Source organism: Rhizobium sp. Leaf311, assembly GCF_001423445.1.
Classification (GTDB): Bacteria; Pseudomonadota; Alphaproteobacteria; order Rhizobiales; family Rhizobiaceae; genus Agrobacterium.
Genome location: NZ_LMNZ01000001.1, coordinates 114,865 through 230,207 on the forward strand (window position 1 = coordinate 114,865; position 115,343 = coordinate 230,207).

Below are 115,343 nucleotides of genomic sequence, written 5' to 3' on the forward strand. Positions count from 1 at the left end.
ACAAGGCCGTCATCGACAAGAAGGTCAATGACGCCGCAAGCGTGCTGAACCTCACCGATTATCTCGACCGTCGCCCGTCGCAACTGTCAGGCGGCCAGCGCCAGCGCGTTGCCATCGGTCGTGCCATTGTGCGTGAGCCCTCGGCGTTTCTCTTCGATGAGCCGCTGTCCAACCTAGATGCTTCGCTGCGCGGCACCATGCGGCTCGAAATCTCCGAGCTGCATAATACGCTGAAGACGACGATGATTTACGTGACCCACGATCAGGTGGAAGCCATGACCATGGCCGACAAGATCGTCGTGCTCAATCGCGGCAATATCGAGCAGGTCGGCTCGCCCATGGAGCTTTACAAGTCGCCGCGCAATCTCTTCGTTGCGGGCTTCATCGGCTCGCCGCGCATGAACTTCGTCAAGGGTGCTTATGCTGAGGCCAAGGGTGCCGATACCATCGGCGTTCGCCCGGAACATCTGCTGCTGTCCAAGGAAAGCGGCTTGTGGAAGGGCACGGTAACGGTTGCCGAACATCTGGGTTCAGATACTTTCCTCCACATCAAGGTCGATGGCATCGGCATGATTACCGCGCGTGCGGGCGGCGAGTTTGCCTGCCAGCATGGCGATACGGTTTTCCTCACGCCTGACGAGACCAAAATCCACACATTCGATAGCAAGGGCCTGGCCATATGACATGCAAACTCTCGCTCGCAACGCTTGAACAGGCAAAGGCGACGGCTGCCGTCCCGGCCTATTCCCGCAGCGATCTGTCCGCTGGCATCGTGCATTTCGGCGTCGGCAATTTCCACCGTGCCCATCAGGCCATCTATCTGGATGATCTGTTCAACACCGGTGCCGACCATGACTGGGCGATCATCGGCGCGGGCGTTCTGCCGTCCGATGCCGTCATGCGCGAAAAGCTTGAGGCCCAGGATTTCCTGACGACAGTCGTGGAGCAGGATAACAACCGCACCGGCGCACGTGTGACCGGCCCGATGGTCGATATCCTGCCGATTGGCGACACCAGCGCCATTATCGAGACCCTTGCTGATCCAAAAATCCGCATTGTCTCGATGACGATTACCGAAGGCGGCTATTTCATCGACGCCTCTGGCAAATTCAATCCGCAGCATCCGGCCATTGCCGAAGATGGCAAGAACCCGACTGCGCCAAAGACCGTCTTCGGCCTCATCGTTGCTGGTCTCAAAGCCCGCAAGGACAAGGGCATCCAGCCCTTCACCGTCATGTCCTGCGATAATATTCCGCATAACGGCAAGGTCACCAAGAACGCCGTTGTCGGCGTGGCGGCACTGTCTGATCCTGCCTTTGCTACATGGATCAGTGAAAACGTTGCCTTCCCCAATTCCATGGTGGACCGCATCACGCCAGCCACCGGTCAGCGCGAACGCGATATCGCCCGCGATGATTTCGGCATCGATGACAACTGGCCTGTCTTCTGCGAAGAGTTCAAGCAGTGGGTCATGGAAGACAATTTCCCGGCTGGCCGTCCGGCGCTGGAAAAAGTTGGCGTTCAGTTCGTGCCCGAAGTTGCCCCCTATGAGCATATGAAGATCCGCATCCTGAATGGCGGCCATGCGGCAATTGCCTATCCCGCAGCTCTTCTCGATATCCACTTCGTGCATGAGGCGATGGAGCATCCGCTCATCCGCGCTTTCCTCGCCAAGCTGGAGAAGGAAGAGATCATCCCGATCATTCCGCCGGTGCCCAATACCGACCTCAACGAATATTTCGACCTGATCGAGCGGCGCTTCCTCAATCCGAAGATTGGCGATACGATCCCTCGTCTTGCGCAGGATGGCTCCAACCGCCAGCCGAAATTCATCCTGCCGTCTACGGCGGATCGTCTGGAAAAGGGCGATGATATCGTCGGTCTCTCGCTGGTCTCTGCGCTCTGGTGCCGCTATTTTGCAGGCACATCCGATAGCGGCGCGCAGATCGTCTTCAATGACGCGAGCGCCGAGCGCCTGCAGGCCGCAGCTATCAAGGCCAAGGATGATCCGATGGCGTTTCTGGCGCTCACCGATATCTTCGGAGACGTCGCCAAGTCGGAACTGTTCCAGAAACGCTTCGCCCATGCCTTGAAGACGCTGTGGGAGAAGGGTACCGCTGAGACGCTTGAACTTTACCTGCAAAACAAACTCGTCAGCTGACGAAAAGAGATGGGCCATGCAAACCGGGAACGCGCCTCTGCTGATCTTTGATTGCGACGGCGTTCTCGTGGATAGCGAGCCGGTTTCGATTGCTGTTCTGATCGACATGGTGGCCCATCAGGGCGTCGAGATCACCGAGGAAGAAGCCTATCAGCGCTTCCTCGGTCGCAGCGTCGCCAGCATGACGGCGACGCTGTGGGAAGAATACGGCATCGAAACCGATATCGATTTTCTCGAGCATATGCGCAGCGTCCTTTTCGAACGCTTCCGGCAAGAGCTGAAAGCCATCACCGGCATCGCAGATACGCTCGACCAACTGCCAGCCGCCCGCTGCGTTGCATCCTCCAGCCAGCCGGAGCGTATCCGTTATTCGCTGGGGCTGACGGGACTTCTGGAGAGGTTCGAGCCGCATATCTTCAGCGCCACGATGGTTACGCATGGCAAGCCCGCGCCCGATCTCTTCCTCCATGCCGCACGGCAGATGCAGGCCGACCCTGGCGATTGCATCGTGATCGAAGACAGTCCTGCGGGCATCGCTGCGGCGAAGGCCGCGGGAATGCGGGTCTTTGCCTTTACCGGTGGCTCTCACGCGCGGTTCCCGGCATTTCGTGATCATATCGCCAGCCTTGAGCCGGATCTGGTGTTTGACGCCATGCCGGATTTGGTCCACCTTGTGGCCGATCAAACTGCGCGAAATTAGTGGCTGCGGGGTCTGTGCACCCTTGCTGAGTGGCTGCGACCGAGGGATGGGAATTTAGCTTCATGCGTGAATATCTTGTTGCTGTCGATGTCGGCACGGGCAGCGCGCGGGCTGGCGTTTTCGATGCATCCGGCGGTCTCATTGCGCGTGCAACCCATCCCATTGTCATGCAGCGTCCAAAAGAGAACCACGCAGAGCATGATTCCGCCGATATCTGGAACGCCGTCTGTGTAGTCGTCCGCCGTGCCGTTGCGGATGCCGCTATTGGCGCTGCGTCGGTCGCAGCAATCGGGTTCGATGCGACCTGTTCGCTGGTCGTGCGCGGACCTCAGGGCCAGCAGGTCAGCGTGTCCACCACCGGCCAGGAGCGGTTCGATACGATTGTCTGGCTCGATCATCGCGCCATAGCACAGGCCGATTTTCTCACCGTATCGCGCCATCCGGTGCTGGATTTCGCCGGTGGCTCGATCTCGCCGGAAATGCAGATGCCAAAGTTGATGTGGCTGAAGAAGAACCTGCCTGAAAGCTGGGCGAAGGCAGGCTATTTCTTCGATCTGGCCGATTTCCTGACATGGAAGGCCAGCGGCAGTGCGAAGCGGTCCAACTGCACGCTCACCGCCAAGTGGAATTTTCTGGCGCATGAAACGCCGGGCTGGAGCCAGGATTATCTGGAGCTTGCCGGTGTCGAAGACTTGCTTGCACGTGGCGGCCTGCCCGCATCGACGGTGGCGCCGGGTAAAAGTGTTGGCAAGCTTTCCCCGCAGGCAGCGGAAGAGCTTGGGCTCGATACCGGCTGCGAGGTGGCAGCAGGCATGATCGATGCCTATGCCGGTGCGCTCGGCGCGCTTGGCGGCAGCCTGCAATCGGATGTCGGCAGCAATGTCGCGCTGATTGCCGGAACCTCCAGTTGCCTTGTCACGCTCACGCCCAAGCTGATGCCCGGCCACAGCCTGTGGGGTCCCTATTGGCAGGCCGTTCTTCCAGGCCACTGGCTGGTGGAAGGCGGGCAATCGGCCACCGGCGCGCTTCTGGATCATGTGGTGCGGATGCACGCCGCAGGTGGCGATCCAACCTCCGCCCTGCATCAAAGGATCGTGGAGCGTGTCCAGCATCTTCGCCGTTGCGAAGGGGAGGGCTTTGCCGATCATCTGCATGTCCTGCCCGATTTCCACGGCAACCGTTCCCCGCTTGCAGATCCGCACGCGCGCGGTGTGGTGAGCGGGCTGACGCTCGATACGTCATTCGACAGTCTCTGCCGGCTGTACTGGCGCACTGCCGTGTCCATTGCGCTCGGCGCGCGCCATGTGCTCGATGCCATGCAAGGTTTCGGTTACGGGGTGGACACGCTGCATGTAACCGGCGGCCATGTGCATAATCCATTGCTGATGGAGCTTTATGCCGACGTAACCGGCAAGCGCATCATCGTGCCGGCGACCGCCGATGCGGTGCTTCTCGGCACAGCCATGACTGCTGCAAGCGCTGGCGGTGTTCATGATGGGCTGGCCGCCGCCGGTGCGGCCATGTATCCGGGCGGGGAGGAAAAGCAGTCCAGCGGGGCAGACAGGCAACGTTATGATCGCGACTATCGTCGCTTTCTTGCCATGTACCGGCACAGGGAAGAACTGGAAAAAATCTGATTTGGCGTCTGGAGCGGCAGCAGCCGCTCCATGGAGGTTGTAAACCTGTTATGATCAGGCGTTCAGTGTGCGCTGAATATCGCCGATGCGGCGGTTGCGGTCGCGGCGGTTGCTCTCACCCTTTTGCGAAAGGGAATGCAGCATGAATTCGGTAATTGCCACCAGCTGCAACATGCTGTGCCCGCCATTCTGGCCAAGCGGAATGGTCAGGCAGATATCGGCACTGTCCGGGCCCCATTCGTAAAAGCGGGTGGTGATCAGGACGGTCTTGTAACCCGCCTTCATCGCCATCTTCCCCAGCTTCTGCAGGGCTGCGAGATTGCCGCCGCAATCCATCAGCACCAGCAGCGTGCCTTCGGCAGGCTCGTCCATCAGGGCGATGTAGCTCGAGCCATCGTGATGCAGATAATGCACATGTTCCCGGCTTTCGAGAAGCTTGGTGTAGAAGTAACGGCAGATACCGAACCCTTCCGCGGAGGAGGCGACAAAGACCTCTCTGCTCTCCGTGATGTTGCTCAGTGCTGTTTTCCAAACCGACTGCCCCGCCAGATCGTAGACGGCCTGCACAGCCTGGATCTGCTGAAGCATCAAGGAAGAAAGCGGTGTCTGCGGTGCTTCCTGGGCTGTCGCCGGTGCCGGCTCGGTACGATGAGACTCATCGCGCAGATGTTCGCGAATGTCGCTCAATTGCCGGTATCCGAGAGACCGGAGAAAACGGCCGACTGTCATCGGGCTCAAATTCAGCTTTTCCGCGAGAGTCGCGGCTGTTTCAAATGGCAATTCGGCCAGATGTTCGATCAGATACTTCGCAATCCGTCGTTCCGACGGTGTGCCGGTCTTCAGCGAACGGGTAAGATCAATCAACAACTTTTCCAACGACGCCTCGTTATTTTTCTCTTTAGCGGACGATGGTTGTAAAACGAGATATCTCGCAGCCAATCGTTTCGGCTAGTTTGTCCTTCAGGCGAAGCGTCATCTCGTAAACCCCCGCTTCGAGAACATACGACTTTTTGCCTGTTTGTTTTTATAGTTTAGCGGTCACTTTTCTTCAAGCGCAAAATAACAGGACGCCATTTTTCTTTCGCGGATGGGTCGCGATTATTGTTTAAGGGGGTGCAAGTGCCTATTTTTCGTGCGGCGGAAGTCCTCTCCAGGGATTTTCGAAATCCCTTACAATGGAGGCAATTTGATGATTTTTGACGCCGCTCGACGTGCTTTCGGCAACCTTTTTGCCGCCGAATCACGGTCGGTTCTGTGGAAGTCGTTGGGGCTGACGATTCTGGTGCTGATCGGCCTGTGGTTCTCTATCCGTGCCGTCTTCATATGGCTGGCATTGCCGTGGTTTGATTCGCTGTTTCCTGGGATGCCGGAATGGGCGGGATGGATGAGCTTCGTGTTCGCCATTCTGGCGGGAATAGGCCTTGCGCTGGCGCTTGCCCTTCTCATTTCGCCGGTCACCGCCATCATTGCCAGCCTGTTTCTGGATGATGTGGCGGAGGTCATCGAGAAGAATGACTATCCCAACGACAGGCCCGGCACCGCCATGCCCCTGCGCGAGGCCATTCCGTCATCGCTGAAGTTCTTTGGCGTCGTCATTGTCGGCAACTGCGTGGCCCTGCTGCTGCTCCTCGTTCCCGGCGTCAATCTCATCGCGTTTTTTCTGGTCAACGGCTATCTGCTGGGTCGCGAGTTCTTCGAATTTGCAGCGATGCGGTTTCGCACGCCCGCAGATGCGCGCGCCTTCCGCTCCAAGCACGGCACAACTGTCTTCATGGCCGGTCTTGTGATTGCCGCCTTCCTCGCCGTGCCGTTCCTCAACCTGCTCACACCGCTGTTTGCGGCATCGTTGATGGTGCATCTGCACAAGTCGGTTTCGGCGCGCGACCCGTCATTCTCCAATCAGCTGAGCCGGTAGTTCCATCAGTGGCGCCGGGATGTCGCAGGTCTTTTCCGGCGATTTGCACAGATCGGCAATCACGCAACGCTCGCATTCCGGCTTGCGCGCCTTGCAACAGTACCGGCCATGCAGGATCAGCCAGTGGTGCGCGTGGAAAAGATACTCATCGGGAATGATCTTCACCAGCCGGTCCTCCACCTCATCGGGGGTCTTGCCCGGTGCAAGGCGAAGCCTGTTGGCGATACGAAAGACGTGCGTGTCGACAGCAAGCGTCGGAATGCCGAAGGCCATGGACATCACCACATTGGCGGTCTTGCGGCCAACACCGGGCAGCATTATCAGCTCTTCGCGCGAGCGTGGTACTTCGCCGCCAAAGCTGTCGATCAGCATCTGCGACAGCGCCATCACGTTCTTGGCCTTGTTGCGGTAAAGGCCGATGGTCTTGATGTGTTCGATGAGCTTTTCCTCGCCCAGATCAAGCATTTTCTGCGGCGTATCTGCTACGGCAAACAGGCCGCGTGTTGCCCTGTTGACGCCCACATCCGTTGCCTGCGCCGATAGGGCCACGGCCACGACCAGCGTAAACGGATTGGAGTGCTCCAGTTCGCCCTTGGGTTCCGGCCGCTGAACGGAAAAGCGCCGGAACATTTCCTTAAGCTGGTCCTTCGAATAGATCGTGCGTGTCCGCACAGGCTTGCGGGCAGACATTGAATTTGACTTTTTCAACGTTTGGGCGCTGGATCGTGTCTTGATATTTGTCATAGTCTGATGTCAGCTTTTTGTTTCGCACGGAACGACCGAGCCCAGTCTCACGCCGTTCGCTCCGATGCCCATCGAGGACGGCAAGGTGGACAGCATAAACGAGCAGCCGGTTTTTGCAGCGGAACTTGTTCCTCATCGCTCCCTCGGACGCAAGGGCTTTCGCGTTCTTCTGGCGCTTTCGGGCGCCGTCTGCCTGTTTTACGGAATCTTCTTCACCGTCACCGGTGCCTGGCCCATCGGCCTGTTTCTGGGGGCGGACTTCCTGCTGCTCTATATCGCCTTTCGCGCCAATTACCGGGCGGCAAAGGCGCGGGAAGAGGTGTTTGTGTCACGCACCAGCCTTTCCATTCGCAAGTTTTCTCCGGCAGGCCGCATGGTCGAGCATCGGTTCAATCCGTTCTGGGCCCGCTTTCGCGTCAACCGGCATGAGGAGATCGGCATTTTGTCCATGCATGTCTCGGGCGAGGGGCGCATGACGGATGTCGGCTCCTTTCTCAACCCGGATGACAGGGAAAGCTTTGCAAAAGCCTTTCGCGGTGCGCTCGCCACGGTCCGGCGTTGAATCTGGTCGCCCGGGCAAGAAACGGGTGGCGATGGACAGGCCCGCGTGGTTTTCTCCGCAGCCAAGGAGATACGCCATGAACGCCAATATCATGCTGAAGGAAGACATCACCCCTGTTGGATCGGATTACGAGACGGTGCGCCGGGTGATCGAGATCATGACGACAGACTATCGCGATCAGCCTTCGCTTGACGCAATCGCCGCCCGGCTCTCCCAATCTCCCACACAGTTGCAGAAGACATTCACCCGCTGGGCGGGCCTGTCGCCCAAGGCTTTCCTGCAGGCGGTCACGCTTGATCATGCCAAGCGGTTGCTGCGGGAAGAAAGCCTGCCGCTGCTCGAAACCTCCATCGAGGTCGGCATGTCGGGGCCGGGCCGGTTGCATGATCTTTTCGTCACCCATGAGGCGATGTCGCCGGGCGAGTGGAAGGCCAAGGGCTCGGGTCTGCGCATCCGCTACGCTTTCCACCCATCGCCCTTCGGGCTGGCTCTCATCATGATCACGGATCGGGGGCTCGCGGGTTGCGCCTTTAGCGATGAAGGTGGCGAGACGGCCTGTTTTGAGGATATGGCCCGGCGCTGGCCCAATGCCTGCTATGTGGAGGACAGTGCGGCGACGGCGCCCTATGCCTCGCGCATTTTCGATTCCGGCCAGTGGAAAAGCGAACAGCCGCTGCGCGTCGTCCTGCTCGGCACCGATTTTCAGGTGCGGGTGTGGCAGAGCCTGCTCAAGATACCGCTCGGCAGGGCCGTGACCTATTCCCATGTGGCCAAGGATATCGGCCAGCCAACCGCGTCGCGCGCCGTGGGCGCTGCCATCGGCGCCAACCCCATCTCCTTCGTCGTTCCCTGCCACCGCGCCGTCGGCAAAAGCGGCGCATTGACGGGCTATCACTGGGGCCTGACCCGCAAGCGTGCTATGCTGGGATGGGAGACGGGCAAGATCTGACCATGTCCAAGGGGCGGGTTTTCGGCCCCTTGCGCTGGAGACGCCGCGTCTCGTTATTGTGTTGCGCCTGAGGCAAGGTCCAGCAACGCCCGCGCTGCCGCCTCATCGGTAATCAACGTGTTGCAGCCGATCCGCTTGATGGTGGCACGTATCGCAATCGCACGGTGGGCACCGCCGGAGGCCAGCACGATGTGTTTTGCCTTTTTCAGCGTATCGAGACCGATGGCCATGGCGCGCCCGTTGATGGGATGATCGACGGAGCGGCCTTCGGCATCGATGAAGTTGAACATGGTGTCGCAGACGCAGCCTGCGCTCACCAGTTCCGCATGGGTTTCCCTTGAAATGAAGCCTTCCGAAAGGGACGTGGAGTGGGGGCCGATATCGCCGCAGCTGACGATCGCAAGGTCGAGGTTCTCAGCCAGCTCGAACAGGGTGTTGAGGCCGCATTTTTCAATGAGCGCGCGGCGCGTCTCTTCCGAATCCACCAGAAGCGGTGCCAGAAACATGTAGCATTCTGCCCCAAGCGCGCTTGCCAGCCGCCATGTATAATCCAGCGGGTTGGTCTGGTGGACCGCAACGATCCCGCCCAGCAGCGAGACGACCTTGCAGTTTTCCCGGCGCGGCGGGCGAAAGCTGGAGAGGGAGGCCGTCATGGTGCGGCCCCAGCCGACACCGATTGTGGCATTGTCTGGCACGGCTTCGGACAGGAACTGCCCAAGCGCCAGGCCAACGGCCTTGGCTATGTCTTGTGCATTGGCGGAGGCCGAAGGAATGATGATGGCCTCGTCCAGCCCATAGGCGCCTTCGAGCTTTATCGCCAGCTCGACCAGATCCTCAATGCCTTCGTTGATCCAGATCTGCACCTCGGACCGCTTCATCGCCTCGTCCAGAAGGCGGATGACGGTGGAACGGCTGATCCCGAGTTTCTCCGCAACATCCTTCTGCGTCATGCCCTGGTTATAATAGAGCCAGGCCGCTCTCAGGCGCAGTGATGCAGCCTCGGAATAGGACGTATGGGTGTCTCTTCGCAGTTTTGCCACTGTTTTCGCCATCATCTGTTGTGCTGCGAGTATGGCCGCTGTGAAACTTATGTCAATTGGATTGCGCAAATGTCTTGACTTTACATTTTGCAGCGCGCGATACTCGGCCATCAAAAGCAACCGGTTTCGCCCTGAGCAAGCAAATGGAACGGAAGCCGGCGCAAGCAGTTTTCAAGAGATCACGAGGATCACACGGCATGACGTCCAAACTTGACCAACTTCGCAAAATCACGACTGTTGTTGCCGATACGGGTGACATCGAGGCGGTCGCTCGCCTCAAGCCAGTTGATTGCACCACCAATCCCTCCATCGTTCTAAAAGCGCTCGGCACGCCGATGTTTGCCGATGCCGTCAAGGAAGCGGTGACATGGGGCAAGAAGCAGGGTGGCCAGTCCGATGCCGTCGTCGGCGCTGTAGCAGACCGTCTCGCCATTTCGGTTGGCGCTGCCCTGGTCGATCTCGTGCCCGGCCGCGTGTCGACGGAAGTCGATGCCGACCTTTCCTTCGATACCAAGGCATCGATTGAAAAGGCACATCAGATCATTGCCGGTTACAAGGAGCGCGGCATCGAGCGCGATCGCATCCTCATCAAGCTTGCGTCGACATGGGAAGGCATAAAGGCCGCCGAAGCGTTGCAGGCAGAAGGCATCGATTGCAATCTGACACTGCTCTTCTCGCAGGCGCAGGCGATCGCATGTGCCGAAGCCAAGGCCTTCCTCATCTCGCCCTTCGTTGGCCGTATTCTTGACTGGTACAAGAAGTCGACCGGTGAAAACTACACCGCAGAGACCGATCCGGGCGTCGTTTCCGTGCGCAAGATCTACAACTACTACAAGGCCAATGGCATCCAGACTGTGGTGATGGGCGCATCCTTCCGCAATGCTGGCGAGATCGAGGCGCTGGCCGGTTGCGACCGCCTGACCATCAGCCCGGCTCTTTTGGAAGAACTGGACAAGGACACCGGCACGCTGGAGCGCAAGCTGTCTGCTGACGATGCCAAGGCCGAGCCTTTGCAGTCGCTGGATGAAAAGGCGTTCCGCTGGCACCTGAACGAAGACGCGATGGCCACGGAAAAGCTTTCCGAAGGCATCCGCCAGTTCGCCAAGGATCTCGAATCCCTGCGCGGCATTGTCCGCAAGGAACTCAGCGCCGCAGCGGCCTGAAATAATTCTGGAACCTTTGCGGGATTTGCCCGTTATTGAAGTATAATATCTCCAGTCTTGAAAAGCGCGATCGGTCCCCTGCCGGTCGCGTTTTTCATTGTCCGGCTGCAATTTCCGAAATCTTGGCTGCGGCTTTGCGGATCAGAATGACGCAGTCCTCAGCACTTGGAGCCTTGCTGTTCATCGGCGTGATGTAAGGGCATGTGATGGCGGCAAGCGCCGTTCCGTCTACTGTCAGAACAGGTGCAGAGATGTTGCGCACACCAGCGGTCTGAAGGCTGTTCATGCTCTCATAGCCATTGTCCCGCACCTCATCCAGCCGCTCGATCAGCCCTTCAGGCACGCCGTCCTCGTTGCCACCGCGCAGCTGCTCTGCAATCATTCTGTCGCGCTGGGCGTCGTTTTGAAATGCCAGAAGAACGTGTCCGGAACCGGTGTTGAACAGGCTCATCTGCGCGCCAACGCGAATGGAAAGCGCCCAGTAGGTGGATGAGTCCTGCTGGGCGATCACCACAACCGAACCGCGGTCATAGACCGCCAGATGGCAGGCCTGCCCGGCTTTGTTGGCGAAATCCCGCATGACGGGGGCTGCAAAGGAAACCAGCCGGCGCAGCGGCGCGTGGAAATGGGCAAGACCGAAGAGTTTGAGCGTCAGGAAGAAGCGGTCTCCGTCCTGCCGCTGGACATAGCCGCGACGCACCAGCCGGTCCAGCATTCGGTAAAACTCGTTCGGGCTTTTGCCGATGGCCTTGGCAATCTCCACCTGCGTCAACCCGCCATCGGTGCTGGCCAGAAGCTCAAGAATGTCGAGGCCCTTGTCGAGCGCCGGTGCTCGGTACTTCTCGCTGTCTTCTTCACTCATTGCGTCTCTTTACCGCTGGCTGTCAGCCGCGCCCCGATGGGGCTGGCCAAGTTGACTTGACGTTATATAAATACACTGTTTACATATGAATTGTCGATCTACATTCGATTTATATGCGCGCCAGCGCGGGAGGAGCATAGCATGAGCCAGGATTTCAGCGGCCAGACGGTCGTCATTACGGCGGCAGGGCAGGGGATTGGCCGCGCGACGGCGGAACGCTTCATCGGGCTTGGCGCAAGGGTTATCGCCACGGACATCAATGAAGCGGCACTGGCGACGCTGAGCGGTGCTGAAACGCGCGTTCTCAATGTTCTCGATGGTGCGGCTGTTTCAGCGCTCGCCGCCGAAATCGGGCGGGCGGATGTTCTTTTCAATTGCGCGGGCTTCGTCCATGCGGGCACCATTCTGGACTGCGAGGAAAAGGACTGGGATTTCTCTTTCGACCTGAATGCGAAGGCCATGTACCGCACTTGCCGCGCGTTTTTGCCTGCCATGCTGGAAAAGGGCAAAGGCGCCATCGTCAACATGTCCTCGGTCGCATCCAGCGTCAAAGGCGTGCCAAACCGCTTTGCCTACACCGCGTCAAAGGCAGCCGTCATTGGCCTGACGAAGTCTATCGCGGCGGATTTCGTGACCAAGGGCATTCGCTGCAATGCCATCTGCCCCGGCACGGTCGATAGTCCGTCCCTGCATGAACGTCTGCGGGCAAAGGGAAATTATGAGCAGGCGCTGGCGGATTTCATCGCCCGTCAGCCCATGGGCCGCATCGCCAAGCCGGAGGAAGTCGCGGCCCTCGTCACCTATCTCGCGTCAGACGAAGCGGGCTTTACCACCGGCCAGATTCACGTCATCGACGGTGGCTGGACGGCATAGCGCCGCCTTTCGAGCATCCAGACAAGACAACGAAAAACGGCGGGCCTTGCGGACCGCCGTCTTTGTTACGTCTGTTGATTAGAGGATCGCCTGGCCTGCCATCAGTGCAAGCACGAGGAAGATCAGGAACACGACCACGGCGATGAAGAACAGAATCCGTGCGATGCCGGCAGTCGCTGCCGAAATGCCCGTAAAGCCGAATACACCGGCAATCAGTGAGATAACGAAGAATATAAGAGCCCACTTCAACATGGCCGGTCCTCTTTCTGATCAATTGGTGCGGTCGAGCGCCCACGCAATCGACCTGCACCTATTGACGCGAAACGGTGCCAGCTAGTTCCGAACTTTGTGAAATAATCTTTTCAATCGCGCGCAATTGGCTTTCAAGCCGTGCCTTGGGCCTTGTCGGTGGCTTTGGCTTGCAGCGTGGTGCGGATGAAGGCGAGGATGAAGAACAGGGTCATGATCAGAACGATGGTCGGCGCAGGCGCGCTGTCGATCAGGAAACTTGCCCATATGCCGGTGATGGATGCGATGACGGCAACGCCAATGGCGACCAGCATCATGCTGGAAAAACGACGGGTCAGCAGAAAGGCAATGGCACCGGGTGCCACCAGCATCGCTACTGATAAAATGATGCCGATGGCCTGCAGCGCGCCCACCACCGTCAGGGACAGCACGGCCAGGAGGCCGTAATGCAGAAGGCGCACCGGCAGGCCGATGGCTTTTGCGTGCTGCGCATCGAAGGCATGGACCAGCAGATCCTTGCGCAGCACCACCAGAAAAGCCGTGGCGGCGAGCGCAATCAGGCCGGTTTCCACGATGTCGCCCAGGGCCACGCCAAGCATGTCGCCAAACAGGATGTGGTCCAGATGCACATCGCTCTGCACCTTGACGTAAAGCACCAGCCCCAACCCGAACATGCCGGAAAAGACAATGCCGAGAACCGTGTCTTCCTTGATGCGGCTATTTTCTTTCAGGAACCCTGTTGCCAGCGCACAGATCATTCCCGCCACAAATGCGCCGATGGAGAAGGGAATGCCGATGATATAGGCGATGACAACGCCCGGCAGCACGGCATGGGAAACCGCGTCTCCCATCAGCGACCAGCCCTTCAGCACCAGCAGACAGGACAGCATGGCCATGGGAACGGCAATCATCAGCGTGATGATGAAAGCATATTGCATGAAGGGAAGCTGGAACGGCAGAATTGCCAGTTGCATGTTTTCGCTCATGGCGCGGTCTCCAGCGCCGCCTTCGCCTTGGCGCGTGAAGCGAGGTAGCCGTGCTTGGGCGCAAAGATGAAGGCGGTGAGGAAGATCAGGGTCTGCAGCACGACAATGATGCCGCCGGTTGCGCCATCGAGGAAATAGCTGAGATAAGCGCCGGTGAAACTGGTCGCCGCGCCGATGCCGAAACTCATGCCGATCAGCCGCTCGAAACGGTCCGTCAGGAGATAGGCGGTCGCGCCGGGGGTAACGACCATCGCAACCACCAGAAACGCGCCAACCGTCTGCAACGCAGCGACGGTGGACGCCGCCAGAAGCGTGAAGAAGATGATTTTCAGCAGCTCCGGGTTCAGCCCCACCGTGCGGGCGTGGTTTTCATCGAAGAACACCACCATGAAGTCCCGCCATTTCAGCGAGAGGACAGCCAGGCTGATGCCGCCGATCAGCGCCAGTTGCAGCGTGTCCTCAGGCGTAATCGCCAGAATGTTTCCAAGGACGATGGTCTGGATGTTGATGGAGGTGGGCGACAGCGACACCATGAACAGGCCAAGGCCGAAGAAGGAAGTGAAGATCAGGCCGATGATCGCATCTTCCTTCAGCCGTGTCTTCTGGTTGAGGAACAGCATGGATCCCGCCGCCAGTCCGCCGGAAATGAAGGCTCCCAGTGAGAAGGGCAGGCCCAGCATATAGGCACCGGCAACGCCGGGCACGATGGCATGGGACAGGGCATCGCCGATCAGAGACCAGCCTTTCAGCATGAGATAGGCAGACAGAAAGCCGCAGACGCCGCCCACAAGCGCGCTCACCCATATGGCGTTCAGCATGTAGGAATAGGTGAAGGGCTCAAGCAGGGTATCAATCATGGCCCTTGTCTTTCAGCGTCTTTTTGGCCTTCGCGCTCTTGTCGTAAATCACGAAGGGCCGCTCGTCATCGGTAATGACCTTTACCCGCCGCGGGTCGGCATCGTCGTGCAGATCGGCCCCGCCAAGAATGAAGTGGCGCAGGCTTCCACCGAATGCCTTTTGCAGATTGTCTTCGGTAAAGGTCTTTTCGGTCTTGCCGGCAGCAATCACGGTTCCCTTTACGAAAACGGTGCGGTCGCAGAAATCCGGCACGCTGCCGAGATTATGGGTGGAAACCAGCATCACGCGCCCTTCGTCACGCAATGCCTTCAACAGCGCCACGATCTGCTCTTCGGTGTTGACATCAACGCCGGTGAACGGCTCATCGAGAAGAATGACCTGGCCTTCCTGCGCCAGTGCCCGCGCCAGAAACACCCGCTTTTTCTGCCCACCGGAGAGTTCGCCGATCTGGCGCTTGCGGTACTCCACCATGTTGACGCGTGCCAGCGCCTCATCCACCATCTGGTGGTCGCGTCTGGAGGGAATGCGCAGAAAATTCATGTGGCCGTAGCGGCCCATCATGACCACGTCTTCCACCAGCACGGGGAAGCTCCAGTCCACTTCCTCCGCCTGCGGAACATAGGCAACGAGGTTCTTGCGCAAGGCTTCGCGGGCTGGCATGTCAAAGATGGAAACGGTGCCGGCGGCAAGCGGTACGAAGCCCATGATCGCCTTGAAGATCGTGGATTTTCCCGCGCCATTGACGCCCACAAGTGCTGTGATGGTGCCGCGAGGGATGGAGAAGCTGGCGTTGCGGAGCGCCGTGTGGCCATTGCGATAGGTAACTGTCACATCCGCAACCGTCAGTCCCGTTTCGCTTCCCTTGCGTTTTCCCATCATCATTTGGAAAGGCCTTTCACAACGGTCTGCGTGGTTACGCGCAAAAGGTCGAGATAGGTCGGGACAGGCCCATCCGCCTCGCTCAGCGAATCCACGTAGAGGATGCCGCCATAGGCCGCACCCGTTTCCTTCGCCACCTGCTTTGCCGGGTCCGGGGAAACCGTGCTCTCACTGAAAATCACATGAATGTTGTTTGCGCGCATGGCGTCGATGACACCGCGCACCTGCTGCGGCGTGCCCTGGCTGTCGGCATTGACCGGCCAGAGAAACAGTTCCTTCAGCCCGAAATCGCGGGCGAGGTAGGAAAAGGCGCCTTCGCTCGTCACCAGCCACCGCTTTGCCTCGGGCAGCGCCGCAATGGCATCGCGCATGGGCTGGATTTCGCTTCTGATCTTGTCGGAATAGGCCTTGGCATTGGCAGCGTAGAGCGCCGCATGGTCAGGATCGATCTGGGTCAGGCCCTTTCTGATGTTCTCGACGTAGATCAAGGCATTGTCGGGCGACATCCAGGCATGGGGGTTGGGTTTCCCCTGATAGGCCCCGCCGCTGATCGATATTGGCTGAACGCCATCGCTGACGGTCACGTTCGGAACGTCCGCAAGGTTTGCCAGAAACTTCTGGAACCACAATTCAAGGTTGAGTCCGTTCCACAGAACGAGATTGGCATTGCGGGCCTTGAGGATGTCGCGCGGCGTTGGCTGGTAATTGTGAATTTCCGCACCGGGCTTGGTGATGCTTTCCACATCTGCGGCATCACCTGCAACGTTGCGGGCCATATCGGCGATGATGGTAAAGGTGGTGACGACCTTTGGCTTGTAGCTTGCCGCAGCCGCAAATGGCAGAAAAACCGTTGCAATACAGAGGAAAAGCCGAAGCGCCATTGATGTCATAGGCCTATAAAACTCCTAATGCGATTAATTCGCAATATCAATTTGGGAATTTTGTCGGGCATTGTCAATGATATTGCAAATCATTCGCAATAATCGCGTCGATCGCTTGTCCAAGTCTTTTTTTCTCGGAATCCAAAAATGGTCCAACCGAAGGGCCAGATTTGTATGTGAGTTAAATCTTCTTCAATGAGAACACGTCAGAATTGATGACTGCACGGAAGCAGCATTGCTGCCCCGCGCTATATCGTTTCGCAGTTCGCTGCTTTGGCGATCCGCAGATGATGGGCATTGAACGGGGTAGTGAATGTCGGGACGTTCGACGTGAAAGCAGTGTTCAAGAGAATACGGTTTTCTCGAAAGTTCGTATTGATAAGTGGCGGGATCCTCCTTCTTGGCGGAGCGTCCGGCGTTGCCGCCGTTTTTGTGGGCAAGGAACGTCTGTTTGGCCCTGCCGAAGCGTCGATCAATGGCCTCGAATGTCAGATGGTGCAGACCGTCAATATCCGGAAAAACGGCGCAGTCTGGGTGCGCAAGTTCATTCGCACCGAAGGCGGAGATGGCACGGAGCGTGTCAGGACCGCGCTGCGCGTTGCCAAGGCCGTTTACGACAAGCAGAAGCCGGATCTCGTTCAGGTCTCTGTGCTCGACAAAAACGGACCGACCATGCGCGCAGACATGCGCGGACGCGCAATCGCAGCACAGGTCGTCTATATCGCTGACGTGAAGAAGCTGCCGGAAGACGCCGATGCCAAGTCCTATTCCGCCTATTATTACGATGGCGATCCGAATGGCGAAGGGCTTTTCTACGGTTTGAGGATCGATCTTCCGCTGGAAGATACCGAACATCTTTCCGCCAGCCTCAATGATTTCTCAGACTGTGTCGAACCGGTGGTCGAAACGCCATCCGATGGTCATGGCACTGCGGCGGACGGACACGGAAAGGCGGGCGACGGCCATGGTGAAACCAAGAGCGATGGCCATGGAGACGGCGGCGGTCACGGCGAAAAGGCGCCTGCGGGTGACCATGGAGAGGCCGCGCCTGAATCCGCCCATGGCGAAACCCCTGCCGCCCATGGCGATCATCCAGCGCCTGACGATCCCGGCCTCGTAACCTCTACCCCGGAGCAGGACAATGTCAGCATTTTCAGCTTCGCTTACATCAAGTCGTTGATCTTCGGGAAAGGCTCGACCACGGCGGTCGCCGCGGAGCAACATCAACCGCCTGCCGAAGAGCCAGCGGCTGCTCATGGAGAGGCTGCGGCAGAAGGCGATGCAGCGGCGCAACACGCGCCAGCCGCGCCTGCGCCAGAACATTGATCGCCGTCCGTCGGCGTTAAACGCTATCCCTCACACCCGTCCTCGCCGCAGCCACCCACCCGTTTGCCGGAGACAAAAAAGCCGAAGGCTTTGCGGCCTCCGGCTTTGAAATCAAGATGATCGTGGTCTGATCAGTCCGCCTTCTGACGACGGGCCGGGAAGAGGATGACGTCGCGGATGGACGGCGCGTTGGTCAGCAGCATCACCAGACGGTCGACGCCGATGCCGAGGCCACCGGCTGGCGGCATTCCCTGGTCGATGGCGTCGAGGAACTCGTCGTCCAGTTGCTTGTCCTTTTCGCCACGGGCGTGGGCCTGTTCCAGCTGCTCCACCATGCGGCGGCGCTGTTCTTCCGGATCGTTCAACTCGGAAAACGCATTGCCGACTTCCCAGGCGTTGCAATAGCTTTCGAAACGCTCGACCAGACGTGGTTCGCCCGGAACTTCCTTGGCAAAGGGCGAAATGTCCTTCGGGAAATGCGTGACGTGGCTCGGCTGGATCAGCGTGCCCTCGACCTTTTCTTCAAAGATGAAAGCGAGGCATTCGCCCCATGTCCAGTCCTTCTCGACTTCGAAACCGGCAGCCTTTGCAGCAGCGCGAGCCTCTTCGTCGGTCTTGATGGACAGGAAGTCGATGCCCGTCGCTTCCTTCACGGCGTCAGGCATCGGCACGCGCTTGAACGGACCCTTGAAGGAAATCGTCTTGCCCTGGAATTCCAGTTCCGTCGTACCATGGATGGCAATGGCCAGCGTCTCGAACATGCGCTCGACCAGACCCATGATGTCTTCGTAGTCGGCATAGGCCCAGTAGCATTCCAGCATGGTGAATTCCGGATTGTGCCGGGTGGAAACACCTTCATTGCGGAAATTGCGGTTGATTTCGAAGACCTTGTCGGACAGACCGGATACCAGCGTGCGCTTCAAGAACAGTTCCGGCGCGATACGCAGATACATTTCCTGCTTCAGCGTGTTGTGGAAGGTCTTGAACGGATCAGCCGTCGCGCCGCCATAGACGGTCTGCAGCATCGGCGTTTCCACTTCAAGGAAAGCCTCGTTTTCCATGAAACGGCGAATGCCGGAAATGATCTTCGAACGCTGCTGGAAGCGCAGCTTGGATTCCTCGTTGGAGAGAATATCCAGATGGCGCTTGCGATAACGGATTTCGATGTCGGAAATACCGCTCCACTTTTCCGGCATTGGCAGCAGAGACTTGGTCAGCATGGTGATTTCTTCGGCATTGATCGTCAACTCGCCGCGCTTGGTGCGACGCACCTTGCCGGTCACGCCGATGATATCGCCGATATCGATCATCGGCAGCAGGTCACGCGCCGCTTCCGGCGTCGTATCCTTGTGGGAGAAGATCTGCACCTTGCCCGAGGCGTCATGGATATCCATGAACATGCCGGAGTTGCGCGAGGAGTAAACGCGACCCGCAACCGTCACCGTATCGCCGGTTTCCACGTCAGGCTCGATATCCGCATATTTTTCGGCCAGCTCGGCATTGGTCAGCGTGCGGTGAAAATGGGCAGGGTAAACATCGCCGATCTTCTCACGCAGCATCGCCAGCTTCTGGCGGCGCACTTCGGTCACATCGGAGGAGAGGGCTGTCGTTTCGGTTGTCTTGTCGGTCATCTCTATCGCCTTTTGGCAAGTTGTTCTGTGTGCTGGTGTGGCACTATCATTTTTCGTCGCAACACCCGCCTCCGTCATCCTCAGACCTCTCCGTCGTCATCCTCGGGCTTGTCCCGAGGATCTACCAACGGAGCAGCACGTTCGACGTCCAATACCTGGCACCCAAGGCCGATCCTCGGGACAAGCCCGAGGATGACGGGGTGCGGCGGATGACGAGCGTGGGGACGGGTGGCAGGACCAAGCCGCGTCGCCCGCTTTACGTTCCAGCGCCAACCATGGACGCCGCGACCGCAATCGCCACCTTCAACCGCTGACGCACAACCGAGCGGCCCAGAAGCGCCATAGTGTCGAACAGCGGCAACGAACGGGACGAGCCGGACATGGCAACGAAGAGCGGTGGCGTTACCACGCGCAGCTTCTTGCCGGTGCGTTCGGCCACATCGCGCAGTTCCTGTTCGATGGACTCAAGCGTCCAGTCCGGCATCTTTTCCAGGTCAGCGGCAACCGTGGTCAGGATTTCGTGGATCTCTTCCGGCTTGCTCTTCAGGCCAGCGAAGGATGCGGGCGTGAGGCCGACATCGCTCGACAGCAGGAAGCCTGCAAGGTTTGGCAGATCGCCGAGCTTGGAAATGCGGCTCTGGGAAAGCTTCAAGCCCTCGGTCAGACGCGCATTTTCCATCGCCCATTCCAGCGTGCGGGCAATGAACTCGTCCTGGGTCAGCTTTTCACGCAGCCAGCGGCCATTCAGCCAGTCCAGCTTCTGAATGTCGAAAATAGCGCCGGCCTTGGAAAGCGCTTCCGGATCGAACTTGCCCGCCAGTTCTTCCATGGTCAACAGCTCTTCGCCTTCACCGATCTGGATGAAGAACAGGCCGAGGAAGTTCATCAGCGCTTCCGGCAAATAGCCGAGTGCGGAGTAGTACGAAATGGATGTCGGGTTCTTGCGTTTCGACAGCTTGGATTTGTCGGCATTGCGCATCAGGGACAGATGCATGAATACCGGTTCCTGCCAGCCGAAATAGCGATAGAGCAGAATGTGCTTGGGCACGGAGGCCAGCCATTCTTCGCCACGCGCCACATGGGTGATCTTCATCAGATGGTCATCGATGACATTGGCCATGTGATAGGTCGGCATGCCGTCGGCCTTCATCAGAACCTGCATGTCGACGCTGTCCCAAGGGATCGAAACATCGCCGTAGACACCATCGTTGAAATCGCAGGAGCCTTCTGCGGGGATCTTCATGCGCACGACAGAAGCTTCACCGGCGGCAACGCGGGCGGTCACTTCCTCGGCCTTCAGATGCAGGCAAAGCCCATCATATTTCGGTGGCTTGCCAGCGGCGCGCTGCGCCTCGCGCATCTCGGCCAGCCGCTCTGCCGAACAGAAGCAACGGAAGGCATGGCCCTTTTCCAGCAGTTCCTCGGCGTAAGGCTGGTACATGTCCTTGCGCTCGGACTGGCGGTAAGGACCATAGGGGCCGCCGACATCAGGGCCTTCGGACCATTTCAGGCCGGTCCATTTCAGCGCCTCCAGCACTTTTTCCTCATATTCGCGCGTGGAGCGCGTCGCATCGGTGTCTTCGATACGAAGAATGAATTCACCACCGTGCTTCTGGGCGAAGAGGTAGTTGAAAAGCGCGATATAGGCTGTGCCGACATGCGGCTCGCCGGTGGGGGAAGGTGCAATGCGGACGCGGACGCCGGAAGTGGTCATAAGGGCCTGCTCAATGAAAATACGCGCCAAAAGGGGCGATTGCTTCAATCTCGGAATGAATTGGCCTTAGCACATATTCTTGGGCGAGCGTCAAGGTTTTTAGGGTTTTTGTGGCGGCGGCGCGGGTTCCCATTCCAGCAAAGCGAGTTTGGCCTCCGCCCTGCGCGCTGCATTGGTAACGACGTCCTGATACGTCTTCGTACCTGTTTCCAAAAAGACGGAAAGCATCCTGTCGGCGAGCTCCTTGCCTTTTGTGAGCATCTCGATGCGCTGTTGCCTGGTCAGTTGCGTCGCCTCTGCCTCGCCATAGCGGATGAAGCTCACCGCAAGTTTCATGTTCACATAATTCTTGCCAGCTTGTGAATCGTCCGATGTGGCCTTCGCCAAGGCCTGCTGCTGAATGTCTAGGCCTTCGCGAAGATCGTCTTCCGTGCCGAACACCTCCCCACGCAACATGTGGGAATCGCCAAGATTGGAAAGCGTTTCCCAACTGACCTCTCCATCGAGCTGCTTCTGTTCGTCTGCCGACATCTGGTCGAAGCGAAGCGCTTTTTCCACATCCGCCCTGTCGCGGGAAATAAAGGCAACGCGGCCATAGATGGTCCCAAGGCTTCCCGTCAGCGATTGCTGCACCTGTGCGTCCACCTTGTTCTTGTAGCGTTTTTCGGCCTCTTCCAGCGCGGCAACGCCACGACGCAGATAGGTCAGCTTTTCATCGCCTTCGATAATTTCAGACGCATAGCCGTAGCTTCCGGCCAGATCCTGCGCGTAGTAGATTTCAGAATAAGGTTCCCCGGTCGTATCCCTGTCATGCGCTATCTGCGCCAGTTCTATGCTCAGCAGCAGCTTGCCGATATCCGATGACCAGCGCCCGATTGTTTCCACCGCCCCGCCGGCATTTCGAGCGGCATTTATCATGCAGTTGGTATCGTTGACCAACCGGCACAAGGCCATTCGCGCCTCCACGATCTCGGTCGTGAAGGCATCCTTGAAGAGGAAGGCCGGATTATAATAGCGCTCCGGCTGCTTGATGAGGCTTGCAATCCAGTACTGGTCGAGAACGGAAAGGGCTGCCTGCGGCGCGTTGCGTGGTGCGGTTTCGATGGCTTCACGCAGGGCAGCAACCCCCATTGCCACGGCGTTCTCCTGCCCGGACTGCTTTTCTGCGTCATCATCCGTCATCAACAGCAGCGGCAGCTGCGATGCAGCCTCTGCCAGTTTCGCCGTCCTTTCAAGGGGTGAAAGCGTCTGCGGCTTTTCACAAAATCCTAACGTAACGCCATTCTCTACGCTGTCCTTCAACAGCTCGCCGGCCCTCGCGCAAAAAGCGACATCGCCGGGATAGTGAAACCGCTGCAGAATAGGCATCGAAATATCGGCTTCTCTGCCCTTCTCGCCAATGAAGGTCCATTTGTCCGGCATGGCCGCTTCGGTGCGCGTGTCGGCCACCGGCTGGGGCACGTGAAGTTTTCCCCAGAAGGCCGCGCCGAGAAACAGGACCAGCAGGCTAGCGAAGACCACATGCGGCACAGATTTCATCGTTTCCCGCCATCTTTGAAAAAGGCCCGCCGTGAAGCGAGCCTTTGCCTATTGTGAAAGGTGGTGTCGCAGTTAGTGCAGGGTGCCCTGCTTTTTCTTGCGACGTGCATTGCGCGATACCATGTTGAGCACTTCCACAAGTGCTGAGAAGGCCATGGCGGCGTAGACGTAGCCCTTGGGAACATGGAAGCCCATGCCTTCGGCAATCAGCGTCGTACCGATCATCAGCAGGAAGGCCAGCGCCAGCATGACGACGGTCGGGTTCTTTTCGATGAAGTTGGCAAGCGGGTTGGCCGCCAGAAGCATCACGGTGACGGCGAAGACGACAGCGACGACCATGATCGGCACATGCGGTGTCATGCCCACTGCGGTGATGATGCTGTCGAGCGAGAAGACCAGGTCGAGCAGAAGGATCTGCGCAATGGCCGACGAGAAGCTGGCAACGGCCGTGCCGACCATGTCTTCCTTGTGGTCTTCCGGGTCCACATTGTGGTGAATTTCCTTGGTCGCTTTCCAGACCAGGAACAGGCCACCGCCGATGAGGATCATGTCCTTCCAGGAGAAGCCGTGACCGAAGAGTTCGAAAACAGGCTCGGTCAGCTGTACGATCCATGCCACCGTGCCCAGAAGGCCAAGGCGCATGATCAGCGCAAGACCGATACCGATGCGCCGTGCCTTTTCACGCTGATGCTCGGGCAATTTATTGGTGAGAATGGAAATGAAAATCAGGTTGTCGATGCCAAGCACAACCTCCATGACGATAAGGGTGACGAGGGCCACCCACGCAGCGGGGTCGGATAAGAGAGGGATTATGGAATCCACGAGCCAGTGTTCCTTTTCAGCTTTTGTGCTTCGACAATTCGAAATGCCGCAGTTTATATTCGATTACGCGAGAAACAAGCGTGTGACATTACCCTAATGCCACATTTTCAAGCTATTTCGCGCAATGCGAGAAACCCGGTTGCTGAATGGTGTCAGGCCTTCTTGGTTCCGTAAGCCGCCATAAAAACCTCGATTGCGCTGGAGAGTACCCTTCCGGCCTCTTCCGGTGGCGTGTCGCCGGTCAATTCGCCAAACAGGCGCATCTTGAAAAACGTGCCCGTGGCGAGTTCTATGAACTGGCGGGCGGCAAGGTCCACATCATCGGTCTGCAACGTTCCCTGGTCGATGTGATGCTGGAGAAAGTCCCGCAGGACAACCCGCACATTGTTCGGTGCGGCCACGAAAAAACGCTGCGAGAGTTTGGGCATGCGGTCGATGACGCCAAGCGCTGAGCGCATGGCAGGTATCATGTCCGTGCACGTCACCTTGTGAATGAATGCCTCACCGAACTGCCGCAGGCCGTCTCGAACCTCCTCGGTTCCAGCCAGAATGTCACGCATGGAATGGGCAAACTGCGCGCGGTGACGGTCGATCAGGGCGGCAAAAAGCTCGTCCTTGTTCTCAAAGTAAACGTAGATCGTTCCCTTGGAAACGCCGGCTTCGCGGGTAATGTCGTTCATGCTGGCGGCATCGAAGCCCTTTCGCTTGAACACCCGCCAGGCACCGTCGATGATCTGTTCCCGCTTTGCCGGATCTTCGCCCGCAGCAAATCGGCCCGCAGGATTTGCGGCGCAGATGTCGTCCGTTGGCTTGTCGTCGGTCACTTTCAGATCCGTCCGCTGTTTTAGATTCTGTTCAATATATCGAACCAAACGGTTCGATGCGACTTGATATGTGTCACAAAACAGATTAAGTCAATCGAACCGAACGGTTCAGTTCGAAGTTGTTTCTTTTTCACATTGAATGGTGTTCCCATGTCCGCTCAGAAAAGTGGTGCAGTCCGCGCAGTCGATGCGTCCGATGAGGCCGAGGCCCGCACGCTGGATGCAAAGCCCGCTTCGGGGCAGGAGGCACCTCAGGCTGCCAAGGCCGCAGAGCCGGAGAAGAAAAAGCGCAAGTCTTTCGTCCTGCCCATTGTTGCCCTGGCGCTTCTGAGTGCTGCGGGCTGGTATGGATATAACTGGTGGACAGACGGGCGCTTTCTGGTTTCCACCGATGATGCCTATGTCGAAGGCGATATCGCCGTCATCGCGCCGAAGGTCTCGGGCTATGTCGCCAAGGTCGATGTTGTCGCCAACCAGGAAGTCAAGGCAGGCGATGTCCTGCTGACGCTCGACGATGGCGATTATCGCAATGCGCTTGAGCAGGCGCAGGCCCAGCTTCAGACGCAGCAGCTCTCGCTTGCGCGCATCGATGCCCAGATTGCCGGTGCGCAGGCCTCGCTTCAGCAGGCCGTGGCACAAAAGGGCTCGCTGGATGCGGCCTTGCGCGGAGCAGACATCAATCTCAAGCGCGCCAGCGAACTCCAGTCCAAGGATGTCGGCACCGTCGCCTCCACCGACAATGCGCAGATCGCCATGGAACAGGCCAAGGCAAACCTTGTTGCCGGTGAAGCCAGCGTCGTTTCGGCCCAGGCCAATATCGATCTGTTGAAGGCGCAGCGCAAGGAAGCCGAAGGTTCGGTCAAGACGCTGGAGCTTGCCCGTGACAAGGCCGCCCGCGACCTGTCCTTTACCGTTCTGCGCGCACCCTATGATGGCGTCATCGGCAATCTGTCGGTCCAGACCGGAGATCTCGTCTCCGTCGGCAAGCGCCTCGCTTCGCTGGTGCCGATGGATGATCTCTATATCGATGCCAATTTCAAGGAAACGCAGTTGGCGCAGATCGAGCCGGGCTCCAAGGTGCGCGTGCATGTGGATGCCTTTGGCGATCACGACATAGAAGGCACCGTGCAGTCCATTTCGCCAGCGTCCGGCTCGGTCTTTTCGATGCTGCCGCCTGAAAATGCCACGGGCAACTTCACCAAGGTCATCCAGCGCGTTCCCGTGCGGATTGTCTTTTCGAAGGAAGATCTGGCCAAGCACCGGCTGCGCGCGGGTCTGAGCGTCGTCGTCGATGTCGATACGCGCACTGCGCCGGATGCGACACGCACGGCGCAGGCGCAGAATTCGTCGAAGTAGTTTGATTTCATGCCGTTTCCCGCGCAGGGCCGTTTGATGCCCGCGCTGGAATTGCCCTAAGGACCAGGAACATGGCGGTAACAGCCAATATGGCGGGCGGAAACGCTGCTGCGATCGATCCTCCGATGGATCGCCGCCGCCTCATCGCGTTCTTCGCGATGGTCTTCGGCATGTTCATGTCGATCCTCGACATTCAGATCGTCTCGGCGTCGCTGGCGGAAATTCAGGCCGGGCTTGGCGCCGGGTCCGATGAAATCGCCTGGGTGCAGACATCCTACCTGATTGCGGAAGTCATCATGATCCCGCTGTCGGGAACACTGGCGCGCATATTGTCGACACGGGTGCTGTTTGCCACCTGTGCTGCCGGTTTTACCCTTTCCAGTGCCCTGTGTGCAACGGCAACGAACATCGACCAGATGATCGTCTACCGCGCCATACAGGGCTTCATAGGCGGCGGCATGATCCCATCCGTCTTTGCCGCCGCCTTCACCATCTTTCCGCCGTCCAAGCGGGCTGTGGTGTCGCCCATCATCGGCCTTGTGGCCACGCTTGCCCCCACCATCGGCCCGACTGTCGGTGGCTATCTGTCGAATGCGTTTTCGTGGCACTGGCTGTTTCTCGTCAACATCATTCCCGGCATCATCGTCACCATCGTGACCTGGAATTTCATCGATTTCGACAAGCCGGAACGGTCGCTTCTCAAGAGGTTCGACTGGTGGGGCCTGTTGTCCATGGGCGTGTTCCTGGGCTCGATGGAATATGTGCTGGAAGAGGGCAACAACAACGACTGGTTCAATGACAGTCACATCGTCATCGGAACGCTTGCCATGGTCATGGGCGGTTTCGTGTTCTTCTGGCGCGCCTTCAAGGTGGACTTTCCGGTGGTGGATCTCAAAGCCTTCGCCGACCGGAATTTCTCCATCGGATCGCTGTTTTCCTTCGTCATGGGCATCGGGCTTTACGGCCTGACCTATATGTACCCGCTCTATCTGGGTCGCGTGCGTGGCTATGATGCCCTGATGATCGGGGAGACCATGTTCGTGTCCGGTCTGGCCATGTTCGTCACCGCCCCGATTGCTGGCAAGGTCTCCACCAAGATCGACCTGCGCGCCATGATGGTCATCGGCTTCGTCAGCTTTGCGGCGGGTACATGGATCATGACCTATGTCACGGCGGACTGGGATTTCTACGAATTGCTGATCCCGCAGATCCTGCGCGGCTTTGGCCTGATGATGTGCATGGTGCCGATCAACAACATTGCGCTCGGCACATTGCCGCCAGCCCGTATGAAGAATGCGTCCGGCCTGTTCAATCTTACCCGCAACCTTGGCGGCGCGGTCGGCCTTGCGCTCATCAACACCATGCTCAGCCAGCGCACGGATGAGCATTATTTCAAGATTGCCGAACACGTGAACTACGGCAACCCGGCAGCCATGGAATGGCTGAACAGTGTCGGTGCGAATTATGATTCCTACGGGCTGGATGGCGCGTCAGTGGCGGTCAAGAAACTGGTTGGCGTCGTGTCGCAGCAGGCGTGGCTACAGGCCTTTGCGGATGTGTTCCTTGCCCTGACCATCCTTTTCAGCGGCCTGATCATCCTGACACTTCTGATCAACAAGCCGAAGGCGGCACCGCCGCCGGATGCCGGACACTGATTTTTTCAGATCCACCGCAGCGCTGAGGGTCGCCGAAAATGGCGGCCCTCTGTCGTTTGAGAGGGAAGGGTCAGACCTTCGCGGCAGAAACCGTGGCTTCGATATGCTCTACCAACTGGTCCGGCAGTCCGAGGCGACCTGCTAGCAGGTCGAGATAACCGCGCTCCGCCCGGCTGTCGGGCTCGATGGTCAGGCGGGAAGCCGTGTAGAGCTCCACCTTCTGTTCCTCGGTCTTGGCTGCAGCCACCAGCGCATCGATGTCGAGTGGATCGGCCAGTTCCTTTTCGATGAAGGCTTCCGCCTCGCGGTCGAGTTCGGAGACCTGCAGCTTTTCCATGATGCGGGCGCGTTCCGTTGCATCGATGTGGCCGTCTGCCTTGGCGGCGGCAATCATCGCCTGCACCAGCGTCATCGCGAAATTGTTCGAAAGCGCGGGGGATTCAGGGTGGAATGGAGAGTCCTTGGGCGGCGGCAGCAGTTCCTGCGTCGGCTGGGGTTGCTGCACGGCCTGCGGCGTCTTGCCGGATTGGTAATTCTTGTAGGCGAGGTAGCCCAGACCGGCGATGGCGGCAATGCCGCCGACAGCTGCGGCGTTGCCCGCCAGCTTGCGCCCGGTCTTGGTACCGAAAATGGCCGCAGCTATCGCGCCCGCCTTCATCGGATTGTTCTTCGCAATCTCGGTGGCCTGTCCGGCCCGGTCCCGCACGCTTCCGGACAGGTCCGGCACCTGCGAACCCAAAAACTGGTCAAGAAGCTTCTTTGCGTCGAACATTCAGATCTCCTGTGTCAATCAATCGTGAAACAGGAGATAGGAAGTCGGAATGCGAATACAAATGGCCGTGCCGTTCACGCAGTCGTGAAGGCAGGGCTTATCCGCGCAGCGCGGCGGCTTCGGCGGCCAGTTTGGTAATGCCAGCCCAGTCACCGGCTGCAATCAGTTCCTTTGGCGCAACCCAGGAACCGCCGACGCAAACAACGTTTGGCAGGGACAGGTAATCCTTGGCGTTTTTCAGCGAAACACTGCCGGTCGGGCAGAACATGACATCGGCAATCGGAGAGGACAGCGCCTTGAGGTAAGGCGCGCCGCCTGCCTGTTCGGCGGGGAAGAATTTCAGCACCTTGTAGCCCTTGTCGCGCAAATGCATGACTTCGCTGGCGGTCGCCGCACCGGGAAGAAGCGGAACCTTGGAACCCTTTGCGGCTTCCAGAACGCTCTTGTTGACGCCGGGGCTGACGATGAAGGTGGAGCCCGCTTTCACGGCGGCTTCGAAATCCTTGGCATTGAGAATGGTGCCTGCACCCACATGGGCGCCTTCCACTTCATCGGCCACGGCGCGGATGGCATCCAGTGCGGCCGGCGTGCGCATGGTGATTTCGATGGCCTTCAATCCACCTTCGACCAGTGCGCGCGCCAGCGGCACGGCAGAGGCTGCGTCTTCAACGATGAGGACAGGCACCACCGGCTGCAGTTTCAGGATGGAAAGCAGCTTTTCGGAATCCTGGGCCATGATGATGTCTCCTCTTTTGAAACGATTGAATTGCGTCTCAATTACCGCGCAAAGCCGCAGGTGTCGAGGCAAAATGAAATATTTCAGTTTGATTACTTTTTCATGACAACAGCTTGCGCTAGGCTCACCCCAAAACGGGCAGGTTATTGAATGGCAAAAGAAATCGAACGCAAGTTTCTGGTCGCGGATGACAGCTGGCGCGAGGCCATCGCGTCACGGACGCGCTTTCGCCAAGGCTATATCGTATCGCTGGATGACCGGTCGGTGCGGGTCCGCATCAAGGGCGAGGATGCGGCAACGCTGACCATCAAGGTCGGGGTCGGCGTTCTTGTGCGGGACGAATATGAATATGATATCCCCGTTGCCGATGCCGAGGAACTGATCGCCACCGCGCCCGGCATCATCATTGAAAAGATCCGTTATACCGTCGAACATGAGGGGTTTCTGTGGGAAATCGATGTGTTCGATGGCATTTACCGGGGGCTGACGGTGGCCGAGGTGGAGCTGAAGTCGGAGAGTGACCAGCCCGCCTTGCCAGGCTGGCTCGGCGCGGAGGTGACGGGCGACCGGCGATATTCCAATCAGCATCTTGCGACAGACGATCTCAGTTCAGAGCTTTGCCATGCCATTCAGATTTGATCCCCGAAAGCCCTTTCCCGAAGAATTGCAGCGCATTGGGATCGAATTGATCGACGACGCCATGGCGGCGCTGTCGCAACAGCCCGATGGCCCCCATGCGGCGGTGCATGGCGCGCGCAAGAAATTCAAGCGCCTTCGTGCCCTCTATCGTTTTGTCAAAAGCGACGATCCGGCGTTTCGCAGCACCGAAAATCTGCGGTTTCGAGATGTTGCGCGGTCGCTCTCGCAGGCGCGTGAGGCCGCAGCCCTGGTCGAGACGATCCAGTATCTTCAGGGGTTCAGCCGTTCGGAGGCGGAAAGCAAGGCCCTGTCCTCAGCCCTCGGCACGCTTGAAAGGCGGCGCGACGAGGTGACGGGTGATGATGGCGGGCTTTCTGACAATATCGCTCTGGCGCTTGTCGAATGCGATAAGGCCAGGCAAGCCCTCATGCAGCTATCCTTGCCGGATGGCAGGAAGGCTGCCACAAGGCGCGTGAAGAAAACGTGGCGCAAGCAGCGGCAGACGGCGCTCAATGCCTTGAGCCGCTGTCACGGCGAGGCCCATGACGAGGATTTTCACGATCTTCGCAAGAGCGGGCAGGTCTACTGGATGCATCTTGCCCTGCTGCGGCGCATCTGGCCTTCCGCCATGCGCGCCAAGAAGGCGGATGCCAAGCGCCTCGTCGATCTTCTCGGACATGAGCACGACCTGTCCGTCCTGACCGCCCTTGTCGATCAGGAGCCGGAGCGCTTTGACGATGCAGATACGCTGGCGCTGGTTCTGGAAGCCATCATCCACCGGCAGCAAGCCCTGCGGCAGGAGTGCCTTGATCTGGCGGATCGCGTGTTTTCCGACGCGGCCAAGACCGAGAGCCGGATTGTCGCACATCTGTGGGACGACGCTGCGCGATAGGGCGTCGGGCATATTTTGACGAAATTCAAAACTTTGCTTCGGCGGGTTTCGGGCACGAAATAAGATTGCGCAAAAGCGCATCTGGCTGTATTTCAGCCGCCATGACCGACACCTTGACCCTGTCCACCCCGGATGCCGCACCGGGGGCCGCTGGCGATTTTCTCGTGGCAGCGCTTTACCACTTCGCTCGCTTTGCGCGATACGAGAGTGTGCGTGAACCCTTGTTTACCCTGTGTCAGCAAAACGGCGTCAAGGGCACGCTGCTTCTGGCCGCCGAAGGCATCAATGGCACCATCGCGGGAACGGATGCGGGCATTGCCAATGTGCTGGCCTATCTGCGCGCCCAGCCCGAATTTGCGGCCCTTGAGCACAAGGAAAGCCGTGCTTCCAAGATGCCCTTCGTGCGCATGAAGGTGAAGCTGAAGCAGGAAATCGTCACGATGGGCGTGCCGGATATCGATCCGAACCAGATCGTCGGCACCTATGTCGATCCCAAAGACTGGAACGATCTGATTTCCGACCCGGATACGATCCTGATCGATACCCGCAATGACTATGAAACCGCCATTGGTGTGTTCAAGGGCGCGGTCGATCCTCAGACCAAGACGTTTCGCGAATTTCCGGACTGGGTAAAGAACAATCCGGGCCTGCACAACAAGCCGAAGATCGCCATGTATTGCACCGGCGGCATTCGCTGCGAAAAGGCCACGGCCTTCATGAAGGAACAGGGCTTCGATGAGGTTTACCACCTCAAGGGCGGTATTCTGAAGTATCTGGAAGAGGTTCCTGAGGAAGAAAGCCTGTGGGAAGGTGCCTGCTTCGTGTTCGATGAGCGCGTTTCCGTCGTCCATGGCCTTGCCGAAGGCGACCACAAGCTGTGCCACGCCTGCCGCAACCCGATCACGGCAGAAGTGCGCCAGTCACCGCAGTTCGAGGAAGGCGTGTCGTGCCCCAGCTGCTATGACAGCCGCACCGAAGAAGACCGCCAGCGTTTCCGCAATCGGCAGAAGCAGATCGACCTCGCAAAAAAGCGTGGCGAGAAGCACATCGGCCGTTAAGGCGGGGTGGGGCTGCAAGCCCGCTCCACGATTATCCTCGGGCGCGTCCGGGGGGGCGTCACGTGGAAAGCTGCAAGACGTAGCAGGCGCTCGAGCCCGACGCTGACGGAGCGAAGGTCTCGCTTGCACCAGCCTGTTGGCTCAAGAAACCTTCAATTGCCGGACTGGCGTTTCCTGCTGCGCAAGCATTGTGGTGACCTGATCGGCTGGCATCGGCTTGGCGAAAAGATAGCCCTGAAGTTCGTCGCAGCCGCAGAGCTGGAGAATGGCGGCCTGGTCTTCGGTTTCAATACCTTCTGCGGTCACGGGAATGCCGAGTGAGCGTGCAAGCGCGACTGTGGCTGTCAGCATTTCCAGCGAGCGGCCGCCTTCATCCAGCGCCACCACCAGTGACTTGTCGATCTTCATGCGGTTGAAGCCGAAACGACGCAGATAGCCGATGCTGGCAAAGCCGGAACCGAAGTCATCCAGCGCAATGCTGACGCCGATCTGCTTGAGTTTCTCAATGGCCGTGCCCGCCCGCTCGGGATGGTGGATGAAGTAGCCTTCGGTCATCTCCAGCATCACTCTTGCCGGCGGAATGTCGTGTTCTTCGAGGATGGAGAGGACCTGCGCCGCGAAAAACGGGTTTCTGAACTGCACCGGCGATACGTTGACGGCAAGCTTGACATGCGGCCATTCGGTTGCGGCGTGGCAGGCCTTTTGCAGGACGGCCAGACCAAGCTGATCGATCAGGCCACTGCTTTCCGCGGCTGCAATGAAGACATCAGGCGAAACCGGTCCGTAGCCCGCGCGGTTCCAGCGGGCAAGCGCCTCGACACCGGAAATCCGTCTGGTCAGCGTGTTGACGACAGGCTGGAAAACGACGCTGATCTCGTCATGCTCGATGGCATATTTGAGATCGGCTTCGAGCTGGTTCTTCTCTTCGCGGCGCGTGTCCATATAGGGCTCATAGGCCATGAAGCGGCCACGGCCATTCTCCTTGGCCTCGTACATGGCCATGTCGGCCCGCCGCAACAGCTCCTCGCCGTCGATATCTCCAGCTTTCGAGACAGCGGTGCCGATGCTGCATCCGATGGCGGCAACACGCTCGCCGATCATGAAGGGTTCGGAAAACAGTGCCAGAAGGTCCTCGCAGAGCTTTCGACCGGCGATGCGGGCATCGTTGCCTTTGAGAGCAATAGCGAATTCGTCGCCGCCCAGCCGCGCCAGCAGCGCATTTTTGGGCACCATAACCTTCAGCGCCGCTGCAACGCCCTTGATCAGCAGGTCGCCTGCGCCGTGGCCGAAGGAATCGTTGACCTCCTTGAAGCCATCCAGATCGAGATAGATCAGGTTGACGTAGGAATCATCGCCCTGCGACTGCTCCAGTCTTTCATTCAATCCCAAAAACAGGCCTGGCCGGTTGTGAAGACCGGTCAGCCGGTCCTGCAACAGCTCGTGGCGTGCCAGTGCCTCGTCCGCCTTGAGTTTGCGAAGGGCGGCCGTGCCGATGATGAGCAGGGCCAGAAGAAACAGCCCGATCAGCCCAACGGCGGTAAGGATGCGCGGCTTGACGTCGCGAAGGCTGACATCGCCCGGCATCTGGGAGTGCCATGTCAGCATTCCCAGCACCGTGCCGCGCGGGTTGACGATGTTGACGAAGAATGCCGCAGGGCTATCGGCGGGCAACAGCGAAAGACCGTTGAGCACATAGGTTTGAGCAAGGCCGTCCACCTTTTCAGGGGTCAGGTGCCTTGCAAAGATGAGATAGCGGCGTTCGCCAGCAGCAGACGAAAGAAGGCCGTTCTTGTTGCGCACCAGCGCAACTCCGGTCGCGGCAATGCCATCCCTGGTCTTGACGAAACCGCTGGCTTCCGGCACCGCGCCCACAGACATGCCCTCGACCCTGGCAATCATGTCTGCAAGTCCGTCGCCGAAATAATCCGCCAAGGTCCAGTTGACCGGCGAGCCGTTGTGGTAGGCGAGCAGAATGTGCCGCTCGCTATCGATCAGGACTGCGGTGTCGAAGAGTTCGCTGTTGACGGTCATGTCGCCGTAGTTGTTGATCAGCCACTCCGACCCGTCCGGTGAATAGGCATGATCGGCTGCATCGTCCCAGGCTGCGTAGTCGTTGAGCGTGGCGGCAAGCTGGTTCTGGAATGTCTTCAGCGCGCCTGTGGTCGTTTCGAGCGACCGCTGGTCATCCAGCGCGTTGACGTTGTGACTGACCTCGCCAAGAGCCGAGAGCACAAGGGCAGTAACGATGACAACAACAATTGCGAAAGCAAAGAGAACTCCGGCAACAGCCACTCTTCGACCGATCGACGGCTTTCTGATATTCCTGTGCGGCATCAATCGGCATCTTTTCCCACGAAATATCTCATCTTCCGCGGGAATTCTTCACAAGCCCTTAATATAAGCGTTGGCTTTGAACCTATCTTGTGCCGCTTCGGGATTGCCGTAACGCTTTGTGTTTCAAGACTAACAGAAAGTAAAAAACCTCCCCCATTTACATGGGAGAGGTTGTAAAAAATACTCGCGGGACAACTTACCAGGAAGGGATGACGGTGCCGTTGTACTTTTCGAGAATGAAGGTCTTCACTTCCGGGCTGTGATAGGATTCGACCAGGGTCTTCACCCATGGCGCATCCTTGTCCTTCGCGTTGATGGCGATGACGTTGGCATAGGGGGACTTCTCGCTTTCAATGGCGATGGAATCCTTCTTCGGGTTCAGACCGGCAGCCGTTGCGTAGTTGGTGTTGATGACGGAAATGTCGGTGTCATCGAGCGAACGGGGAAGCTGGGCGGCATCGAGTTCGACGAACTGGATGTTCTTCGGGTTCTCGGTGACGTCGGCTGGCGTGACCTTCAGGCCAGCATCGGGATTGACCTTGACGAGACCCTTGGATGCCAGAACCAGAATGGCACGGCCACCATTGGTGGGGTCGTTCGGAATGCCGACGGTCGCGCCGTCCTTCAACTCGTCAAGGCTCTTCACCTTCTTGGAATAGACGCCCATGGGCGTGGTGATGGTGGTGCCGACGCTGACAAGATCGAACTTGCGGTCAGCGATCTGGTTGTCGAGGTAAGGCTGGTGCTGGAAGGAGTTGGCCTGCAACTCGCCATCCGCCAGCGCCTGGTTGGGCACAACATAGTCGGAGAATTCGAGGATTTCGAGGTCAAGACCCTTGGTGGCTGCAACCTTCTTCACCTGCTCCATGATCTGCGCATGTTCAGCCGGTGTCACACCGATCTTGATGGTTTCAGCCAGTGCGCTGCCTGCGAAAAGGGCGGCAAGGGATGCGGCGATGATGAGTTTCTTCATGAGTGTCTCCTGCGTTTGTTATTTTAAGAAAAGAAATCAGTTTTTGCGGTTGCGCTTGTCGAAGCTGCGCGCCAGCGCGTCACCGGCGCTTTGGACGATCTGGACAAGCACAATGAGAACAACGACGACGACCAGCATGACGTCAGGCATGAAGCGCTGGTAGCCGTAACGAATGCCGAGATCCCCCAGCCCGCCGCCGCCGACGGCACCGACCATGGCCGAGTAGCCGATGAGGCTTACCAGCGTCAGCGTCAGCGCAAGGGTGATGCCGGGCTTGGCTTCGGCCAGAAGCACCTTGGTCACGATCTGCAACGGTGTCGCACCCATGGCGCGGGCCGCCTCTATCAGCCCCTTGTCCACCTCACGAATGGCCGCTTCCACCAGACGCGCCACGAAGGGCACGGTGGCGACTGTGAGTGGCACGATGGCGGCGGAGGTGCCGATCGAGGTTCCCGCAATCAGCCGGGTAAAGGGAATGATGGCAACGACGAGAATAATGAAAGGCGTGGAGCGGGCGGCATTGACGATCAGTCCGATGATCCGGTTGACCATAGGCGCTTCAAACAGTTCGCCCTTGCCGCTGGTGGCAAGGAAAATGCCGATGGGAAGACCCAGCAGCGAACCGACGAGACCGGAGACGGCAACCATGTGCAGCGTCTGCACCAGACCCTTCCAGAGAACAGCAAACAGCATATCAGGCGACATAACCGAGGACCTCCGTTGTCAGGCCGGTTTCGGCATAGAACCTGTTAGCGCGGGCCGTAATTTCTGGTGTGGCCGGATAGGATACGACCAGCGAACCAAAGGGCTGGCCGGAAATTTCTTCGATGGTCCCCGCCAGAATATTCACATCCGGGCCGATTTCCGCAACCAGCCGGGCGGTGAGCGGCTGAAACGCCGTGTCTCCGAAGAAGACGAGGCGCACAAGCACGCGGTCACCGTCTGTCGCTTCCGCTTTCAGGCCTGAGGTCACCCAATGTGGCAGCTTCACGCCAACGGCAGAGGACAGAAGGCTGCGGGTCGTTTCGTGGCGCGGGTTGGTGAAGATATCGAAAGTCGTTCCCTGCTCGACGATCAGGCCCTTGTCGATGACGGCAACCTGTGAGGCAATTGTCTTTACGACTTCCATCTCGTGGGTGATGAGGAGGACAGTCAGGCCAAGCTCGGCATTGATCGTCTTCAACAGTTCCAGAATGGACTGCGTCGTTTCCGGGTCCAGCGCCGAGGTCGCTTCGTCTGAAAGCAAAAGCTTCGGTTCCGTGGCCAGTGCACGGGCGATGCCGACGCGCTGTTTCTGCCCACCGGAGAGTTCGGCAGGGTAGCGGCTGGCCTTGTCACCCAGGCCGACCAGATCGAGCAACGGCGCGACCTTCTGTCTGATCTCGGCTTTCGACAGACCGGCGATTTCCAGCGGCAGGGCCACATTGTCAAAGGCGGTGCGGGAGGACAGAAGGTTGAAGTGCTGGAAGATCATGCCGACGGAACGCCGCAGATCACGAAGCCCGGACTGTTCCAGCGCGCCTACATCCACGCCATCGACAATGACCTTGCCGGTGCTGGGGAGTTCAAGCCCGTTGACGAGGCGGATGAGGGTGGACTTGCCTGCACCGGAACGACCGATGATGCCGGAGATCGAACCGCGCGGCACGATGTAATCGACACCACCGAGTGCGGTAAAGGAGGTCTGGCTCTTGGGATCGCCAAAGGTCTTGGTCACCGCCTGAAACGCGACCATGGGATCGTTGGCCGGTTGACCTGCGGGCAGGGGGCTCGCCGCTGAATTTTGAGGTATCATCTATTGCTCTTCGGACTGTGTCTGTTCGGTCGAAAACCCGGCGGCAAGTCGAGCCGCGTTTGCTCATGCAGCCATCTGGCACATTCGACAACGGAAGACGTTCCGGAGCATTACGTTGAACTTTCCTTGAGAAAGCCGGGGATCGGCCATCTGTGTATCGCAAACATGCCTGTCTGCGATACCGTTTGACAGGTAATATATTTCAATTATCGAAAAGAGCCGGAAAAATCGACCTCTTTCGAGTGAAATCCTTACGAAACCGTTGTGACGAATTCGTCGAGTGGACGGCGGACCTTCTTGAGGTTGGCCAGCCAGTCGCCGTCTGCCTGACGATAGCCGAGCGGCAGGATGGTAACGGACCGCAGGCCCTTTTCGCGAAGGCCGAGGATTTCATCGAGCTTGGCCGGGTCGAAGCCTTCCATCGGCGTGGAATCGACACCTTCAAAGGCAGCCTGAGCAACGGCCATGCCAAAGGCGATATAGGCCTGACGGGCGGCGTGTTCGAAATTGACCTCCGGATCACGCTGCGGATAGGAGCCGAGCAGCTTCTGGCGATAGGCTTCGAAACCTTCGTTCTTGAACCCGCGTTCGTCATTGGTCAGGTCGAACATGTGGTTGATGCGGTCTGCGGTGTAGTTGTCCCACGCGGCAAACACCAGAAGGTGCGAGCCTTCGGTGACCTGTGCCTGGTTCCAGGCGATTTCCTGAATCTTGGCGCGGGTTTCCGGGTTGGTAACGACAATGATTTCAAAAGGCTGCAGGCCGCTCGATGTAGGGGCAAGGCGTGCTGCCTCGATGATGCGGTCGATCTTGTCCTGCGAAACGGATTTGGAAGGGTCCATCTTCTTTGTGGCATAACGCCAGTTCAATTTTTCAATCAGCATAGAAATCTCCTTGGGGGCGCTGGACTCCGGCTCTTTGATGGCGTGCCCAGTCGCCATAAAACCCCACACAGATAGGATATGTTGCAGCGCACACAAGGCGGCACAGAAAACTAACCGCGCAAAATCCTCTCCGGCCCACTTTGCAAAAGCGGACCGGAGGGGAAAGATGGAATGCCCGGCAAATGCATGTTGCATTGGCAGGTATGGTCAAGGTCTTGCATTTGCCGGACCCGGTACAACAGCACTCTCACGATACCTATCGGAACGCCCGGTCCCTTGCCTGGCCAGCGGCAAGAGGTGGGTTCACGGAAACGGCTCTCTTGTTGAGCAACCGCTTGTCGATACCGGCTTTGAAAACACCGGGACGCCGCGCGTTGCATCCCGTTGCTCTCAAAGCAGCCGCATTATGCGGTGGGCGGGAAGCGTGTGAATGAAATGCAGAAATTTTTTTTTGTTTTTTTGGGGTGGGGCTGGAATTGGGGGCCTTTTTTGTCTGGGACCTCCAGATTTTTCCGTCATGACGGGGTCGACCTGGCACCCAGCAGCACTGCTTCTGCGGTGCGAAAGATCTTTTTGCGATCAAGGACTTGATCGCGCTGGACCCCGGCTTAAGGCCGGGGTGACAGCATTTCAGGGCCGTCAAGGCAGGCTACACCCTTAGACGTAGCGGTTGACGACGTTTTCGAGATATTCCTGACGACCGGACTTCGGCTCAGGGTTAATGTTGTCGCGCTCGACCATGGCGGCGATCTCGTCAAGCTTCAACTCGCCGCGCAGCAGCTTCTGGGCTTCCGGCGCATCCCACTTGGCGTAGCGGTCTGCGAGCGGCTGCGACAGCGCCTTGTCCTCGATCATCTTGGCGGCAGCTTTGAGGCCACGGGCGCAGCAATCCATGCCGCCGATATGGCCGATCAACAGATCTGCAGGGTCGAGCGACTGACGACGCAGCTTGCTGTCGAAATTGGTGCCGCCATTCTTGAAGCCGCCGCCTGCCAGTACGTGGTAATAGGCGAGCGCCATTTCCGGCACGTTGTTGGGGAACTGGTCGGTATCCCAGCCAGACTGGTAGTCGTTGCGGTTCATATCGATGGAGCCGAAAATGCCGAAGGCATTGGCCATGGCCAGCTCATGCTCGAAGGAGTGACCGGCGAGGATGGCGTGGCCCTGTTCGATATTGACCTTCACTTCCTTGTCCAGCCCATGCTTCTGCAGGAAGGCATAGACGGTGGCGACGTCGTAATCATACTGGTGCTTGGTGGGTTCCTGCGGCTTTGGCTCGATCAGGATCGTGCCTTCAAAACCGATCTTGTACTTGTATTCCACCACCAGATTGAGGAAGCGGCCAAGCTGGTCCAGCTCGCGCTTCACATCGGTGTTGAGCAGGGTTTCATAGCCTTCACGACCGCCCCACAAAACATAGTTCGCGCCGCCGAGTTTCTTGGTGGCATCCATGCAGGTCTTCACCGTCGCAGCCGAATAGGCAAAGACGTCAGGATCGGGATTAGTAGCGGCACCCGACATGAAGCGGCGGTTGGAGAAAAGGTTGGCCGTGCCCCACAGAAGCTTGACGCCGGTATCGGCCTGCTTCTGGCCGAAATAATCGACGATCTCGTTGAGGTTCTTCGTGTTCTCCGCAAAAGTCTTGCCTTCAGGACGCACGTCGGCATCGTGGAAGCAATAGAAGGGCGAACCGAGCAGCGAGAAGAATTCAAAGGCAACATCGGCCTTCAGCTTGGCGGCCTGCATCGACTCGTCAAACCATGGACGCTCGAATGTCTGGCCACCGAAGGGATCGCCGCCCGGCCATGTGAAGGTGTGCCAATAGGCAACCGCAAAGCGCAGGTGATCTTCCATGCGCTTGCCGCCGACGATTTCATCGGGGTTGTAATGACGGAAGGCCAGCGGATTGGTGCTGTCTGGGCCTTCATATTTGATTTTCTGGATGTCGCCGAAAAAGCCGGTGGTCATGGTTGGTTTCTCCCTTGGATTGGTCGTGTGTTTGGTGCCGGTGGGTGTTACTCACCCCCCGGAAAGCTCAATGCGAAAGCGGCCTGATGGCCGGATAAAGCGCCCGGTAACGCCCGTAGGCATCCTCATAGGCCTCAGCCAGCGCCGCGACCGGCTCTATGGTTTCTTCCGTTTCCGGCTGGGTGCAGACGGCAACCGGGTCCGCGCCCGTCGCTGCGATCAGGCCAAGACGGGCCGCACCGAAGGCTGCGCCGAAATCGCCTTCCGCCGGAATATCCACGGAGACGCCGAGCGAGGTTGCGATGGAGGCCAGCCAGTAGCGGGAGCGTGAACCCCCGCCGATGGCGGTGACGCGGGAAATGGAGGTGCCTGCGGATTTGAGCGCTTCCAGATTGTCCCTGATGGCGAAGGTCACGCCTTCCATGACAGCTTGAGTGAGCGCCTTGCGGTCGCTTTCATGGGAAAGGCCGATGAAGGAGCCGCGAATGGCGGCGTCATTGTGCGGCGTGCGTTCACCGGAGAGATAGGGTGCGAAGGTAACGCCTGTCGGAGCCTTCAATTCATCGCCGAGCTCGATGGAAAGATCGGCTGCGGATTTGCCCGTGATGCCGGAATACCAGTTCAGCGCATCTGTCGCAGACAGGATGACGCCCATCTGGTGCCATGTATCGGGCAAGGCGTGGCAGAAGGCGTGGACGGCGCTTTCCGGCTTTGGCAGATAGGAGGCATTGGCGGCAAACAGAACGCCCGATGTGCCGAGCGAAACGAAGGCGTGGCCTTCCGAGACCGTGCCCATGCCGCAGGCGGACGCGGCATTATCACCCGCACCACCGGCGACAACGACCTTGCCCGACATGCCCCAGGCAGAGGCAAGTTCGGAGCGCAGCGTTCCGGCCTCATCCGTGCCTTCGACCAGCGATGGCATATGGTCTTCCGTCAGGCCGGTGGCGTCCAGCAGTTCGGATGACCATTTGCGCGCGCCGGTATCGAGCCATGAGGTGCCAGCCGAGTCAGACATTTCGGAGATATATTCACCCGTCAGCCACAGGCGCAGATAATCTTTCGGCAGCAATACCTTGGCAACCTTGGCGAAGATCTCAGGCTCGTTATTGGCGACCCAGACGAGTTTCGGTGCGGTAAAGCCGGGGAACACGATATTGCCGGTGATCTGGCGAAAACGCGGGTCGGCATCCAGCTTTGCCGCTTCGGCATAAGAGCGGGTGTCGTTCCACAGGATGCAGGGGCGAAGCACATCGCCTGCCGCATCCACCAGTGTTGCGCCATGCATGTGGCCGGAGAGGCCGATGCCCTTCACCGCCGAAAGCTCCTTCGGAAACTTGGCTTTCAAGCCGGAAATGGCGGTTTCCGTGGCCTTGATCCAATGGGCCGGGTCCTGTTCCGACCAGCCATGGTGCAGGCGGGACACGTCGAGCGCGCCATTGGCCGAACCGATGACGTTTTGATCGCCATCGATCAACAGCGCCTTGACGCCTGATGTTCCCAAATCGAGACCGAGATACATGTTTCCTCCAGTGCTTAAGTCAGTGTCAGGGGAGATTATCCCGCAAGAATATGTCGATACGAATGCGTTCCTGCGCGTCGATGACCGCAAGCCCATCGGCCCGCGCTTTGAGCACCCTGATAGCGCTGCGCACCTCATGGCCCGCATCCTGATTCAGCACCGCATCCAGCACGCCCTCTGCCAGCGCGTTGGAGGTGTTTTCGGTCAGCTCGTGGGCGATGACGCAGGGACGGGTTTGCTGGCGTGACGATTTCAGCGCCTTGATGAGCCCGCGATTGCCAGCGCCCAGACTGTAAAGGCCTAGAAGATCAGGATTGGCGTTCAGGCATTCCGAAACCAGTTTTTGCACCGTTTCCGGATCGTCGCGGCCTTCGAGAACCGGAAGCAGGTTGAGATCGGGGAACTCGTCTTCGATGACGGAGCGAAAACCGGCGAGGCGCTCGCGGTGGTCCTTGACCAGCATGGAGCCTGCGAGAACCGCGACATCGCCGCCCTTTTCCGGCAGGAAGCGTCCCATCAGGCTTGCGGCGGTGCGCCCGGCGGCGACATTGTCGATACCGGCGAAATGATCGCGGCGGGAGCCGGTGAGGTCGGAAACAAGGGTAACGGCGGCAATGCCGCTATCGGCCAGCCGGTCTGCTGCCTCCACCACATCCTCGGCATCGATGGCGACGAAGGCGACGCCTGACGGCTTTTCCAGCCGGGCCACATCCAGCGCCTGGCTCAATGCCGCCGCATCGAAAGGCGGCACCTCGATGATGCGAATGGAGGTTCTGTCGATGTAGGATCGCGAAGCCGCGGCCCTGACTTCAGCCCGCAGGCCCGCCATGAAGGAATTGTCATTGTTGGGAAGGATGAAGACCAGCGCGTAACTGCGGCCCTTGGCCAGATTGGCGGCGGCCATATCCCGCACATAGCCAAGCTCCACGATGGCCGCCTCGACCTTGGCGCGCGTTACGGCGTGCACGCCCGGACGCAGGTTGATGACCCGGTCAACGGTGGCAAGGCTGACGCCCGCTTTCGACGCAATATCGTGAACTGTCGGCTTCATGTTTTCTCCCGCTAGCGTGCATAGAGCAAATATTGAGGTACGTAAATCAGAAAATGATGTACGTACCTCAATATGATGCGGCACCGGGAGGTAGTCGGGGACGCGGGGAGGTTACATGCCGGTTTTGCCTCACGTTTCTGCCCTGCGGCAGCCATTGCCTCCTGCGCTGTTGTTTTTGGAAAGGGGGTCGGTTAAATCTGAACGTTCATGTCATGGGGAAGAGAATGCGCGATCTGTCTACATTCACGGGATGTCCCGCACCGCAGCCGGTGACGCTGGAGGGGCGCTTCGTCAAGGCGGTGCCGTTCGACCGCGCGACGCATCTGGAAAGGCTCTGGGATGCGCTCGGTGGGCTTGGCATCAACGATCTCCTGAAATACTTCCCGCAGGACGGCTTTCTCAATTCGCAGGCATTCGGAGACTGGGTCGAGGGTGCGCAGACCGCATTCGGCTGGGTCACGCTCGTCTTCATCGAGAAGGCCACAGATGAGGTTGTCGGAATGGCGAGCTATATGCGTCCGGACCCGAAGAACGGCGTTGTGGAAGTCGGTTCTGTCGCCCATGGCGTGAAGATGAAGCGCTCGCCGCTTTCGACAGAGGCTCATTATCTGATGGCGCGCCATGTGTTCGACGATCTCGAATATCGCCGCTACGAATGGAAATGCCACAATGAGAACGAGGCATCCAAGGCAACAGCGAAACGCTACGGCTTCATGTTCGAAGGCCTGTTTCGTCAGCACATGGTCTCCAAGGGTGCAAACCGCGACACCGCCTGGTTCTCGATGATCGACCGCGAATGGCCGCCGATCAGGCAATCCTTCGAGACATGGCTGTCGCCCGACAATTTCGACGCCGATGGTGTGCAGAAGGAAAAGCTGGAAGATATCCGCGCAAGGATCATGGCATGAGCGGCTCCGGCACCACCCGATCAACGGCCCTTGCGGCGCTCGCCATCGTCTTCGGCTTTGGCCTGCTGTTCTTCATCCTTCCAACCGTGACGCTGTGGCTGGCCAACCACTATTCCGTATGGGTGGCCGCAATCTTCGACGCCATCGCCGTGCTTGGCTTCTTCCTGATTTTCTGGCTGAGGGCGCGGTATCAGCGGCGTAGGCGCTGAGGCAAGCCAACACCCGGAGCGCCTACACCTGCAGCGATGCGCCGAGCAGTGCAAGGCCCATCAGAAGCACGAACAGCGCGCCGGCGATTTCTATGCCGTGGGTGATGCGGGATGCTCTTTGGCTGCCGGAACCGGCAATGCGGATGGCGATATCCTTTGCCTTGACTGCGATGATGGCAAGCAGCGACACGGTGATGGCGGTGCCAATAGACATGGCCAGCACCGATAGGACGCCGCCCATCAGCAGGCCGTTCAACATCGAAAAGCTCATGACGATGATGGCGCCGGAGCAGGGGCGAAGGCCGACTGCGACGATGGCCGACCATGCTTCCGGCAAGCTGAAATCACGCGACTGTAACAGCGATGGGTCCGGCGCATGGGCCTTGCCGCAGGCGTCGCAGATATCGCCGGTTCCGCTTAGGGCATGATCGGCAAAGACGGGCTGGCCCTGAAAGCGCAGACCGCTTCCCATTCCGGTTTTAAGCGGGCCGGTTTTGAGCGGACCCGTTTTAAGCGGGCCTGTCTTGAGCGTTTCTGATGTGAACTGGTCTTTCGCTGGCGTTGCGGGACCGGAGGGAACGGCTGCTTCGAAGGCCAGTGCGGGGGAGGGACGGGCGGTAGCCATCAGGCTGCGGATCTTGCGAAACAGCAGCCATGCGCCAAACAGCGCCACCATGGCGAAACTTGCGATTTCCATGGCCTGCGTAGCCCTGGTCATGGTGATGGAGGTGCCGCGCAGCACGAGATAGGCCGCACCGACAAGGGCGATGGCAACCGCGCCCTGCAGCAGGGCGGAAACGAAGGAGATGACGATGCCGCGTCTCAGCTGGGTTTCATTGGCAATCATATAGGAAGAGATGACGGCCTTGCCGTGGCCTGGGCCTGCGGCATGAAAGACGCCATAGGCAAAGGACAGCGCGATCAGTGACGTCAGCGCCCAGGGGTCCTGACGCATCGCCCGCAAGGCGCCGGTCAGCGCGCGGTAGAATGTCTGCTGGTGGACGTTGATCCACTGGAACAGCGGCGCAAGGGGGCCGCCGACGGAAATGGAAGGTTCCGCCGATCCTATTCCCAGCGGCGACTGGGCATGGGCAAATGTGGCGGCGGTGAGGACTATTCCCAGCGTGATGAAAGCGCGGCCAGGCGTTTTCAGCATGTCAGCTCCATGCGGGTGGCAAACAGTTTGGTCATGTCGGTGCCGGTCGGATCGTTGAAGAAGGCGTCGGTGAGGTTGCTCTGGTTCTGGGCGATGATCTCATCCGGATCGGGGCGCACAACCTTGTGCTTGCAGGCGGCAAGATGCGTGCCCTTGATGACGATGTCACTGTCCTTGGCGAAATCAATCGCCGTATAGAGCGTCGGGTCCCATGCGCCGAAGGTCAGCGTACCCTTTGCCAAAAGCGGGGCTTTCGGCTTGACGGAGAAGAACATCAGAACCTGATTGTCCTTGTAGTCCACGTGGATGGCATCCGGCTTGCCGAAATCCACCTGTTTTCCGTTCTGCGTGATGAATGTGTAATAGGAAAATTCGGCCAGCGACTCGTGCACGGTCGCGCCGATCTCCGCGAGTTCCTCTTTGTCGAGCTTGGCATCGCTGTTCTTGTCATAGTCAAGCACCACGCTTGCGGAAAACATCTCGTCGAAGCGCCAGATGTTGCGCACTTCCTGCACATTGCCATCGGCACCTTCGATGATTTCCATGCGGGCTTCGGCAAAAATATGCGGATGCGCCATGGCGGCGATGGGCGCAAGGCAGGCGGACAGGCATACAGCCAAAGGTAAAATCGCGGTTTTCATGGATGCTGACTGTCTCGATTATCGAATCTGTTGGCGGATAGTAGCGTCAAATGGGACCGAATTTCGGCCCCTCTATTCTGGCTGCGGATCAACCCTGCTTTTTGAACCAGTTGGAAAGATAGTCCACGAAGCTGCGGACCTTGGCGGGAAGATAGCGTCGATGCGGATAGACGGCATAGATGCCACGATCTCGCGAGATGTAGTCATCGAACAGCGTTACGAGTTCGCCGGAGTGAATATGCGGTTTTGCAATGAAGTCCGGGACGATGGCGACGCCGAGGCCGGAGCGGGCGGCGCGCAGCGTTGCCTGCGGGCTGTTGACTTCGATCGGCCCGGTAATGGCCACCGAGTTGGTGCCGCCGCCGGGTTCGAAATAACGGATGTGATTGTGGAAGCGGGAATTGGTATCGACAATGCAGGGCACTTTCGCCAGATCCTGCGGCGAGTTGAGCGGCCCATATTGTTCGACAAAAGCGGGCGTGGCGACGGCATGGACGCGGAAATCGGCAAGCTTCCTTGCAATCATGCCGGAATCCTCGAGCTTGGTGATGCGGATTGCCATATCAAAGTTTTCCTCGATCAGGTCCACGAACCTGTCTTCGGCAACGATTTCCAGCGAAAGCTCGGGGTTCTCCTTGGCAAAATCGATCAGGCTCTGGCCAACATCCGCATCGATGAAAGTGCGCGGTACGGACAGCCGCAGCTTGCCTTTTAAATCGGCATTGTTCTCGCGCACCAGGTCCGCAAGATTGTCGATTTCCTTGAGGATGTCGGACGCGGTGCGGTAATAGGTATGGCCCGCTTCCGTCATGGAAAATTGCCGTGTCGTGCGGTTGAGGAGAAGCGCACCGAGATCGTCTTCCAGCTCGCGCACATATTTGGACAGAAGCGCCTTGGAACGACCTGTCTTGCGGGCGGCGGCGGAAAATCCCTCCGCTTCGACAACATCGATAAAGGCTCTGATGCGGGTGAGAGTGTCCATCGAAGTCTCCAGTTTGTTCCGCATAATTGAACGCTCACGCCCCAGCGTTCAAGAATAAAATGGTGTGCCGAAAAAATCCGCAAAATGGTGAAAAATTCCCTTGATTATGACTGCGAATATTCTTATCTCCCGGTTGCCCAAAGTCGCACGTGCCCATGTGTGTCCGCCGACCCTCGATGTGGTGAGGAAATCGGTAAGGTACCTGGAATTAACCCCTCCAGTCGCTATTCCGGCCAACCGGAAAATGCGAGGACATACGAAGCAACGACGGTGCGGGCCTTTCTGGTTCTCTGCCGGCTTTCCATCAGCCGGGGTACTGAAGAGGCACACCATCATTGCCGTAAGTGCGGTTGGGAACTTTCCCTCCAATCCCATGGCAGACAAAGCCGAATAATGCTCTGGCAGGGCGTTGTTCATATTTGCGCCTTGAGCGTATGCGAATGATTCTGCGCCTCCACCGGCTGAATCGTGCCGCATATCTTGAGCGCCCTTTGTCCTCCGGAATTTTTCCGGGGTCGGAACATTCGAGGGAATATAACGATGACGACTGCACGCATCCTCGACTTCATCAAGACCCGCCGTCCAGAAGGTCCCTGCCTTGTGGTTGACCTCGACGTCGTGCGCGATAACTTCGACGCGTTCCGGCACGCTTTGCCAAACAGTGCGATCTATTATGCCGTCAAGGCAAACCCCGCGCCTGAAATCCTCAAGCTTCTGGCTTCGATGGGTTCCAACTTCGACTGCGCCTCCGTGGCCGAAATCCAGATGGCGCTTGATGCAGGCGCAACCTCTGACCGTATTTCCTACGGCAACACGATCAAGAAGGAACGCGATGTTGCGCGCGCCCATGCGCTCGGCATCGATCTCTTCGCCGTCGACAGCCATGAGGAAGTGGAAAAGGTTGCCCGTGCAGCCCCTGGCGCTCGTGTATTCTGCCGCGTTCTGACCGATGGCGAAGGCGCCGAATGGCCGCTGTCGCGCAAGTTCGGCTGCGTACCGCAGATGGCTGTCGATGTTCTCGTCTATGCCCATCAGCTGGGTCTGGAATCCTATGGCGTTTCCTTCCATGTCGGTTCGCAGATGATGAATCTCGATGCATGGGACGCCGCACTTGGCGATGCAAAGCGGGTCTTCGCTTCGCTTGCCAAGCAGGGCATCCACCTGCAGATGGTCAATATGGGCGGTGGTTTCCCGACGAAGTACCTGCGCGACGTGCCTGCTGCCGAAGAATATGGCCATGCGATCGACACAGCGCTTCGCAAGCACTTCGGCAACCAGATTCCGAAGACGATCATCGAGCCGGGTCGCGGCATGGTCGGCAATGCCGGCGTCATCAAGGCGGAAGTCGTTCTTGTCTCGCGCAAGTCCGACAACGACAATCACCGCTGGGTGTTCCTCGACATCGGCAAGTTCGGCGGTCTGGCCGAAACCATGGACGAAGCCATTCGTTACCCGATCCGCACCGAGCGTGACGGCGACGAGATGGAAGCCTGCGTTCTGGCCGGTCCGACCTGCGACAGCGCCGATGTGCTCTATGAGAAGAACATGTATCCGCTTCCGGTCTCGCTGACCATTGGCGACGAAGTTCTGATCGAAGGCACGGGCGCCTATACGACGACCTATTCGGCGGTCGCTTTCAACGGTTTCGAGCCGCTGAAGTCCTATGTGATCTGAAAAAATCGCCGCTTGTCTGGGGGCAGGCGGCGTTGTGACGGATCCTCCCGTTCCGGCTTTTGCAGAAGCGCCAAGGCGCAACCCTGCTTGCCACAGCCTCTGCCCAGCCGAGGAAAAGGCGTTGCAGCAGGCCGGAACGGTTCACATTATCATTCAGGTGCCGCTATCCGTGGGCGGCTTGGTGACGGGAGGCCGTGATGGCCGCTGTTCTCAACTCTGTACGTGCATTCTTTACGCCGCAGACATTTCATATCGACGTGGAAACACCGGCCGACGTTGTTGCCCGCGAGACCTTGCTCGACCGTGTCATGGGTCCGGGCCGTCGCCGCAAATCCTCTGAAAAGCTGCGTGCCGGACGGGTGCCAGCCGAAGGCTTGGCGCTGGTTGCGCGCGACGAGGACGGCCATGTCATCGGCACGGTACGCCTGTGGAATGTTCAGGCCGGTGTCACGCGCGAAGGGCGCGGCGTCGAGGCGCTGCTGCTTGGACCACTGGCGGTTGATTGCACCCATGAAGGCAAGGGCATTGGCTCGGCGCTGATGCGCGCGGCGATCACTGAGGCAGCGCAGCGCGGTCACGGTGCGGTTCTTCTGGTGGGCGATGCGCCCTATTATGAGCGTTTCGGCTTTCAGGCAGACCTTACGCAGCATCTGGTCATGCCAGGACCGTTCGAGCGCGGCCGCTTTCTGGCGCTAGAGCTGAAAAAGGGCTGGCTGGAAGGTGCGGCGGGAATGCTGGTCGCCACCGGACGCAAGTTTTCCTGAGTGCATCGTGCGGTGGTGAGCAACCGCCAAAAAATCCGACGCTCTTGTGGGTATCGAGGCGGGCCCATCGGCCCGCCTTTTTGCGTCTGGCCAGGTCGAAATCGCCGCTCAGGCGGCGCGGCGAGACGCGCTTTGCGATGGTTCTACCCTGAAACGCCCGATCATGTTGGAAAGGCTCGCGGTGGCATTGGCTATCGATTGGCTGACGGCGTTGGTTTCCTCAACCATGGCCGCGTTCTGCTGGGTCATCTGGTCGAGCGAATTGACGCTGGCGCTGATTTCCTGAAGCCCGACCGACTGTTCGCGCGCCGCGGTGGTGATGCTGTCTATGTTGACATCGATTCGCGAAACGAAATCGCCGATCTTGTTGAGCACGGTGCCAGCCGACTGGACGAGCTGCACGCCGCTTTCCACCTCTTCATTCGACTTGCCGATCAGATCCCGGATTTCACGCGATGCCTTTGCAGAGCGCTGGGCAAGTTCGCGGACCTCCTGGGCAACCACGGCAAATCCCTTGCCCGCTTCCCCCGCACGGGCCGCTTCCACACCGGCATTCAGCGCCAGCAGGTTCGTCTGGAAGGCAATTTCATCGATGACACCGATGATCGACCTGATTTCTCCAGCGGCAGTCTCAATGCGGTGCATTGCAGAAACCGCTTCGTCAACCACGCCTGAGGACTGGGCTGCCGAACGGCTGGCTTCCTTGATGAGATCGCGGGTCTCGTTTACCCGTGCCTCGGATGTCTTGACGGTGGATGAGACCTGTTCCAGAGCGGCGGCCGTCTCCTCAAGCGCCGCGGCCTGCCTTTCGGTGCGACGCGACAGATCATCGGCGGAACTGTGCATTTCGTGGCCCTGATCGCGCAGGCTGTCGGCTTCCTTGAGGATTTGCCCCATTGTTCCCTGAAGGGAGCGGACGGAAGCATTGAAATTTAGCCGCAGGGTTTCGAATTTCTGGTCGAAGGCGCGCTCAAGCGTGGTGCTCAGATCGCCCTTGGAGAGATTCTCCAGGCCATATCCCAGCTCCTCAATGGCGAAGCGCAGCGCCTCCGCTTCGGCAAGACGCTCCCTCTCACGTCTCTCGCGATCTGCATTGGCGGAATGTCGGGATTGCTCCGCTTCGCTCTCCAGCTGAAGTTTCGCCAGTCCGGCATCTCTGAAAATCGCCAGCGCACGCGCCATTGCGCCGATTTCGTCGTGGCGGCCTAGATGCGGCGGTGCGTCCTGGAGGTTGCCCCCGGCCATGCTGGTCATGCTGCCGGTTATGTGCCGTATTGGCGCAATGGCGCGGCGGCGCAGAAAGACGGTCGAGCAGATGCTGAGCGCGACAAGCAGGCCACCAAGCATATAGGTGGTATGTTCGAGAAGACGTGTCTGTTCGGCAGCGTAAAGTTCCTTTTCCTTGCCGTACAGTGTCGCCATTTCTACAAGCTGGTTGACGGCAGTCTCGTGGTCGTGGAACGTCAGGCTCAGCTTGTCGAGTTCGCCGGTTATCTTCGCCCTGTCCAGCGACGCGAGGGCAGGCAGCGTGGCGGAGTCAAGTATCGCCCAGAACGCATCTCCCTTGGCAAGTACATCGTTCTCGATCTTCTTTTTCAAGCTGTCGGGAAGCGTGCTCGTCTTCCAGTACTGGCGTCTGTCGTCATACTGGGTTTTCAGAAGGCGAACACGCTCGATATTCCTGGAAAGAACGTCAGGGTGAAGCGCACCTTCGTTAATCAGCGCGTAGGCCTCGATCAGATAGAGCGGCGGCGGCAGAATATCTGCGACGAGATCCTTTCCGTCGACGATTTCTTTGTAGATTGCTCCATTGACCTTCAGCCTGTCGAGTGCGTAGGCGCTGGTCAGAAGCGTAAGAATGATGCCACCCGCGAGTGCGACGCCAATTGCCGTAAATATTGCTGAAATCGAAAGTTTCATGAACAGAAGTCCGAAGGTCGTAGCGGAGAGCGATGATCGGGACTGCCTGGGTCGATGGGCGCGATCAATCACGTATTTGTTGCAGCTACGTAACCTGAAAGGCAGTACGTCGTTCTTGCATCAGCGTGTCAAAACTGCGGCCATGATCTGAGGGCAGGTATAATTCTGCACTATTACTTCAATATATTGATTTTCCATTAATGTTAATTTTATGCTAAAATCATTCATATCCTCTAATATGCTAATATATTAGATTCCAATAATTCTGGATATTGTTTTTATTTGTTCAGGAGTTGATCTAAGGCAAATACCTGCTCTCCAGCTTGTGATTACTGACGAAACAGATGTGCTCCGTGTCTGCCATGGAAGTCCGCGAGGCTGAAGAATGCCAGCCGGATCTGGGTGGAGCACATCTTTCGACAGATCAAGGAGAGAGACATGCCTGCCACATTCCTGAAAGCCGTCCTGTTAGCATCGACAGTCTGCCTGTCGCTTCCAGTGCTTTCCCACGCCGCCGACATGGCGCCTGCTGCGCCTGAGCCAACCGCCGAAGAAGCGATTGCCGCGTCAAGCCCATGGATGCTGCGCGTGCGCGGCCTTGGCGTCATCACCCATGACAGCGGAACAATCAACGGCGTTCCAGGCGCAGGTCTCGACTATTCGGACACCGTCATTCCGGAACTCGACGTCAGCTATTTCTTCACCGACAACATTGCCGCAGAACTCATTCTCGGCACCACCTTCGCGAAGATCAACACCAACGGATCGCTGGGCGAGATCGATGTCGGCAAGGCATGGCTGCTGCCGCCAACGCTGACGCTGCAGTACCACTTCACCAATTTCGGCGCGTTCAAGCCCTATGTCGGTGCCGGCGTCAACTACTCGATGTTCTACAATCAGTCTGAAAAGGCCGGTTTCCATAACCTCGACGTGAAGAATGATTTCGGCGCAGCGGTTCAGGTCGGCTTCGACTACATGCTGACCAAGAATTGGGGCGTGAACTTCGACGTGAAGAAGATCTTCCTCGAAACCAAGTGGAGCGCCACGCACGACGCTCTGGGTGATATCAGCGGCAAGGCCAAGATCGATCCATGGCTGGTCGGCGCCGGTGTGACCTACCGCTTCTAAGCCGTCACGGCATCTGGGCTATCGCGCTGGGAGACCCGACAAGCTGTTGCCACGCGGGGGGGGCAGCAGCTTCGGACTTTTACAAGGCTCAGAAATCATTGCCCGGGCGGCGGCGCGCTCGGGCAATGTGTTTAGAAACAGGCCAATTGGTAGCTGGTCAAGCTGGCGCGCCGACGGTGCCGGACCGCTATGGCGTTCCGCCTTTCGACATTCTCAGGACGAGATATCCACAATACCGCAATCGCCCGCTTCGGATGCGAAGGCCAGCAGATTGCCGCTTGCGCTCCACGACATGGAGGTGATGGCACCCTTGCCCGGACGGCGCAGCAATGCCTCCTTCTGGTCTGCCACGCGCACGCCAAGGATCATTCCATCGATGAAGCCTATGGCAAGAACATCCTCTATGGGATGAAAAGCGACGTTGGTGACCATGATGTTGGCGCGGGTGCCAAGTTCCAGCGGTGCCTTGCCCATGGGGCCGTCCTTGCCGACGAAGGGCCAGACGATGGCGGCAGGCGCGCCTGAAGATGCCAGCCATTTGCCCTTGTTGGACCAGGAAATGGATTTCACCTTGGCGGGATAGCCGGTCATGCGCATATGGCGCGTGTCCATGCCACCCTTGGTGGCCTCCATCTTCCAGCCGTGCAGCGCGTTTTCCTGCATGGTGGTAACCAGGAATTTTCCGTCCGCAGAGAAGGTCACGCCGGTATGGGCACCTTTCCAGTCCAGATCGATCGGATCGCCCGCACTTGCCACCCAATGCAGCGTCACGCCATTGTAGCGGGCGGCGGCAATGCGCAGACCCTTTGGCGCAAAGGCGATGGCCTCGACGGTGCGTTCTTCCTTGAATTCCTTTACCGTGCCATCGGCAAGGCGCACGAAGCTGGATTTGCCAACGCCATAGGCAACGGCGTTCTGCGGACCGCCCGCGACAACGCTGATCCATTTACGGGGAACATGGGCGAGCTCCTGCGCCGTGCCGTCATGGCTTACACGCAGGACCTTGCCATCCTCGCCGCCGGTGATGAGCGTGGTGCTGTGGGGATCGCGAATACAGGTCAGCAAGCCCTCGTGGATTTCCGTGACCTTCTCGCCGCCGTCCAGCCGGTGAATGGTTCCGGCAGCGGTGGCAAACATGGGAATATCGCCCAGAAAATGCGTCGCAACGACGTGGCCTTCGAGGTCAAGAGGGGCAACGGTGGGCATCGGTAAAAGGTCTTTCTGTCGTAAGGCAGGCGCGTTCGCCTTTGGTTGTTGTAAGCGTCAGGGCAAGACACTCGGTCTTCCGTGACCCCGGCCTGAAGCCGGGGGGCCATCCGCCGCGCACCTGTGCGGCTTCAACTGCTTTTGCGATCAAGGACCTGATCGCAAAAGATGCCGGATCACGTCCGGTATGGCGGAAAGAAACGTATCAAGCCGCTGCAAGGCAGGCGTTGAAACTGTTTTCCAGCTTCTCACGGTCGAGGTTGCGACCGATGAAGACGAGGCGGGATTCGTGCTTTTCGCCTTCCTTCCACGGACGCTGGTGATCGCCCTCGATGATCATGTGAACGCCCTGCACGACGTAGCGTTCCGCATCGCCCTTGAATGCGATGATGCCTTTCAGGCGCAGGATGTTCGGGCCATCGGTCTGCGTGACCTTCTGGATCCATGGGAAGAACCGCTCGGGGTTCATCTCGCCACCGCGCAGCGACACCGACTGAACCGTGATGTCATGGATGGCGGAGACTTCGCCGTGGTGATGGTGATGCCCATGGTCATGGCTGTGATCATGATCGTGGTGATGATGGTCATGGTCGTGGTCGTGATGGTGGTGCCCGTGATCATGCCCATGATCGTGATCGCAATCGGGGCCGCAGACATGGTCGTCATGGCCGTGTTCAAGAAAATGCGGATCGTTTTCCAAGGCACGTTCGAGGTTGAACGCACCCTGATCCAGAACGCGGGCAAGATCGACGCCGGAGCGGGTTGCCTTATAGACGCGGGCGGATGGGTTGATGGCGCGCACGATGTCTTCGATGACAGCCAGTTCCTGCTCTGTCACAAGGTCGGTCTTGTTGATGATGACGACATCGGCAAAGGCGATCTGGTCTTCGGCCTCGCGGCTGTCTTTCAGGCGCAGCGGCAGATGCTTGGCATCGACAAGCGCAACGACCGCATCAAGCTCGGTCTTGGCGCGGACATCGTCATCCATGAAGAAGGTCTGGGCAACGGGAACCGGATCTGCAAGGCCGGTGGTTTCCACGATGATGCCGTCGAAACGGCCCGGGCGGCGCATCAGGCCTTCCACGACGCGGATCAGGTCTCCGCGCACGGTACAGCAGACGCAGCCGTTGTTCATTTCGTAGATTTCCTCGTCGGATTCGACGATGAGATCGTTGTCGATGCCGATTTCGCCGAATTCATTGACGATGACGGCGTATTTCTTGCCGTGGTTTTCAGACAGGATGCGGTTGAGGAGCGTGGTCTTTCCCGCGCCCAGATAGCCGGTCAACACGGTGACGGGAATTGGCTTGATGGTGGCTGCTGCTGCTTCGGTCATGAGAACCTCTGGGAAATGATGGGCCGCAATACGGCTTTGAAAGCGTTGTCGTTCATATAGGCGTGTGGCGGAACGAGTTCAAAGAGAATCTGCCGAAGTTTTCTGAACGCTGCTTTCAAGCAAATTCATGTCGAAGGCATCGACATCTGCTAGAAGCTCCACGAGCCCCGCAATGGCGTGGGCGATGATTTTCTCACCCTTTTGCGCGCTCGCCGCGGCTGCGTTGCCTGCCACGCCCTGTTTGTTGAGGTCGGACATGCGCCATCCGAAGGCGTGCGGGCCATAGGCGCGCAGGTGCCTGTATTGCCGGATGAAATCCGACTGCCTTGAGGGGAAATTCCCCGCTTTTTCCATATCGACGTGCTGCGGGCAGAGAGCGAGCATGACCGAGGTTTCGATATCGCCGCCATGAATGTCGATGGCCTTGTCTTCCGGGGCAACCACCTCCTGCGGTATGCCAAAGCGTGTCCAGCTGGTGGCAACCGCCAGCATGTCGAAGCGAATGCGGGCCTCGGTTGCGACAATGGTCATGAGCGGTGAATTGCCGCCATGGGCGTTCAGCATTACGAATTTGCGGATGCCGCTTCGGTGTTGCTGCTCGGCAATGCCAAGCCAGCGATGGACCGCTTCATCGAAAGAAAGCGTTCTGGTGCCCGCCACATCCATATGCTCCACGGAATAGCCGACCGGCTCTACCGGAAGGAACGTGACCGGCAATGTCGCCGGCAGGGCCGGCTTCAAACGGGCAACGATGCCTTGCGCAATCAGCGTGTCCGTCTCAAACGGCAGATGCGGCCCGTGCTGTTCATGCGCGCCGAGCGGCAGCACCGCAATCGCGCCATTTGGCTGCGCCGACGGCGATGTTACGTTGTTGTCGTGAAAATGCGTATATGTGTCTGGCATCTGGCGATCCGCGCCTGCATTCGTTAAGTAATACCAAGACCATATCGTTGTCCGGGATTTCAGAAAAGGCATTTGCTGATGAGCAAGGATAAGCTGGCCAAAAAGACCAAATCCGCGAAAAAAGCGAAATCCGGTAAGAAAAAGGATCTGACCTTCAGCCCCGACGAGTTGGCGCAGTCCATTACCCAGGCGGCACGGTCCATGCGCACGGCACTCAGCCACAACCTTGCGGCAACCGGTCTCTATGCCGGTCAGGACGGGGTTATCCTGGCGCTGGCGCAGGAAGGCAGCATGACGCCCGGCCAGATCGCGCAGAAGCTTGGCGTCAAGGCACCCACCATGACGCGCACCATTGGCCGCATGGAGGCGCAGGGCTTCGTGGAGCGGGGTGCGGGTGACGGTGACGGGCGTCTGACCATGGTCAAGCTGACAGAAGCCGGGCTGAAAAGTGTGGAGCAGATCACGACGTCGCTCGCCGATTGCAACGCTCGCGCCGTCGATGGCCTGTCGGCGAAAGAGATCAAGACGGTGGTCAAAGTGCTGCGCGCAATCGATGCCAACTTGCAGGCACTTGAGTTAATCGATTAAAATTTCGCATCGGTAATCTTGAAAGCGGTTGAAATCCTTAAAATGGTTGCGTCTTTTGTTTAAATTGTTTAGTCACAATTTAAACGCCGCTGAGGCGGCTTGCGTGACCGTAGGAGGGGACCGTGGCGCAAAAGATCAAACTTTCAACCATCGCAGAAAGCCTTGGCTTGTCCACCGCGACCATATCGCTGGCGCTGCGTGACAGCCCGCTGGTAGCTGCGGATACGCGCGAGAAGATCAAGGAGCAGGCGAGGGCGCTGGGCTATATCTACAATCGCCGCGCTGCCAGCCTTCGCACCTCCCGCTCGGGCATTATCGGCGTGGTGTTTCATGATGTCATGAACCCCTTCTATGGTGAAATTCTGAAAGCCATCGAAAGCGAGCTGGACCGCAGCCGCCAGACCTTCATTCTGTCCAACCATTACGATTCCGTCGAAAAGCAGCGCACCTTCATCGAAACGCTGCTGCAGCTTGGCAGCGATGGCATCATCATGTCTCCCGCCATCGGCACGCCGCTGGAGGATATGACGCTTGCCGAGGAAAACGGTATGCCCGCCATCCTCGTTGCCCGTTCCATGGATGGGGTCGATATGCCGACCTTTCGCGGCGACGACAGCTACGGCATTTCGCTTGCCACCAATCACCTCATCAGCCTTGGTCATCGCACCATTGCCATGGTGGGGGGAACGGACCAGACATCGACCGGGCGCGACCGCTATCAGGGCTATGTCAACGCGCTGCGCAAGGCAGGCATCGAGGTGGATCCGAACCTGCGTATTCCCGGCGCGCGCTCCAAGCAGGGTGGTTTCGAGGCTGCGGTGAACTTCCTGTCGCTGCCGCAGAAGCCGACGGCTGCCGTTTGCTGGAACGATCTTGTCGCTATTGGCCTGATGAACGGCATTTCGCGGGCGGGCTTCGTGCCGGGCAAGGATATTTCCGTGACGGGCTATGACGATCTGGAAGAGGCAGCCATTGCCACACCAGCCCTGACGACGGTGTCGAACGGGCAGGCGGAAGTGGGACGACTTGCTGCGCGGGCCCTGCTGGACAGGCTGGCCGGAAGCCATGAGCCCGACGGTATCCACCTTATCAAGCCGGAAATGCGCATTCGGCAATCCACCAGCCCCTGCATTCCGCGAAGCTAGGCAAAAGCGCTGAGCCCATCATGCAAAGATGGGTTCCGCTTTTGGAATCGATCGGCTAGCTTGGCCTCATGCATAGCAGGAGGATACCCAAGCATGTCAGATAGCAAAGCCGCCGTTCTCGTCCCGGGAAAAATTCACCCTCGCGTTCTCGAACGTTTCGAGGGCAAGGTAGACGTCATAACCGCTCCTGCCGGGCCAGAGCCGTCGCTTTCCGAGGAAGACGCGCAGCGCATCACCGCCGTTGCCGTTTCCGGCAGCTTCAACGCAAGCTGGATCGATGCCCTGCCCAAGCTGGAAGTTATCGCCAATTTCGGTGTCGGCTATGATGGCGTCGATGCCAAACATGCGGCGTCGCGCGGCATTGTCGTAACCAATACGCCCGATGTTCTCAACGACGAGGTTGCCGACACGACGATTGCATTGCTGATCAGCACGGTGCGGCGTCTCTATCAGGCCGAATCGCATCTTCGTGCGGGCAAGTGGGAAGCCGAAGGTCCCTTCATGCTGTCGCCGTTTTCGTTGCGCAACCGCAAGGTCGGACTGTTCGGCATGGGGCGCATTGGTCAGGAAATTGCCAAGCGGCTGGAGCCGTTCAAGGTTGAAATTGGCTATCATACCCGCAGCAAGCGCCCCGAACTGTCCTACACCTATTACGGTTCCTTGAAGGAAATGGCGCAGGCAGTCGATATCCTGATCTGCATCGTGCCCGGTACGCCGGAAACCCACAAGGCGATCAATGCCGATATTCTCTCCGCACTGGGCCCGAACGGCGTGTTCATCAATGTCGGACGCGGATCGAGCGTGGATGAGGACGCGCTTCTGAAGGCCTTGCAGGACGGCACGATCGGTGCAGCGGGTCTGGACGTGTTTTACGCCGAGCCCAAGGTGCCGGCAGGCTTCCTGTCCTTGCCGAACGTCACCCTGTTGCCGCATGTCGCCTCTGCCTCGGTCCCGACGCGCAATGCCATGGCCGATCTGGTGGCCGACAACGTGCTGGGCTGGCTGAACGAGCGCAAGGTGGTGACACCTGTGCCGGAAACGCCCGTCAAGGGCTGATGTCCGGGTTGCCCGGTTCGTTGGCCCCGCAGAGGATGCGGGGCTGACAGGCTTTGGCCTTGGTAGCTCGGCAGAAGAATAGCGGCGGAGAACCGGTGGGAGGATGGCAGCGCAGCTGGCGCTGCCATGAGTGCATCAAGCCTTGCTGGCCTTATAGTCCCGAACAGCCGTTCCGAATGCCTTAAACAGCGCGCGCGATGGTGCGTCCGTTTCCGCCCAATATTCCGGGTGCCACTGCACGCCCACGGCAAAGCCCTTCGCATCGATGACGGAAACGGCTTCGATGGTGCCGTCCTCTGCCGTCGCCTCGACCTGAAGCCGGGGCGCTGTCTTTGCGATGGCCTGGCGATGCAGGGAATTGATCTGCACTTCTCCCGTCATGCCCAGATGCTGCGCAATACATGAGCCTTCGCGGATATAGACCGGCTGACGGATGGCAAATGCCTTGTCGCGGTCGATATCGTCAGGCTTGCGGTGGTCCCAGATGCCGGGCTGCTCCTGGATTTCGCTGGCGAGCGTGCCGCCGAGCGCAACGTTCAACTCCTGAATGCCACGGCATATGGCCAGCATCGGAACGCCCCTGTCGATGGCACGGCGGATGAGCGGCAGGCTGGTGGCGTCGCGCGCGGGATCGAACGGACCGTCGCTTTCCTTTGCTTCGACACCATAGAGCGAGGGGTGAACATTGGTGGCGGAACCGGAGACCAGCAGCCCGTCGACCCGGTCGAGAATGGCATCGATATCGTTGCCCTCCTCAAAGGCTGGCACGATGAAACTCATGACATCCGCCACCTTGAGGGCTGCGGCAAGATATTGTGTCTGGGCTGCGTGCCATTCTGCGCCATCAAGGCTTCTGATGTCGGCGGGAATGGCGATGATGGGTTTGGACATGGCGGCTCCGGCTTGCTGTACAGCCTCTTGTGCGACCGGAAAGGGCCGCTCGTCAAGCGTCTGGAACGGGCATCTCCTTGGGTTTCTTCGCCTAAAGTATAAGTCTGCCTACCAATATTCCGGTTGACTATAATGTCCGAGATGGAAGCAGCCGCCACTGTGCTTTGACAACCAATTTATTCTTCCGATGACGCTTGTCAGTCTGGTAGCCCCGTGCTTTCTTCTTGCCATGCCTGATAGCGGAGGGGAATTCGGCTACCGGCAAGATTCGTATCTGGGAGGATATTCATGGATCGTCGTTCGTTCATCAAAAAAGGCGCTGTTTCAGGTGCGGGCGCGGCTGCTGCAACAGTCCTGGCTGCTCCGGCCATCGCGCAACAGAATACCAAGATCACCTGGCGGCTGACCTCGTCGTTTCCGAAATCTCTGGATACGATCTTCGGTGGCGCGCAGGATGTCGCCAACCACGTCAATGCTGCCACGGACGGAAACTTCAACATTCAGGTCTTTGCGGCAGGTGAAATCGTACCGGGGCTTCAGGCCGCGGACGCGGTGTCTTCAGGCACGGTGGAAATGTGCCACACCTGCTCCTACTATTATGTCGGCAAGGACCCGACCTTTGCCATCGGCACGGCCATTCCCTTCGGCCTCAACGCCCGCCTGACCAATGCGTGGTTTTATGAGGGCAATGGCAACAAGCTGCTCAACGAATTCTATGCCAAGCATAATCTCTACGGCATGATTTCGGGCAATACCGGCGTGCAGATGGGTGGCTGGTTCCGCAAGGAAATCAACACCGTCGAAGACTTCAAGGGCGTGAAGATGCGCATTGCCGGTCTGGCCGGCAAGGTCGTGGAAAAGCTGGGCGTCGTTCCGCAGCAGATCGCCGGTGGCGATATCTATCCCGCGCTCGAAAAAGGCACCATCGATGCGGCGGAATGGGTCGGCCCCTATGACGACCACAAGCTCGGCTTCCAGAAGGTGGCGAAATTCTACTATTACCCGGCCTTCTGGGAAGGTGGCCCGGTCATCCACTCCTTCGTCAATCTGGACAAGTGGAACAACCTGCCGAAGCACTATCAGGCCGTTCTGCAGGATGCCTGCGCCTTCGCCAATACCAACATGATGGCGAAATACGACACCAAGAACCCGACGGCGATCAAGCAGATTGTTTCGGAAGGCGCGACGCTGCGGCCCTTCAGCCAGGATATTCTGGACGCCTGCTACAAGGCAGCACTGGAAGTCTATGCCGAGATTTCAGCCGTCAACCCTGATTTCAAGAAGGTCTATGACGATCAGGTGGCCTTCAAACGCGAGGGTTATCTTTGGATGCAGCTCGCCGAATATACCTTCGACACGTTCATGATGATCCAGCAGCGTAACGGCAAGCTGTAAGCAGTCTGAGCAGTAAGTGGAATGCAAACCCGGATCGAAAGGTCCGGGTTTTATTTTGCGCTGTATCGGCGGAGACGGGCCCCGCCGACCTCAAGCGCTTTCTTGTTACATGGAAGCGTTCTGCCGGTTCCATGTAACAAGGAAATGCTGAAGGCAGCGGCCTTGCTATTGAACTGTGGAGGTGATGCGATGCAAAAGCCGCTGAGCATTACGCTCATGTTTAGAAAAAGCCGGACAGGCTGGTCGATAGCTGTCCGACTGACATTTCTGAGCACGTCGTAAACGGACGGCAGAGTTACAGCTCTGCCTTCCACTTCACCAATATGATCCGTTTTACCAAGTATCGCGCCTTACTGACCGATCTTCGGCGGCTCGTTGAGGTTTGGCATTCCGGGCAGCCCGTTTCCGCCCGGCTGTGCGGGTGCGCCATCCATGGGGGGCAAGCCGAAATTGGGCATGGTGTTGCCACCCGGATTGCCGAAGGCGGGGACCTCGATCTTGATGGTGTTGAGATCGACCTCCGGGGCCTTGTCGAGCCAGTAGGTGACCGATTCAGGCCAGAAGATCACGACAGCGACGAGAATGAGCTGCATTCCCAGCCATGGTATGGCGCCCATGTAGATGTCCGAGGTCTTCACGCTGCGAGGCGCAATGGAGCGCAGGTAGAACAGGGCGAAGCCGAAGGGCGGGTGCATGAAGCTCGTCTGCATGTTGATGCAGATCAGCACGCCGAACCAGATGAGATCGATTCCCAGCGAATGGGCAATCGGTGCCAGCATGGGCACGACGATGAAGGCGATTTCGAAGAAATCGAGGAAGAACGCCAGGAAGAAGATGAAGATGTTGACGAAGATCAGAAAGCCGATCGGACCGCCTGGAATTCCCGACAGCATATGCTCGATCCAGAGCGACCCGTCCATGCCCTGAAAGACGAGGCTGAAGCAGGTAGCGCCCACCAGAATGAACACGACCATGGAGGTTATGTGCATGGTGGAATGCATGCCCTGCTTGACCAGATCCCATGTCAGGCGACGATGTGCGGCGGCCAGCGCCATCGCACCGACCACGCCCAGTGCGCCCGCTTCCGTGGGTGTGGCGAGGCCCATGAAGATGGTGCCGAGCACAAGGAAGATGAGCACGATGGATGGCACCATGCCCGCCAGAACGCGAAAGACCAGCGCCCGGTTCAGCTCGCCGCGCGCTTCCGGCGGCAGTGCGGGCAGGTCTTTCGGGCGCACAAGCGACATGACGAAGATGAAGATCATGAAAATGAGGATCTGCAGGATCGACGGGCCGATGGCGCCGAGATACATGTCGCCCACCGACCGGCCGAGCTGGTCTGCGAGAACGATCAGCACCAGCGATGGCGGAATGACCTGCGTGATGGTGCCGGATGCGGCGATGACGCCGGTGGCAAGACGCGGATTATATCCGTATTTCAGCATGATGGGCAGAGAGATGACGCCCATGGTAATGACGGATGCGGCAACCGTGCCGGTGATGGCACCCAGAATGGCGCCGACGAGGATGACGGCGTAAGCCAGACCACCGGGAATGGCGCCGAACAGCTTGCCCGTACCCTCCAGCAGATCCTCGGCAAGGCCGCACCGTTCCAGTATGGCGCCCATGAAGGTGAAGAAGGGGATGGCCAGCAGCAGATCGTTGGAAACGATGCCGAAAATGCGCAGGGGCAGCGCCTGCAGGAAGGCGGGCGAGAAATGCTCCGTAAAGATGCCGATGACACCGAACAGCAGGCCGACAGAGGCGAGAGAGAAGGCCACCGGGAAACCGTAGAGCATGAAGATGATCATGCCCAGGAACATCAGCGGCGGCAGAATACCGTATTCAAACATGGGAATATCCTTAGCGATCAGCGCCTGATTTACTGGAGCGGTTTTTCGTATTTGGTGTCGAGCTGATAGAGCCCGCCCAAAGCGCCTATGCGCTTCACCAGTTCGGATATTCCCTGCAGGACGAGCAGTGCGAAACCGGCGAAAATGATGAATTTCACCGGCCAGCGAATGAGGCCGCCCGCATTGGAAGAGGTTTCGTTCTGCGCAAAGGACAGCGCAAATTCCGGCCAGCTCAGCCATGCCAGGTAGGCGCAGGCCGGAAGCAGGAAGAAGACGAGGCCGATAATATCGACCCACAGCCGTGCACGGGGCGAGATCGCGCCGTAGATGATGTCGACGCGCACATGTTCGTTCATCCGCAACGTATAGGATGCGCCGATCAGAACGATGAACGCGAACATGTACCACTGGATTTCAAGCCAGCCGTTTGAACTGTAGTTGAAGACGTAACGCACGATGGCGTTGCCGGCGCTGACAAGGCAGCATATCAGCACGAGATAGCCTGCGAATTTGCCAAGGACTTCGCTGATCCCGTCGATAAGAGCGCTCAGATGTAGCAGAGCTTTCATTGTTTTCCCCTCCTCGATCCCTTTGCGGGTTTGGTGGGAGGAATAGCCCGGCCTGCCCGCATTTACCCATGCTGACACTCGTCGATTGAAACCGGAAATTCCCTCCACACTGATTCGTGTATGGGGAGAACCTGCCAAATGCAACTGTCCCGGCGCTTGCGGCTCGTTAATCACAAGGTTTGCAAAGCATTGTCAGGCCCAATGTTGCGCCGCTGCATGATTTTGGGCTTTCCGGGGTCTCTTTTGGCGCTTCAAACCATTTTTGACGACAGCGGAGAAGCCAGCTGTTCTCTGCGTTGCGTTTTTAAATGATTCCATGTTAGGTCTTTTGCCGGAGCGTTCCGCAGAGGAATTTGTTCGCAAGGGAGCCGTGATCAGCGAGCGGAGTTGCGGACAGCCAGCGGATCTATGAAGGGGAATTTGCATGAGCGAACATCACACAGGTCCGATCGAAGTCGGTGCGCCGATGAATTATTCAGAGCACGAGAAGACCTATAGCGGTTTTCTGAACGCTGCCAAATTCGGCACCATGCTCGTTTGTGTGCTTCTGCTTGCCATGCTGGTCGGTTTCTTCACGACAGGCGGCTTTTTCGGTGGCCTGCTGGTCTTCGTCATCCTGTCGGTCGCTGGCTTCGTGCTTCTGCGCTAACTGATTTATCGAATAGGTCAGCATGTCCGATGGGAGCGCACGCTTCCGTCGGCTTTCGCGCGTGGGTACAATGAGCTCTCCGGCTGCTATGACCGGTGACACAGCTTCCATCGTCGCACTGTTTTTCTGCAATCAGCGATAATTTTTTGAACCATGGAGCAATCCATGGTTAAATCCTGGCGATTCTCCTCGTTCATCCAGTCATTTGGATCGGTGTGTGAATGCCATGGCTTTTGCAGATTTTATGTATGGTCGGTTCGAGCGCCTGATCCGTCCGCTTGATATTCCCTACAAGCCGCTGCCATCGAAGGGCCCTTTTCAGCTCCTGATGCATTTCGTTCGGCTGTTCCGGTCCGTGCTGATCGCGATTTCGGTTTTTGCCATCCTGATCGAGATGACCAATCTGTTTCTGGTCTGGAGCTTCTCCACCATTGTCGATGGCGTGACGGCACGGGGTGCTAAAGCCTTTCTGGAACAGGAGTGGCCCTTGCTGGCCACCATGGCCATCCTGCTCTTTCCGCTGCAGCCGTTTTTCTCCTTCATGGCAAACACGCTTTCATCGCAGGTGGTGACGGTTTGTATGCCGGCCTCCATTCAATGGCAGGGGCACAAGGCTGTCGAGCGCCAGCACCTGCGCTTCTTTCATGAATTGTTTGCGGGCCAGGTCGCATCCCGGCTCGGTCAGGTGGCGACGGCTGTCCAGCAGCAGGTCTCCGTCGCATTTTTCTCGGTACCCTATTTCGCGGTCCAGTTCGTCGGCTCGCTCGTGCTGTTGACCAGCGTGGCATGGCCGCTGGCACTGCCGGTGCTTGTCTGGATTATTCTCAGCGTCTGGATTGCCATAAAGGCCGTGCCGAATTTTTCGGAATATGCCCGTCGTTCTGCCAAGAAGCGCAGTTTTCTGGTGGGCTCCATGACCGATCTTTATTCCAACATGCAGATGGTCAAGCAGTTTGCCGCCGAAGACAGCGAGGCAGGCTCCCTGCGCAGGGTTTTTGCCGATGCCATTCAGGCGCAGCACCGCGAGCGGCGGGTTTATCTGACAACCAGCATGGAAATACTGCTTCTCAATGTTGCGCTGTGGATTGCCATGCTGTCGATCGGCTTCTGGGGCATGATCGACGGTTTCGTGAGCACCGGCCAGTTTGCAGGCGCGCTTTATCTGACGCAGCGTCTATCCACCAATGCCCGCGCATTTCTGGATATGGGGCAGCAACTGTTTCAGGCTGCCGGCACCATCAGGGATGCCATGCCGGTCATGACGACGCCACCCGAAATTGTCGATGTGGACCGCGCCATTCCGCTTGTGGTGCGTGCAGGCGAGATAGAGTTCGACCAGATCCACTTCGAATATCAGCGGGAGAAAGCTGTGATCGCGGATCTGAACCTGCGGGTCAAAGCCGGAGAAAAGGTCGGGCTGGTGGGCCTTTCCGGTGCGGGAAAGACGACGCTGGTCAACCTGTTGCTGCGATTTTACGACTTGAAGCAGGGCGCAGTCCGGATCGACGGGCAGGATATTCGCATGGTCACACAAGCCAGTCTGCGGGAAAATATCGGCGTGATTTCACAGGATGTTTCGCTTCTGCACCGCTCGGTGGGCGACAACATCCGCTACGGCAAGCCAGATGCCGACATGGACGAGATACGCGGTGCGGCACAGGCAGCGCAGGCCGACGGCTTCATTGCCGACCTGACCGATAGTGAGGGCCGCAGCGGCTATGAGGCCTTTGTTGGCGACAGGGGCGTCAAGCTTTCCGGTGGCCAGCGTCAGCGGGTGGCAATTGCCCGGGTTCTTCTCAAGGACGCGCCCATTCTGGTTCTTGACGAGGCGACGTCGGCGCTCGATAGCGAATCCGAAGCCGCCATCCAGGAGAAGCTGGATGTGTTGATGGCGGGCAAGACGGTTATCGCCATTGCGCACCGGCTGTCGACCATTGCCCGAATGGACCGGATCATCGTTCTCGACAGGGGGCAGATTGTAGAGGAGGGCACGCCCTCTGCACTTCTGGAGCAGAATGGTCTTTATGCGCAACTGTGGAACAGGCAAACGGGCGGCTACATCGCTGATACGAGCGCGTGATGGTCGCCAAATGGAGCGGCATGGGCCAAGGGGAGCAGGCGGGGTCAGCCTGCCGGGCTTGGCGCTGCCGGTGCTTGCGCAGGGCGCTGTGCGGGTAGCGGCACGACCGGCGCTATCTCGGTCTGCCATGTGGCGATGGTGTGAATCTGGCCCGGTATCTGGTCTTTCAGGAAGGATTCGTGGCCGGGCAGGCCCATGGGATAAAGTGCTTCCCGCTCGGCCTCGTAGGCAACGCTCTTGTCGGTGCAGAGACGGACGCGCATGTCCTGTGGGGCGAGATCGGTGCGGTTGGCGATTGTTTCCACCGGCGCAGACGGTGAGAGGCGACCTTCGAAGGCCTCTTGCAGATACTGGGCTGCACGCTCGTCGCGCTCGCGCTCTGTCGTTGCACCCATGATCACCACCATCAACCGCTTGCCGTTGCGCGTGGCAAGCCCGACATAATTGCGGCCTGACGCGCACAGAAAGCCGGTCTTCATGCCCACCGTGCCGGTGAAGCGGGTCAGCAGCGTATTGTTGGATTTGATCTCCTTGCCGTCGATGGTGACGGCGGAGCCCTGGAAAAAACGGGCATATTCCGGAAAGGCCCGATCAATCGCCATTCCGAGGACTGCCATGTCGCGGGCCGTGGTATAATTGGTCTTGTTGAAAAGTCCGTTCGGGCTGGAAAAATGCGTTCCCGTCATTCCCAGACGCGCGGCTGTCGCATTCATGCGCTGGACGAAGGTGGCTTCATTGCGGGCAATCGTTTCCGCCAGGGCGACGGCAACATCATTTGCGGACGCCGTCAGCGTGGCAAAGAGGGCGTCCTCAAGCGTCATGGTCCGCCCCAGCGTGAGGCCGGATTCCAGAAAGGCCTGTTTTGTGGCATTGGGCGTCATGACCACGGGGGTTGAGAGCGTAACCTCGCCTGAACGCAGCGCTTCAAACACCACCAGCGCTGTCATCAGCTTGGTTGTGGAGGCAGGATACCACGGCGCGCCCGCGTCTTCCTGATGCAGGACCTGATGGGTTGCGGTATCGATGACCAGCACAGGCGTCGCGGTGGCGGTGCCGCTGACGAAAAGCGATGCCGCGCAAGCAAAATGGGCCAATAGCCGCCGGGCCGATACTGTCTTGGTCATGTGCCACTCTCCACGAAGGCCCTCCTCATGACATGGGAGCGTGTGGGAGTACAAGCGTCTACTGATTCATAGGTGGGTTGAGGCAGACGCGTTTCTCGTCGGCAGGCGCCTTTGCCTCCGCTGCAGCCATGCGTGACAGGGTGAATTGCGGGGTGGGAGGCGGGCGGCATCAGGCAGCGACTTGTTCAAAACAGCGTGATGCCGCCCGAAGGCTTATTTGGTTACCGTCAGTTGGGCGTGCATACCGGCCTGATAATGGCCCTTGATATTGCACAGCAGGACGTATGAGCCCGGTGTCAGCTTGGCCTTAAGCTCACCCTCTGCGCCGGGTTTCAGATCTGAGACTTCACCCATACTTTTGAGCTTCTTCTCATCGATCCGGTCCTTGCCCGCGACGACCTCGATTTTCTGATCCGGCGATTTCAGCTTCACCAGCACCATTTCATGCTCTTCAGACATGGCGTCATTGTGCACCATGAATGTCGTTTCGCCGGCCTTGATGGTGGACTTGTCCAGCGTCAACGTCATTGGTCCACCGGCCTCGCCGCCTTCGACGACCTTGACGACGGTGGCGGCAAAGCTCGGCGTTGCCATCTGCAGAACGACGGCGGCGGCAAACATGTATCGCATATACTTCATGTCGGTTCTCTCCCTGTGGATGCAGGCAGGGTTATGGCTCTATTCTGACACGAAGCTGAACGGGAGAGGCCGGTGAAGGACCAATGTCAGGCTGCGGTTTCCATCGACAGCGGACATGAAAAAAGCCGGGACATGCCCGGCTTCGATGTGGTGAGGGAAACGTGCCTCAGGATGCGCTGGCGCCGCGGGTGCGGGCAACGCCATCAACGGCAGGCTTGTATTTCGGGTCGAGCCGGGCGGCGTGGCCGTAGGATTTCGCGGCCTTGTCCCTTTCGCCACGGCGCTCATAGACCAGCGCCTGGTTCGCCCAGGATTCTGCCAGATCGCCGTTCAGCGCAATCGCATGGTTGAAGTCTGCAAAGGCGTTTTCATCGTCGTTCAGCGCGACATAGGAGATGCCGCGACCATTATAGGGCTCTGGCGAGTTGGGCGACAGCGAGATGGCCTTGGAGAAGTCCTCGATGGCCTGTGCGTGCTGGTTGCGAAGCTGATAGATCAGGCCGCGATTGTGCCATGCGCGTCCATCGGTGGTGTCGAGATTGATGGCGGCGGAGAAGTCGTTGAAGGCTTCGTTGACGCGGCCGGTCTGGCGATAAAGATTGCCTCGGCCGATCAAAGCCACGTCGTAGCTGGGGTTGATCTGCAGCGCGCTGTTGTAATCCTGAAGCGCCTGCTGCTGCTGGCCCATGTTGCGGTAGACGAGCGCGCGGTTGGCGTAGGCCTGATAAAAGCGCGGATTGAGCTGCAGGGCCCGCTCGAAATCCGCGATGGCGCGCTTGCTGTCACCGGCGCGTCCATAGGCGGAGCCGCGAACGTTATAGCCTTCGGGATCCTGTGGATTGGCGTTGATGACCGATGTCAGAGAGGTGATGTTTTCCGCCGAGCCCTGGGCACGATCCAGCTGGAAGACGTCATTGGTCTGGGAGCTTGTAGCGCAACCGGACAGCGCAGCAATGACGCCGCACAGGATCAAGGGGGAACGAAACCGCATTTTATCTCTCTGGGATACACCGCTTGAAAACGGATTTCTGGAATCACGGGTATCAACAGCGTTCATGCGATATGGGTTCCCTTTAACAAGCCGGTTCCACGGTCATAAACTCAAAGAGCGGCGGCGAAAAATTCGCCCCCGCCCCAAAAGCATTCAAAAACGTCGAAAAGACGGCCTATCAGCGTGCCGGAGCGCGCGGGCCAGCAATCAGACCTTCGCGCTGCATGCGCTTGCGTGCCAGCTTGCGAACGCGGCGAACGGCTTCAGCCTTTTCGCGTGCGCGCTTCTGAGATGGCTTTTCGTAGTAATCACGCATCTTCATTTCGCGGAAAATGCCTTCGCGCTGCATCTTCTTCTTGAGAGCGCGAAGCGCCTGATCAACGTTGTTGTCGCGGACTAGTACCTGCACGTGAATCCCGTTCCTTTGGTTGGTTATTTTGCCGTGTGAATAATGGCATTCGCAAGCAAACAAAAAATCGTTCGGTTGGCCGTGTGGCCGCGCGATTGGTGACGTGCAATATCAGATCATTTTTGCGAAGTCCAGACGTTAACTGTGCAAGACCCCCTAAAAAGCGAGCTTTGAAGCATTCCGAGCGCCCATGTCGATACTTTATGTCGGCACGTCGCAAAATGAACATTCCCGCTCTATTTCATTTGCCATGTGTAAGGTTCTGCCGGAAGACTATGGAGCCGGGTTTCCCGACCGGTATTTAAGGAGTGGATTGCCAATGCGCAAATATTCGGTCTTCGCCGTCGCTCGTGAGGCTTTGCGCGGGCACAAGGGCTGGGATGCGCAATGGGCCTCTCCCGAACCACGGGCAGCCTATGATGTCATTATCATTGGCGGTGGCGGGCATGGGCTGGGTGCGGCCTATTATCTGGCCAAAGAGCACGGCATTACCAATATTGCGGTGCTGGAAAAGGGGTGGATTGGCGGCGGCAACAGCGGGCGCAACACCACCATCATCCGCTCCAATTATCTCTATGAAGAGAGCATGGATATTTACGAGCATTCCCTGAAGCTGTGGGAAGGCTTGAGCCAGGATCTCAATTATAATGTGATGTATTCGGCGCGTGGCGTGATGATGCTGTCGCACAATGTGCATGACCAGCAGAGCTTCAAGCGCCATATCAATGCCAACAGGCTCTATGGCATCGACAATGAATGGCTGACGCCGGAACAGGCGACGGCCTACTGTCCGCCGCTCGATATTTCCGCCAATGCCCGTTATGCCATCAATGGCGCGGCCCTCCAGCGCCGTGGCGGCACGGCGCGGCATGATGCGGTCAACTGGGGTTATGCGCGTGCGGCATCCGACCGTGGCGTGCATGTGATCCAGAACTGTGAAGTGACCGCCATCCGGCGCGGGCCTGACGGTGCGGTGACGGGTGTTGAGACGAACAGGGGCTTTATCGGTGCCAAGAAGATCGGCGTTTCGGCGGCGGGCCATTCTTCCGTCGTCATGAAGATGGCCGATGTGCGGGTGCCGCTTGCCTCCAACCCGTTGCAGGCGCTGGTTTCGGAGCCGCTCAAGCCGATTTTCCCCTGCGTGGTCATGTCCAACACGGTGCATGCCTATATTTCGCAATCCGATAAGGGCGAGCTAGTGATCGGCGCGGGCACGGACCAGTATAATTCCTATTCCCAGACCGGCGGTTTGCAGATCATCACCCACACGCTCGATGCGATCTGCGAACTGTTCCCGATTTTCCGCCGGGTGAAGATGATGCGGCAATGGGGCGGTATTACCGACAACACGCCCGACCGCTCCGCCATTCAGAGCCTGACGCCGGTGCCGAACCTCTTCCTCAATTGCGGTTGGGGCACGGGCGGCTTCAAGGCGACGCCGGGGTCTGCACATCTGTTTGCGCATCTGATCGCACGTGGCGAGCCGCACCCGTTGGCAGCGGGGCTGACGCTGGATCGCTTCCGCACGGGACGGCTGATCGATGAGGCGGCTGCTGCGGCGGTGGCGCATTGATGATGCCGGGTGCACTTCTTGCGGCTGTTGTGGCAACTGCGCCTCTGCAGGTCAGCAAGCTTGTGCCCGAGGTGGGAGATTTCCGTATGCAGACGATCCGCAAGGCGCAGGGTGAAACCGGCTGGCCCTTTGCGGCGAATGAGGGAATTTTGCTCTGCGCGCCCGTGATTGGCGACAAGGCTGTCTATTTTGTGGCGGAAAAGGAGGATGGCGGGCAGGAGGAGCCTGTTGTTCTCAACATCAACCCCATGATGATGGCCGTTGTCAATCTCGGCAAGACCAAGGTTTTCCGCGACTTCACGACCGTCGATGAACTGATGAACAGGCTTTATCCCTATATCACCATGGGAAAGCGCCTGTGTGACCAACCCGCCGGAACCATCGTTCCGGAAAGCTCTCTTTGAGGCAATACCATGCTGTTGATCCGTTGTCCCTATTGTGAAGATGAGCGTTCCGAGCTGGAGTTCCGCTGGGCGGGTGAGGCGCATATTGCGCGGCCCGAAAATATTGCTGGAATTTCCGATGAGGAATTTTCCGAGTATTTCTTCATGCGCGACAATGACAAGGGCATGGTGTTCGAACGCTGGCGGCATATTCACGGCTGCGGGCGCTTCTTCAATGCGGCGCGCCATTCCGTGACTGACAAGATCCATCTGACCTACAAGGCCGGTGAGCCGAAGCCGGATGAGGCGACGATCATGGCGGCAAGTGAAGGAGCGGCACGATGAGCGGCGCTTACCGTATCAAAGGCGCTGGCCGCCTGACGCCTGCGCGCACCGCGCGCTTTACCTTCGATGGCAAGATCCACACGGCATTGCAGGGCGACACCGTTGCCTCCGCACTTCTGGCCGATGGCGTGCATCTGATTGGCCGCTCGTTCAAATATCACCGTCCTCGCGGGTTCTTGTCCGCCGGGCCGGAAGAGCCGAATGCGCTGATCGATGTTTCCCGAGACAGCAGCCGCAAGCAACCGAATGTGCGCGCCACGGTGCAGGAAGTGTTCGATGGCGCGATTGTCTCGTCGCAGAACCGCTTTCCATCGCTCTCCTTCGACGTGGGAGCGATCAATGATGTCTTCTCGCCCATGTTTGTGGCGGGCTTCTACTACAAGACCTTCATGTGGCCGAAGGCTGCCTGGGACAAGCTCTATGAGCCGATCATCCGCCGTGCAGCGGGCCTGGGCAGCGCGCCGAAGGAAGGTGACAATGACCATTATGCCAGCCGTTTCGCCCATTGCGACGTGCTGGTGGCAGGCGGTGGCGTGGCCGGTTTGACGGCAGCGCTTTCCGCCGCAAAGACCGGCGCGAAGGTCATGCTGGTTGATGAGAATGCCGATATTGGCGGTGCGCTGCGGTTCGATACCGGCGCGACCATAGATGACCTCAACGGCTATGACTGGGCGCAGAAGGTCTTGGCCGAGTTGAAAGCCATGCCGAATGTGCAGGTTTTGCAGCGCACGACCGTGTTCGGCTATTACAACCACAATTTCATCGGCCTGGCCGAGCGCGTGACCGACCATCTGGCCACACCGGGCCACGAGCCACGCGAACGCCTGTGGCAGGTGCGGGCCAAAAAGGTTGTGCTGGCGACGGGCGCGATCGAGCGGCACATGGTGTTTGCCAATAATGACCGCCCCGGCATTATGCTGGCATCGGCTGCGCGCACCTATCTCAACCATTACGGCGTGGCCGTTGGCCACAATGTCGGTGTCTATACGGCGCATGACTCGGCCTATGAGACGGCGTTTGACCTCAAGCGGGCTGGCGTCGCCATTGCCGCCATCGTGGATTGCCGCGCCAACCCGGATACGAAGCTTCTGGATGAGGCGCGCGCGCTGGGCATCGAGGTGCTGGCGGGTCATAGCGTTTATGATACGGCGGGGCGTCTGCGGGTTTCCTCCATGACGGTTGGTCGCAATGGCGGGCCATCCAAGCGCAAGATCAAGGTGGATGCGCTCATCGTTTCCGCAGGCTGGACGCCATCGGTGCATCTCTTCTCGCAATCTCGCGGCAAGCTCAAATATGACGCGGAAAACCAGCGTTTTCTACCCGATGTGCATGTGCAGGACTGCGTTTCGATCGGTGCCTGCAACGGCACGGATGACCTCGGCGCTCTGATTGCCGAGGCGGCGAGTGCTGGCGGTGGAGGGGTGGAGTTTTCCGCCAGCAACGCGCATGCGTGGACCGGCGGCATGATTGGTGCTGCCGAAGGCGCGGGCGAACGCGACAATGTCAAGGCCTTCATCGATTTCCAGCACGATGTCTGCGCCAAGGATATCCGCCTTGCGGTGCGCGAAGGCATGCATTCCATTGAGCATATCAAGCGCTTCACCACCAATGGCATGGCGTCCGATCAGGGCAAGATGTCCAACATGCATGGTCTGGCAATCGCGTCCGAAGCCTTGGGCCGCCCGCTGCCGACGGTGGGTCTGACGACCTTCCGCGCGCCCTATACGCCTGTGACGTTCGGTACGCTGGTTGGTCATTCCAGAGGCAAGCTGTTCGACCCCGCCCGCAAGACGCCGATGCATGCGCTGGAAGAGGCAGCCGGGGCCGCTTTTGAGGATGTGGGCAACTGGAAGCGTGCGTGGTTCTACCCGCGTGCTGGCGAGGACATGCACCAGGCCGTGAACCGCGAATGCAGGACGGTGCGCGAAACGGTGGGCGTGTTCGATGCGTCAACACTGGGCAAGATCGAGGTTGTCGGGCCGGATGCAGCCAAGTTCCTCAACCTGCTCTACACCAATGCCTGGGACACGCTGAAACCCGGCCGCTGCCGCTATGGCATCATGACCCGTGAAGACGGCTTCGTCTACGATGACGGCGTTGTCGGGCGTCTGGCCGAAGACCGTTTCCATGTGACGACGACGACCGGCGGTGCGCCGCGCGTGCTGCACCATATGGAAGACTATCTCCAGACGGAGTTCCCGGAGCTGAATGTGTGGCTGACATCGGCCACCGAACAATGGGCCGTGATTGCCGTGCAGGGACCGAAGGCACGTGAGGTGATTGCGCCGCTGGTCGAGGGCATCGATCTTTCGCCCGAAGCCTTCCCGCATATGGCCATTGCCGAGGGGACGATATGCGGCGTGCCGACGCGACTGTTCCGCGTTTCGTTCACCGGCGAGCTCGGTTTTGAAATCAACGTTCCCGCCGATTTCGGCTCAGCGGTCTGGAAGGAAATTGCGCAGCGGGCTGAAGCCGTGGGCGGTTGCCTTTATGGCACGGAAACCATGCATATTCTGCGTGCCGAGAAGGGCTATATCATCGTCGGTCAGGATACGGATGGGACCGTGACGCCTGACGATGCGGGGCTTGGCTGGGCGGTTTCCAAGAAGAAGACGGATTTCGTCGGTATTCGCGGTTTGCAGCGCCCTGATCTGACGCGGGAAGGACGCAAGCAGCTTGTGGGCCTTCTGCCGAAAAATCCGCATGACGTGCCGGAAGAGGGTGGGCAGATCGTGGCCGATCCCAACCAGCCAAAGCCGATGACGATGCTGGGCCACGTCACATCATCCTACTGGTCTGAAAATCTCGGACGCTCCATCGCCTTCGGGCTGGTGGCCGGTGGCCGGGCGCGGATGGGTGAAACGCTTTACATTCCGCTCGCGGACAAGACGATTGCTGTTGAGGTGACGGATATGGTGTTCTTCGACAAGGAAGGGGGCCGTATCAATGGCTGATCTCATAGTGGCAAACCGCACACTGGTTCTGGAAGGCGCTCGCGCCGGTTCCGCCAATGTTTCGATCAAGGTTGCGGCGCCCGCCTACAGGCTTTCGCTGCGCGCCAAGGCCGATGCGGTGACAGAGCTCTCGCAGGCGCTGGACATCAGCCTGCCGCAGACGCCCAAGACCTCCACCACATCAGGCCTTCGCGCCGCACTCTGGCTCGGGCCGGACGAATGGCTTGTGATCGATCAGGGCGAAAGCAACCTGATGGAAGCCTGCGCAAGCGTTACCGCCGCCCACTCCGCCACCGACGTTTCTCACCGCAACGTGGCCATGACAGTCTCTGGAGACGGTGCGGAAGCCACACTGAACGCGGGCTGCCCGCAGGATCTCTCGCTCGAAGCCTTCCCTGTTGGAGCTTGCTCGCGCACGCTGTTCGGTAAGGCTGAAGTGGTGCTTTTGCGGGTTACGGAAGATACGTTCCGGGTGGAGTGCTGGCGGTCTTTTGCGGACTATGTGTTCGGCTTGCTGGAAGAGGGCGCGCGGGACGCCTGAGGCGTTTTGTTGCCGACAAGCGTCAGGCAGAGGTTACGCTCGGCCTGACATATTTTCTCAAGGTCTGCTTCCCAATGCCAGACGGCATGCCAAGCCGGTAAATACGCTCGCCAGCAAATATTGCGGCAGCTTCGGAAAACGGCTGACTGCGGAGAGCCGGTGACGGATGCTGGTGCCCAGCAGAATGACCGCACCATTCACCAGAAACCCTATGCCATTCAGGATGCTGGCGAGGGCCACGGTCTGGATCAGCATGGAGCCATTCGGATCGATGAATTGCGGGAAGAGAGCCAGCACGAACAGTGCCATTTTCGGGTTGAGGATGTTGGTCGCCAGACCCTCGCTGAAGATGCGTTTTCCCGACAGTCTTTTAAGACCCGCCGATGGGGCAAAGGCTGAACTTTTCGAACGAATTGTCTTATACGCGAGATAGAGCAGGTAGGCGCATCCCGCCCAGCGTACGATCTCATAGGCAAGGGGCACAGTCACAAACAGCTGGGACAGACCAAGGGCTGCAGCGATTGCGTGGCAATATGTGCCCGCTGCTATTCCCGCATAGGTGAGAAAACCGGCTGAGCGGCCTTGGCTGACACTGCGTGATGCAATCAGCAGCATATCAGGACCAGGCGTTGCCGTCAGCACGACTGCGGCGGCAGAGAACAGCATGAGGGTGGAGAAGTCCGGCATGGAATTTCCTTTGAAATGGGAGCCGGAATTCCGATTTATCACCGTGGGTATGGAATGCAACCATGCCCACGGCGTATTTGCGTTCTTTAAACTGCTTTACGCTGCATCTTCATGAAGCTGATGGTTGCGAGCCATAGCAGCACGCCGATGAAGAGCAGCACGCCTGCGATGGAATACTGCACCGGGTCGCGGCCTGTCCATGGTCCCACGAGGAAGAAGCAGCTGGCCGCGCCAATGATGGGGACGATTGTCGGGGTGCGGAAATGCTTGTGCGCCACCTTGTCCTTGCGCAGTACCAGCACCGCGATGTTGACGATGGTGAAGACGCCCAGCAGCAGCAGCGCCGTGGTGCCACCCAGTGCTGGCACGCCGCCCGCAAAGGCGATGAGGCCAATGGCGATGATGGATGTGAAGACGATGGCGATGTATGGCGTCTGGCGCGCCTTGTGCACCTTGCCGAGTGCTGGCGGCAGCACGTTCTCGCGGCTCATGCCATAGATCAGGCGGCTGGCCATCATCATGTTGATGAGTGCGGAATTGGCGACAGCAAACATGGTGATGATGCCGAAAATACCGATGGGGAAGTTGGGCGCACCGGCGGCTACCACCTTCAGCAGGGGCGTTTCGCCTTCGCCAAGCTCGGCTGCGGGAACCAGAGTGATGGCCGAGATGGCGACCAGAATGTAGATGACGCCTGTGATCGCAAGGCCGCCCAGCAGCACCTTCGGGAAGATGCGGGCCGGTTGCTTGCACTCCTCGGCCATATTGACCGAATCCTCGAAACCGACCATGGCGAAGAAGGCAAGCGTGGTGGCGGCAACGACCGACCACATGACGCCGGTATCGCCAGCAGGCTCGAACGTCCAGACGCGTGAGACATCGCCCTGACCGTTGCCGATGGCCCAGAAACCGATGCCGATGATGATGAGCAGGCCTGTCAGTTCAACGACTGTCAGCACCACATTCATCTTCACGCTTTCGCCCACCCCGCGAAAATTGATGAGCCCGATGGCGGCGATGAAGGCGATGGCGACCCCGGTGACGCCGAAGGCACCGAAATCAAAGCCGGTGACTGTCGTGAAATTGGCGGCAAAGGCGCGTGATGCCGTGGCGGCAGAGGTGACGCCTGACGACATGACGGTGAAAGCCACAAGGAAGGTGATGAAGTGCACGCCGAACGCCTTATGGGTGTAAAGTGCAGCACCTGCGGCCTTCGGGTATTTGGTGACGAGCTCCAGATAGGAGCAGGCGGTGAGCAGCGCCACGCCGAAAGCAATGAGGAAGGGAAGCCAGACAACGCCGCCGACTTTTGCGGCCACCTGACCCGTTAGCGCGTAGATGCCGGTCCCGAGAATATCACCGACGATGAACAGGAGCAGAAGCCCCGGGCCGATTACGCGTTTAAGTTCAGTTTTCGGCTCTGCTGAATCAATCGGCTGCGTTACCGGTGTTGCCATGGACGTTCCCCCTCAAGCGTGTGGTATTGAACGCAGAGCAAAAGCAGAGGTTCCCGCGACAGTGGCATGCGGCGGTACTCGCAAGTTTGCTGTATTAACAATCATTTAAATGTGGACTGGTTTTCCTGGCCCAACCTGCTTATTGCTGGCGCGGGCCAAGCGCCTGTTGTGACGCATGCAGTGATAGATCATGCACCGCAAGCGCCACAGCATCAGGAGCAAGGGCAAAGTGAAGCCCTCTCGCTCGATGAAAGAATGATGTCTGCAATTTGCAGACGCAGAATAAGCAGGAGTATCACCATGTCGAACACGAAAAACATCCTGGCTGCAGCCGTCGTCGCTGTTGTCGTCGGTGGCGGGTTCATGGCCTATGACAAGACGAGAGGCGCAGAATGGGTCGTCTCGCCCCAGGAGATTGCCGAGGCGAAGGCGCAGGGCAAGCCTGGCGTCGAGTCGCGCCCTGGCACCGTCACCGTCCTGCCCATTCGCAGCGAAACGGCAGATGTTCTTCCGATGAAATGGGCGCTCTATGGCTTGATTGCTGGCCTGTTGGTGTTCGTTTCCCTGCGAAAGAAGCAGAAATCTGCCTGATAGAAACGGCTCCGTTCGTTTCATGAGACAGCGGAGCCACATCACCTTACGCGTCTGCCTGATATCAGGCTTACGGTTCAATCATCCTCCGGTCGGTCGTCCGGGTTGAACTGGCTGATGGTGGTCCAGCGGGCTGTCAGCGCTGGTTTTTTCTCGTTTTCGATTTCCACCGTCACGTCATAGGTGTTCATCAGCATGGCTGCACCGCGAAAGCGGGCCTCGGCCAGCGTGAAATGACCGCGAATGCGGGCACCGCTTTTGACCGGCGTGACGAAGTGGAGCTTTTCGAAGCCGTAATTGATGCCCATGGTCTGTTCGCGGATCTTGGGCAGGGCACTGTAATTCATCGCAGACAGCAGCGACACCGTGAGGAAGCCGTGGGCGATGGTGCCGCCAAAGGGGCTTTCGGCTTTCGCCCGCTCAGGATCTGTGTGGATGAACTGGTCATCCAGGGTTGCATTGGCAAAGGCATCGATCATGGCCTGGTCGACCGTAATCCAGTCCGATGTTCCGACTTCGGTACCGACAAGACCTTTGACCTCGGCCAGAGAGATTTCCTTGGACATGGTTCCTCGCGACGTGGTTGAAGGCTGGTATCAGCGGGTGAAGCTTACATCCCTCTGATGAAAGAACAATTGCCTTTTTGCAGTGCAATATTCATGTCTGAAGGTAAAAAACCACTGACCGTGCGGGCAGGAAGGCGGGGTTGCCAAAATCCGTACCCAGCGGCTGCCACGCGCCCGGAAGCTGGAAGGGCACGACCTCGCGCGTGCGGTTGAAGAGAATGGCAAGACGCACGTCCTCACCGGTTTCCCGGTCATTGGTTTTCAGCACCATGGCAAGCGGCGTTCCCTCTGGTCTTTGCCAGTCCTCCAACGTCATGGGCAGACCCGTTGGCGACAGCCACTCGACATCCTTCGTGTGGGGAGAGAAGAACGCGGTTTCCTGAAAGACGTCGAAACGCCTTCGCAGGGCAGACAGAAATGCGGTGTGGTCGATCAGGTCAGGCGAAAGGCCCGCCCAATCCACAAACGTGATGTCATTGTCCTGGCAATAGGCATTGTTGTTGCCCCGCTGGCTGCGGCCACCCTCATCTCCCGCCGTCAGCATGATGGTGCCACGCGTCACGAACAGGGTGGAAAGGAGCGCCTTTACGTCATCGATGCGCGCAGCAAGGATAGCGGCATCATCGGTTTCGCCCTCCTGGCCGTTGTTCCAGGAATAGTTCTCATTGTGCCCGTCGCGATTGTCTTCGCCGTTTGCTTCATTGTGCTTGGTCTCGTGGGAGACGAGATCATGCAGCGTAAAGCCATCATGCGCGGCAAGGAAGTTGACGCTGCGGGTGGCGGTTCGGTTGTGGCGCGAAAAGATGGCGGAGGAACCGGCCAGCGCATCGGCCAGTGTGCCGGTCGTGCAGGCATCGCCGCGCCAGTAGCGACGCAGATCATCCCGTGCGCGGTCGTTCCATTCGAAAAAGTTTTCAGGAAAATTGCCGAGTTGGTAGCCGCCGGGGCCGATATCCCAGGGTTCGGCGATCATGATGCGGTCATGCAGCAATGGGTCGGCATGGATCGCGGCAAGGGTTTCGCTGGCGGCGTCAAAGCCCGCTGCCGTGCGGGCGAGAATGGGGGCGAGATCGAAGCGGAAACCATCTACGCCCGCATGGGCCACGAAGTGTCGCAACGTATCGATAACCAGTTGGCGAACCTGCGGATGGTCGCAGGCCACGGTATTACCGGTGCCGGTATCATTGACCAGCGTTCCGGGGTCATCCGGCAGGTGGCGGTAATAGCTGAGATTGTCCAGGCCGCGCAGGGAGAGCGTCGTGCCGAAGCGGTCGCTTTCGCCTGTGTGGTTGAACACGAGATCGAGAATGACGCCGATGCCTGCTTCGCGCAGTGTGGCAACCGTATCGCGCAATTCTTCCACGCCGCCGGGGCACAGGCGCGGATCAAGCGCCATGAAGCCAACGGGGTTATAACCCCAGCCATTGGTAAGGCCGAGCGGGGGCAGATGGCGCTCATCGATCCAGGCGGTGATGGGCATCAGCTCGATCGCATCGACACCAATGGTTTTGAGATGCGCAATGATGGCGGGGTGAGCGAGGGCCGCGACCGTTCCCTTGATGCTGTCTGGAACATCCGGGTGCAGGATGGTGAAAGGCCTTACGGCGACTTCATAGATCAGGCCGGTTGGCGAAAAAAGCGGAGGAAGGCGTTTGACCGGCTGGTACTGCGAGACGATGGCTTTCGGCACGATATGCGCCGTTTCCGCTCCGAAGGCAAAAAGGGCAGGTTCCTGCGTGAAAGGCCGGTCGATCTGCGTGGCATAGGGGTCGAGCAGGAGTTTCGACGGATCGAACCACAGGCCGTGATCAGGTGCGTAGACGCCATGAGCGCGAAAGCCGTAGCGGGTGCCGATGGGGGCATCGGTTGTGACGACGTGGATGTCTTTTTCAGTGCGCTGCATGGGCAGGCGCGCAGTCTCAATGTTGCCGGTGGCGTCGAAAAGGCAGAGGTCGATCTGCGAGGCGTGGCGGGAATAGACAGAAAATGCCGTGCCGTTTGCCGTGGGAACGGCGCCTGATGGGGAAACGGTGGGGGGCATGATGTGTCCGTTCGTCTTTATGGTTTTTGGGTGGGGCTTGTGCCTGTGCCCTGCCGGGCATCTACCCCCGCGAGCAAGGGAGATTCAAATCGTGGATAGCTTTCGCCCCGCTCCACCCTTCAATATGAACTCAGTCGCGGCGTCTTGCCGATGTTCTTGCTGTGGGAGAGGTACAGCATAGGGCAGGGCAGAGGCGGACGGAGGCCCACCCACTGCGCTGACCGTAACTCAATGCATCACGTAATCACGGTTGGCGCATCGCGCCCCGTGTGCTTCTTGATGCCAGCAATCGCGTCGGCTGCCGAAATCAGATCGGCCAGTGCCTCCTGTGTTTCGATGTTGTGTCGCGAAGGGTCCTTCTCGTAGCGTTCCACGTAAAGGCGCAGGGTCGCGCCCGCCGTGCCGGTGCCGGACAGGCGCAGGACGATGCGAGAGCCGCCTTCGAAGAGGATGCGGATGCCCTGGTTCTTGCTGACGGACTGGTCGACCGGGTCGTTATAGGCGAAGTCGTCTGCCGCCTTCACTTTCAGCGCGCCATAGGTGGTGCCGGGCAGGGTTGCCAGCTTTTCGCGCAGGATGGACACCAGCGTGTTGGCTGCATCGCTATCAACTTCTTCATAGTCGTGGCGCGAATAGTAATTGCGGCCATATTCGGCCCAGTGCCTGGTGACGATGTCCTTCACGCTTTCCTTGCGGCTTGCCACAATGTTCAGCCAGAACAGCACGGCCCAGAGGCCATCCTTTTCGCGCACGTGGTTGGAGCCGGTGCCGAAGCTTTCTTCACCGCAGATGGTTACCTTGCCGGCATCCAGCAGGTTGCCAAAGAATTTCCAGCCGGTCGGCGTCTCAAACATGCCGATGCCGAGCTTTTCGGCCACGCGGTCTGCGGCGGCACTGGTCGGCATGGAGCGGGCAATGCCCGCAATGCCGGATGCGTAGCCCGGCGCCAGAGTGGCATTGGCGGCAATGATGGCCAGGCTGTCGGATGGCGTGACGAACATGCCCTTTCCAACGACCATGTTGCGGTCGCCGTCACCATCTGAAGCCGCGCCGAAATCAGGGCCATCGGCGCTCATCACATCGTCATACATTTCCTTGGCATGGACAAGGTTCGGGTCCGGGTGGTGGCCGCCAAAATCAGGCAGGGGAACCGGGTTGCGCACAGAGCCCGCAGGCGCGCCCAGGCGCTTTTCGATGATCTCGACCGCATAAGGGCCGGTGACCGCGCTCATCGAGTCGACCACGACCTTGAAGCCGCCCGCGATCAGCGCGCGAATGGCGGGGAAATCGAACAGTTCTTCCATCAAGGTCGCATAATCGGCGACGGGATCAACGATCTCGACCACCATATCATCGACCTTTGCAGTGCCGATGGCATCCAGATCGACATCGGCAGCATCCGAGATGCGGTAGCTGTCGATTGTCTTGGTGCGGGCAAAGATCGCATCGGTGATCTTTTCCGGTGCAGGACCGCCATTGCCGATATTGTACTTGATGCCGAAATCTTCGTTCGGCCCGCCCGGATTGTGGCTTGCAGACAGGACAATACCGCCGAATGCCTTGTATTTCCGGATGATGTTGGAAGCAGCAGGCGTCGACAGAATGCCGCCCTGACCGACCATGACCTTGCCGAAGCCAGCGGCAGCGGCCATCTTGATGGCCTTCTGAATGACTTCACGGTTGTAGTAGCGACCGTCGCCGCCGATCACCAGCGTCTGACCCTCAAAGCCTTCCAGGCTGTCGAAGATCGACTGGATGAAGTTTTCGGCGTAATTTTCCTGAGCGAAAACCGGCACCTTCTTGCGAAGACCCGAGGTGCCCGGCTTCTGATCCTGGAAGGGTGTGGTCTGGACGGTGTTGATCGTCATTTATTGGCCTTTCGAAATAAGTTGGGCGTAAAGCTCGGCGTAAAGGCCGGCACTCTTTTCCCAGGAAACATCAGATTTCATGCCCTGCTTTTGCATCTGCGTCCACAGTTTCGGCTCGGCGTAAAAGCGAACCGTGCGGCGAATGGCGTGTCGCAGACCTTCGGCGGTGATGGATGAGAACTGCACACCGGTCGCCACCTTTGCCGCCATTGCGGCATGGTTGGCGTCGATGACGGTATCGTTGAGGCCGCCATTGCGGGCAACGACGGGAATGCAGCCATAGCGAAGCGCATAGAGCTGCGTCAGTCCGCAGGGCTCGAAGCGCGAGGGGATGATGATGGCATCGCAGCCCGCCTGCATGAGATGCGATAGCGGCTCGTTGTAGCCGATTGCTACACCGACACGGCCCGGATGGCGCGAGGCAGCGGCAAGCAAGGCGCCTTCGAGCGAGATTTCGCCCGCGCCGAGCACCACGAGACGCCCACCCATGGCCACGATGTCGTCCACGACTTCGCTGACGAGGTCGATGCCTTTCTGCCAGGTGAGGCGGGATATGACACAGAAAAGCGGACCGTTGTCCTGATCAATGCGGAAATGGCTGGCGACAGCCGCCTTGTTCAGCGTACGCAGCTTGAGGTTGGCCTGCGAATAATTGTGATTGACCAGATGATCGGTCGCCGGGTTCCAGACATCGGCATCGATGCCGTTGACGATGCCATGCATGACATGGGCACGGCTGCGAATGACACCATCCAGCCCCATGCCAAATTCCGGGGTCAGGATTTCCTCGGCGTAGGAGGGGCTGACGGTGGTAATCGCCGTTGACGTCTGGATGCCGCCCTTGAGGAAGCTGACATCATTATAATATTCGATGCTTTCCGTGCTGAAGGCATGGGCGGGAAGGCCGAGCTGGCTGAAGATATTGGCGCCAAACTGCCCCTGGAAAGCAATGTTGTGGATGGTCAGGATGCTTGGAATCTCGGGTGTTTCGGCATAGCGCATGTAGACCGGCGCCATGGCCGCCTGCCAGTCATGGGCGTGCAGCAGGTCCGGTTTCCACCCCGGCAACTTGCCGATGGCGATTTCCGCCGCCGCCAGCGAAAGCGCGGCAAAGCGCTTCCAGTTGTCGTCGAAATCCTTGCCGGTCGAATCGAGGTAAGGTCCGGCCGGGCGATCATAGTAATTCGGCGCATCCAGGATCAGGAGATCCAGACCCTCGTGGTGAGCCTCGAGAATATCGGCGTGCTCACCCAGAAGGTTCATTTCCGCGATCTTGACCGCATCCGTGACGACGGATTTGACAGCCGGATAACCGGGTATGAGCGTACGGGTGGTAACGCCGAATGTCTTGAGCGTAATGGGCAGCGCGCCGGCAACATCGGCGAGCCCCCCGGTCTTGATGAGTGGATAGATTTCGGACGCAACCGAAAGAACATTCATGAGGTCTACAGATCCAGCTTGTCGATCATCGATTGGGTTATCAGGCAAATGCCCTTGTCCGTGCGACGGAAACGTTTTGCATCGAGTTCCGGGTCCTCTCCGACGACAAGTCCCTCAGGGATCACGACACCATGGTCGATCACCACATTGCTGAGCTGGGCGTGACGCCCGATCTTTACACTCGGCAGCACTACGGCATTCTCAAGGCGCGAGTATGAATTTGCCCGGACCCCTGTGAACAGCAGGCTTCGGTTGAGCGACGAGCCCGAGATGATGCAGTCACCGGCGACGACCGAGGAGGTGGCGGAGCCACGACGCTTGTCATCGTCATGGACGAACTTCGCAGGCGGCAGGATTTCCGCATAGGTCCAGATGGGCCACGACTTGTCGTAGATATCGAGATCCGGGACGATATCGGTGAGGTCGATATTGGCCTGCCAGTAGGCATCGATGGTTCCGACATCGCGCCAATAGGGCTCGTGCTCGAAGTCCGAACGCACGCAGGACGCTGCAAAACGGTGGGCAACGGCTTTGCCGTGCTGGACGATATGCGGAATGATGTCCTTGCCGAAGTCACGGCTGGAATTGGGATCGCTGGCATCGCGGCGCAGGCAGTCCATCAGGAACTTCGTGTGGAAGACGTAGATGCCCATCGAGGCCAGCGCGTAATTCTCGTTTCCGGGAATGCCCGGCGGGTCAGCGGGCTTCTCGATGAAGTTGATGATCTCGTCCTTCTCGTTCACATGCATGACGCCGAAGCCGGTGGCTTCCATGCGCGGAACTTCGAGGCAGCCGATGGTCACATCCGCACCGCTGTCCACATGCTGCTGGAGCATGTATTCATAGTCCATCTTGTAGATGTGATCGCCCGCCAGAATGACCATGTATTCCGGGCCGTGCGACTCGATAATATCGATATTCTGATAAACGGCGTCAGCCGTGCCTTCGTACCACTGCGTTTCCGACACGCGCTGGGAGGCGGGCAGAATGTCGAAGCTCTCGTTACGTTCCGGGCGGAAGAAGTCCCAGCCGCGCTGAAGGTGGCGAATGAGCGAATGGGCCTTGTATTGCGTGGCGACACCAATGCGGCGAATACCGGAATTCAGGGCGTTCGACAGCGCAAAGTCGATGATGCGTGCCTTGCCGCCGAAATAGACCGCTGGCTTTGCACGACGATCCGTCAGTTCCTTGAGGCGGCTGCCGCGGCCGCCGGCAAGCACGTAGGCCATCGCATCGCGCGCCAGTGGCTGAATTCTTTTCTCACTCATTGCAGTCCTCCCATAAAAAGTCTTAGGTCCCTTAATTCGAAGCTTAGTCCGGCGGACATTGCTTAATTCTCCGGCTCCAGCATGATCACGGCCAAAGGCGGCAGTGTCAGCGTGGCTCCAATCGTGCCGCCTGCATCCACCGCCTGCACGCGGCCGCCATTGCCCTTGCCGCTGCCGCCGTAGATCTCGGCATCCGTGTTCAACACTTCGCGCCAGCGACCGGCTGTCGGCAGTGGCACGTAGAAATTCTCCCGATAGACCGGCGTCAGATTACAGATGACGGCAACCGGCTTTTCGCCCGGTGCGAGACGAAGCCATGCAAAGACGGAGTTTTCGTGATCATCCGCCGAGAGCCACTGGAAGCCTTCCGGCTCACAATCGCGGGCATGGAGCGCTCCCTTGGAGCGATACATGAAGTTGAGATCGCGCACGAGGCGGCGCATTCCCTCATGCATATGATATTGCAGCAGGTTCCAGTCCAGCGATGTCTTTTCGTTCCACTCGCTCCACTGGGCAAATTCCTGGCCCATGAACAGCAGTTTCTTGCCGGGATAACCCCACATCAGCGCATAATAGGCGCGCAGATTGGCAAATTTCTGCCAATCGTCGCCCGGCATCTTGGCAATCATCGAGCCTTTGCCGTGCACCACCTCGTCATGGGAAATGGGCAGAACGAAGTTTTCGCTGAAGGCGTAGAGCAGGCCGAAGCTGAGTTCCTGATGGTGGTATTTGCGGTGCACCGGTTCGCGCTGGAAATAGCTCAGCGTATCGTGCATGAATCCCATGTTCCACTTGAAGCCGAAGCCAAGCCCGCCCTCATGCACCGGCTGCGACACCTTTGGCCAGGAGGTCGATTCCTCGGCAATGGTCATGACGCCGGGATGGGCACCGTAGATCAGCGTGTTCATCTGCTGCAGGAAGCGCACGGATTCGAGGTTTTCCCGACCGCCATATTCATTGGGGACCCATTCGCCTTCCTTGCGCGAATAATCCAGATAGAGCATCGAGGCGACGGCATCGACACGCAGGCCATCGAGATGGAATTTCTCGGCCCAGTAGAGCGCGTTGTTGACGAGATAGGACATGACCTCGACGCGACCGAAATTATAGATCGCGGTGTTCCAGTCCGGATGGAAGCCCTGACGCGGGTCGGCATGTTCGTAGAGCGCAGTGCCATCGAACCATTTCAGGCCGTGCTCATCGACGGGAAAATGCGCCGGTACCCAGTCAAGGATGACGCCGATGCCCACCTTGTGCGCGCCATTGACGAAGCGCGCAAAACCTTCCGGCTCGCCAAAGCGGGCGGTCGGTGCGTAGAGACCGGTTGTCTGGTAGCCCCAGGAGGGATCGTAGGGATGCTCCGATATCGGCATGAACTCGATATGCGTAAAGCCCATATCCGTGCAGTAGGGGATGAGCCGTGCGGCCAGTTCGTCCCATGTCAGAAACGAGCCATCTTCGCCATACTGCCAGGAGGATGCATGGACTTCGTAGATCGTGATCGGCTGGCGGCGCTGATCGATGCTGGCCCAATGCTTGCGGTGCGCTTCGTCGCTCCATTCCTGGACCAGTTCCGGCGTCGTGACCGATGCATTCTTCGGGCGAAGCTCTGCCCGACGGGCATAGGGGTCGGCCTTCAGCGGCAACAATTCGCCATGCGGGCCGATGATCTCGAATTTGTAGCTGCAGCCGGAATAGACATCCGGCGCGAAGATTTCCCAGATGCCAGTGTCCTTGCGGAACCGCATGACATGGCGGCGGCCATCCCAGTTGTTGAAATCGCCAACCACCGAAACGCGCCGGGCATTGGGTGCCCAGACAGCGAAATGAAAACCCTCGGCACCTTCGTGCTTCAGCGGATGGGCGCCCATCTTGTCGAAAAGGCGCAGATGCGATCCTTCCCGGACATAATAGTCATCCATTGGCCCAAGCACGGGGCCAAAGCTATAGGGATCGGTCACGGCCCATTCCGCATCCTCGCGCAGGGCGCGATAACGGATCGGCTGGCGCTTTGACAGCTCCACGGGGCCTTCGAAGAAGCCTGCCTCGTCGGTGCGCACCAGTTCGCCGGCAACAGTGCCGTCCAGCGTCATGGCGGTCACCTCTTCGGCACTAGGAATGAAGCACCGCGCGACAAAGCCGCCCGGCGTCTGGTGGACGCCGAGCACAGCAAAGGGGTTGGAATGCAAACCGCTCTTGATTGCCTCGATTTCAGCCTTGCTTATGGCAACAGTCTTTTTCTCTTCGGCAGAATTGAGCGGTTTCTTCATCAAGCTCTCCAGATGTCGGTGGCATATTGCCGGATCGTCCGGTCGGACGAGAACCAGCCCATGCGTGCCGTATTGTGTACTGTTTTTTGGTACCAGCTCTTCGGGTCGCTCCACATGGCGTCGACGTCACGCTGGGCTTGCGCGTAGGCGTCGAAATCTGCTGCGACCATGAACCAGTCATTGCTGTAGATACCGTCCATCAGTGCCGAAAAACGGGATCGGTCATCTGGCGAAAAGACGCCGGATGCGATGGAGGATACTGCCTGTGACAGTTCGGCAGAGTTTTCGATAATGGCACGGGGATTGTGGCCTTCGCTGCGGGCCTGGGCGACCTCATCTGCGGTCTTGCCGAAAATCACGATGTTTTCCTTGCCGACATGCTCGAGCATCTCGACATTGGCACCATCGAGCGTGCCGATGGTTAGCGCGCCATTCAGACCAAACTTCATGTTGCCTGTCCCGGATGCTTCCATGCCAGCCGTCGAGATCTGCTCCGACAGGTCAGCCGCCGGAACCATGATCTCGGCAAGGGACACGTTATAATTCGGAATGAATACCACTTTCAGAAGCCCGCGCACCGCCGGATCGTTATTGATGACACGCGCGATATCGTTTGCGAGCTTTATGATGAGCTTTGCGTTGTGATAACTCGGTGCTGCCTTGCCAGCGAAGAACTTAACGCGCGGCACCCAATCCAGTTCCGGGCGGGAACGAATTTGATCATAAAGCGCGACGGCCTCGATCAGGTTCAGCAGTTGACGCTTGTATTCGTGTATCCGCTTGATCTGTATGTCGAACATGGCCGAGGGATCGACACGGATGCCCATGCGCTGGGCCACCGTATTGGCCAGGCGAACCTTGTTCTGGCGCTTGATTTCCGCGAATTTGTCCCGGAAGCTCTGGTCGTCGGCAAAACGGTCGAGAGCGATCAGCTTTTCCGCATCGTCAAGAAATTCGTCGCCGATGGACTGGCGGATGAGGTCGGTAAGGCCGGGATTGCACTGCATCAGCCAGCGGCGCGGCGTAATGCCGTTGGTCTTGTTGTTGATGCGGTCTGGAAAGAGCGTGTGGAGATCGGAAAACACCGTCTCCTTCATCAGTTCGGTGTGCAGCGCCGACACGCCGTTGATGGAGTGGGAGCCGATAAAGGCGAGGTTGCCCATGCGGACACGACGCTCCCCGGCTTCCTCGATGAGCGAGATCGAGCGGATCTGCTGATCGACCATCTTCTTTTCCTTGCGGGCGAAAAGAAGCGTGTTGGCGTTGATCGCGTAAATGATCTGCATGTGGCGCGGCAAAAGCCTTTCCAGCAACGGCACTGGCCAGCTTTCCAGCGCTTCCGGCAAAAGCGTGTGGTTTGTGTAGGAGAAGGTTCCGCGGGTGATGGCCCAGGCCTCCTCGAAATCCAGCCCATGCATGTCGCACAGAAGGCGCATCATTTCCGCAATCGAAATTGCCGGATGGGTATCGTTGAGCTGGATGGAGACTTTCTCCGCCAGATTGGTGAAGTCAGGATATTGCTGCAGGTGACGGCGCAGAATGTCCTGAAGCGAGGCAGACGAGAAGAAATATTCCTGCCGCAGCCGAAGCTCCTGACCGGCTGGGTTCGCGTCGGCGGGATAGAGGACGCGTGTCAGCGCCTCGGCCTTGTTGCTTTCCCGCAGCGCGCCGATGTGGTCACCGGCATTGAAGGCGTCGAGAAGGATGGGGTCGATGGGCTGGGCCGACCAGAGACGCAGCGTGTTGACGCGGGTTCCGCGCCAGCCGACAACCGGCGTATCATAGGCGGTGGCAATCATGCGTTCTGCCGGTTTCCAGACGAAGCGCTGTGGCTCCTCATATCCGCCGACGATCTCGACGCTGCCGCCGAAGCCGATTTCATAGGAGCTCTCGCGACGCTCAAACTCCCACGGATTGCCGTGCGCAAGCCATGTTTCCGGCAGTTCCACCTGCCAGCCATCGGCCATCTGCTGGCGGAAGAGGCCATGCACATAGCGGATGCCGTAGCCATAGGCGGGAATATCGACTGTTGCCATGGATTCCATGAAGCAGGCAGCCAGACGGCCAAGGCCGCCATTGCCCAGTGCTGCATCCGGCTCCAGTCCGGCGATCACGTCGAATTCCACACCGAGCGAGGTCAGCGCATCCTTGATCTCTGCCATGAGGCCGAGATTGGAAATGGCGTCGCGCATCAGGCGGCCGATCAGGAATTCCAGCGACAGGTAGTAAACGCGCTTGGAATCATTCTGATAGGCCTTGCGGGTGGATTCCATCCACTTGTCGATGACACGGTCACGGATGACCAGAATGGTGGCCGTCAGCCAGTCATGCGGCTTGGCGACCTTGACGTCCTTGCCGATGCGGTAGGTCAGTCGTTCTATGATTTCGCTGGCAAGAACGTCCGGTTCCGAACTGCGGGGCGCGGGGCGGGGAAGGTCGTTGGTAACAAGTTTGTTGATCATTGGTCGGTCAGTACCTTGATGGGAGGAGTGGGCCTGATTCTGTCGATCCGTCATAGAGCATCAGTTGCGATTTATGCATCGTTCACAGCCTCTGGCAACAACCGATTTAGGGAGGTCTGGTATGATTATACCGTTTGAATCGCGTCAAACATGAGGTTCAGACGAAGAAAAGCCGCAAGAGCGGCAGAGCTCTTGCGGCGTCCGGTGCGCAATATTGCAGATATCAATTCGTCAGGCGGCTGACGTTTCCGGAAGCTTTGCGCGCAATATCCCCGAAAGCCTCGACAATCTCTTCCATGTTCTCAGGCGCGTAGTAGTTTTCGGCGCTGGTGGCGCAGGCCTGCAGAAGCGATTTGCCACGGTCCGGTGCCATGAACGCAACCGAGAAGATCTTGATGTCGTCCGCCTTGGCCTGGGCGCAGGTGGTGCGCACGGCGTTGTCGACGGGATAGGACCAGCTTGCGCTGTTGCCGGTCATTTCGCCATCCGTCATCAATACGATGATCCGCTGGAACGACTTGTTTCCGGCCTGCTTGTGGGCGTCAATCTCGCTTGCGTTGGTGGATTTCAAGGCATTGAAGGCGGCATTCAACGCACCGGTGGCGTCCGTTCCACCCGTTGCCGAAAGCGCATTCACATAGCCGCTGGCCCGCTTCGTGCCCCAGTCCAGGCCCTGCGTCGGCGAAGCCTTGTCATTATATGCGACAGCACTCGTTCTCACCAGTTGCGAAGCCGGATTGCCATTCGACTTGGCGGTGGGGTCCGACTTGTTGAGCGTATCGAGCAGGAAGCTGACAGCCGTCTTCAGCGAGGTCATCTTGTCGATGTAGCATGGACGGTTGCTCCTCATCGGCTTTGGCCAACTTGCCTCGTCATAGTTGGAGCAAGTGCTTTTGCGGCTGTCGATGCTGTCTGTCTTGAACGCCATCGAGCCTGAATGATCCAGCACAAGATAAAGCGATAGCGGCGCGCCGTTGTTGAAGCTGCTTTCCGCTGTGCTGGTGGCGCTGAGCGTCAGCGAGGTGGCCCCGACAAGCCCAAGAAGCGGATTGAGCGGCAGCCGATAGTTGACGGTCGTCGAAATCTTGAAATTTGTTCCTTTGGTTGTCTCGTTTCGGTTTGTGACACTGTTGATGCTGTTTTCGAGGATCTTTGCTTCCGCCTCAGACAATTCCTTGGTGACGCTTTGCCCCATCATGATTTGCGCCACCTGCGCCTTCAGCTCTTCGTCGCTCTTCTTGCCTTCGGACTCACGAAACTGGGTCGCCGCGCTCAAGGTAGCCGCGTCGGCTGCGTTTTGCAGGTCGGATTTCACCTGCATGGCGCGGGTAAATTCAAGGCCGACTCCCGCCGCTCCCATCAACATGGGAAGAGCCAGAGCGGTAATCATAGCGAAATTGCCTTGCCTGTCGGAAAGCAGCCTGCGCAGGCATCTCATGGTGTCAAACCGTTCGAACATCATGTCCACACTCTTTGGAGTTCATAGCTGGCCAAGGGTGTAGCGCCGGGCGGATGTAGGATTCGCTAACTCGGAAGGCAAATATTTAGTGAATTCTAAAATTGAAACAAATGGTTGCGACTTTTATGAAAGGTTGCATCGTCCTGGCACGTGCCTGTCTGGTTTTGGGGCATCACGCCTTGACCGGGATAACATCAACCGCCTGGGTCGTCTGCTGGTTTCCGTAACTTTTAAGGACACCGATGACGGGCGCGACATCGGAGTAATCGCGCCCGTAACCGACGACGATGTGGTCGCAGCCCGCGACAATGTCATTGGTCGGATCAAGTTCGATATAGCCTTCCGCCTCGCCACACCACACCCGCACCCAGGCGTGCATGGCATCTGCACCTTCAAGGCGCTCTTTTCCGGCGGGGGGAATGGTACGCAGGAAGCCGCTGACATATCCGGCTGGAATGCCCAGGCTGCGCAGGGCGCAAATCATGATATGCGAGAAATCCTGGCATACGCCGCGTTTCAGCTTGAAGGCTTCCGCAGGCGTGGTGTCAACAGTGGTTGCCTCGCTGTCATAGGTGAAGTCGGTATGGATGCGTCGGCACATGGCCATCGCGATTTCACGGATGGTCATTCCAGCCTTGACGGTTTCCCGCGCATATGCGGCAATCGCAGCGTTATCGCCGATACGGGGGCTTGCGCCCGCAAGATGATGCGGAGATTGCGGGTCAAGGGACCAGACGCTGGCCAGTTCCGCGGCCAGTCGGCCAAGCTCAGGGGAAAAGTCGGCGGTCAGCGATGGTGTTTCGACCGAAACACGCGCCTGCATGCGAATGTCCAGCTTGTCGTGGGGTGCGCGCAGCAGCACGGACGTGGCGCTTTGACGAAAGAAATCATCGAAGGCCACCCGCTCATCCGGTGAGGGCGTGACGGTCAGGCTGCCCGCAATCAGCCGCTGTCTGCCGGGAACGGACAATGGCATGACGCGGATGACGTGGCGGGCACCGGATGCCAGCGTATCGTAAAGATAACCCATGTGCAGCGATAGGTCGTAGAGCATGGTCTATCCGAGATATGTCTGGGCAAGAAGGTCCGAGAGATGCTCCAGATCCTGCTCCAGCTGCCGGAAGACGGCAGGCGACAGGTTTTCCGGCGTCATCACGGCGAGGCCGGAATGGACACGCATGACCTCGCGATAGAAGCTCGACATCTGGCCATTGACGAAGGCATTGGGCAACTGCTCCACCTCCGTGCGGATTTCATTGAGCTGGAACAGGATGGAGCGTGGGTTGAGCGGATCAAGGCCCAGCAGGTCCATCACCGTCAGTGCTGCCGTGTTGACGTTGTAGCGGCGGCGATGGGTCATGACGCTGTCGCCGATTTCCAGCAGCATGTCATAGGACCCATCCGGCGCGTCAGGTCCGCTCATATGGCCTAAAAGCCGTGTAAGATGCAGGCCACGTTCCAGGTAGCGACCAATGGACAGGAAGCGCCAGCCGGTAAAGCGATACATGTTTTCATGCACCAGACCGGCAAAGCCTGCCAGCTTGCGCAACAGCACCGTCATGGCATGGGTCGCGTCGTCACCGGCTGCGACCTTGCTCTGGAAGCGGCGGGCGGTCTTTGCCAGATCGTTCAGCGCCAGCCAGCCATCCGGCGAGAACCGGTCTCTGATATTGCTGGCGGAATAGATCGCGCTGTTGAGATTGGCAATCAGGCTTGAGGGTACGGCTTCCTTGACGTCGACATCGAGTGTTTCGAGATATTCGGTGACGTGGGCCAGAAGCGGCTGTTTCGGGTCGGCCGATTCGGCATAGCGGGAATGCCATGCGCGCAGGATGCGGAGCGCCCCTTCGGCACGCTCGATATAGCGACCGAGCCAGAACAGATTGTCGGCTGCGCGGCTGGGCAGGCTGCCCGGCATATTACGGGTAAAGTTCTCCTCCGCAGGCAGAAGGCTCGTCCGCTCCACGGGCTTGTCCGATACGATCCAGACATCGGCGGCGCTGCCGCCCGTCTGCATGGCAATGGCGGCCGTATCGTTGCTGCGACCGATACGGGCAAAGCCGCCGGGCATGACCTGCCAGCCATCCTGCGTGCGGGCCGCAAAGACGCGAAGGCTCATGGGGCGCGGTACCAGCTTGCCATCGACATAGGCGGGGGTGGTGGACAGCGTGACAACTTCCTGCCCGACCAGCTTGTGGCCGTCGCTTGCCAGCCAGTCGCCAATCGAATCCTTTGCGGTTTCAAGCAGCGTCGAGCCAAGGACAGACTGACCATTGTCATCGAAGAAGGGCAGGCGGGAATAGGCTGGGCCGATGACCATGCGCTCGATGTTGCGCGCCACGTGCTCGCGCTCCGTCGGCTGTCCGCACCACCAGGTCGCGATGGAGGGCATGGCCAGATCCTCGCCCAGAAGCTGGCGGCAGATGGCAGGCAGGAATGCCAGAAGTGCGCGGGTTTCCAGAATGCCGGAACCAAGCGCATTGACGATGCTGAGCGAGCCGGAGCGCAGGGCCTGCACCATGCCGGGCGTGCCGATATGGGAGTTCTGGTCCAGTTCCAGCGGATCGGTATAGGAAGCATCCAGCCGCCGCCACAGGACGCCGATGGGTTTCAGCCCCGCCACGGTGCGCACCATGACGCGGTTGTTGACGACGGTCAGGTCTTCGCCTTCCAGCAGCATGAAGCCGAGATAGCGGGCAATATAGGCGTGCTCGAAATAGGTTTCGCTGGCAGGTCCGGGCGTCAGCACGGCAATCCGGTCATCCGGGTTCTGCCTGCGCGCCTGCAACGTATCGCGGAAGCTTCCGAAGAAGGAAGCCAGCCGATGCACATGCGCCTCGGCATAAATATCGGAAAAGGCGCGGGTGGTGGCCACCCGGTTTTCCAGCGCAAAGCCCGCGCCTGACGGTGCCTGGGTGCGATCCGCCAGCACCCACCAGTTGCCGTCGGGACCGCGACCGATCTCGAAGGAGCAGAAATGCAGGTAGTGGCCGTCTGCGGGCTTTACGCCCACCAGAGGGCGCAGATATTCCGGGTTGGATGCCAGAAGCGACGGGGGCACGAAGCCCTGCTGGACGAGCCGGTTTTCACCGTAGAAATCCGCGACGATGCGTTCCAGCAGATTGGCGCGCTGGACGAGGCCTTTCGAGACCGCCTCCCATTCCTTCTCGTCGATCAGGACGGGAATATGGGAGATCGGCCAGTTTCTCTCGGTATTTCCCTGCGCGCTGTAATCGCGGTAGAAAACGCCGGCATCGCGCAGGTAACGGTCGGTGCGCGAAAAACGCTCGTGCAGCTCCCGGTCTTCCATGCGGCCAAGCGCATTGACGAAAGGCTGCCAGACGGGCCGGATGCGGCCATGGATATCCAGCATTTCATCGGCAATACCGGGCATGGCACGATAGCCCAGCATGGAAGCCATGCCGGTTTCTTCGCCTGTCCGTTCCATTGCCGGTGCTTTTGCCAAGTCACACTCCCTGCGGGCGTCTCAAATCTAGCGTCAGCGGGAATTCCGGGGACGCAGCCTCCGGCCACAAAGAATAGTGACCGGCCGTATGCCCCCAGGGTTCGAAACGCGCAAGTCGCCTTGCTTCCGCTTCGTTGCCATTGACGGGGAAAGTCTCATAGGTGCGACCGCCGGGATGAGCAACATGATAGATGCATCCGCCGATCGATCGGCTCGACCATGTATCATAAATGTCGAAGGTCAACGGAGTGTTGACCGGCAATGCCGGATGTAGCCCCTGCGCGGGCTGCCATGCCTTGAAGCGGACACCAGCCACCGAGACGCCTGAATCATCCGTCTGCTTCATCGGCACCGCGCGCCCGTTGCAGGCCACCGTGTAGCGGGACGGATTGGATGTTTCCAGGCGTACCTGCAAACGCTCAACCGAGGAATCCACATAACGCACGGTGCCGCCGATGGCACCCTGTTCGCCCATGACATGCCACGGCTCCAGCGCCTGGCGAAGCTCCAGCTTGGAGCCTTCATATTCGACCTCTCCGAAGAAGGGGAAGCGGAACTCCAGCTGTGCGGCAAACCATTCCGGCTTCACATCAAAGCCGTTGTCCTTGAGGTCCGCGAGAACATCGAGGAAGTCTGCCCAGATGTAATGCGGCAGCATGAACCGGTCGGCCAGCGCCGTGCCCCAGCGCACGAACTTGCCGCCAACGGGGTTCTTCCAGAAGCGGGCGATGATAGCGCGGACCAGCAATTGCTGGGCGAGCGACATGCGCGCATTCGGCGGCATTTCAAAGCCACGGAACTCGACAAGGCCAAGGCGGCCCGTCGGGCCATCGGGCGAAAACAGCTTGTCGATGCAGATTTCGGAGCGGTGCGTGTTGCCGGTCACGTCCGTCAGCAGGTTGCGGAACAGGCGGTCCACCAGCCACGGCAAAGGCGGTGTGCCCTGTCCGGGCATCGGCACCTGAGCCATGGCGATTTCCAGCTCGTACATGCTGTCATGACGGGCTTCATCGATGCGCGGGGCCTGGCTTGTCGGACCGATGAAGAGGCCCGAGAAGAGGTAGGACAGTGACGGATGGCGCTGCCAGTGTAGAACCAGGCTCTTGAGCAGGTCCGGCCTGCGCAGGAAAGGGCTGTCCGCGGGGTTGGCGCCGCCGACGACCACGTGATTGCCACCGCCGGTGCCGGTGTGGCGACCGTCGATCATGAACTTGTCCGCACCCAGCCGGGTCTGACGGGCATCCTCATAGACGGCGGTGGTGATATCGACGCAATCCTTCCAGCTGGCAGCCGGATGAATGTTGACCTCGATAACGCCGGGATCGGGCGCGACGCGGATGACATTCATCCGCTCGTCATGTGGGGGCGTATAGCCCTCGATATGGACGGGAAGGTTAAGATCGGTGGCGGCAGCTTCTGCGGCGGCCACAAGATCGAGGTAATCTTCGATACGCTCCACCGGCGGCATGAAGACGCAAAGGCGCCCATCACGCGCTTCCACCGACATGGCGGTACGCACTTCGCCGTGGATATCGCTGATCGACTGTTCGATGCGCTCCTGTGTTGCGCTGTCGGACGCCTGAAACGAGGCTTCCGGCAGAGCGCGCGCGGAAGGTGGCGTGGCATCGGGCAATGGTCCACGCGGCACCGAGGGATCGGCGGGGTGGATATAGGGAAATTTCGATGGTGGAACATAGGGCAGGGTGCCGAGCGGAATGCGATAGCCAACCGGGCTGTCGCCGGGGACGAGGAAGATGCGGCCACGCCGGGTCTTCCACTTCTCGCTCATCCAGCGTCTGGACGAGGTCGCCTTGGCATTCCATGCCTGTACCGGCAGAATATAGCCCGTGGGCGTGGTCAGGCCACGCTCGAACACGCGGGCGATGCGGTTGCGCTCTTCCGGGTCTTTCAGCTTGGAGTTCGAAGGATCGACATTCTCGGGCAGATTGCCTTCCTTGATCAGCCACTCAGCCGGATCTTCATAAGCCGGCAGCACCAGTTCCGGCGCAATGCCGATATTGGATGCGATGTTGGTCAGAAGCTTTTCGGCATCTTCTGAGGTTACGCCAGTATCGACGCCCTCGCGGGCCACCAGATCGGGATTGTGCCAGACGGACTGGCCGTCCTTGCGCCAATAGAGCGAAAACGTCCAGCGCGGCAGGCTTTCGCCGGGATACCACTTGCCCTGACCGTAATGCAGGAAGCCGTTGGGCGCGAAACGCTCGCGCAGCTTGCGGATCAGCACATCGGCCTTTTCGCGCTTGGTGGGGCCGACGGCATCGGTATTCCATTCGCCGGATTCGAAATCATCGATGGAAACGAATGTCGGCTCGCCGCCCATCGTCAGGCGCACATCCTGCTGCGCCAGAACCTTGTCCACCTGTTCGCCCAGCGCATTCAGGCGATCCCAGCTTTCGTCCGAAAACGGCTTGGTGATGCGCGGATGCTCGGCCACGCGGGAAACCTTCATGTCGAAGGCAAATTCCGTGTTGGCCTCGCCATAGTAACCGCCGGAAATGGGCGCGGCATTGCTGTAATGCGGCGTTGCGGCCAGCGGCACGTGGCTTTCGCCCGTTAGAAGCCCGGAGGTTGGATCAAGCCCGACCCAGCCGGCGCCGGGCAGATAGACTTCTGCCCAGGCGTGAAGATCGGTGAAATCCACTTCCGTTCCCGAAGGACCGTCCAGCGCCTTGAGATCAGGCGTCAGCTGAATGAGATAGCCTGAGACGAAACGCGCCGCAAAGCCGAGATGGCGCAGGATCTGCACCAGCAACCAGCTTGTGTCGCGGCAGGAGCCCTTGGCGGTGCCAAGCGTTTCCTCGGGTGTCTGGACACCGGTTTCCATGCGGATGACATAGCCGATATCGCGCTGCAGGCGGGCGTTGAGGCCAACGACCATGTCGACCGTTGGCTGGCCTGATGTCCAGTCGATGGTTTTCAGATAGTCCGTCAGCAGCGGGCCGGATGGCTCCGGCGTCTGGTAAATCGAAAGATCGGCCTTCAATGTTTCGGGATATTCGAAAGGCCAGTAGGTGGCGCTTTCCTCCACGAAGAAGTCGAAGGGATTGTAGACCGTCATGTCGGCGACGAGATCGACCTCTATCCTCAACTCGGTGACGGGGTCGGGAAAGACGTAGCGCGCCAGGAAATTGCCGTAGGGATCCTGCTGAAGGTTCACGAAATGATTTGCAGGCGTCACCTTCAGCGAATGGCTGATGACATGGGTGCGGGAATGCGGCGCAGGCTTCAGGCGTATGATTTGCGGTCCGAGCCGGATTGGCCTGTCATACTTGTAATGGGTCAGGTGGTAGATGCTTGCTTTGATCGACATGCGTTCCCTTGCCCGGTATTCCGGTTTGCGCGGATCGTTTCGCTCCGCTTTGATTGCTGGGACTTTGTGCAATGCACGCAAAGAAAGCAAGGAACATTTCAATGCTCCTTATCATTCGAGCGGCTGCTAATTTGCGGGTTTCGTGTCGCCGGTAGACAAGCTTCAATGGAATGCTATTGCTGTCTTGGCGGGTGCAAATCAACATCGTCTGCTCAACGGTCCGGACTAGGCAATAGCAGGAAATGGCAAGGTACTGATGGCGCAAGGTAATCTGTCGACAGAGGCGAGCAATTACCCGTCTTTCGATCTGACGTTCAGATCGCAACTGGGAATGATGGGCAGCGCCTTCTGGACCTCTCCCGTCCGCAACAGGCTCATCCTGCTCATGATTGCCCTGCTGACCATCATTCTGGTAACGGCCTATGGGCAGGTCAAGCTGAACCAGTGGAATGCACCCTTCTATAATGCGCTGGAACGGCGCGATCTGGATGCGTTCCTGCACCAGCTCGAAGTTTTCGCGATCATTGCCGGTTCGCTCCTGCTGCTCAACGTCTTCCAGACGTGGCTGAACCAGATGACGGCGCTGAACATGCGCGAAGGTCTGGCGAAGGACATGGTAGACGAATGGTTCAAGCCGGGAAGGGCCGCAAGGCTTTCGGGCTTTGGAGCCATTGCCGTCAATCCAGACCAGCGCCTGCATGACGATGTGCGCAATCTTGCCGAAAGCAGCACGGCCCTTGCCATCGGTCTTGTCAATGCGACGATCCTGCTTGTCAGCTTCATCGGCGTGCTGTGGGGCCTGTCAGCGGGCTTTGCCATCGAGATCAATGGCAGCATGGTCGCCATACCCGGCTACATGGTCTGGGCCGCGCTGATCTATGCGGGTTCCGCGTCCTTCCTCAGCAACATCGTTGGCTACCGGCTGGTGCCGCTGAATGCGGAGCGCTATTCCAAGGAAGCGGAACTGCGTTTCTCGCTGATGCGGGCTAGCGAGAACCTGACGGCCATCACGCTTGCGCGGGGTGAAAAGAACGAGCGTCACCGCATCGGTGAAGACATCAACGCGGTGCTGCGCGTTATTCGCGGCCTTGCCATGGCGTTGACCCATCTGACGTGGGTCTCGTCCGGCTATGGCTGGCTTGCCATCGTTGCACCAATCCTCATCGCCGCACCGGTCTATTTCTCCGGAAGCCTCAGTTTCGGCGGCCTGATGATGGCTGTCGGCGCCTTCAACCAGGTCAATGTTGCGCTGCGCTGGTATATCGACAATTTCGGACCCATTGCCAGCTGGAAGGCAACATTGCAGCGCGTCTCGACCTTCCGCAACGCGCTGATCCAGATGGACAGCATCGAGCGTCATGGCAATGTCATCGATGTCGAGAAGTCGCCATCCGGACCGGTCAGGCTGACGTCGGTGGAAATCTGCCCCGATGCCGGCGGCCAGGACCTTTCACGTGTCTTCCAGCTGCGCGAGGCACCGGTCGAGATCAATATCGGCGACCGGGTCATCGTCAATGGCGACCAGGGCGTGAACCGCAGGCTGTTCTTTGCCGCGATTGCAGGTCTGTGGCCGTGGGGAAGGGGTACCATCACCGTGCCGCCACGCGAGGAAACTTTGTTCGTCGCCCAGCATGGCTATCTTCCCGCGGCGCCCTTGCGTGAAATCCTCTGCTATCCGCGCAGCCCGCAGAAATTCAAGGAAGAGGATTTTCTGGCCGCGATGGAGCAATGCGGCCTGGGACACATCATTCCGCGCATGGATGACAATATCCGCTGGGACAAGAAATTCGATTCCGAAGAGCAGGCCTGTGTCCGTGTCGCAAACGCAATCCTGCTCAAGCCGCGCTGGCTTTTCATCGACGATCTTCTCGAAGGCCTGGAGACCGAGACCGCCGAGAGGCTGGCCGCCGTTCTGGCGGGCATGACCGATACCGCAATCGTCTATATCGGCCGTTCAGACATCATTCTCCAGACGCTGTCGCCGCGCGTCCTGCATCTGGATCTGGTCAAGGTGTAAACGTCACATCTTGACCGCTGCAGGTGCGGCAATCGATGTCGTTTCAATCAGCTTGGTCGAAGGTGCGGTCTTTACAAGCACAAGCGGCATTGTGGCGGCAAACAAGGCCATCGCCGCAATCGCGATGATGACGACCCAGTCATCACGCTTCTGTTTGACGGTATTCCCACTCCAGTCATATGCCATGGCGGTCCTCGCTCATTTCAGGATATGAAGATGAAAGAATTCAACGCCAGAGTGCCGCAATATGGTTAACCAAAGCTTACCTCTTGGTGCAATTCGTTAACGCCACCAAAGCACTGGCGGAAACGAGGTGCAGATTTCGGCAGCAATGTCTTCCTGACAATGAGAACGAGGCCGGAGGAGCGTGTCTCCCCCGGTGTACTTTCAGTGTTCTTGATACAACTATGGCGATTGCACGCTGCGAGTTTCAAGGGCAGTCGCGCTGTACCTAGAGTCCGGACAGGGTGGCCAGTGCCTGTTCATGAATGGACCTGTTTCCGGCGGCAATGATGCGGCCCGCCGCCTCCGGTCTTCCGCCGTCCCAATTGGTGATGATGCCACCGGCCTGTTCGATGATGGGAATGAGCGCTCCCACATCATAGGGCTTCAGGCCGGACTCGATGACCAGATCCGCGTGGCCCGCTGCCAGAAGGGCGTAGGCATAGCAATCGACACCATAACGAAACAGGCGCACTTTCTGCTCAACTGCGCCGTAACGTTCCGCTTCCTCGGTGGTGAAGATATGCGGCGAGGTGGTGAACAGGACGGCATCAGACAGGCTCTCGCACTGGCGTGTCCTGATCTGCCTGTCGCCGCCGGGGCCGAAATACCAGGCGTTTTCGCTATCCGCAAAATAGCGCTCGCCGGTAAAGGGCTGGTCCATCACACCCATGACAGAGCGGCCCGAAGACTGGAAGCCGATCAATGTGCCCCAGACCGGCACACCGGAGATGAATGCGCGGGTGCCATCGATGGGGTCGATGACCCATACATGCTCACGATCCGTGCCCACGCTACCATGTTCTTCACCGAGAATGCCGTGGTGGGGAAAGTGCTCGGTAATCAATGAACGGATGGCTGTTTCAGCCGCCTGGTCTCCCTCCGTCACGGGATCGTAGCCGCCTTCCTCCTTGTTGGCGACGGCAAGGCCGCTGCGGAATCGGGGAAGGGTTTCCGCCTTGGCGGCGTCAGCAAGACGAAAGAAGAAATCGCGATCAGGCAGCATGGAAACCTCGGCAATCAAAAAATCCAGCAACGACATAGCGCGGTTCAGCCGGTCTCGTCCACACGCTATCTGCGACGCTGGAAACACAAGAGTTGGGCATTCGCCGCCGATTGCGCACACGAGAAAGGCAAACGAGCAAATTATCGGTTAAATTATAGGCAATAATAAATATGATTGACAATTGGGCATAATCGCCGTAGGTTTTGATCACAGTCTTCGACTGTAAATACCCTCCTTGGGTGTTTCCTCCCTAGACTTGACCGCGCCAAGGCGCGGTTTTTTTTGTCCGCAAATGCTGCGGACCATACTTCAGAGATTGGGGGGGAGGTCACTCGGCGGCAAAGGCCATGTCGAGGGCGTATTCGGAAACGAACATCGAGAACTGGCGCATGAAGGTGTCCAGTGCGGACTGCACCGCGTAGAATTCCGGTGTCTTCAGCAGCGTCTTTTCGTCCACATAGAGCGCCCTGCTGATCTCGATCTGCACCGCATGAAGCGAGCGGATGGGCCTGCCGTAATGCTCGGTGATGAAGCCTCCGGCGTAAGGCTTGTTGCAGACCGCGGTAAAGCCCAGTTCTTCCAGGAGATGCAGGGCCGCGCGGGAAATTTCTGCCGATGCGCTGGTGCCGTATCTGTCGCCAATGATGATGTCGGGACGGACATTGGATCCGGCAAGGCGGATATTGCCCGGCATGGAGTGGCAATCGACCAGAACCGCCATGCCAAAATTGGCGTGGGTTCGTGAAATGAGCTTTCGCAGGCAGGCATGGTAGGGTTTGTAGATCCGCTCGATGCGGTTCAAACCCTCGTCCACCGGAAGACGGTGGGCGTAGATATCCATATTCTCTGCCACGATGCGCGGCACGGTGCCGAGACCGCCCGCAACGCGCATGGAGCCGATATTGGCGTAAGAGGGCAGGGCGCCATCGAACATGCGCGGATCGAGCTCATAGGGCTCGCGGTTCACATCCAGATAGGCGCGCGGAAAGTTGGCTTTCAGCATTGGCGCGCCGATATCGGTTGCGCCGGAAAACAGTTCATCGACATAATGATCTTCGGAGCGGCGGATTTCGTAAGCGTTCAATCTCGATGATTCGAGGAACGATACGGGGTAGCATCGACCGCTGTGCGGTGAATTATATACGAACGGAATGCTGTGAACGGCTGGTTCGTGCACTTCGAAGAGTTCGTACTCGCCCGTGACCCAGTCCATCCCGCCCCGTTTACCATGTCATAATTCTGCCAGAAGCATCATGTTGCCAGTTAAGGCAGAGCAAGTCCATACTGCATCCCAGTCGCCGGAGTCATGATTCTACCGTTCACATGATATTTACTGAAAATGCGGTATGATCGAGATAAGGTATTCCAATAAAACAGAAGTTACGGTCACTTAAATGGTACAGAAAATTCTTCTCGCTGAAGATGACAATGACATGCGGCGCTTCCTTGTGAAGGCGCTTGAGAAAGCCGGATACAAGGTTTCCTCCTTCGATAATGGCGCAAGCGCCTATGACCGGCTTCGCGAAGAGCCTTTCTCGCTGCTGCTGACCGATATTGTCATGCCTGAAATGGACGGCATCGAACTCGCGCGTCGGGCAACCGAGCTCGACCCTGACCTCAAGGTCATGTTCATCACCGGTTTTGCCGCCGTTGCACTCAACGCTGATTCGAAGGCACCCAAGGACGCAAAGGTCCTTTCCAAGCCTTTCCACCTTCGCGATCTCGTCGACGAAGTGAACAAACTCCTTGTGGCATAAGGCTTGTAAAAAAGCTTTCACAAAACCGCAAAAAAGCAGTTGACGCTTCATCCGGTTTCGTGATTTATGCGCCGCAACGGAGGGCGTGTAGCTCAGCGGGAGAGCACTACGTTGACATCGTAGGGGTCACAGGTTCAATCCCTGTCACGCCCACCATCCAGTTTCAAAAAGGCTTTCGGGAAACCGGAAGCCTTTTGTGGTTTCAGGCAGTTAGGCGCAGAAGATCGAGCCTTCCATCGCGGTTCCGGCCGCCCTCTCCGATACAATCGCCATTCCCAATTTTACCTGTGCTATAGGTGGCTGCTATCCGCACAAGGAACAGAGCCATGGCCAAAGTCAAACTGATCGTTCTCGCCGCCTACAAGGCCGATGACGAGGGAAATATGGTCGAGGCATTCGAGCCAAGGCAGATGCCGACGGAAGAGCGCGCCGTGCGGGAGGGGAAATCACTGGCAAGCCAGTATGATGGTGTCCTGGCCTGGGCGCGAGATGCCGACCCGGATCTCGGCGAATACGGCCCTCCGGTGATTATCTACCAGCACGGCGAAATTCCCGATATCGGGTGAGATGTGGTTCGATAGCGGTCCGGATCTGCGTAGCAGATGGTACGGAAACGCAGCCGTACAGGCGGTTTAGATGCGCCTGTCTTTCTCGAACCGTCTACGCGATGTCCCGCTGCACCGCTCTCGGGTTCCCCTCATCATCGACCGCGACCATGATGAACACCGCTTCGGTGACCTTTTCGCGGGATTGCTGCGAGTGGCGGCGGGTCCAGGCTTCGATTTTGAGGGTGATGGAGGTGCGCCCGACTTTTTCGATGCGGGTGTAGACGCAGAGTGTGTCACCGATCTTGACCGGTTTCTTGAAGACGATTTCGTGGACGGCAACCGTGACGGTGCGCCCGCCTGCAACGTCATTGGCGCGGACAAAGGCTGCAAGGTCCATCTGTGACATGACCCATCCGCCGAAAATGTCGCCTGCCGGATTGGCGTCGGCGGGCATTGCGAGCGTGCGCAGGGTCATTTCCATATCTGCGGGCGGCTGTAGTTCCAATTCCATTGTTGAAAACCCTTGGCTGTGGTCTGGCAATAAACAATGCCTACAGCATGGGCAGCCCGGGAAGCATTGATTTTCCGGAAGACAAGAGATGCACCTGCCGCATGTTGCTGCAGCAAGACGGCTGGGCAGGCTCACCCGCCAGAGGATGAACGCCAGATCAGTTCAGGATGGCCTCGACGGTCAGCGTCCGTCCATGGGCGGAGGCGATGCGCACGCGGGTGCCTGCGGGGGCGTCTTCGCCCTGCACGGGCCACCAGGTATCGTCCAGCTTGATGCGGCCTCGCCCTTCGCTGATGGGCTCGTGGAGGGTGGCGGTGCGGCCTATGAGGCTTGCTTCACGCTGGTTGAGGAAGGGCTCATCGGTCTTGGCGTGGTTGCGGCCATAATAACGGCGGCCAAGCAGTGCGAAGGCGACGGAGAGGACGGCGAACAACAGCAGTTGCACATGCCAGCTCCACAGAGCCGTATCCCAGAGCGCAAGCGACACTGCTCCGATGACGAGGGCTGCCGCACCAATCCAGATGAGGAAGACGCCGGGGGCGACGAGTTCGGCGGCCAAGAGGAGGGCAGCCAGTATCCACCAGCTCCACGGGCCAAGATCGGTCACGAGGCTGGCAATCATGTCAGCGCTCCGTGGATGGGCCGAACGGGTTGTTGGGGATGGTCACGTTGATGGTCTGGGCCGATGGGCGGCTGGACGTGGGCGGGACGGAGCTGCGCTGTTTTGCCGAGGCCGCTGTATCGGACGTGGACTGTGCATCGCTGTCGCGACCGAATACTTCCTTGGCGATGGCGCCAATGCCGCCGAGAGAGCCGATCAGCGACGAGGCTTCCATCGGCATCAGCACGATCTTGGAGTTTTTCGCGGTGCCAATGGCGGTCATCGCTTCGGTGTATTTCTGGGCGATGAAGTAGTTGATGGCGTGGATATCGCCAGCTGCGATGGCTTCGGAGACCATGCGGGTGGCATTGGCTTCGGCTTCGGCCAGACGCTCACGCGCTTCGGCATCGCGGAAGGCTGCTTCGCGCTGACCCTCGGCCTCCAGAATGGCGGATTGCTTGGCGCCTTCGGCCCGCAAAATCTGAGCGGCGCGCGAGCCCTCGGCTTCCAGAACCTGCGCGCGCTTCTCACGCTCGGCCTTCATCTGCCGGGCCATGGAGTCCACGAGGTCTTTTGGCGGTGCGATATCCTTGATTTCGATGCGGGTGACCTTGATGCCCCAGGGGCCAACGGCTTCATCCACCACGCGCAACAGCCGGTCATTGATGGCATCGCGGTTGGACAGAAGCTCATCGAGATCCATCGAGCCCATGACAGAGCGGATATTTGTCATGGTGAGGTTCTGGATCGCAGATTGCAGATCGGTGATCTGGTATGCCGCCTGCGCAGCGTTCAGTACCTGATAGAAGGCAACCGCATCTGCGGAGACGCTGGCATTGTCCTTGGTGATGACTTCCTGGGTCGGAATATCCAGCACCTGCTCCATCACGTTCAGCTTGGCACCGACGCGCTCGATATAGGGCGTGAGGATGTTGAGGCCGGGTTCCATGGTGCGGGTGTAGCGCCCGAAGCGCTCCACCGTGTAGCGATAACCCTGCGGCACCGTCTTGATGCCTGCAAATAGCGTGAGAATGACGAGCCCCACGACGACGATCACGACAATATCGAAACCACCCAGATCAAACATCGCCATCTCCCTCTATGCTGTCATGCCTTGGGTTGGCTTTGGTTACACCCAGCCCTGCAGCTCCCTGCGTACAACTTTCTCGAGAACCCGCATACCCTCAGAACTGTCATTCAGGCAGGGAATGTGGGAAAACTTCTCGCCGCCATTATGGTGGAAGATCTCGCCAGCCTCGCCCGCGATTTCTTCCAGCGTTTCCAGACAGTCGGAGACGAAGCCCGGATTCATCACGGCAATGCGCTTGACGCCTTCCTTGGCCAGCCGCTCCACCGTCTTGTCGGTATAGGGCTGCAACCACTCTTCCGGCCCGAAGCGGGACTGGAAGGTAATCATGAAGCGGTCCTTGTCCAGACCCAGCTTTTCGCGCAGCAGGCGACCCGTCTTCATGCACTGGCAATGGTAGGGATCGCCCTTCTTGAAGTAGGATTGCGGAATGCCGTGGAAGGAGGCGATGATCTTTTCCGGCTCCCAATCCAGCGTTGCCAGATGGGCTTTGACGGAGTTGGCGAGGGCATCGATGTAAGTTTCGTCGTCGTGATAGGGCGGGACGGTGCGAAGCGCTGGCTGCCAGCGCTGCTTCATCAGATATTCGAAGGCCTTGTCGTTGACGGTAGCAGTCGTTGCCGCCGCAAATTGCGGATAGAGCGGAAACAGCAGGATTTTTTCACAGCCTTGCGCCTTCAGTGCGTCCATGCGTTCTGCAATGCTTGGCTTGCCGTAGCGCATTCCCCAATCGACGACGACATTGGGTAGGTCGGTCAGCATCTTCGCCAATGCCTCACCCTGATTGCGGGTGTAGGTGCGCAGGTAGCTTTCGTTCAGCTCGTGGTTCCAGATTTCCTCATAGGCCTTGCCAACCTTCTGCGGCCGCTTGTTCAGCACGATGCCGTAGAGAATGGGATACCAGAACAGGCGCGACCACTCGATGACGCGCTTGTCGCTGAGGAACTCTGCCAGATAGCGGCGCATGGATTTGTAATCCGTGCCATCGGGCGTGCCGAGGTTGACGAGGAGAACGCCGACCTTGCCGAAGGCAACCTTCGGGTGATCTGCGGGGAAATGCGCCGTCTGAAGCGTGGAATTGTCTGCGATCATGAAATCGTCCTGAACCTGCATTGTCTGGTCAGCCATACGCCAAGACCATCGTGTTGGATCATCTTGTAGAGCATCGATCCCACAATCTGAATTGAATTCTTGAGTTTAGAACGTGACATTTCAACGCGACTGAAAAACAAAGGCCGGCCCGCATGGCGGACCGGCCTGATTTCGATGCGCTCTGATCAGTTGGCCGGAACGGTCAGCTCATCACCAATCTCGATGTGGTTTGGACGCTTCAGCGCATTGGCCTCGGCAATCTTCTTCCATTCGGTACCATTGCCGTACTTCTCTGCGGCAATCTTCCAGAGAGAATCGCCACGGGCCACGACATATTTCCCAGACGCAGGAGCCATAGGGGCAGGCGCGGCTGTGGTTGTCGCCGGTGCCGGGGTTGTGGCGGCTGGCGCTGTTGCAGTGGCAGGTGCAGGCGCGGTTGCCGCCGGGGCCTGGGATGTTGTTGCGGGAGCCGTCGCGGCAGGGGCGGCAGCTGCGGGCTTGGCTTCCTTTGGTGGAGCCACATAGTCGGCAGGCGTAACATCCATCACGCGGCCATCGGTATAAGGCTTGTAGGGGCTGTGCGCGCCGATATAGGCGGCGACGGCATCTTCAAGGCTTGGTCCGAAGTCGTAAGGGTTGATGGCCTTGGTTGCGAAGGTCTTGAAGCCATCGCCGCCGGTGCGGGTATAGTTGTTGGTCACCACGCCATAGGTCTTTTCCGGGTCGAGCTTGACGAAGGCGTCGCCTTCCTTGACCTCGACGGAAACGATGCGGCTGCCAGGTGGCTTGGAGCGATCGAAGGAATATTTCAGGCCAGCGGTCTGCACGAAGCGACCGGCACCTTCCTCGATCTGGCCCGCGCCATTTTCAAGAGCCGCCAGAAGATCGACACCCTTGATCTGGAATGTGGCAACAGAGTTCTGGAATGGCAGAACCGTCAGGACTTCGCCCATGGTCACGGGGCCAGCGTCGATGGATGCGCGCAAGCCGCCACCGTTTTGAATGGCGATGGTAATGCCCTGATCCTTGACGCGCTCCAGCAGCGCATCCGACACCAGGTTGCCCATGGTGCATTCCTTGGCGCGGCAGACTTCGCGCGAACCGTCGATTGCCGCTTCGGCAACGCCGATCTCTTTCTTCTTCATCTCTTCCAGCGGAGCCGCGAGTTCTGCCACGCGCTTGGTGAAGCCTTCATCCGGCGTGACCGATGCGTCCAGAAGCTTGGGTGCGCCAGCGGTGGATTTTACCACGCCGTTGTCATCGAAGGTGACTGTGAGATCGCCGAGGAACTTCGAATAGGCGTAGGCCGTGACAACAGGCACTACAACGCCCGCCGGGTTCTTGACCAGCGTCGGGTAGGGGCCAGCCGCCTTCGGGTCCGTGCTGGACAGCAATGTGTGGCTGTGACCGCCGACGATCACGTCGATGCCATCCACCGAGCGGGCGATTTCCTGATCCTTGACATAGCCGACATGGGACAGAAGAACGATCTTGTTGACGCCCTGATCCTGGATTTCCTTGACGGCACCCTTGAGATATTCGACCTCGTCTTCAAACGTTACCTTGTCGCCGGGAGACGATGTCTCGTTGGTGTCAGTTGCCAGCACCGAAACAACGGCGACCTTCTGGCCGCCCATGTCCTTGATGACATAGCCCTTGAACTTGTCCTTCAGCTCGGAACCATCGGCAATTTTCGTGTTGCCGGAGATGATCGGGAACTTCAAAGCGTTGATGAATTTCAGAAGCTCTGCCGGGCCGTCATCGAATTCGTGGTTGCCGATGGCCATGGCATCAAAGCCGATGCCGTTCATGAATTCGGCAATGGGCGCGCTCTTGTACTGGGTATAGAACAGGGAGCCCTGAAACTGGTCGCCAGCATCCAGCACGAGGATATTGGCGTTGGTGCCAAGCTCTGTGCGGCGGGCGTCGATGGCGCTCTTGACGCGGGCGATGCCGCCGAAGCACTCGTTCTTGCCAGCTTCCGCAGCAGAGCAGGTCGAATCCGACTTGTTGATCGCCTCGATCCGCGAATGCAGATCGTTGATGTGGAGAATGTTGAGTTGGTAATCAGCCAGCGCTGCTCCTGCCGAAAGCGCAACGACCGATGCGGTCATCAGGCTGAATCTCAAAATCCTGTTCATCGTGCTGTCTCTCCTGTTTTTAGCGAGCAAAAGCATTACGGCTCGTCCCTCAGACATGCATAGCGGTAAACTATGTCAGTCTTTCAAAGGCGATGTTTTCATCTCGCGGCATCTGCCGCAAGTAGAAATATGACAGGGTTGCGCAAATAAAAACGCGCGCTATACGCGCGCGTTGATTCAAACGGGCTCAGTTGGTCAGTGGCTGCAATCAGCCCTGGCGTGTCAGGGTGAACTGGCTGTTTGTGTCGGTGGTGCAATTGAGCTGCGAAGGCGAGATGAGCGCGCAGTTGACGCGCGACTGGGTATTGCGCACCAGCGACGTCATGTTAATTTCATACAGTGTCGGTGAAATCGTCACATAGGTGCCGGAAGCCAGCAGCGTGTTGCTGTCTGTCGAGCGGGTGGAGAATGCGCCCGCCTGGAATGTCGAGACAATACCGTTTTTGTCCACCCAGCGTCCATCAACGGCCGGGCCCTGCGGGGCGGCAGTTGCCATGGGGCGCGGGGAGCGCGCGGCAGGGGCGCATGAAGAGGCAGCGATTGCGGCCAGAACCAGAGCGGCGCCTGTCTTGAAATTCATCTCTTTCGTCTCCAGCGATTCTTGTCGATCTTGTAAACTGACCATGGAATGAAGTCGGCCTTATTGCAAGCGAACGACACCACCTATGCACGGGTTCCCGGCGGTTCCCACAAAACTGACGGCGTTGCAAACCGGCACCAGATGGTGTCTGCGCCGGTCTGCGCCGTTGTCCGCCCTTATCCGCGCACCAGAATGTTGCGGAACTGCCATGGATCGCCCGCGTCGATATCTTCAGGAAAGAGGCCGGGTCTTCCCTGAAGCGGTGTCCAGTCGGTGTAATGGCCTTCGACGGGTCCGAGATAGCGGCGCTGGATGTTGAGGCAGCGCTGGTAGTCGAGCTCGTCTGCCTCGACAATGCCAGCGTCGGGATTTTCCAGCGCCCAGACCATGCCCGCAAGAACGGCGGAGCTGACCTGCAGCCCGGTCGCATTCTGGTTGGGCGCCAGCTTGCGGGCTTCTTCCAGCGTCAGGCGCGAGCCGTACCAGTAGGCATTCTTCTCATGGCCATAGAGAAAGACGCCCAGCTCATCCGCGCCGTCGGTCAGCTCGTCTTCGGTTAGCACATGCTGGGTGGGTTGCGCGCTGCCGCCATTGCCGAACATCTCGTAGAGTGACAAGACAGCGTCATTGCAGGGGTGGTAGGCATAGTGGCAGGTCGGGCGAAAATCGACATGCCCGCGCTTGTCGCGCACGGTGAAATAGTCCGAAATCGAAATCGCTTCATTGTGGGTAACCAGCAGCCCATATTGGGGCCCAAGCGTCGGGCACCATGTGCGAACGCGCGTGCTTGCGCCGGGCTGGTCGAGAAAGATGGCGGCCTTGCTGCCCTTTTTCTGCTTGCGGGCGTTCTTTGGCATCCATTTCTCATGAGTGCCCCAGCCCAGTTCTGCCGGCTGCAGACCTTCAGCGATAAAGCCTTCGACAGACCAGGTGTTCCAGAAGGTGTTGAAGGGCTTCGGCTCCTTTGCGCGCTGCGTATCGCGCTCGGCAATATGCACACCCTTGACGCCCAACGTCTGCATGAGTTTCGCCCAGCCTTCGCGATCGCTGGCGGCGGGTTCGTCAAATTCGAGATGCGTGTCGCGTGCGAGATTGACGAGTGCCTGTTTCACGAACCAGGAGACCATGCCGGGATTGGCGCCGCAGGTGGAAACGGCGGTCGTGCCGCCGGGGCGTCGCGCTTTCTCCTTCAGCATGGTTTCGCGCAATGCATAATTCGTGCGTGCGGCATTATCCGCATCCGTGTCGAAGTAGAAGCCGGGCCATGGCTCAACTACCGTATCGATGTAGAGCATTCCGTATTTGCGGCACAGCTTCATCAGATCCACCGATGACGCATCGACAGACAGGTTGACGCAAAAGCCCTGTCCCTCGACATTCTTGACGAGCGGCTTGAGGACGTCCTTGTAATTGTCCTTGGTCAGATGCGCCTGAACATGGCGTATTCCCCGGCTCTCCAGATAGTCGGCAATATCGGTTCTGGGGTCGATAACAACCAGCCGCGACAGGTCGAACTTGAAATGGCGTTCAATCAACGGAAGCGTCCCGCGCCCGATGGAGCCGAAACCGATCATGATGATGGGACCGGTAATTTCGCCGTAAATCGGGTATTCAACTTCCGTCATTCTCAATTTCCTCTTTGAAGACAAGGCCTAAGCTAGATGATTAGGTCTCAACAATAAAGGGTAGCCGGATGACGGGCGTATGAAGACTGCCGGAAAGGTAAATCGAACCAGATGCGAAGGGTCATAAAATCATCGGTACAGCTTGAGACTACGCATACTTGCTTTCGACGCCTATAATGCAATATTCAACCGTGCCGTTCGTTTATCGCAAAAGGGCAACCCATCGTGCGTCAGGAAACCCCCAGCCTGGACAGCCTCATAGAGCGCGTCATTGCGCTCCAGGACATGACGCCTATTTTCATCGCTCTCTATGATACGCAGGACAGGCTTCGTCATGCCAATCGCGCTTTTCGAGAGGCGTTCAATATTCCCCAGGACGCATTTCCCACCTGGATCGAGGTGCTGCGCGCCAATTATCAAGACCGCAAGGGCCTGATCATCACCACCAGTGACTTCGACGCCTGGCTTTTGTCCGCGCAGTCGCGTCGCGGCAAGGTGCCGTTCCGCGGTCTGGAGCTGGACATGCATGACGGGCGCTGGATCTGGATGACGGAGACCGTGCAGGACGATGGCTGGATGCTGTGCGTGGGAACCGACATCACCAAATTGCGGCAAAATCAGCGCAGTCTGCGTCAGGATCGCGACATCGCCATGCGCGCGGCGCAGACGGACGAACTGACCGGAACCGCCAATCGTCGTTTCGTCTTCGCCAAACTCGATGCACACATCGGCAATGTCCAGAGCGGCCTTGAGCCGCCCTTTGGTCTTTGCGTCATGGATATCGATTTCTTCAAGGCCATCAATGATCGCTTCGGCCATCAGGGAGGCGACACCGTGCTGCGGGATTTCGTAAAGATCGCGCATGAAACGATTCGCCGATCCGATACGTTCGGGCGCGTCGGCGGTGAAGAATTCATGTTGATCATGCCCCGCACGGCCCTTTCGGATTGCGCCGCCATGGCTCAGCGTATCCTCGAAAAGGTGAGCACATCCTGCCCGTTTCCCGGAGCTGCGGATTTTTCCTACAGCTGCTCTGCCGGGCTTACGCTCTACACATCAGGCGAAAGCAGAGCCGATCTTTACCAGCGCGTCGACCGTGCGCTCTATTCTGCCAAGCAGAAGGGTCGCGCCCGGGTCGAGTCCGTCGAAGAATAAGGCGCTCGCTCGCCGACGCCTGTTTCGATGGTGGTCTTGGCGTGGCTTAGACCAGCTCTGCCGCCACCAGCCCATGCAGGGAATTTCCGACGAACAGCTTCTTGCCTGCAAGGTCTGCGGGCCTGAGTGCCTGTCCACGCGCCTTGCGTTCGCGAATGAGATCTGCCCGCAGCACACCCGGCAGGATGCCGCTATCAAGCGGCGGCGTCAGCAACTGGCCTTCCGCACCCTCTACGAAAACGCTGGTCGTGGAGCCCTCGCAGATTTCGCCACGTTCGTTCAGAAGGAGAACTTCGTCGGCCTCACCGGCGGAAAATTCGGCTCTCGCGGCGTCGTAAGGTTCGCGGCGGGAGGATTTGTGCCTGTAGAAGGTGTCACTGGAATCCAGACGCGTCTTTTCAGCGATCCTGACCCGCCAGACGGCGTTGGCCGCAAGAGGGACGAAGGGTTCGGCCTTGATATCCAGCTCGCCCTTGTAGGTCATCACGACGCGCACGATCATTGGCTCGGTGCCGCCGACCGCCGCATTCAACGCCTTGACCGTATCGGCGGGAGCGCGAAAACCCAACGCATCCGCCGAGCGCAGAAGCCTGCGCAGGTGCTGCTCAAGCCTCTGGAAACCGGTTTCCGGTTCCCAGCGCAATGTTTCCCTCAAGGTCAGGTCAGCAGGCTTGCGTTTCATGCTCGGCATCCATCATGCGATTCACGTAAGGTAAAGCATAAGAAACGCCGAAGCTTGTCCGAAATTTGAGCCTCGCCGTTTTTTATTCCTTATCGAGTGCTTCCAGCTCGTCGATCAGTCCTTCGATCATCGAAAGACCCTTGTTCCAGAAGGATGGATCCGTCGCATCGAGACCGAAAGGCTTCAGCAATTCGGAGTGATGTTTCGTGCCGCCCGCCTTCAACAGCTCGAAATATTTGTCCTGAAAGCCCTCATCGGCATTCTGGTAGACTGCATAAAGCGAGTTCACCAGGCAATCGCCAAAGGCATAGGCATAGACATAGAAGGGCGAATGGATGAAGTGGGGAACATAGGTCCACCAGCTTTCATAGCCTTCCGAGATACGGATTGCCGGTCCCAGGCTCTCCTGCTGGACCGAGAGCCACAGCTCACCAATTTGTTCCGACGTGAGTTCGCCCTCTTTACGGGCCGTGTGCACCTTGCGCTCGAATTGATAAAAGGCGATCTGACGGACCACCGTGTTGATCATGTCCTCGACCTTGCGGGCCAGAAGCGCCTTGCGCTCGCGACGGTCGCTGGTATTGTCGAGCAGCTTGCGGAAGGTCAGCATTTCTCCGAAGACCGATGCCGTCTCGGCAAGCGTCAAAGGCGTCGCGCACATCAACGCACCCTGTCCACCCGCCAGAACCTGATGCACGCCGTGGCCGAGCTCATGGGCAAGGGTCATGACGTCGCGCGGTTTGCCGAGATAATTGACGAGGACATAAGGGTGGGCCGATGGCACGGTCGGGTGGGCGAAGGCACCCGGCGCCTTTCCGGGGCGGGCCGGAGCGTCGATCCATTGCTCATCGAAGAAGCGGCGGGCGATGTCGGCCATTTCAGGTGCGAAATCGCCATAGGCGGAGAGAACCGTATCCTTGGCATCTTCCCATGGGATAATGGCATTGGATGTGTCGGGCAGGGGCGCGTTGCGGTCCCAATATTCCATCTGCTCCATGCCCAGCCACTTGGCCTTCATCTGGTAATAGCGGTGAGACAGACGCGGATAGGCCTGCGTGACCGCCAGCGCCAGTGCATCCACCACCTCGCGCTCGACACGGTTGGCCAGATGGCGGCTGTCGGCGATGTCTTCGAATTTGCGCCAGCGGTCGGAAATTTCCTTGTCCTTGGCAAGCGTGTTGGTAATCAGCGTAAAGACGCGCAGATTGTCCTTGAAGGTCGCGCTCAAGGCCTGTGCAGCTTTTTTACGGGTCTGCGCATCCGGCTCCTGCAGCAGGTTGAGCGTTTCTTCCAGTGCAAGGCTTTTGCCATCCACCTCAAAGCGCAGATCCGACATGGTTTCATCGAAAAGCCGGTTGAAAGCCGCCGCACTGGTCATGGATTTTTCCAGAAACAGCTGTTCGAGACTGTCATCCAGCTGGTGCGGCTTGTCCTTGCGCAGATCGACCAGCCACGGCTTGTAGTGAGCGGTCAAGGCATCGTTGGCGATGGCGGCATCGATGACTGCATCATCGATGCGGTTCAGTTCCAGTGCGAAGAACAGCAGGTGGGCCGACAGATCCGTCAGCTTCGACTGGGCATCGCCGTAGATCTTGCCATTGGCCGGGTTGGATGTGTCTGAAAAATAGGTGAGGCCGGCAAAGGAGCCGATGCGTCCGAGAAGATCATCCAGCGCCTCATATTCCTTCAGCGCCGCGCCAAGGCCCTTTTCGCCGGTGAGTTCAGCCGCCGCCTGAAGCTTGCCCTTCCATTTTGCTTCGAAGGCCTTCGCCCCTTCCTGCGCCTTTTCCAGTGCTGCCTTGTATTCTGGGGAGTCTGCCGAGGGGTAGAGATCGGAAAGTTTCCAGGTCGGAAGATTGCCCAATGCCGTGCTTGCCGTGGCGGCGTTTGCCGCGCCATCAGCGGAAAAGGCGGGCAGTGTCGTCGATGTCTTGAAAGTCATTCCGGGTTTCCTCTTCATCTCGTGTTCAAGCATATGGGGGCTTCGTTTCCCGTGGCAATGCTTAAAATGCAAGCAAATCTCAAAACAGGATGTTCAAGCCTTCCGTGCCACATTCGGCTCAAAGGTCTGCATGAAGCAGATCCATAAACCGGAAACCGGAGCCTGAAATGACCGCGCAAGTACTCGTTATCGATGACGATCCCGTGCAGCGCCGCCTGCTTAGACAAGCGGTGGAGCGTTTTGGCCATCAGCCAATTCTCGCCGAAAACGGCAGGGTGGGGCTGGAGCTATTGAAGCAACATAGCGGTGACATCAGCGTCATTGTTCTTGATCTCATGATGCCTGAGATGGACGGCCTGTCCTTCCTGAAGGCTGTTGGGGAACTTGGGACGGATGTTCCTGTCATCGTGCAGACGGGGCAGGGCGGCATCGATACCGTGGTGCAGGCCATGCGGGCGGGCGCCTTTGATTTCGTGGTCAAGCCCGTGTCGCCAGAGCGGATCGGCGCTGCCATTTCCAATGCGTTGAAACTGGACCAGCGCGAGGCCAAGGCCCGCACCGGCAAGCGTTCACGCAATCACGCCGTTAATTTTACTGATATCGTTTCGGCAAGTCCCGCCATGCTGCGCGTCATCGAATTGGCGCAGCGCGCGGCGCAATCCAATATCCCGGTTGTGCTGGAAGGGGAATCCGGCGTTGGCAAGGAGATGATTGCGCGCGCCATCCAGTCTGGCAGCGACCGGGCAGGCAAACCTTTCATCACCGTCAATTGTGGGGCCATTCCGCATAATCTGGTGGAAAGCATTCTTTTCGGTCACGAAAAGGGGGCATTCACGGGTGCTACGGAAAAGCACATCGGCAAGTTCATGGAAGCCGATGGCGGAACGCTGTTCCTTGACGAAATCGGCGACCTTCCGCTCGATGTTCAGGTCAAGCTGCTGCGTGCCGTCCAGCAGGGCGAAATCGAAACCGTCGGATCTGCCAAGGTGCAGAAGGTGAATGTCCGCCTTATCTCCGCGACAAACAAGAACCTGATCGAGGAGGTCAAGGAAGGCCGCTTCCGGGAAGACCTCTATTATCGCCTCAACGTGTTCCCCATCACCATTCCGGCCCTCCGCCGCCGAAAGGAAGACATTCCCTATCTGGCGCGCGTTTTTGCGGAACGCTTCTCGATCGAGCAGAAATTGCCGCACGCGCTGGGCGTCAATGCGGGCGCGCTTGCCCTGCTGACCGCCTATGACTGGCCAGGCAACATTCGCCAGCTGGAGAACGCCGTGTTCCGTGCGGTCGTTCTTGCCCAGGGCGACGAGTTGAATGAAGCGGATTTTCCGCAAATCGCTTTGCAGGTTCCAGAATTTGCTGGTGCCGTCGGCGATTACGACGCGCAGCACAGACCGCCAGAACGCTCTCTTCTGGTTGCCCAGCCGGTGGAAACCAGAAGCAGCGCAGCTGAAATCATGTCGGTGATGGAGGCTATGGCAAGCGATGAAAACCGCTCGACAACGTCAA

Annotated in this window: 100 protein-coding genes and 1 tRNA gene (2 of these 101 only partly in view); 38 read left to right on the plus strand and 63 right to left on the minus strand. The window is 58.7% G+C overall.

The genetic code is table 11. The features are described from left to right. From ASF69_RS00495 to ASF69_RS00510, 4 genes are all read left to right on the plus strand, one after another. A protein-coding gene (locus tag ASF69_RS00495; protein ID WP_062584298.1) for an ABC transporter ATP-binding protein crosses the window boundary here: on the plus strand, positions 1-683 show its 3' portion. It extends 316 nt beyond the left edge of the window; 683 of the gene's 999 nt are visible here — the last part of the coding sequence; its start codon lies beyond the left edge, outside the window; it ends in the stop codon at positions 681-683. Then, on the plus strand, positions 680-2,161 hold the full coding sequence (locus ASF69_RS00500) for a mannitol dehydrogenase family protein (RefSeq protein WP_062584300.1): 1,482 nt from the start codon (positions 680-682) through the stop codon (positions 2,159-2,161). Before ASF69_RS00495 ends, ASF69_RS00500 begins: the two co-directional genes overlap by 4 nt. A gap of 16 nt (positions 2,162-2,177) precedes the next feature. Next, on the plus strand, positions 2,178-2,861 hold the full coding sequence (locus ASF69_RS00505) for an HAD family hydrolase (protein ID WP_062584302.1): 684 nt from the start codon (positions 2,178-2,180) through the stop codon (positions 2,859-2,861). 62 nt (positions 2,862-2,923) lie between these two features. Further along, on the plus strand, positions 2,924-4,498 hold the full coding sequence (locus tag ASF69_RS00510) for an FGGY-family carbohydrate kinase (RefSeq protein WP_062584304.1): 1,575 nt from the start codon (positions 2,924-2,926) through the stop codon (positions 4,496-4,498). A gap of 54 nt (positions 4,499-4,552) precedes the next feature. On the opposite strand, the gene ASF69_RS00515 is transcribed toward ASF69_RS00510, so the two are convergent. After that, positions 4,553-5,362 carry a MurR/RpiR family transcriptional regulator gene (locus ASF69_RS00515; protein ID WP_244475354.1) on the minus strand — a complete coding sequence of 270 codons (810 nt, stop codon included), beginning with the start codon at positions 5,360-5,362 and terminating at the stop codon, positions 4,553-4,555. A gap of 325 nt (positions 5,363-5,687) precedes the next feature. Here ASF69_RS00515 and ASF69_RS00520 point away from each other — a divergent pair, with 325 nt between their 5' ends. Then, positions 5,688-6,413 carry a sulfate transporter family protein gene (locus ASF69_RS00520; protein WP_062584305.1) on the plus strand — a complete coding sequence of 242 codons (726 nt, stop codon included), beginning with the start codon at positions 5,688-5,690 and terminating at the stop codon, positions 6,411-6,413. Here ASF69_RS00520 and nth read toward each other — a convergent pair. Further along, positions 6,387-7,157 carry an endonuclease III gene (nth, locus tag ASF69_RS00525; RefSeq protein ID WP_062584307.1) on the minus strand — a complete coding sequence of 257 codons (771 nt, stop codon included), beginning with the start codon at positions 7,155-7,157 and terminating at the stop codon, positions 6,387-6,389. The two genes, ASF69_RS00520 and nth, sit on opposite strands and share 27 nt — an antisense overlap. Positions 7,158-7,242: 85 nt before the next feature. On the opposite strand from nth, the gene ASF69_RS00530 reads away from it, so the two are divergent. Next, positions 7,243-7,719, plus strand: a complete 477-nt coding sequence (locus tag ASF69_RS00530) for a DUF2244 domain-containing protein (RefSeq protein ID WP_112962996.1) — start codon at positions 7,243-7,245, stop codon at positions 7,717-7,719. A gap of 76 nt (positions 7,720-7,795) precedes the next feature. Beyond that, positions 7,796-8,668, plus strand: a complete 873-nt coding sequence (locus ASF69_RS00535) for a bifunctional helix-turn-helix domain-containing protein/methylated-DNA--[protein]-cysteine S-methyltransferase (RefSeq protein WP_062584311.1) — start codon at positions 7,796-7,798, stop codon at positions 8,666-8,668. Between the two features lie 53 nt (positions 8,669-8,721). Here the strand turns inward: ASF69_RS00535 and ASF69_RS00540 are convergent, their stop codons facing one another. Then, a complete protein-coding gene (locus ASF69_RS00540; RefSeq protein WP_156461975.1) occupies positions 8,722-9,720 on the minus strand; it encodes a sugar-binding transcriptional regulator in 999 nt (332 codons plus the stop codon). A gap of 185 nt (positions 9,721-9,905) precedes the next feature. On the opposite strand from ASF69_RS00540, the gene tal reads away from it, so the two are divergent. Further along, positions 9,906-10,871: a transaldolase gene (gene tal, locus ASF69_RS00545; RefSeq protein ID WP_062584313.1), complete on the plus strand. Its 966-nt coding sequence runs from the start codon at positions 9,906-9,908 to the stop codon at positions 10,869-10,871. A 94-nt stretch (positions 10,872-10,965) separates the two neighbouring features. Here tal and ASF69_RS00550 read toward each other — a convergent pair whose 3' ends face one another. Further along, positions 10,966-11,733, minus strand: coding sequence for an IclR family transcriptional regulator (locus tag ASF69_RS00550; protein ID WP_062584314.1), 768 nt, complete (start codon positions 11,731-11,733; stop codon positions 10,966-10,968). Positions 11,734-11,874: 141 nt separating this feature from the next. Here ASF69_RS00550 and ASF69_RS00555 point away from each other — a divergent pair, with 141 nt between their 5' ends. Continuing rightward, entirely contained in the window at positions 11,875-12,606 is a 732-nt protein-coding gene (locus ASF69_RS00555; protein ID WP_062584316.1) for an SDR family oxidoreductase, read from the plus strand. A gap of 78 nt (positions 12,607-12,684) precedes the next feature. On the opposite strand, the gene ASF69_RS22635 is transcribed toward ASF69_RS00555, so the two are convergent. The 5 genes from ASF69_RS22635 to ASF69_RS00575 all read right to left on the minus strand — a co-directional run bounded on the left by ASF69_RS22635 (position 12,685) and on the right by ASF69_RS00575 (position 16,459). Then, positions 12,685-12,858: a DUF1328 domain-containing protein gene (locus tag ASF69_RS22635; RefSeq protein WP_045228307.1), complete on the minus strand. Its 174-nt coding sequence runs from the start codon at positions 12,856-12,858 to the stop codon at positions 12,685-12,687. Positions 12,859-12,989: 131 nt separating this feature from the next. Further along, complete coding sequence (locus ASF69_RS00560) at positions 12,990-13,841, minus strand: metal ABC transporter permease (RefSeq protein ID WP_062584318.1); 852 nt, start codon at positions 13,839-13,841, stop codon at positions 12,990-12,992. Continuing rightward, positions 13,838-14,698, minus strand: a complete 861-nt coding sequence (locus tag ASF69_RS00565; RefSeq protein WP_062584320.1) for a metal ABC transporter permease — start codon at positions 14,696-14,698, stop codon at positions 13,838-13,840. Before ASF69_RS00565 ends, ASF69_RS00560 begins: the two co-directional genes overlap by 4 nt. Then, positions 14,691-15,581 carry a manganese/iron ABC transporter ATP-binding protein gene (locus ASF69_RS00570; protein ID WP_062584322.1) on the minus strand — a complete coding sequence of 297 codons (891 nt, stop codon included), beginning with the start codon at positions 15,579-15,581 and terminating at the stop codon, positions 14,691-14,693. Before ASF69_RS00570 ends, ASF69_RS00565 begins: the two co-directional genes overlap by 8 nt. Then, positions 15,578-16,459 carry a metal ABC transporter substrate-binding protein gene (locus tag ASF69_RS00575; RefSeq protein WP_244475379.1) on the minus strand — a complete coding sequence of 294 codons (882 nt, stop codon included), beginning with the start codon at positions 16,457-16,459 and terminating at the stop codon, positions 15,578-15,580. The genes ASF69_RS00570 and ASF69_RS00575 overlap by 4 nt, the downstream gene beginning before the upstream one ends. Before the next feature lie 330 nt (positions 16,460-16,789). Between ASF69_RS00575 and ASF69_RS00580 the strand changes: the two genes are divergently transcribed. Then, positions 16,790-17,785: a hypothetical protein gene (locus ASF69_RS00580; protein WP_156461944.1), complete on the plus strand. Its 996-nt coding sequence runs from the start codon at positions 16,790-16,792 to the stop codon at positions 17,783-17,785. 131 nt (positions 17,786-17,916) lie between these two features. On the opposite strand, the gene lysS is transcribed toward ASF69_RS00580, so the two are convergent. From lysS to ASF69_RS00605, 5 genes are all read right to left on the minus strand, one after another. Next, complete coding sequence (lysS, locus tag ASF69_RS00585) at positions 17,917-19,416, minus strand: lysine--tRNA ligase (protein ID WP_062584326.1); 1,500 nt, start codon at positions 19,414-19,416, stop codon at positions 17,917-17,919. A gap of 256 nt (positions 19,417-19,672) precedes the next feature. Continuing rightward, positions 19,673-21,130 carry a glutamate--tRNA ligase gene (gltX, locus tag ASF69_RS00590; RefSeq protein WP_062584328.1) on the minus strand — a complete coding sequence of 486 codons (1,458 nt, stop codon included), beginning with the start codon at positions 21,128-21,130 and terminating at the stop codon, positions 19,673-19,675. Between the two features lie 99 nt (positions 21,131-21,229). After that, complete coding sequence (locus ASF69_RS00595) at positions 21,230-22,669, minus strand: hypothetical protein (RefSeq protein ID WP_062584330.1); 1,440 nt, start codon at positions 22,667-22,669, stop codon at positions 21,230-21,232. Positions 22,670-22,741: 72 nt separating this feature from the next. Then, positions 22,742-23,491, minus strand: coding sequence for a TerC family protein (locus ASF69_RS00600; protein ID WP_062584332.1), 750 nt, complete (start codon positions 23,489-23,491; stop codon positions 22,742-22,744). Positions 23,492-23,643: 152 nt separating this feature from the next. Further along, complete coding sequence (locus tag ASF69_RS00605) at positions 23,644-24,315, minus strand: TetR/AcrR family transcriptional regulator (protein WP_200939014.1); 672 nt, start codon at positions 24,313-24,315, stop codon at positions 23,644-23,646. Between the two features lie 150 nt (positions 24,316-24,465). On the opposite strand from ASF69_RS00605, the gene ASF69_RS00610 reads away from it, so the two are divergent. Then, positions 24,466-25,671 carry an HlyD family secretion protein gene (locus ASF69_RS00610; protein ID WP_062584334.1) on the plus strand — a complete coding sequence of 402 codons (1,206 nt, stop codon included), beginning with the start codon at positions 24,466-24,468 and terminating at the stop codon, positions 25,669-25,671. Positions 25,672-25,742: 71 nt separating this feature from the next. Continuing rightward, positions 25,743-27,326, plus strand: a complete 1,584-nt coding sequence (locus ASF69_RS00615) for a DHA2 family efflux MFS transporter permease subunit (RefSeq protein WP_062584336.1) — start codon at positions 25,743-25,745, stop codon at positions 27,324-27,326. Between the two features lie 70 nt (positions 27,327-27,396). Here the strand turns inward: ASF69_RS00615 and ASF69_RS00620 are convergent, their stop codons facing one another. Both ASF69_RS00620 and ASF69_RS00625 read right to left on the minus strand, forming a co-directional pair. Continuing rightward, the gene (locus ASF69_RS00620) at positions 27,397-28,098 is read right to left on the minus strand and encodes a tellurite resistance TerB family protein (protein WP_062584338.1); all 702 of its coding nucleotides are present in this window, start codon (positions 28,096-28,098) and stop codon (positions 27,397-27,399) included. 97 nt (positions 28,099-28,195) lie between these two features. After that, the gene (locus ASF69_RS00625; RefSeq protein ID WP_062584340.1) at positions 28,196-28,834 is read right to left on the minus strand and encodes a 2-dehydro-3-deoxy-phosphogluconate aldolase; all 639 of its coding nucleotides are present in this window, start codon (positions 28,832-28,834) and stop codon (positions 28,196-28,198) included. 150 nt (positions 28,835-28,984) lie between these two features. Here ASF69_RS00625 and ASF69_RS00630 point away from each other — a divergent pair, with 150 nt between their 5' ends. From ASF69_RS00630 to ASF69_RS00640, 3 genes are all read left to right on the plus strand, one after another. Beyond that, positions 28,985-29,473, plus strand: a complete 489-nt coding sequence (locus ASF69_RS00630; RefSeq protein WP_062584342.1) for a CYTH domain-containing protein — start codon at positions 28,985-28,987, stop codon at positions 29,471-29,473. After that, positions 29,457-30,365, plus strand: a complete 909-nt coding sequence (locus tag ASF69_RS00635; protein WP_062584344.1) for a CHAD domain-containing protein — start codon at positions 29,457-29,459, stop codon at positions 30,363-30,365. Before ASF69_RS00630 ends, ASF69_RS00635 begins: the two co-directional genes overlap by 17 nt. 101 nt (positions 30,366-30,466) lie before the next feature. Further along, a complete protein-coding gene (locus ASF69_RS00640) occupies positions 30,467-31,423 on the plus strand; it encodes a rhodanese-related sulfurtransferase (protein WP_062584346.1) in 957 nt (318 codons plus the stop codon). A gap of 141 nt (positions 31,424-31,564) precedes the next feature. On the opposite strand, the gene ASF69_RS00645 is transcribed toward ASF69_RS00640, so the two are convergent. The 8 genes from ASF69_RS00645 to ASF69_RS00680 form a co-directional block, all read right to left on the minus strand. Further along, positions 31,565-33,757, minus strand: a complete 2,193-nt coding sequence (locus ASF69_RS00645; protein WP_062584347.1) for a bifunctional diguanylate cyclase/phosphodiesterase — start codon at positions 33,755-33,757, stop codon at positions 31,565-31,567. A gap of 196 nt (positions 33,758-33,953) precedes the next feature. Further along, positions 33,954-34,730, minus strand: a complete 777-nt coding sequence (locus tag ASF69_RS00650; RefSeq protein ID WP_062584349.1) for a MetQ/NlpA family ABC transporter substrate-binding protein — start codon at positions 34,728-34,730, stop codon at positions 33,954-33,956. 36 nt (positions 34,731-34,766) lie between these two features. Continuing rightward, positions 34,767-35,435, minus strand: a complete 669-nt coding sequence (locus tag ASF69_RS00655; protein WP_062584351.1) for a methionine ABC transporter permease — start codon at positions 35,433-35,435, stop codon at positions 34,767-34,769. Beyond that, a complete protein-coding gene (locus ASF69_RS00660; protein WP_062585525.1) occupies positions 35,425-36,465 on the minus strand; it encodes a methionine ABC transporter ATP-binding protein in 1,041 nt (346 codons plus the stop codon). The genes ASF69_RS00655 and ASF69_RS00660 overlap by 11 nt, the downstream gene beginning before the upstream one ends. Before the next feature lie 311 nt (positions 36,466-36,776). Next, complete coding sequence (locus ASF69_RS00665) at positions 36,777-37,409, minus strand: NAD(P)H-dependent oxidoreductase (protein ID WP_062585527.1); 633 nt, start codon at positions 37,407-37,409, stop codon at positions 36,777-36,779. 657 nt (positions 37,410-38,066) lie between these two features. Beyond that, positions 38,067-39,377 (minus strand): xylose isomerase, encoded by a 1,311-nt coding sequence (gene xylA / locus ASF69_RS00670; RefSeq protein ID WP_062584353.1) that lies wholly within the window; start codon positions 39,375-39,377, stop codon positions 38,067-38,069. 67 nt (positions 39,378-39,444) lie between these two features. Continuing rightward, positions 39,445-40,899 (minus strand): xylulokinase, encoded by a 1,455-nt coding sequence (xylB, locus tag ASF69_RS00675; protein ID WP_062584355.1) that lies wholly within the window; start codon positions 40,897-40,899, stop codon positions 39,445-39,447. Positions 40,900-40,924: 25 nt separating this feature from the next. Beyond that, entirely contained in the window at positions 40,925-41,950 is a 1,026-nt protein-coding gene (locus tag ASF69_RS00680; protein WP_062584357.1) for a LacI family DNA-binding transcriptional regulator, read from the minus strand. Between the two features lie 224 nt (positions 41,951-42,174). Between ASF69_RS00680 and ASF69_RS00685 the strand changes: the two genes are divergently transcribed. Next, positions 42,175-42,858 carry a GNAT family protein gene (locus ASF69_RS00685; protein ID WP_062584359.1) on the plus strand — a complete coding sequence of 228 codons (684 nt, stop codon included), beginning with the start codon at positions 42,175-42,177 and terminating at the stop codon, positions 42,856-42,858. Then, on the plus strand, positions 42,855-43,067 hold the full coding sequence (locus ASF69_RS00690; RefSeq protein ID WP_062584361.1) for a hypothetical protein: 213 nt from the start codon (positions 42,855-42,857) through the stop codon (positions 43,065-43,067). Before ASF69_RS00685 ends, ASF69_RS00690 begins: the two co-directional genes overlap by 4 nt. A gap of 22 nt (positions 43,068-43,089) precedes the next feature. On the opposite strand, the gene ASF69_RS00695 is transcribed toward ASF69_RS00690, so the two are convergent. From ASF69_RS00695 to ASF69_RS00705, 3 genes are all read right to left on the minus strand, one after another. Then, a complete protein-coding gene (locus tag ASF69_RS00695; protein WP_062584362.1) occupies positions 43,090-44,223 on the minus strand; it encodes a nickel/cobalt transporter in 1,134 nt (377 codons plus the stop codon). Beyond that, complete coding sequence (locus tag ASF69_RS00700; protein WP_062584365.1) at positions 44,217-44,864, minus strand: DUF1007 family protein; 648 nt, start codon at positions 44,862-44,864, stop codon at positions 44,217-44,219. Before ASF69_RS00700 ends, ASF69_RS00695 begins: the two co-directional genes overlap by 7 nt. Positions 44,865-44,952: 88 nt before the next feature. Continuing rightward, positions 44,953-45,846, minus strand: a complete 894-nt coding sequence (locus ASF69_RS00705) for a LysR family transcriptional regulator (RefSeq protein WP_062584367.1) — start codon at positions 45,844-45,846, stop codon at positions 44,953-44,955. Between the two features lie 540 nt (positions 45,847-46,386). Between ASF69_RS00705 and odc2 the strand changes: the two genes are divergently transcribed. Both odc2 and ASF69_RS00720 read left to right on the plus strand, forming a co-directional pair. Next, positions 46,387-47,520, plus strand: a complete 1,134-nt coding sequence (gene odc2 / locus ASF69_RS00715) for an ornithine/lysine decarboxylase (RefSeq protein WP_062584372.1) — start codon at positions 46,387-46,389, stop codon at positions 47,518-47,520. 197 nt (positions 47,521-47,717) lie between these two features. After that, positions 47,718-48,284, plus strand: coding sequence for an N-acetyltransferase (locus tag ASF69_RS00720; RefSeq protein WP_062584373.1), 567 nt, complete (start codon positions 47,718-47,720; stop codon positions 48,282-48,284). A gap of 108 nt (positions 48,285-48,392) precedes the next feature. Here ASF69_RS00720 and ASF69_RS00725 read toward each other — a convergent pair whose 3' ends face one another. After that, positions 48,393-50,204 (minus strand): HAMP domain-containing methyl-accepting chemotaxis protein, encoded by a 1,812-nt coding sequence (locus ASF69_RS00725; RefSeq protein ID WP_062585529.1) that lies wholly within the window; start codon positions 50,202-50,204, stop codon positions 48,393-48,395. Between the two features lie 438 nt (positions 50,205-50,642). Here ASF69_RS00725 and ASF69_RS00730 point away from each other — a divergent pair, with 438 nt between their 5' ends. Next, entirely contained in the window at positions 50,643-51,332 is a 690-nt protein-coding gene (locus ASF69_RS00730) for an OmpW family protein (RefSeq protein ID WP_062584374.1), read from the plus strand. A 213-nt stretch (positions 51,333-51,545) separates the two neighbouring features. Here ASF69_RS00730 and ASF69_RS00735 read toward each other — a convergent pair whose 3' ends face one another. The 3 genes from ASF69_RS00735 to ASF69_RS00745 all read right to left on the minus strand — a co-directional run bounded on the left by ASF69_RS00735 (position 51,546) and on the right by ASF69_RS00745 (position 54,777). After that, a complete protein-coding gene (locus ASF69_RS00735; protein WP_062584375.1) occupies positions 51,546-52,538 on the minus strand; it encodes a WD40 repeat domain-containing protein in 993 nt (330 codons plus the stop codon). Between the two features lie 205 nt (positions 52,539-52,743). Next, positions 52,744-53,874, minus strand: a complete 1,131-nt coding sequence (locus tag ASF69_RS00740) for a GTP-binding protein (protein WP_062584376.1) — start codon at positions 53,872-53,874, stop codon at positions 52,744-52,746. A 78-nt stretch (positions 53,875-53,952) separates the two neighbouring features. After that, a complete protein-coding gene (locus tag ASF69_RS00745; protein ID WP_062584377.1) occupies positions 53,953-54,777 on the minus strand; it encodes a creatininase family protein in 825 nt (274 codons plus the stop codon). A gap of 78 nt (positions 54,778-54,855) precedes the next feature. Between ASF69_RS00745 and ASF69_RS00750 the strand changes: the two genes are divergently transcribed. The 3 genes from ASF69_RS00750 (at position 54,856) to ASF69_RS00760 (ending at position 57,566) form a co-directional block, all read left to right on the plus strand. Continuing rightward, entirely contained in the window at positions 54,856-55,365 is a 510-nt protein-coding gene (locus tag ASF69_RS00750; protein WP_062584378.1) for a MarR family transcriptional regulator, read from the plus strand. Positions 55,366-55,487: 122 nt separating this feature from the next. Beyond that, entirely contained in the window at positions 55,488-56,510 is a 1,023-nt protein-coding gene (locus ASF69_RS00755) for a LacI family DNA-binding transcriptional regulator (protein WP_062584379.1), read from the plus strand. 93 nt (positions 56,511-56,603) lie between these two features. Further along, positions 56,604-57,566 carry a 2-hydroxyacid dehydrogenase gene (locus tag ASF69_RS00760; protein WP_062584380.1) on the plus strand — a complete coding sequence of 321 codons (963 nt, stop codon included), beginning with the start codon at positions 56,604-56,606 and terminating at the stop codon, positions 57,564-57,566. A 135-nt stretch (positions 57,567-57,701) separates the two neighbouring features. Here ASF69_RS00760 and ASF69_RS00765 read toward each other — a convergent pair whose 3' ends face one another. Then, a complete protein-coding gene (locus tag ASF69_RS00765; protein ID WP_062584382.1) occupies positions 57,702-58,457 on the minus strand; it encodes a gamma-glutamyl-gamma-aminobutyrate hydrolase family protein in 756 nt (251 codons plus the stop codon). 288 nt (positions 58,458-58,745) lie between these two features. Between ASF69_RS00765 and ASF69_RS00770 the strand changes: the two genes are divergently transcribed. Then, on the plus strand, positions 58,746-59,852 hold the full coding sequence (locus ASF69_RS00770) for a TRAP transporter substrate-binding protein (protein ID WP_062584384.1): 1,107 nt from the start codon (positions 58,746-58,748) through the stop codon (positions 59,850-59,852). 350 nt (positions 59,853-60,202) lie between these two features. Here the strand turns inward: ASF69_RS00770 and ASF69_RS00775 are convergent, their stop codons facing one another. Then, complete coding sequence (locus tag ASF69_RS00775; protein WP_062584386.1) at positions 60,203-61,705, minus strand: TRAP transporter large permease subunit; 1,503 nt, start codon at positions 61,703-61,705, stop codon at positions 60,203-60,205. A 29-nt stretch (positions 61,706-61,734) separates the two neighbouring features. After that, complete coding sequence (locus tag ASF69_RS00780; protein ID WP_062584388.1) at positions 61,735-62,274, minus strand: TRAP transporter small permease subunit; 540 nt, start codon at positions 62,272-62,274, stop codon at positions 61,735-61,737. A 424-nt stretch (positions 62,275-62,698) separates the two neighbouring features. On the opposite strand from ASF69_RS00780, the gene ASF69_RS00785 reads away from it, so the two are divergent. Together ASF69_RS00785 and ASF69_RS00790 are read left to right on the plus strand one after the other, a co-directional pair. Further along, positions 62,699-62,923: an aa3-type cytochrome c oxidase subunit IV gene (locus ASF69_RS00785; RefSeq protein ID WP_062584390.1), complete on the plus strand. Its 225-nt coding sequence runs from the start codon at positions 62,699-62,701 to the stop codon at positions 62,921-62,923. Between the two features lie 226 nt (positions 62,924-63,149). Beyond that, positions 63,150-65,003, plus strand: a complete 1,854-nt coding sequence (locus ASF69_RS00790) for an ABC transporter ATP-binding protein (protein ID WP_062584391.1) — start codon at positions 63,150-63,152, stop codon at positions 65,001-65,003. A gap of 44 nt (positions 65,004-65,047) precedes the next feature. Here the strand turns inward: ASF69_RS00790 and ASF69_RS00795 are convergent, their stop codons facing one another. From ASF69_RS00795 to rpsU, 4 genes are all read right to left on the minus strand, one after another. After that, positions 65,048-66,127: a D-alanyl-D-alanine carboxypeptidase family protein gene (locus ASF69_RS00795; RefSeq protein WP_062584393.1), complete on the minus strand. Its 1,080-nt coding sequence runs from the start codon at positions 66,125-66,127 to the stop codon at positions 65,048-65,050. A 213-nt stretch (positions 66,128-66,340) separates the two neighbouring features. Next, a complete protein-coding gene (locus ASF69_RS00800) occupies positions 66,341-66,766 on the minus strand; it encodes a plastocyanin/azurin family copper-binding protein (protein WP_062584395.1) in 426 nt (141 codons plus the stop codon). Positions 66,767-66,932: 166 nt separating this feature from the next. After that, a complete protein-coding gene (locus ASF69_RS00805; protein WP_244475355.1) occupies positions 66,933-67,757 on the minus strand; it encodes a tetratricopeptide repeat protein in 825 nt (274 codons plus the stop codon). A 178-nt stretch (positions 67,758-67,935) separates the two neighbouring features. Continuing rightward, positions 67,936-68,166, minus strand: coding sequence for a 30S ribosomal protein S21 (gene rpsU, locus ASF69_RS00810; RefSeq protein ID WP_045228355.1), 231 nt, complete (start codon positions 68,164-68,166; stop codon positions 67,936-67,938). A 319-nt stretch (positions 68,167-68,485) separates the two neighbouring features. Between rpsU and ASF69_RS00815 the strand changes: the two genes are divergently transcribed. Genes ASF69_RS00815 through ASF69_RS00835 form a run of 5 tightly spaced genes read left to right on the plus strand, consistent with a single transcriptional unit; the run spans position 68,486 to position 73,962 of the window. Beyond that, a complete protein-coding gene (locus ASF69_RS00815; RefSeq protein ID WP_062584399.1) occupies positions 68,486-69,739 on the plus strand; it encodes a sarcosine oxidase subunit beta family protein in 1,254 nt (417 codons plus the stop codon). Then, the gene (locus tag ASF69_RS00820; RefSeq protein ID WP_062584401.1) at positions 69,739-70,143 is read left to right on the plus strand and encodes a hypothetical protein; all 405 of its coding nucleotides are present in this window, start codon (positions 69,739-69,741) and stop codon (positions 70,141-70,143) included. The genes ASF69_RS00815 and ASF69_RS00820 overlap by 1 nt, the downstream gene beginning before the upstream one ends. Positions 70,144-70,152: 9 nt before the next feature. Continuing rightward, positions 70,153-70,467 carry a sarcosine oxidase subunit delta gene (locus ASF69_RS00825; RefSeq protein ID WP_062584403.1) on the plus strand — a complete coding sequence of 105 codons (315 nt, stop codon included), beginning with the start codon at positions 70,153-70,155 and terminating at the stop codon, positions 70,465-70,467. Next, the gene (locus tag ASF69_RS00830; RefSeq protein ID WP_062584405.1) at positions 70,464-73,421 is read left to right on the plus strand and encodes a sarcosine oxidase subunit alpha; all 2,958 of its coding nucleotides are present in this window, start codon (positions 70,464-70,466) and stop codon (positions 73,419-73,421) included. Before ASF69_RS00825 ends, ASF69_RS00830 begins: the two co-directional genes overlap by 4 nt. Further along, positions 73,414-73,962 carry a sarcosine oxidase subunit gamma gene (locus ASF69_RS00835; protein WP_062584407.1) on the plus strand — a complete coding sequence of 183 codons (549 nt, stop codon included), beginning with the start codon at positions 73,414-73,416 and terminating at the stop codon, positions 73,960-73,962. The genes ASF69_RS00830 and ASF69_RS00835 overlap by 8 nt, the downstream gene beginning before the upstream one ends. A 57-nt stretch (positions 73,963-74,019) precedes the next feature. Here the strand turns inward: ASF69_RS00835 and ASF69_RS00840 are convergent, their stop codons facing one another. Continuing rightward, on the minus strand, positions 74,020-74,649 hold the full coding sequence (locus ASF69_RS00840) for a LysE family translocator (RefSeq protein WP_062584409.1): 630 nt from the start codon (positions 74,647-74,649) through the stop codon (positions 74,020-74,022). Between the two features lie 86 nt (positions 74,650-74,735). Further along, positions 74,736-76,106, minus strand: coding sequence for an APC family permease (locus ASF69_RS00845; RefSeq protein ID WP_062584411.1), 1,371 nt, complete (start codon positions 76,104-76,106; stop codon positions 74,736-74,738). Positions 76,107-76,406: 300 nt separating this feature from the next. Here ASF69_RS00845 and ASF69_RS00850 point away from each other — a divergent pair, with 300 nt between their 5' ends. After that, positions 76,407-76,697, plus strand: a complete 291-nt coding sequence (locus ASF69_RS00850; protein WP_062584412.1) for a hypothetical protein — start codon at positions 76,407-76,409, stop codon at positions 76,695-76,697. 77 nt (positions 76,698-76,774) lie between these two features. Here ASF69_RS00850 and ASF69_RS00855 read toward each other — a convergent pair whose 3' ends face one another. The 11 genes from ASF69_RS00855 to ASF69_RS00905 form a co-directional block, all read right to left on the minus strand. Continuing rightward, positions 76,775-77,263, minus strand: a complete 489-nt coding sequence (locus ASF69_RS00855) for a MaoC family dehydratase (RefSeq protein WP_062584413.1) — start codon at positions 77,261-77,263, stop codon at positions 76,775-76,777. Between the two features lie 91 nt (positions 77,264-77,354). Further along, a complete protein-coding gene (gene glgX / locus ASF69_RS00860; RefSeq protein ID WP_062584414.1) occupies positions 77,355-79,304 on the minus strand; it encodes a glycogen debranching protein GlgX in 1,950 nt (649 codons plus the stop codon). Positions 79,305-79,540: 236 nt separating this feature from the next. After that, entirely contained in the window at positions 79,541-81,172 is a 1,632-nt protein-coding gene (locus tag ASF69_RS00865; protein ID WP_062584415.1) for an alpha-D-glucose phosphate-specific phosphoglucomutase, read from the minus strand. Beyond that, complete coding sequence (glgA, locus tag ASF69_RS00870; RefSeq protein WP_062584416.1) at positions 81,173-82,612, minus strand: glycogen synthase GlgA; 1,440 nt, start codon at positions 82,610-82,612, stop codon at positions 81,173-81,175. It abuts the gene before it with no gap. Positions 82,613-82,617: 5 nt separating this feature from the next. Beyond that, the gene (gene glgC / locus ASF69_RS00875; protein ID WP_062584417.1) at positions 82,618-83,880 is read right to left on the minus strand and encodes a glucose-1-phosphate adenylyltransferase; all 1,263 of its coding nucleotides are present in this window, start codon (positions 83,878-83,880) and stop codon (positions 82,618-82,620) included. Between the two features lie 62 nt (positions 83,881-83,942). Then, the gene (glgB, locus tag ASF69_RS00880; RefSeq protein WP_062584420.1) at positions 83,943-86,150 is read right to left on the minus strand and encodes a 1,4-alpha-glucan branching protein GlgB; all 2,208 of its coding nucleotides are present in this window, start codon (positions 86,148-86,150) and stop codon (positions 83,943-83,945) included. Beyond that, positions 86,150-88,612: a glycogen/starch/alpha-glucan phosphorylase gene (locus tag ASF69_RS00885; protein ID WP_062584421.1), complete on the minus strand. Its 2,463-nt coding sequence runs from the start codon at positions 88,610-88,612 to the stop codon at positions 86,150-86,152. The genes glgB and ASF69_RS00885 overlap by 1 nt, the downstream gene beginning before the upstream one ends. A gap of 223 nt (positions 88,613-88,835) precedes the next feature. Next, positions 88,836-90,074 (minus strand): TadE/TadG family type IV pilus assembly protein, encoded by a 1,239-nt coding sequence (locus ASF69_RS00890; protein WP_062584423.1) that lies wholly within the window; start codon positions 90,072-90,074, stop codon positions 88,836-88,838. Between the two features lie 169 nt (positions 90,075-90,243). Further along, the gene (locus ASF69_RS00895; protein WP_062584426.1) at positions 90,244-91,125 is read right to left on the minus strand and encodes a transglutaminase family protein; all 882 of its coding nucleotides are present in this window, start codon (positions 91,123-91,125) and stop codon (positions 90,244-90,246) included. Between the two features lie 3 nt (positions 91,126-91,128). Beyond that, positions 91,129-93,519 (minus strand): circularly permuted type 2 ATP-grasp protein, encoded by a 2,391-nt coding sequence (locus ASF69_RS00900; protein ID WP_062584428.1) that lies wholly within the window; start codon positions 93,517-93,519, stop codon positions 91,129-91,131. Between the two features lie 19 nt (positions 93,520-93,538). Continuing rightward, a complete protein-coding gene (locus tag ASF69_RS00905; protein WP_062585530.1) occupies positions 93,539-96,868 on the minus strand; it encodes a transglutaminase family protein in 3,330 nt (1,109 codons plus the stop codon). Between the two features lie 256 nt (positions 96,869-97,124). Here ASF69_RS00905 and ASF69_RS00910 point away from each other — a divergent pair, with 256 nt between their 5' ends. Beyond that, positions 97,125-98,885, plus strand: coding sequence for an ABC transporter ATP-binding protein/permease (locus ASF69_RS00910; protein WP_062584430.1), 1,761 nt, complete (start codon positions 97,125-97,127; stop codon positions 98,883-98,885). Between the two features lie 3 nt (positions 98,886-98,888). Here ASF69_RS00910 and ASF69_RS00915 read toward each other — a convergent pair whose 3' ends face one another. The 3 genes from ASF69_RS00915 to ASF69_RS00925 form a co-directional block, all read right to left on the minus strand. Next, on the minus strand, positions 98,889-99,071 hold the full coding sequence (locus tag ASF69_RS00915; protein ID WP_062584432.1) for a hypothetical protein: 183 nt from the start codon (positions 99,069-99,071) through the stop codon (positions 98,889-98,891). Between the two features lie 265 nt (positions 99,072-99,336). Next, entirely contained in the window at positions 99,337-100,113 is a 777-nt protein-coding gene (gene hisN / locus ASF69_RS00920) for a histidinol-phosphatase (protein WP_062585532.1), read from the minus strand. Positions 100,114-100,441: 328 nt separating this feature from the next. Next, entirely contained in the window at positions 100,442-101,326 is an 885-nt protein-coding gene (locus ASF69_RS00925) for an N-formylglutamate amidohydrolase (RefSeq protein WP_062584434.1), read from the minus strand. Between the two features lie 181 nt (positions 101,327-101,507). Here ASF69_RS00925 and ASF69_RS00930 point away from each other — a divergent pair, with 181 nt between their 5' ends. The 3 genes from ASF69_RS00930 to ASF69_RS00940 all read left to right on the plus strand — a co-directional run bounded on the left by ASF69_RS00930 (position 101,508) and on the right by ASF69_RS00940 (position 102,436). Next, positions 101,508-101,870: a response regulator gene (locus tag ASF69_RS00930; RefSeq protein ID WP_027675545.1), complete on the plus strand. Its 363-nt coding sequence runs from the start codon at positions 101,508-101,510 to the stop codon at positions 101,868-101,870. A gap of 81 nt (positions 101,871-101,951) precedes the next feature. Then, positions 101,952-102,026, plus strand: a tRNA-Val gene (locus tag ASF69_RS00935). A 170-nt stretch (positions 102,027-102,196) separates the two neighbouring features. Next, a complete protein-coding gene (locus tag ASF69_RS00940) occupies positions 102,197-102,436 on the plus strand; it encodes a hypothetical protein (RefSeq protein WP_062584436.1) in 240 nt (79 codons plus the stop codon). 94 nt (positions 102,437-102,530) lie between these two features. On the opposite strand, the gene ASF69_RS00945 is transcribed toward ASF69_RS00940, so the two are convergent. The 7 genes from ASF69_RS00945 to ASF69_RS00975 all read right to left on the minus strand — a co-directional run bounded on the left by ASF69_RS00945 (position 102,531) and on the right by ASF69_RS00975 (position 110,055). Next, positions 102,531-102,923, minus strand: a complete 393-nt coding sequence (locus ASF69_RS00945; RefSeq protein ID WP_062585534.1) for an acyl-CoA thioesterase — start codon at positions 102,921-102,923, stop codon at positions 102,531-102,533. Between the two features lie 163 nt (positions 102,924-103,086). Then, on the minus strand, positions 103,087-103,551 hold the full coding sequence (locus ASF69_RS00950; protein WP_062584438.1) for an NfeD family protein: 465 nt from the start codon (positions 103,549-103,551) through the stop codon (positions 103,087-103,089). A gap of 1 nt (position 103,552) precedes the next feature. Next, a complete protein-coding gene (locus ASF69_RS00955; RefSeq protein ID WP_062584440.1) occupies positions 103,553-104,617 on the minus strand; it encodes an SPFH domain-containing protein in 1,065 nt (354 codons plus the stop codon). A gap of 42 nt (positions 104,618-104,659) precedes the next feature. Further along, positions 104,660-105,709 (minus strand): ferrochelatase, encoded by a 1,050-nt coding sequence (gene hemH, locus ASF69_RS00960; RefSeq protein ID WP_062585536.1) that lies wholly within the window; start codon positions 105,707-105,709, stop codon positions 104,660-104,662. A 185-nt stretch (positions 105,710-105,894) separates the two neighbouring features. After that, entirely contained in the window at positions 105,895-107,850 is a 1,956-nt protein-coding gene (locus ASF69_RS00965; protein WP_062584442.1) for a 5'-nucleotidase C-terminal domain-containing protein, read from the minus strand. Positions 107,851-108,058: 208 nt separating this feature from the next. Further along, positions 108,059-108,430 carry an outer membrane lipoprotein Omp10 gene (gene omp10 / locus ASF69_RS00970; RefSeq protein ID WP_062584444.1) on the minus strand — a complete coding sequence of 124 codons (372 nt, stop codon included), beginning with the start codon at positions 108,428-108,430 and terminating at the stop codon, positions 108,059-108,061. Between the two features lie 176 nt (positions 108,431-108,606). After that, a complete protein-coding gene (locus tag ASF69_RS00975) occupies positions 108,607-110,055 on the minus strand; it encodes a homospermidine synthase (protein ID WP_062584445.1) in 1,449 nt (482 codons plus the stop codon). Positions 110,056-110,301: 246 nt separating this feature from the next. On the opposite strand from ASF69_RS00975, the gene ASF69_RS00980 reads away from it, so the two are divergent. Further along, complete coding sequence (locus tag ASF69_RS00980; protein ID WP_062585538.1) at positions 110,302-111,210, plus strand: sensor domain-containing diguanylate cyclase; 909 nt, start codon at positions 110,302-110,304, stop codon at positions 111,208-111,210. 46 nt (positions 111,211-111,256) lie between these two features. Here ASF69_RS00980 and ASF69_RS00985 read toward each other — a convergent pair whose 3' ends face one another. Together ASF69_RS00985 and ASF69_RS00990 are read right to left on the minus strand one after the other, a co-directional pair. Beyond that, positions 111,257-111,892 (minus strand): aminotransferase class IV family protein, encoded by a 636-nt coding sequence (locus ASF69_RS00985; RefSeq protein WP_062585539.1) that lies wholly within the window; start codon positions 111,890-111,892, stop codon positions 111,257-111,259. Positions 111,893-111,974: 82 nt separating this feature from the next. Further along, on the minus strand, positions 111,975-113,834 hold the full coding sequence (locus tag ASF69_RS00990; protein WP_062584447.1) for a M3 family oligoendopeptidase: 1,860 nt from the start codon (positions 113,832-113,834) through the stop codon (positions 111,975-111,977). Between the two features lie 167 nt (positions 113,835-114,001). On the opposite strand from ASF69_RS00990, the gene ASF69_RS00995 reads away from it, so the two are divergent. After that, positions 114,002-115,343 carry the 5' portion of a sigma-54 dependent transcriptional regulator gene (locus ASF69_RS00995; RefSeq protein WP_062584449.1) on the plus strand. It continues 218 nt past the right edge of the window, so the window shows 1,342 of its 1,560 coding nt (coding positions 1-1,342); the start codon lies at positions 114,002-114,004; its stop codon lies off the right edge, out of view.

Coding starts and splice junctions, on each gene's coding strand:
- ASF69_RS00790 (WP_062584391.1), top strand. CDS start 63,150: ATGGCTTTTGCAGATTTTATGTATGGTCGGTTCGAGCGCCTGATCCGT.
- ASF69_RS00830 (WP_062584405.1), top strand. CDS start 70,464: ATGAGCGGCGCTTACCGTATCAAAGGCGCTGGCCGCCTGACGCCTGCG.
- ASF69_RS00885 (WP_062584421.1), bottom strand. CDS start 88,612: ATGATCAACAAACTTGTTACCAACGACCTTCCCCGCCCCGCGCCCCGC.
- ASF69_RS00745 (WP_062584377.1), bottom strand. CDS start 54,777: ATGCCAGACACATATACGCATTTTCACGACAACAACGTAACATCGCCG.
- lysS (WP_062584326.1), bottom strand. CDS start 19,416: ATGACCGACAAGACAACCGAAACGACAGCCCTCTCCTCCGATGTGACC.
- ASF69_RS00785 (WP_062584390.1), top strand. CDS start 62,699: ATGAGCGAACATCACACAGGTCCGATCGAAGTCGGTGCGCCGATGAAT.
- ASF69_RS00510 (WP_062584304.1), top strand. CDS start 2,924: ATGCGTGAATATCTTGTTGCTGTCGATGTCGGCACGGGCAGCGCGCGG.
- ASF69_RS00565 (WP_062584320.1), bottom strand. CDS start 14,698: ATGATTGATACCCTGCTTGAGCCCTTCACCTATTCCTACATGCTGAAC.
- ASF69_RS00895 (WP_062584426.1), bottom strand. CDS start 91,125: ATGCTCTACGACCTATCGCTGCACATGGGTTATCTTTACGATACGCTG.
- gltX (WP_062584328.1), bottom strand. CDS start 21,130: ATGACCACTTCCGGCGTCCGCGTCCGCATTGCACCTTCCCCCACCGGC.
- ASF69_RS00740 (WP_062584376.1), bottom strand. CDS start 53,874: ATGACCGAAGCAGCAGCAGCCACCATCAAGCCAATTCCCGTCACCGTG.
- ASF69_RS00925 (WP_062584434.1), bottom strand. CDS start 101,326: ATGGACTGGGTCACGGGCGAGTACGAACTCTTCGAAGTGCACGAACCA.
- ASF69_RS00655 (WP_062584351.1), bottom strand. CDS start 35,435: ATGTCGCCTGATATGCTGTTTGCTGTTCTCTGGAAGGGTCTGGTGCAG.
- ASF69_RS00855 (WP_062584413.1), bottom strand. CDS start 77,263: ATGTCCAAGGAAATCTCTCTGGCCGAGGTCAAAGGTCTTGTCGGTACC.
- glgC (WP_062584417.1), bottom strand. CDS start 83,880: ATGAGTGAGAAAAGAATTCAGCCACTGGCGCGCGATGCGATGGCCTAC.
- ASF69_RS00845 (WP_062584411.1), bottom strand. CDS start 76,106: ATGGCAACACCGGTAACGCAGCCGATTGATTCAGCAGAGCCGAAAACT.
- ASF69_RS00550 (WP_062584314.1), bottom strand. CDS start 11,733: ATGAGTGAAGAAGACAGCGAGAAGTACCGAGCACCGGCGCTCGACAAG.
- ASF69_RS00650 (WP_062584349.1), bottom strand. CDS start 34,730: ATGAAGAAACTCATCATCGCCGCATCCCTTGCCGCCCTTTTCGCAGGC.
- ASF69_RS00915 (WP_062584432.1), bottom strand. CDS start 99,071: ATGGCATATGACTGGAGTGGGAATACCGTCAAACAGAAGCGTGATGAC.
- ASF69_RS00835 (WP_062584407.1), top strand. CDS start 73,414: ATGGCTGATCTCATAGTGGCAAACCGCACACTGGTTCTGGAAGGCGCT.
- omp10 (WP_062584444.1), bottom strand. CDS start 108,430: ATGAATTTCAAGACAGGCGCCGCTCTGGTTCTGGCCGCAATCGCTGCC.
- ASF69_RS00625 (WP_062584340.1), bottom strand. CDS start 28,834: ATGGCCCAGGATTCCGAAAAGCTGCTTTCCATCCTGAAACTGCAGCCG.
- ASF69_RS00635 (WP_062584344.1), top strand. CDS start 29,457: ATGCCATTCAGATTTGATCCCCGAAAGCCCTTTCCCGAAGAATTGCAG.
- glgB (WP_062584420.1), bottom strand. CDS start 86,150: ATGAAGAAACCGCTCAATTCTGCCGAAGAGAAAAAGACTGTTGCCATA.
- ASF69_RS00775 (WP_062584386.1), bottom strand. CDS start 61,705: ATGTTTGAATACGGTATTCTGCCGCCGCTGATGTTCCTGGGCATGATC.
- ASF69_RS00990 (WP_062584447.1), bottom strand. CDS start 113,834: ATGACTTTCAAGACATCGACGACACTGCCCGCCTTTTCCGCTGATGGC.
- ASF69_RS00680 (WP_062584357.1), bottom strand. CDS start 41,950: ATGAAGCCGACAGTTCACGATATTGCGTCGAAAGCGGGCGTCAGCCTT.
- ASF69_RS00570 (WP_062584322.1), bottom strand. CDS start 15,581: ATGATGATGGGAAAACGCAAGGGAAGCGAAACGGGACTGACGGTTGCG.
- ASF69_RS00540 (WP_156461975.1), bottom strand. CDS start 9,720: ATGGCGAAAACAGTGGCAAAACTGCGAAGAGACACCCATACGTCCTAT.
- ASF69_RS00695 (WP_062584362.1), bottom strand. CDS start 44,223: ATGCTGAAAACGCCTGGCCGCGCTTTCATCACGCTGGGAATAGTCCTC.
- ASF69_RS00750 (WP_062584378.1), top strand. CDS start 54,856: ATGAGCAAGGATAAGCTGGCCAAAAAGACCAAATCCGCGAAAAAAGCG.
- ASF69_RS00760 (WP_062584380.1), top strand. CDS start 56,604: ATGTCAGATAGCAAAGCCGCCGTTCTCGTCCCGGGAAAAATTCACCCT.
- ASF69_RS00720 (WP_062584373.1), top strand. CDS start 47,718: ATGGCCGCTGTTCTCAACTCTGTACGTGCATTCTTTACGCCGCAGACA.
- ASF69_RS00955 (WP_062584440.1), bottom strand. CDS start 104,617: ATGTTTGATCTGGGTGGTTTCGATATTGTCGTGATCGTCGTCGTGGGG.
- ASF69_RS00780 (WP_062584388.1), bottom strand. CDS start 62,274: ATGAAAGCTCTGCTACATCTGAGCGCTCTTATCGACGGGATCAGCGAA.
- ASF69_RS00800 (WP_062584395.1), bottom strand. CDS start 66,766: ATGAAGTATATGCGATACATGTTTGCCGCCGCCGTCGTTCTGCAGATG.
- odc2 (WP_062584372.1), top strand. CDS start 46,387: ATGACGACTGCACGCATCCTCGACTTCATCAAGACCCGCCGTCCAGAA.
- ASF69_RS00910 (WP_062584430.1), top strand. CDS start 97,125: ATGGCGCAAGGTAATCTGTCGACAGAGGCGAGCAATTACCCGTCTTTC.
- ASF69_RS00700 (WP_062584365.1), bottom strand. CDS start 44,864: ATGAAAACCGCGATTTTACCTTTGGCTGTATGCCTGTCCGCCTGCCTT.
- ASF69_RS00900 (WP_062584428.1), bottom strand. CDS start 93,519: ATGGAACGGACAGGCGAAGAAACCGGCATGGCTTCCATGCTGGGCTAT.
- xylB (WP_062584355.1), bottom strand. CDS start 40,899: ATGTATCTCGGTCTCGATTTGGGAACATCAGGCGTCAAGGCGCTGTTG.
- ASF69_RS00890 (WP_062584423.1), bottom strand. CDS start 90,074: ATGATGTTCGAACGGTTTGACACCATGAGATGCCTGCGCAGGCTGCTT.
- ASF69_RS00685 (WP_062584359.1), top strand. CDS start 42,175: ATGCGCGATCTGTCTACATTCACGGGATGTCCCGCACCGCAGCCGGTG.
- ASF69_RS00805 (WP_244475355.1), bottom strand. CDS start 67,757: ATGCGGTTTCGTTCCCCCTTGATCCTGTGCGGCGTCATTGCTGCGCTG.
- ASF69_RS00865 (WP_062584415.1), bottom strand. CDS start 81,172: ATGACGATCAACACCGTCCAGACCACACCCTTCCAGGATCAGAAGCCG.
- ASF69_RS00985 (WP_062585539.1), bottom strand. CDS start 111,892: ATGAAACGCAAGCCTGCTGACCTGACCTTGAGGGAAACATTGCGCTGG.
- ASF69_RS00765 (WP_062584382.1), bottom strand. CDS start 58,457: ATGTCCAAACCCATCATCGCCATTCCCGCCGACATCAGAAGCCTTGAT.
- ASF69_RS00735 (WP_062584375.1), bottom strand. CDS start 52,538: ATGCCCACCGTTGCCCCTCTTGACCTCGAAGGCCACGTCGTTGCGACG.
- ASF69_RS00840 (WP_062584409.1), bottom strand. CDS start 74,649: ATGCCGGACTTCTCCACCCTCATGCTGTTCTCTGCCGCCGCAGTCGTG.
- ASF69_RS00690 (WP_062584361.1), top strand. CDS start 42,855: ATGAGCGGCTCCGGCACCACCCGATCAACGGCCCTTGCGGCGCTCGCC.
- xylA (WP_062584353.1), bottom strand. CDS start 39,377: ATGACCACCGGCTTTTTCGGCGACATCCAGAAAATCAAATATGAAGGC.
- ASF69_RS00975 (WP_062584445.1), bottom strand. CDS start 110,055: ATGACGGAAGTTGAATACCCGATTTACGGCGAAATTACCGGTCCCATC.
- ASF69_RS00940 (WP_062584436.1), top strand. CDS start 102,197: ATGGCCAAAGTCAAACTGATCGTTCTCGCCGCCTACAAGGCCGATGAC.
- hemH (WP_062585536.1), bottom strand. CDS start 105,709: ATGATCGCAGACAATTCCACGCTTCAGACGGCGCATTTCCCCGCAGAT.
- ASF69_RS00825 (WP_062584403.1), top strand. CDS start 70,153: ATGCTGTTGATCCGTTGTCCCTATTGTGAAGATGAGCGTTCCGAGCTG.
- ASF69_RS00795 (WP_062584393.1), bottom strand. CDS start 66,127: ATGACCAAGACAGTATCGGCCCGGCGGCTATTGGCCCATTTTGCTTGC.
- ASF69_RS22635 (WP_045228307.1), bottom strand. CDS start 12,858: ATGTTGAAGTGGGCTCTTATATTCTTCGTTATCTCACTGATTGCCGGT.
- ASF69_RS00560 (WP_062584318.1), bottom strand. CDS start 13,841: ATGAGCGAAAACATGCAACTGGCAATTCTGCCGTTCCAGCTTCCCTTC.
- ASF69_RS00730 (WP_062584374.1), top strand. CDS start 50,643: ATGCCTGCCACATTCCTGAAAGCCGTCCTGTTAGCATCGACAGTCTGC.
- ASF69_RS00725 (WP_062585529.1), bottom strand. CDS start 50,204: ATGAAACTTTCGATTTCAGCAATATTTACGGCAATTGGCGTCGCACTC.
- ASF69_RS00535 (WP_062584311.1), top strand. CDS start 7,796: ATGAACGCCAATATCATGCTGAAGGAAGACATCACCCCTGTTGGATCG.
- ASF69_RS00930 (WP_027675545.1), top strand. CDS start 101,508: ATGGTACAGAAAATTCTTCTCGCTGAAGATGACAATGACATGCGGCGC.
- ASF69_RS00665 (WP_062585527.1), bottom strand. CDS start 37,409: ATGCTGATTGAAAAATTGAACTGGCGTTATGCCACAAAGAAGATGGAC.
- ASF69_RS00520 (WP_062584305.1), top strand. CDS start 5,688: ATGATTTTTGACGCCGCTCGACGTGCTTTCGGCAACCTTTTTGCCGCC.
- tal (WP_062584313.1), top strand. CDS start 9,906: ATGACGTCCAAACTTGACCAACTTCGCAAAATCACGACTGTTGTTGCC.
- ASF69_RS00645 (WP_062584347.1), bottom strand. CDS start 33,757: ATGCCGCACAGGAATATCAGAAAGCCGTCGATCGGTCGAAGAGTGGCT.
- ASF69_RS00770 (WP_062584384.1), top strand. CDS start 58,746: ATGGATCGTCGTTCGTTCATCAAAAAAGGCGCTGTTTCAGGTGCGGGC.
- ASF69_RS00905 (WP_062585530.1), bottom strand. CDS start 96,868: ATGTCGATCAAAGCAAGCATCTACCACCTGACCCATTACAAGTATGAC.
- ASF69_RS00575 (WP_244475379.1), bottom strand. CDS start 16,459: ATGGCGCTTCGGCTTTTCCTCTGTATTGCAACGGTTTTTCTGCCATTT.
- ASF69_RS00850 (WP_062584412.1), top strand. CDS start 76,407: ATGTCGAACACGAAAAACATCCTGGCTGCAGCCGTCGTCGCTGTTGTC.
- ASF69_RS00820 (WP_062584401.1), top strand. CDS start 69,739: ATGATGCCGGGTGCACTTCTTGCGGCTGTTGTGGCAACTGCGCCTCTG.
- ASF69_RS00815 (WP_062584399.1), top strand. CDS start 68,486: ATGCGCAAATATTCGGTCTTCGCCGTCGCTCGTGAGGCTTTGCGCGGG.
- ASF69_RS00965 (WP_062584442.1), bottom strand. CDS start 107,850: ATGAACAGGATTTTGAGATTCAGCCTGATGACCGCATCGGTCGTTGCG.
- ASF69_RS00500 (WP_062584300.1), top strand. CDS start 680: ATGACATGCAAACTCTCGCTCGCAACGCTTGAACAGGCAAAGGCGACG.
- ASF69_RS00660 (WP_062585525.1), bottom strand. CDS start 36,465: ATGGTCGCGTTTCAGGCGGTGACCAAGACCTTTGGCGATCCCAAGAGC.
- ASF69_RS00610 (WP_062584334.1), top strand. CDS start 24,466: ATGTCCGCTCAGAAAAGTGGTGCAGTCCGCGCAGTCGATGCGTCCGAT.
- glgX (WP_062584414.1), bottom strand. CDS start 79,304: ATGCCCCCCACCGTTTCCCCATCAGGCGCCGTTCCCACGGCAAACGGC.
- ASF69_RS00615 (WP_062584336.1), top strand. CDS start 25,743: ATGGCGGTAACAGCCAATATGGCGGGCGGAAACGCTGCTGCGATCGAT.
- ASF69_RS00630 (WP_062584342.1), top strand. CDS start 28,985: ATGGCAAAAGAAATCGAACGCAAGTTTCTGGTCGCGGATGACAGCTGG.
- ASF69_RS00950 (WP_062584438.1), bottom strand. CDS start 103,551: ATGATTGCCAGCCTCGTGACCGATCTTGGCCCGTGGAGCTGGTGGATA.
- glgA (WP_062584416.1), bottom strand. CDS start 82,612: ATGAATGTTCTTTCGGTTGCGTCCGAAATCTATCCACTCATCAAGACC.
- ASF69_RS00640 (WP_062584346.1), top strand. CDS start 30,467: ATGACCGACACCTTGACCCTGTCCACCCCGGATGCCGCACCGGGGGCC.
- ASF69_RS00555 (WP_062584316.1), top strand. CDS start 11,875: ATGAGCCAGGATTTCAGCGGCCAGACGGTCGTCATTACGGCGGCAGGG.
- hisN (WP_062585532.1), bottom strand. CDS start 100,113: ATGCTGCCTGATCGCGATTTCTTCTTTCGTCTTGCTGACGCCGCCAAG.
- nth (WP_062584307.1), bottom strand. CDS start 7,157: ATGACAAATATCAAGACACGATCCAGCGCCCAAACGTTGAAAAAGTCA.
- ASF69_RS00705 (WP_062584367.1), bottom strand. CDS start 45,846: ATGGACACTCTCACCCGCATCAGAGCCTTTATCGATGTTGTCGAAGCG.
- ASF69_RS00505 (WP_062584302.1), top strand. CDS start 2,178: ATGCAAACCGGGAACGCGCCTCTGCTGATCTTTGATTGCGACGGCGTT.
- ASF69_RS00620 (WP_062584338.1), bottom strand. CDS start 28,098: ATGTTCGACGCAAAGAAGCTTCTTGACCAGTTTTTGGGTTCGCAGGTG.
- ASF69_RS00595 (WP_062584330.1), bottom strand. CDS start 22,669: ATGAAATCTGTGCCGCATGTGGTCTTCGCTAGCCTGCTGGTCCTGTTT.